The sequence below is a fragment of the Shewanella sp. 10N.7 genome, from assembly GCF_020806285.1.
Lineage (GTDB): Bacteria > Pseudomonadota > Gammaproteobacteria > Enterobacterales > Shewanellaceae > Shewanella > Shewanella electrodiphila.
The window spans coordinates 173,015-288,357 of record NZ_JAJGZS010000001.1; the positions used below are offsets into that span (position 1 = coordinate 173,015).

At 40.3% G+C, this 115,343-nt stretch carries 100 protein-coding genes, 1 pseudogene and 1 other annotated feature (2 of these 102 running past the window's edge); of the genes and pseudogenes, 36 read left to right on the top strand and 65 right to left on the bottom strand.

What is annotated here, in order from left to right; genetic code table 11:
* The 7 genes from nagA to LMH66_RS00755 all read right to left on the bottom strand — a co-directional run.
* A protein-coding gene (nagA, locus tag LMH66_RS00725; RefSeq protein WP_229367710.1) for an N-acetylglucosamine-6-phosphate deacetylase crosses the window boundary here: on the bottom strand, positions 1 to 867 show its 5' portion. 336 nt of this gene lie to the left of the window's left edge; the window shows 867 of its 1,203 coding nt (coding positions 1-867); its start codon is at positions 865 to 867; its stop codon lies beyond the left edge, outside the window.
* Positions 868 to 992: 125 nt separating this feature from the next.
* On the bottom strand, positions 993 to 1,991 hold the full coding sequence (gene nagB-II, locus LMH66_RS00730; protein ID WP_102528681.1) for a glucosamine-6-phosphate deaminase NagB-II: 999 nt from the start codon (positions 1,989 to 1,991) through the stop codon (positions 993 to 995).
* Between the two features lie 180 nt (positions 1,992 to 2,171).
* Positions 2,172 to 3,089 (bottom strand): N-acetylglucosamine kinase, encoded by a 918-nt coding sequence (nagK, locus tag LMH66_RS00735; RefSeq protein ID WP_229367712.1) that lies wholly within the window; start codon positions 3,087 to 3,089, stop codon positions 2,172 to 2,174.
* A gap of 334 nt (positions 3,090 to 3,423) precedes the next feature.
* Complete coding sequence (locus tag LMH66_RS00740) at positions 3,424 to 6,114, bottom strand: family 20 glycosylhydrolase (RefSeq protein ID WP_229367714.1); 2,691 nt, start codon at positions 6,112 to 6,114, stop codon at positions 3,424 to 3,426.
* Positions 6,115 to 6,782: 668 nt separating this feature from the next.
* A complete protein-coding gene (locus LMH66_RS00745) occupies positions 6,783 to 7,487 on the bottom strand; it encodes a SapC family protein (protein ID WP_102529905.1) in 705 nt (234 codons plus the stop codon).
* 253 nt (positions 7,488 to 7,740) lie between these two features.
* On the bottom strand, positions 7,741 to 9,270 hold the full coding sequence (locus LMH66_RS00750) for a tryptophan halogenase family protein (protein ID WP_229367716.1): 1,530 nt from the start codon (positions 9,268 to 9,270) through the stop codon (positions 7,741 to 7,743).
* Between the two features lie 94 nt (positions 9,271 to 9,364).
* Positions 9,365 to 11,962, bottom strand: coding sequence for a TonB-dependent receptor (locus LMH66_RS00755; protein WP_229367718.1), 2,598 nt, complete (start codon positions 11,960 to 11,962; stop codon positions 9,365 to 9,367).
* Positions 11,963 to 12,405: 443 nt separating this feature from the next.
* On the opposite strand from LMH66_RS00755, the gene LMH66_RS00760 reads away from it, so the two are divergent.
* A complete protein-coding gene (locus tag LMH66_RS00760; protein ID WP_229367720.1) occupies positions 12,406 to 13,416 on the top strand; it encodes a LacI family DNA-binding transcriptional regulator in 1,011 nt (336 codons plus the stop codon).
* Between the two features lie 96 nt (positions 13,417 to 13,512).
* Here LMH66_RS00760 and LMH66_RS00765 read toward each other — a convergent pair whose 3' ends face one another.
* Complete coding sequence (locus LMH66_RS00765) at positions 13,513 to 13,851, bottom strand: P-II family nitrogen regulator (protein WP_144210077.1); 339 nt, start codon at positions 13,849 to 13,851, stop codon at positions 13,513 to 13,515.
* 235 nt (positions 13,852 to 14,086) lie between these two features.
* On the opposite strand from LMH66_RS00765, the gene LMH66_RS00770 reads away from it, so the two are divergent.
* The gene (locus LMH66_RS00770) at positions 14,087 to 14,605 is read left to right on the top strand and encodes a GspH/FimT family pseudopilin (RefSeq protein ID WP_229367723.1); all 519 of its coding nucleotides are present in this window, start codon (positions 14,087 to 14,089) and stop codon (positions 14,603 to 14,605) included.
* Between the two features lie 101 nt (positions 14,606 to 14,706).
* On the top strand, positions 14,707 to 15,234 hold the full coding sequence (locus LMH66_RS00775; protein ID WP_229367725.1) for a GspH/FimT family pseudopilin: 528 nt from the start codon (positions 14,707 to 14,709) through the stop codon (positions 15,232 to 15,234).
* Between the two features lie 128 nt (positions 15,235 to 15,362).
* Here the strand turns inward: LMH66_RS00775 and LMH66_RS00780 are convergent, their stop codons facing one another.
* The 11 genes from LMH66_RS00780 to murJ form a co-directional block, all read right to left on the bottom strand.
* Complete coding sequence (locus tag LMH66_RS00780; protein WP_229367727.1) at positions 15,363 to 15,770, bottom strand: type IV pilin protein; 408 nt, start codon at positions 15,768 to 15,770, stop codon at positions 15,363 to 15,365.
* A 24-nt stretch (positions 15,771 to 15,794) separates the two neighbouring features.
* The gene (locus LMH66_RS00785; RefSeq protein ID WP_229367728.1) at positions 15,795 to 19,319 is read right to left on the bottom strand and encodes a pilus assembly protein; all 3,525 of its coding nucleotides are present in this window, start codon (positions 19,317 to 19,319) and stop codon (positions 15,795 to 15,797) included.
* A 2-nt stretch (positions 19,320 to 19,321) separates the two neighbouring features.
* Positions 19,322 to 19,759, bottom strand: a complete 438-nt coding sequence (locus tag LMH66_RS00790) for a pilus assembly PilX family protein (RefSeq protein ID WP_229368146.1) — start codon at positions 19,757 to 19,759, stop codon at positions 19,322 to 19,324.
* 27 nt (positions 19,760 to 19,786) lie between these two features.
* Positions 19,787 to 20,758 carry a PilW family protein gene (locus LMH66_RS00795; RefSeq protein ID WP_229367729.1) on the bottom strand — a complete coding sequence of 324 codons (972 nt, stop codon included), beginning with the start codon at positions 20,756 to 20,758 and terminating at the stop codon, positions 19,787 to 19,789.
* An 8-nt stretch (positions 20,759 to 20,766) separates the two neighbouring features.
* Positions 20,767 to 21,345, bottom strand: a complete 579-nt coding sequence (pilV, locus tag LMH66_RS00800; RefSeq protein WP_229367730.1) for a type IV pilus modification protein PilV — start codon at positions 21,343 to 21,345, stop codon at positions 20,767 to 20,769.
* 260 nt (positions 21,346 to 21,605) lie between these two features.
* The gene (ispH, locus tag LMH66_RS00805; protein ID WP_102529659.1) at positions 21,606 to 22,565 is read right to left on the bottom strand and encodes a 4-hydroxy-3-methylbut-2-enyl diphosphate reductase; all 960 of its coding nucleotides are present in this window, start codon (positions 22,563 to 22,565) and stop codon (positions 21,606 to 21,608) included.
* Position 22,566: 1 nt separating this feature from the next.
* A complete protein-coding gene (gene fkpB, locus LMH66_RS00810) occupies positions 22,567 to 23,001 on the bottom strand; it encodes an FKBP-type peptidyl-prolyl cis-trans isomerase (RefSeq protein ID WP_267869047.1) in 435 nt (144 codons plus the stop codon).
* Between the two features lie 11 nt (positions 23,002 to 23,012).
* Positions 23,013 to 23,510, bottom strand: a complete 498-nt coding sequence (gene lspA, locus LMH66_RS00815) for a signal peptidase II (RefSeq protein WP_102529660.1) — start codon at positions 23,508 to 23,510, stop codon at positions 23,013 to 23,015.
* Between the two features lie 9 nt (positions 23,511 to 23,519).
* Positions 23,520 to 26,342, bottom strand: coding sequence for an isoleucine--tRNA ligase (ileS, locus tag LMH66_RS00820; protein ID WP_229367731.1), 2,823 nt, complete (start codon positions 26,340 to 26,342; stop codon positions 23,520 to 23,522).
* Positions 26,343 to 26,374: 32 nt separating this feature from the next.
* A complete protein-coding gene (gene ribF, locus LMH66_RS00825; protein WP_229367732.1) occupies positions 26,375 to 27,310 on the bottom strand; it encodes a bifunctional riboflavin kinase/FAD synthetase in 936 nt (311 codons plus the stop codon).
* A 64-nt stretch (positions 27,311 to 27,374) separates the two neighbouring features.
* Positions 27,375 to 28,934, bottom strand: a complete 1,560-nt coding sequence (gene murJ / locus LMH66_RS00830; RefSeq protein ID WP_229367734.1) for a murein biosynthesis integral membrane protein MurJ — start codon at positions 28,932 to 28,934, stop codon at positions 27,375 to 27,377.
* A gap of 255 nt (positions 28,935 to 29,189) precedes the next feature.
* On the opposite strand from murJ, the gene rpsT reads away from it, so the two are divergent.
* Positions 29,190 to 29,456 carry a 30S ribosomal protein S20 gene (gene rpsT / locus LMH66_RS00835; RefSeq protein ID WP_102529664.1) on the top strand — a complete coding sequence of 89 codons (267 nt, stop codon included), beginning with the start codon at positions 29,190 to 29,192 and terminating at the stop codon, positions 29,454 to 29,456.
* Between the two features lie 201 nt (positions 29,457 to 29,657).
* Here the strand turns inward: rpsT and LMH66_RS00840 are convergent, their stop codons facing one another.
* Positions 29,658 to 29,954, bottom strand: coding sequence for an ArsR/SmtB family transcription factor (locus LMH66_RS00840; protein WP_102529665.1), 297 nt, complete (start codon positions 29,952 to 29,954; stop codon positions 29,658 to 29,660).
* A 135-nt stretch (positions 29,955 to 30,089) separates the two neighbouring features.
* On the opposite strand from LMH66_RS00840, the gene LMH66_RS00845 reads away from it, so the two are divergent.
* Positions 30,090 to 31,535 carry a M28 family metallopeptidase gene (locus LMH66_RS00845; protein WP_229367736.1) on the top strand — a complete coding sequence of 482 codons (1,446 nt, stop codon included), beginning with the start codon at positions 30,090 to 30,092 and terminating at the stop codon, positions 31,533 to 31,535.
* 119 nt (positions 31,536 to 31,654) lie between these two features.
* Here LMH66_RS00845 and yaaA read toward each other — a convergent pair whose 3' ends face one another.
* Together yaaA and LMH66_RS00855 are read right to left on the bottom strand one after the other, a co-directional pair.
* On the bottom strand, positions 31,655 to 32,431 hold the full coding sequence (gene yaaA / locus LMH66_RS00850) for a peroxide stress protein YaaA (RefSeq protein WP_229367738.1): 777 nt from the start codon (positions 32,429 to 32,431) through the stop codon (positions 31,655 to 31,657).
* Between the two features lie 172 nt (positions 32,432 to 32,603).
* On the bottom strand, positions 32,604 to 34,040 hold the full coding sequence (locus LMH66_RS00855) for an alanine/glycine:cation symporter family protein (protein WP_229368150.1): 1,437 nt from the start codon (positions 34,038 to 34,040) through the stop codon (positions 32,604 to 32,606).
* Between the two features lie 551 nt (positions 34,041 to 34,591).
* On the opposite strand from LMH66_RS00855, the gene LMH66_RS00860 reads away from it, so the two are divergent.
* The 5 genes from LMH66_RS00860 (at position 34,592) to LMH66_RS00880 (ending at position 41,722) form a co-directional block, all read left to right on the top strand.
* Positions 34,592 to 36,958: a phosphoketolase family protein gene (locus LMH66_RS00860; protein ID WP_102529785.1), complete on the top strand. Its 2,367-nt coding sequence runs from the start codon at positions 34,592 to 34,594 to the stop codon at positions 36,956 to 36,958.
* A gap of 338 nt (positions 36,959 to 37,296) precedes the next feature.
* Positions 37,297 to 38,415, top strand: a complete 1,119-nt coding sequence (locus LMH66_RS00865; protein WP_102529668.1) for an OmpA family protein — start codon at positions 37,297 to 37,299, stop codon at positions 38,413 to 38,415.
* A 305-nt stretch (positions 38,416 to 38,720) separates the two neighbouring features.
* A complete protein-coding gene (tal, locus tag LMH66_RS00870; RefSeq protein ID WP_229367740.1) occupies positions 38,721 to 39,674 on the top strand; it encodes a transaldolase in 954 nt (317 codons plus the stop codon).
* Positions 39,675 to 39,699: 25 nt separating this feature from the next.
* Positions 39,700 to 41,337, top strand: coding sequence for a glucose-6-phosphate isomerase (gene pgi, locus LMH66_RS00875; RefSeq protein ID WP_229367742.1), 1,638 nt, complete (start codon positions 39,700 to 39,702; stop codon positions 41,335 to 41,337).
* Between the two features lie 199 nt (positions 41,338 to 41,536).
* The gene (locus LMH66_RS00880; RefSeq protein ID WP_055025622.1) at positions 41,537 to 41,722 is read left to right on the top strand and encodes a DUF3545 family protein; all 186 of its coding nucleotides are present in this window, start codon (positions 41,537 to 41,539) and stop codon (positions 41,720 to 41,722) included.
* 86 nt (positions 41,723 to 41,808) lie between these two features.
* Here the strand turns inward: LMH66_RS00880 and LMH66_RS00885 are convergent, their stop codons facing one another.
* The 4 genes from LMH66_RS00885 to thrA form a co-directional block, all read right to left on the bottom strand.
* A complete protein-coding gene (locus LMH66_RS00885; protein ID WP_229368153.1) occupies positions 41,809 to 42,351 on the bottom strand; it encodes a hemerythrin domain-containing protein in 543 nt (180 codons plus the stop codon).
* Between the two features lie 209 nt (positions 42,352 to 42,560).
* The gene (gene thrC, locus LMH66_RS00890) at positions 42,561 to 43,844 is read right to left on the bottom strand and encodes a threonine synthase (protein WP_229367745.1); all 1,284 of its coding nucleotides are present in this window, start codon (positions 43,842 to 43,844) and stop codon (positions 42,561 to 42,563) included.
* A gap of 29 nt (positions 43,845 to 43,873) precedes the next feature.
* On the bottom strand, positions 43,874 to 44,806 hold the full coding sequence (gene thrB, locus LMH66_RS00895; RefSeq protein WP_229367748.1) for a homoserine kinase: 933 nt from the start codon (positions 44,804 to 44,806) through the stop codon (positions 43,874 to 43,876).
* Entirely contained in the window at positions 44,803 to 47,271 is a 2,469-nt protein-coding gene (gene thrA / locus LMH66_RS00900; protein WP_229367751.1) for a bifunctional aspartate kinase/homoserine dehydrogenase I, read from the bottom strand. The genes thrB and thrA overlap by 4 nt, the downstream gene beginning before the upstream one ends.
* 692 nt (positions 47,272 to 47,963) lie before the next feature.
* On the opposite strand from thrA, the gene slyD reads away from it, so the two are divergent.
* Together slyD and LMH66_RS00910 are read left to right on the top strand one after the other, a co-directional pair.
* Entirely contained in the window at positions 47,964 to 48,521 is a 558-nt protein-coding gene (gene slyD / locus LMH66_RS00905; protein ID WP_102529674.1) for a peptidylprolyl isomerase, read from the top strand.
* 310 nt (positions 48,522 to 48,831) lie between these two features.
* Positions 48,832 to 49,221: a hypothetical protein gene (locus tag LMH66_RS00910; protein WP_102529675.1), complete on the top strand. Its 390-nt coding sequence runs from the start codon at positions 48,832 to 48,834 to the stop codon at positions 49,219 to 49,221.
* 52 nt (positions 49,222 to 49,273) lie between these two features.
* Here LMH66_RS00910 and trpR read toward each other — a convergent pair whose 3' ends face one another.
* Positions 49,274 to 49,552: a trp operon repressor gene (gene trpR, locus LMH66_RS00915; RefSeq protein ID WP_102529676.1), complete on the bottom strand. Its 279-nt coding sequence runs from the start codon at positions 49,550 to 49,552 to the stop codon at positions 49,274 to 49,276.
* 207 nt (positions 49,553 to 49,759) lie between these two features.
* Here trpR and LMH66_RS00920 point away from each other — a divergent pair, with 207 nt between their 5' ends.
* Positions 49,760 to 50,209, top strand: coding sequence for a c-type cytochrome (locus LMH66_RS00920; protein WP_102529677.1), 450 nt, complete (start codon positions 49,760 to 49,762; stop codon positions 50,207 to 50,209).
* A gap of 174 nt (positions 50,210 to 50,383) precedes the next feature.
* Here LMH66_RS00920 and LMH66_RS00925 read toward each other — a convergent pair whose 3' ends face one another.
* The gene (locus LMH66_RS00925) at positions 50,384 to 51,064 is read right to left on the bottom strand and encodes a cytochrome b/b6 domain-containing protein (RefSeq protein WP_102529678.1); all 681 of its coding nucleotides are present in this window, start codon (positions 51,062 to 51,064) and stop codon (positions 50,384 to 50,386) included.
* A 549-nt stretch (positions 51,065 to 51,613) separates the two neighbouring features.
* On the opposite strand from LMH66_RS00925, the gene hpf reads away from it, so the two are divergent.
* Together hpf and LMH66_RS00935 are read left to right on the top strand one after the other, a co-directional pair.
* Complete coding sequence (hpf, locus tag LMH66_RS00930) at positions 51,614 to 51,967, top strand: ribosome hibernation-promoting factor, HPF/YfiA family (RefSeq protein WP_102529679.1); 354 nt, start codon at positions 51,614 to 51,616, stop codon at positions 51,965 to 51,967.
* A gap of 177 nt (positions 51,968 to 52,144) precedes the next feature.
* Positions 52,145 to 52,258, top strand: a sequence feature (Phe leader region).
* Between the two features lie 63 nt (positions 52,259 to 52,321).
* The gene (locus LMH66_RS00935) at positions 52,322 to 54,277 is read left to right on the top strand and encodes a chorismate mutase (protein WP_229367754.1); all 1,956 of its coding nucleotides are present in this window, start codon (positions 52,322 to 52,324) and stop codon (positions 54,275 to 54,277) included.
* A gap of 295 nt (positions 54,278 to 54,572) precedes the next feature.
* On the opposite strand, the gene LMH66_RS00940 is transcribed toward LMH66_RS00935, so the two are convergent.
* The 8 genes from LMH66_RS00940 to ffh all read right to left on the bottom strand — a co-directional run bounded on the left by LMH66_RS00940 (position 54,573) and on the right by ffh (position 61,021).
* On the bottom strand, positions 54,573 to 54,905 hold the full coding sequence (locus LMH66_RS00940) for a hypothetical protein (RefSeq protein ID WP_229367755.1): 333 nt from the start codon (positions 54,903 to 54,905) through the stop codon (positions 54,573 to 54,575).
* A gap of 115 nt (positions 54,906 to 55,020) precedes the next feature.
* Positions 55,021 to 56,160, bottom strand: a complete 1,140-nt coding sequence (tyrA, locus tag LMH66_RS00945; protein ID WP_229367758.1) for a bifunctional chorismate mutase/prephenate dehydrogenase — start codon at positions 56,158 to 56,160, stop codon at positions 55,021 to 55,023.
* Positions 56,161 to 56,196: 36 nt separating this feature from the next.
* A complete protein-coding gene (locus LMH66_RS00950; protein WP_324295147.1) occupies positions 56,197 to 57,270 on the bottom strand; it encodes a 3-deoxy-7-phosphoheptulonate synthase in 1,074 nt (357 codons plus the stop codon).
* 209 nt (positions 57,271 to 57,479) lie between these two features.
* Positions 57,480 to 57,833, bottom strand: a complete 354-nt coding sequence (gene rplS / locus LMH66_RS00955; protein WP_055025610.1) for a 50S ribosomal protein L19 — start codon at positions 57,831 to 57,833, stop codon at positions 57,480 to 57,482.
* 34 nt (positions 57,834 to 57,867) lie between these two features.
* Positions 57,868 to 58,614, bottom strand: coding sequence for a tRNA (guanosine(37)-N1)-methyltransferase TrmD (trmD, locus tag LMH66_RS00960; protein WP_102529683.1), 747 nt, complete (start codon positions 58,612 to 58,614; stop codon positions 57,868 to 57,870).
* A 15-nt stretch (positions 58,615 to 58,629) separates the two neighbouring features.
* On the bottom strand, positions 58,630 to 59,160 hold the full coding sequence (gene rimM, locus LMH66_RS00965) for a ribosome maturation factor RimM (RefSeq protein ID WP_102529684.1): 531 nt from the start codon (positions 59,158 to 59,160) through the stop codon (positions 58,630 to 58,632).
* A gap of 20 nt (positions 59,161 to 59,180) precedes the next feature.
* Positions 59,181 to 59,432, bottom strand: coding sequence for a 30S ribosomal protein S16 (gene rpsP / locus LMH66_RS00970; RefSeq protein WP_055025607.1), 252 nt, complete (start codon positions 59,430 to 59,432; stop codon positions 59,181 to 59,183).
* Positions 59,433 to 59,647: 215 nt separating this feature from the next.
* Entirely contained in the window at positions 59,648 to 61,021 is a 1,374-nt protein-coding gene (gene ffh, locus LMH66_RS00975; protein ID WP_102529685.1) for a signal recognition particle protein, read from the bottom strand.
* A 265-nt stretch (positions 61,022 to 61,286) separates the two neighbouring features.
* Between ffh and LMH66_RS00980 the strand changes: the two genes are divergently transcribed.
* The gene (locus tag LMH66_RS00980; RefSeq protein ID WP_102529686.1) at positions 61,287 to 62,075 is read left to right on the top strand and encodes a cytochrome C assembly family protein; all 789 of its coding nucleotides are present in this window, start codon (positions 61,287 to 61,289) and stop codon (positions 62,073 to 62,075) included.
* 113 nt (positions 62,076 to 62,188) lie between these two features.
* On the top strand, positions 62,189 to 63,475 hold the full coding sequence (locus LMH66_RS00985) for an HlyC/CorC family transporter (protein WP_102529687.1): 1,287 nt from the start codon (positions 62,189 to 62,191) through the stop codon (positions 63,473 to 63,475).
* Between the two features lie 76 nt (positions 63,476 to 63,551).
* Here the strand turns inward: LMH66_RS00985 and LMH66_RS00990 are convergent, their stop codons facing one another.
* The 12 genes from LMH66_RS00990 to rpoE form a co-directional block, all read right to left on the bottom strand.
* A complete protein-coding gene (locus LMH66_RS00990; RefSeq protein WP_229367764.1) occupies positions 63,552 to 64,094 on the bottom strand; it encodes a DUF962 domain-containing protein in 543 nt (180 codons plus the stop codon).
* Positions 64,095 to 64,320: 226 nt separating this feature from the next.
* Positions 64,321 to 64,701 (bottom strand): holo-ACP synthase, encoded by a 381-nt coding sequence (acpS, locus tag LMH66_RS00995; protein WP_102529689.1) that lies wholly within the window; start codon positions 64,699 to 64,701, stop codon positions 64,321 to 64,323.
* Complete coding sequence (gene pdxJ / locus LMH66_RS01000) at positions 64,701 to 65,438, bottom strand: pyridoxine 5'-phosphate synthase (protein WP_102529690.1); 738 nt, start codon at positions 65,436 to 65,438, stop codon at positions 64,701 to 64,703. The genes acpS and pdxJ overlap by 1 nt, the downstream gene beginning before the upstream one ends.
* Before the next feature lie 75 nt (positions 65,439 to 65,513).
* The gene (gene recO / locus LMH66_RS01005) at positions 65,514 to 66,221 is read right to left on the bottom strand and encodes a DNA repair protein RecO (protein ID WP_229367766.1); all 708 of its coding nucleotides are present in this window, start codon (positions 66,219 to 66,221) and stop codon (positions 65,514 to 65,516) included.
* A 48-nt stretch (positions 66,222 to 66,269) separates the two neighbouring features.
* Positions 66,270 to 67,274: a GTPase Era gene (era, locus tag LMH66_RS01010; RefSeq protein WP_229367768.1), complete on the bottom strand. Its 1,005-nt coding sequence runs from the start codon at positions 67,272 to 67,274 to the stop codon at positions 66,270 to 66,272.
* The gene (rnc, locus tag LMH66_RS01015) at positions 67,271 to 67,951 is read right to left on the bottom strand and encodes a ribonuclease III (RefSeq protein WP_102529693.1); all 681 of its coding nucleotides are present in this window, start codon (positions 67,949 to 67,951) and stop codon (positions 67,271 to 67,273) included. Before rnc ends, era begins: the two co-directional genes overlap by 4 nt.
* Positions 67,951 to 68,865 (bottom strand): signal peptidase I, encoded by a 915-nt coding sequence (gene lepB, locus LMH66_RS01020; protein ID WP_102529694.1) that lies wholly within the window; start codon positions 68,863 to 68,865, stop codon positions 67,951 to 67,953. The genes rnc and lepB overlap by 1 nt, the downstream gene beginning before the upstream one ends.
* 260 nt (positions 68,866 to 69,125) lie before the next feature.
* Positions 69,126 to 70,916, bottom strand: coding sequence for a translation elongation factor 4 (gene lepA / locus LMH66_RS01025; protein WP_102529695.1), 1,791 nt, complete (start codon positions 70,914 to 70,916; stop codon positions 69,126 to 69,128).
* 163 nt (positions 70,917 to 71,079) lie between these two features.
* Positions 71,080 to 71,547 (bottom strand): SoxR reducing system RseC family protein, encoded by a 468-nt coding sequence (locus LMH66_RS01030; protein ID WP_229368156.1) that lies wholly within the window; start codon positions 71,545 to 71,547, stop codon positions 71,080 to 71,082.
* A 72-nt stretch (positions 71,548 to 71,619) separates the two neighbouring features.
* A complete protein-coding gene (locus LMH66_RS01035; RefSeq protein ID WP_229367770.1) occupies positions 71,620 to 72,576 on the bottom strand; it encodes a MucB/RseB C-terminal domain-containing protein in 957 nt (318 codons plus the stop codon).
* Between the two features lie 12 nt (positions 72,577 to 72,588).
* Positions 72,589 to 73,203 (bottom strand): sigma-E factor negative regulatory protein, encoded by a 615-nt coding sequence (locus LMH66_RS01040; RefSeq protein ID WP_102529697.1) that lies wholly within the window; start codon positions 73,201 to 73,203, stop codon positions 72,589 to 72,591.
* Positions 73,204 to 73,228: 25 nt separating this feature from the next.
* Positions 73,229 to 73,807 carry an RNA polymerase sigma factor RpoE gene (gene rpoE / locus LMH66_RS01045; RefSeq protein ID WP_102529698.1) on the bottom strand — a complete coding sequence of 193 codons (579 nt, stop codon included), beginning with the start codon at positions 73,805 to 73,807 and terminating at the stop codon, positions 73,229 to 73,231.
* A gap of 224 nt (positions 73,808 to 74,031) precedes the next feature.
* Between rpoE and nadB the strand changes: the two genes are divergently transcribed.
* Positions 74,032 to 75,645, top strand: a complete 1,614-nt coding sequence (gene nadB, locus LMH66_RS01050; RefSeq protein ID WP_229367773.1) for an L-aspartate oxidase — start codon at positions 74,032 to 74,034, stop codon at positions 75,643 to 75,645.
* A 73-nt stretch (positions 75,646 to 75,718) separates the two neighbouring features.
* On the opposite strand, the gene LMH66_RS01055 is transcribed toward nadB, so the two are convergent.
* The 9 genes from LMH66_RS01055 to rppH form a co-directional block, all read right to left on the bottom strand.
* Positions 75,719 to 76,144: a protein YgfX gene (locus tag LMH66_RS01055; RefSeq protein ID WP_229367775.1), complete on the bottom strand. Its 426-nt coding sequence runs from the start codon at positions 76,142 to 76,144 to the stop codon at positions 75,719 to 75,721.
* Positions 76,145 to 76,220: 76 nt separating this feature from the next.
* Positions 76,221 to 76,469 carry a succinate dehydrogenase assembly factor 2 gene (locus LMH66_RS01060; protein WP_229367777.1) on the bottom strand — a complete coding sequence of 83 codons (249 nt, stop codon included), beginning with the start codon at positions 76,467 to 76,469 and terminating at the stop codon, positions 76,221 to 76,223.
* A gap of 31 nt (positions 76,470 to 76,500) precedes the next feature.
* On the bottom strand, positions 76,501 to 77,433 hold the full coding sequence (gene nhaR, locus LMH66_RS01065) for a transcriptional activator NhaR (RefSeq protein WP_102529702.1): 933 nt from the start codon (positions 77,431 to 77,433) through the stop codon (positions 76,501 to 76,503).
* Between the two features lie 27 nt (positions 77,434 to 77,460).
* Positions 77,461 to 77,802 carry a hypothetical protein gene (locus LMH66_RS01070; RefSeq protein WP_371997779.1) on the bottom strand — a complete coding sequence of 114 codons (342 nt, stop codon included), beginning with the start codon at positions 77,800 to 77,802 and terminating at the stop codon, positions 77,461 to 77,463.
* A gap of 62 nt (positions 77,803 to 77,864) precedes the next feature.
* A complete protein-coding gene (nhaA, locus tag LMH66_RS01075; RefSeq protein WP_229367780.1) occupies positions 77,865 to 79,037 on the bottom strand; it encodes a Na+/H+ antiporter NhaA in 1,173 nt (390 codons plus the stop codon).
* A gap of 641 nt (positions 79,038 to 79,678) precedes the next feature.
* On the bottom strand, positions 79,679 to 80,530 hold the full coding sequence (locus tag LMH66_RS01080) for a thymidylate synthase (protein ID WP_102529705.1): 852 nt from the start codon (positions 80,528 to 80,530) through the stop codon (positions 79,679 to 79,681).
* Positions 80,531 to 80,627: 97 nt separating this feature from the next.
* Positions 80,628 to 81,431, bottom strand: coding sequence for a sulfite exporter TauE/SafE family protein (locus LMH66_RS01085; RefSeq protein WP_102529706.1), 804 nt, complete (start codon positions 81,429 to 81,431; stop codon positions 80,628 to 80,630).
* Between the two features lie 30 nt (positions 81,432 to 81,461).
* Positions 81,462 to 83,696, bottom strand: a complete 2,235-nt coding sequence (gene ptsP, locus LMH66_RS01090) for a phosphoenolpyruvate--protein phosphotransferase (RefSeq protein WP_229367782.1) — start codon at positions 83,694 to 83,696, stop codon at positions 81,462 to 81,464.
* 25 nt (positions 83,697 to 83,721) lie between these two features.
* Complete coding sequence (rppH, locus tag LMH66_RS01095) at positions 83,722 to 84,240, bottom strand: RNA pyrophosphohydrolase (RefSeq protein ID WP_102529708.1); 519 nt, start codon at positions 84,238 to 84,240, stop codon at positions 83,722 to 83,724.
* A gap of 727 nt (positions 84,241 to 84,967) precedes the next feature.
* Between rppH and mutH the strand changes: the two genes are divergently transcribed.
* Positions 84,968 to 85,636 (top strand): DNA mismatch repair endonuclease MutH, encoded by a 669-nt coding sequence (gene mutH / locus LMH66_RS01100; RefSeq protein ID WP_102529709.1) that lies wholly within the window; start codon positions 84,968 to 84,970, stop codon positions 85,634 to 85,636.
* A 120-nt stretch (positions 85,637 to 85,756) separates the two neighbouring features.
* Positions 85,757 to 86,842, top strand: coding sequence for an adenylate/guanylate cyclase domain-containing protein (locus tag LMH66_RS01105; RefSeq protein ID WP_102529710.1), 1,086 nt, complete (start codon positions 85,757 to 85,759; stop codon positions 86,840 to 86,842).
* 126 nt (positions 86,843 to 86,968) lie between these two features.
* Here the strand turns inward: LMH66_RS01105 and oxyR are convergent, their stop codons facing one another.
* From oxyR to LMH66_RS01120, 3 genes are all read right to left on the bottom strand, one after another.
* Positions 86,969 to 87,883, bottom strand: a complete 915-nt coding sequence (gene oxyR / locus LMH66_RS01110; protein ID WP_102529711.1) for a hydrogen peroxide-inducible genes transcriptional activator OxyR — start codon at positions 87,881 to 87,883, stop codon at positions 86,969 to 86,971.
* A gap of 154 nt (positions 87,884 to 88,037) precedes the next feature.
* Positions 88,038 to 88,403: an Hpt domain-containing protein gene (locus LMH66_RS01115; RefSeq protein WP_102529712.1), complete on the bottom strand. Its 366-nt coding sequence runs from the start codon at positions 88,401 to 88,403 to the stop codon at positions 88,038 to 88,040.
* Positions 88,404 to 88,582: 179 nt separating this feature from the next.
* Positions 88,583 to 89,518, bottom strand: a complete 936-nt coding sequence (locus tag LMH66_RS01120; protein ID WP_229367785.1) for a TIGR01212 family radical SAM protein — start codon at positions 89,516 to 89,518, stop codon at positions 88,583 to 88,585.
* A 516-nt stretch (positions 89,519 to 90,034) separates the two neighbouring features.
* On the opposite strand from LMH66_RS01120, the gene gltB reads away from it, so the two are divergent.
* From gltB to LMH66_RS01155, 7 genes and pseudogenes are all read left to right on the top strand, one after another.
* Positions 90,035 to 94,483 carry a glutamate synthase large subunit gene (gene gltB, locus LMH66_RS01125; RefSeq protein ID WP_229368159.1) on the top strand — a complete coding sequence of 1,483 codons (4,449 nt, stop codon included), beginning with the start codon at positions 90,035 to 90,037 and terminating at the stop codon, positions 94,481 to 94,483.
* 5 nt (positions 94,484 to 94,488) lie between these two features.
* On the top strand, positions 94,489 to 95,901 hold the full coding sequence (locus LMH66_RS01130; protein ID WP_229367787.1) for an FAD-dependent oxidoreductase: 1,413 nt from the start codon (positions 94,489 to 94,491) through the stop codon (positions 95,899 to 95,901).
* Positions 95,902 to 96,141: 240 nt separating this feature from the next.
* Complete coding sequence (locus LMH66_RS01135) at positions 96,142 to 96,834, top strand: 5'-methylthioadenosine/adenosylhomocysteine nucleosidase (protein WP_229367789.1); 693 nt, start codon at positions 96,142 to 96,144, stop codon at positions 96,832 to 96,834.
* An 84-nt stretch (positions 96,835 to 96,918) separates the two neighbouring features.
* Positions 96,919 to 97,920 carry a cobalamin biosynthesis protein CobD/CbiB gene (locus LMH66_RS01140; protein WP_133146666.1) on the top strand — a complete coding sequence of 334 codons (1,002 nt, stop codon included), beginning with the start codon at positions 96,919 to 96,921 and terminating at the stop codon, positions 97,918 to 97,920.
* An 80-nt stretch (positions 97,921 to 98,000) separates the two neighbouring features.
* Positions 98,001 to 98,372, top strand: a pseudogene (locus LMH66_RS01145) (DUF2721 domain-containing protein); the annotation flags it as partial.
* 61 nt (positions 98,373 to 98,433) lie between these two features.
* Positions 98,434 to 99,066, top strand: coding sequence for a trimeric intracellular cation channel family protein (locus tag LMH66_RS01150; protein ID WP_198589622.1), 633 nt, complete (start codon positions 98,434 to 98,436; stop codon positions 99,064 to 99,066).
* A 75-nt stretch (positions 99,067 to 99,141) separates the two neighbouring features.
* Complete coding sequence (locus LMH66_RS01155) at positions 99,142 to 99,552, top strand: nuclear transport factor 2 family protein (RefSeq protein WP_102529791.1); 411 nt, start codon at positions 99,142 to 99,144, stop codon at positions 99,550 to 99,552.
* 163 nt (positions 99,553 to 99,715) lie between these two features.
* Here LMH66_RS01155 and tyrS read toward each other — a convergent pair whose 3' ends face one another.
* Positions 99,716 to 100,915 (bottom strand): tyrosine--tRNA ligase, encoded by a 1,200-nt coding sequence (gene tyrS, locus LMH66_RS01160; RefSeq protein WP_102529718.1) that lies wholly within the window; start codon positions 100,913 to 100,915, stop codon positions 99,716 to 99,718.
* 125 nt (positions 100,916 to 101,040) lie between these two features.
* Between tyrS and LMH66_RS01165 the strand changes: the two genes are divergently transcribed.
* From LMH66_RS01165 to LMH66_RS01185, 5 genes are all read left to right on the top strand, one after another.
* Positions 101,041 to 102,570 carry a peptidoglycan DD-metalloendopeptidase family protein gene (locus tag LMH66_RS01165; RefSeq protein WP_229367792.1) on the top strand — a complete coding sequence of 510 codons (1,530 nt, stop codon included), beginning with the start codon at positions 101,041 to 101,043 and terminating at the stop codon, positions 102,568 to 102,570.
* A 292-nt stretch (positions 102,571 to 102,862) separates the two neighbouring features.
* The gene (locus tag LMH66_RS01170; RefSeq protein WP_102529720.1) at positions 102,863 to 103,987 is read left to right on the top strand and encodes an anhydro-N-acetylmuramic acid kinase; all 1,125 of its coding nucleotides are present in this window, start codon (positions 102,863 to 102,865) and stop codon (positions 103,985 to 103,987) included.
* 381 nt (positions 103,988 to 104,368) lie between these two features.
* Positions 104,369 to 105,070: an aquaporin Z gene (gene aqpZ, locus LMH66_RS01175; RefSeq protein ID WP_102529721.1), complete on the top strand. Its 702-nt coding sequence runs from the start codon at positions 104,369 to 104,371 to the stop codon at positions 105,068 to 105,070.
* Between the two features lie 141 nt (positions 105,071 to 105,211).
* Positions 105,212 to 105,598, top strand: coding sequence for a DUF2750 domain-containing protein (locus LMH66_RS01180; RefSeq protein ID WP_102529722.1), 387 nt, complete (start codon positions 105,212 to 105,214; stop codon positions 105,596 to 105,598).
* A gap of 58 nt (positions 105,599 to 105,656) precedes the next feature.
* Entirely contained in the window at positions 105,657 to 106,238 is a 582-nt protein-coding gene (locus LMH66_RS01185) for a hypothetical protein (protein ID WP_420709389.1), read from the top strand.
* Between the two features lie 88 nt (positions 106,239 to 106,326).
* Here the strand turns inward: LMH66_RS01185 and erpA are convergent, their stop codons facing one another.
* Entirely contained in the window at positions 106,327 to 106,677 is a 351-nt protein-coding gene (gene erpA / locus LMH66_RS01190) for an iron-sulfur cluster insertion protein ErpA (RefSeq protein ID WP_055024237.1), read from the bottom strand.
* Positions 106,678 to 106,756: 79 nt separating this feature from the next.
* Complete coding sequence (locus tag LMH66_RS01195) at positions 106,757 to 107,470, bottom strand: DUF6776 family protein (RefSeq protein WP_229367795.1); 714 nt, start codon at positions 107,468 to 107,470, stop codon at positions 106,757 to 106,759.
* Between the two features lie 66 nt (positions 107,471 to 107,536).
* Between LMH66_RS01195 and LMH66_RS01200 the strand changes: the two genes are divergently transcribed.
* The 3 genes from LMH66_RS01200 (at position 107,537) to hemL (ending at position 111,817) form a co-directional block, all read left to right on the top strand.
* On the top strand, positions 107,537 to 109,261 hold the full coding sequence (locus LMH66_RS01200; RefSeq protein ID WP_229367800.1) for a chloride channel protein: 1,725 nt from the start codon (positions 107,537 to 107,539) through the stop codon (positions 109,259 to 109,261).
* 214 nt (positions 109,262 to 109,475) lie between these two features.
* On the top strand, positions 109,476 to 110,495 hold the full coding sequence (locus LMH66_RS01205) for an aspartate carbamoyltransferase (RefSeq protein ID WP_102529725.1): 1,020 nt from the start codon (positions 109,476 to 109,478) through the stop codon (positions 110,493 to 110,495).
* Between the two features lie 29 nt (positions 110,496 to 110,524).
* Positions 110,525 to 111,817, top strand: coding sequence for a glutamate-1-semialdehyde 2,1-aminomutase (gene hemL / locus LMH66_RS01210; RefSeq protein WP_229367803.1), 1,293 nt, complete (start codon positions 110,525 to 110,527; stop codon positions 111,815 to 111,817).
* Between the two features lie 239 nt (positions 111,818 to 112,056).
* Here hemL and LMH66_RS01215 read toward each other — a convergent pair whose 3' ends face one another.
* Positions 112,057 to 113,202 carry a general secretion pathway protein GspB gene (locus LMH66_RS01215; RefSeq protein WP_229367806.1) on the bottom strand — a complete coding sequence of 382 codons (1,146 nt, stop codon included), beginning with the start codon at positions 113,200 to 113,202 and terminating at the stop codon, positions 112,057 to 112,059.
* On the bottom strand, positions 113,202 to 114,806 hold the full coding sequence (locus tag LMH66_RS01220; protein ID WP_229367810.1) for an ExeA family protein: 1,605 nt from the start codon (positions 114,804 to 114,806) through the stop codon (positions 113,202 to 113,204). The genes LMH66_RS01215 and LMH66_RS01220 overlap by 1 nt, the downstream gene beginning before the upstream one ends.
* Before the next feature lie 201 nt (positions 114,807 to 115,007).
* Between LMH66_RS01220 and LMH66_RS01225 the strand changes: the two genes are divergently transcribed.
* On the top strand, positions 115,008 to 115,343 hold the 5' end (the start) of the coding sequence (locus tag LMH66_RS01225) for a multifunctional CCA addition/repair protein (RefSeq protein WP_229367812.1). Its footprint extends 897 nt past the window's final position; the window shows 336 of its 1,233 coding nt (coding positions 1-336); it begins with the start codon at positions 115,008 to 115,010; its stop codon lies off the right edge, out of view.

The window sequence follows — 115,343 nt, forward strand, 5'->3', positions numbered from 1 at the left end:
ATCATCCATGCCGACCGGCGGCATAGCGTCTGTGACCAGCATGACTTTACCTTGCGGTTTAGCGTTAATTGCTACTTTCGCTGTCGCGCTGTGGACATGATGACCATCGACAATTAAACCACACCACGCATGTTCGCTTTCTAACGCCGCGCCCACCATGCCAGGTTCTCTTGAACCGAAACCAGACATTGCATTAAATAAATGAGTAAAGCCGTCAGCTCCAGCTTCTAGTGCCGCTACAACCGTATCGTAATCGGCATTTGAATGACCTAAACACACTTTAACATCATGTGAGACTAAGGTTTTTATCACCTCAGCAGACACATTTTCAGGCGCTAAAGTCACCACTTTAATACCTAAATCTTTGCGAGCAAAAATCGCTAACTCTTCATCGGAAATGGTTCGAATGAACGATTGAGGATGAACACCCTTTTTCGGCACACTTAAATGCGGCCCTTCAAAGTGAATCCCTAATACGCCGACAGTTTTTGATGCAATCGCTTCAGCAACTGCATCTGCCGCTTTTGCCATGACTTCAACTTTATCTGTAATAAGTGTCGGTAAAAAGCCTGTGGTGCCGAACTTGGAATGGGCCGCACCGATCGTTTTAATGCAATCTAGCGTAGGCTGAGCATTAAACAGTGCCCCGCCGCCACCATTTACTTGCACATCAACAAATCCTGGTACCAATTTACCCTGTAAATGAGTCACATTCTCTAAAGCGTATTCATCCACTAATTGTAAATCTAGACCGGTATCAGCAATGTGATTAATTGCTGAAATGACACCGTTTTCAACGGTTATCGCAGCTCTTGGCTGAAACAGTTCGCCATCAAAATATTTATCTACAATCAGAGTTTGCTTCATAGTGTGTCTCTTTAGGGCACTTATTAACTTTGTTAAACCTAACGTTGCTAAACCTAACGTTCTTATACTTAAGTTTGGTTCAGCTCAGTACAGGACAGTACAGTACAGTACAGTGAAAATTTAATTTACAGGGTTTGAGTGACTTTTTTAAGCCCTTCAGGCTGATCTGGGTCAATACCTCGTGCAACTGCTACAGCAGCAACATCAATGTAAAAGCGTTGCAATAATGCCAATGGAGCAACACGTGGATGAATATCTTTTGAGGTTTGATTTAAATGCACTAAGTCTGCGCCGCGCTGAGACACATTTTCAATCTGCTCAATATGGCTTTCGTAAGATTCATCGTTGATGCAAGCATCGACAATCGCAAGCTTCTTCTCAACCAGTGTCACTGGTCCATGTAAAAACTCAGCACTACTGAAAGATTCGGCATGAATAGAGCAAACCTCTTTCATTTTAAGTGCTATTTCTTTTGTCACGGCATAACCTAATCCACGGCCGAGCACCACTAAATTATTCACACCCTCTAATGATTCTGGTGTTAACTGAGGCGCTGAATCAACAGCCGTTTGAAGTGCAGATGGCATTGAATCAACTGCAGCAGCTAATGACTCGCTTTGAGTCCATTCAGCTGTTAATTGAACAATGGCAGATAACGTCGCTAAATAGCTTTTAGTTGCTGCTACTGCTTTTTCTTCACCTGCACGCAGTGGCAGTACCACATCGACAATATCTTTAATCGGTGCTGTTTCATCATTCACAAGAGCCACGCAAAATGCGCCTGCATTTTTAGCCATTCTTGCTTGGGCTAAAATGTCAGGGCTACGGCCTGACTGAGAGATAACAATGACGAGTCCGCCTTCAAGCTGTAATGACTTACCATATACACTGGCAACTGACGGCGCCGCGGCAAAAGTAGGAATACCCACTTCTATCTCAAACAAATACTTAGCAAATACACCTGCATGATCTGATGAACCACGACCCACTATCATCACAAATTTAGGTTTGAAAGCACGTAGTTTTTCACCAAGTTCTTTCGTTAAGCCAGCATTAGCAGCAAGTTGATCAGCAATTTTTTGTGGTGCAGAGCGAGCTTCTAGCTCCATAATTGTATCTGTCATCGGTTTAACCCTATTAATGATTGTGAGTAAGATGCAATGGTGCAGCCTACAGATGTTTAAATATGATGATTAAGTTTGTCGCTTAAGTTTGTCGTATAAGTTTTTGCTTAAGTTTTTGCTTAAGTCTGGCGCATAAGTTTTAGTGATTCACCGCGATTGGTTAGCGGTCTGCACTTGGTATTAAGACACTTCGCGGTTATGTTGTTGAGCTGCAAATTCTTGACGCGCAAAAAGTATTGCGCCGATTTCTGGCGGTGAAATAGCAAGCTCAACCCTGGCGACAACATCTTTATCAAGCCAGACAGCTAAAGGTTCAGCTAGGCCACCTATCATTGAAAAGCGTGTTGGTTGCAATGCAAAAAGCTTGCGAGCCATGTTGCTAATGTATTTTGCGCCTTGTTTAACAATTGAAATGGCAACGGCATCACCTTGCTCTGCCTGTTGTAATACAATGCGAGCTAATTGGGCATAGGTACTTGAAGACTGGCCTGCAAGATTCTCAACCAGCCCCATTGCATCAGTTACATTAAAGTGAGCTAAAAGAGGCTGAGTTAATTGAGTGTCTTCAGCAAAGCCATCAAGGTTTAATAGCACGTGCTCGGCAGCTTGTTGGCCTAACCACGCTCCACTCCCCTTGTCTCCTAAAGCAAAACCATGGCCGCCAATTAATAAGTTTTGGTTACCAACATGTGCATAACCGCAAGAGCCAGTGCCAGTGATAATTACCGCACCATCGTTGCCTTCATGGGCACCGATACAAGCAGTATGTAAATCTGTTGTCAGATACATTTTGGCAAAAGGATGCTGCCATTGGTTAACAAGGTCATATAAACGCGGCACGTTAACGCCTGCTAAGCCAAGACCAGCAACTAGCGTGCTAACAGCATCAGGGTTAAGTTTGGCATCAGAAATGGCCAGTTGAGTAGAAGCGAGAATAGATTCGAAGGTTTGCTCTAAGCCATGTAATGGATTAGCTCTACCGGCGACACCAGTTCCTATCACACCTCTTTGAGGACAAAATATTGTTGCGCGGCATTTACTACCACCACCATCGATGCCAATAAAAAGCTGTGATTTAGTTTGCAAGTTAACGCCCATGACATCCCTCTTATCTCTTCTATTTAAGCCGTGTTAAGCAGCGTGATTCAAACGCTAAATAAACAACAGTATTCGAAAATACCCACGATACGGCTGGCTTCCTGAATAAGTTAACTTAATGTTACACCACAAATGACAGCGTTGTCATTTGTTTTTTTACAATGAAACTACAACGATGCTGTGTAACAACCTAAGCGACTGTTTACAAATAATAATCTCATTATAATAAAAATATAAAAATGAGTAATTCACTCATATTAAAGACATAAAAAAGGCGTTAACAATCTGTTTAACGCCTTATGTAATCGGTATGCAAGTGTAGCTTGGTATTTATCTAGCGATTAGATAAACTCAAACTTCTACCTTTTCTGTTGCCATCTGGTGATATTGTGCGAACCTCAACCTCACCAGTCACTTCAACGGGTTGCTTGAACAGAGCCCAGACGCCTCTTTGGTCTCGATATTCAATCTGTAAGCCTGGAAAAGCAATATTGGTGTGCAGCTTTCCATCAATCACTTTAGCGCCCACTGTAGGTAATCGATAAGCAATGTTGGCTTTGTCGAGTTTAGCGAATTCTTTTTGCCCGAGCGTGTTTGCTAGTTCATTCCATTGCTGTTGTTGTTTTGCCCGCAGTTCTGCAGTAAAGAAGCCTGAATTAGCATTATATACAGCACCTGAATATTGATAAGGCACTTCCCAATCAGCTTGGTGCCAAGCTTTCTCAGCAAGCATTAAGACTCTTGGATAGATCATGTATTCTGCAACATCATCACTTCGAACAGTTTCACTCCACAGTTGACCTTGAATACCGCTAAAGCCTTTCCCTTGCTGCAGTGGACCCGATATCACTTTATCTGTCTCATCTTTCTTAACGGTGTCATCTGCAGTAAATGGGTTACCTTCAATGTCTTGCCACTGTTCAGCATTTGCGGGCAAGTTGTCTGGCATAAAGTTGAAAATCTTTTGACTATTTTGAGCTCGGCCTGCCCAGTAATAACCGTGTTCTTTAGGGTCCGCTTCATAAGGGAAATCAAAGTACAGTACTTCTGGGGTTGAAAGAACGGCATCCCAACCGAGATTTGCCTGTTTGTGCGCTAGTCTGTAGCCATCATGGGAGATAACATCCCAGATATTACTCTGGCTTTTAGCTGGCATGTTCGCTGGATTAGTATGGCTCATGCCATCACTCCAGCCCGCAGGTTCGATTCCTTTAGCTGCTAATGAATTAGATAAGCGTTCGATAAAGTAGGCTCCTAAATCATCAACTGACGTCACACCTTTATCGTTATTGGCAACAAACGTAAGGCACTGGGGTGATTGCTTCCAAGCACCAGCGGTTTCATCTGCGCCAATGTGATAACGATGCAAAGGATGATTGGCTTGTTGGTGCAATTTAGCGATCTCGCTGATCACTTTATCAACAAAGTGGAACGTTGACTCCATGCAAACATTTAAGGTGTTGTCGCTGTAATATTGCACTGATGAATACACCGTTTTATCGTTAGCGTCTGAGAGTAAATATTCGTTTGCCGCAACTTCGTTCCCTGCCGCCATCAATTTACGATAGCGTGCTTCCATTGATTTTATCGCAGCGCGTGAATGCCCAGGCATATCCATTGATGGGATCACTTCTACCTGACGAGCCGTAGCATATTGGAGTATTTCGATATAGTCAGCTTTAGAATAAAAACCGTTAACTTTACTATCTGCAAATGGTCCACTGCCTAACTGTGGGATCAAACATGTTGTTTCAGTTAAATCGTGGCAGCGCTTACTGCCTATAACTGTTAGCTCTGGTAGTCCGTCAATCTCTAATCTCCAGCCTTCATCATCAGCCATATGCAAATGCAGCTTATTGAGTTTATAGGCTGCCATTTGATCGATTAAATCTAAGATCATTTGTTTGCTATGGAAGTTTCGTGCGACATCCACGTGCATGCCACGAAAATCATAACGAGGACTATCTTTAATTTCTAAGGTGTTAAGACTTAAGTCATCAGGTGTGATTAACGCAGCGATTGATGCGATGCCGTATGAAAATCCAGCTTCATCTGATGCGCTAATCACAATCTCATCTTTTGCGACAGCTAACTGATAGCTCTCAGGTATATTGGTATCATTGACCGTTTTTAAGGATAACTTAATACCTGAGTCACTCGCATTAACACCTAAGCGCGATAGTCGATTTAATGCCGCAGCAACAGAGCTTGGCTTAACCTGATTATATAAAACGTTAATGCCTTGGGCTAAATCCACAGGTTTATCTGTCGAGGTTACATTTACAGATGCTGGTGTTGGTATAATACGGTTGTCAATCACTTGATTGTTCAGAGAAACCTGCTGGTTTGTTTCAAATAACACTTCAGCTTTTGCCCACACTAATTGATCTTTATCAGTGCGGCGATACTGCCTCTTGGCATCTGTAAAAGCTTCAACGTAAGGTCTTTGCTCCATGCCTGTTTCAGTATCAATTGAAACTTGCGTACTCGTTATGATTGCTGGCGTTAACCCCTCAACCACAATGTAATAATTTGGCATTGGATCTGTTTCAGATAATTGCCATAGCTCGCCTCTAAAACCAAGGGTTTTAGTCTCCCCAGCTTTGAAGCCAGTAAACTGATCTGTAGGGGATATTTGATGTAGATCCCCCTGCACTCGAGTAATTGCAAACTCTGGGGTTAACACATCCTGAACGGGACGCATTTGGCTATAAAATATTGACCAATTGGTATCGTTAATATTGTCAGTGCTAGTAAAGTCGATTTCAGCGATAAAGCAGCGTTGATCTTTTTGCGCTTCTGAACAAGCTTCATCTGGCACATTACTCACCATGCGATAAGTAACATCAAGCTTTTGTGCAAACTCATTAAGTGCTGCTTGAGTCCAACTATGATTAACAGCACTTGCTATTGATGCTGTTTGCACATCAGGCTTAACTTGTGAGGATTTATCTGAAGATGAATGCTGACAACCAACCACCCCTAATGACAATAATAAAGCTGATGCAATGATAGTCTTATTCATAAATTCCTCAGTTATCCCTGGTTATGTCTAAAGCCAACAGCTCGGTGAGCCTTAAGCATAATGGCTTTAATACTAAAGCTTTAAGCGTAAATCTAATAGCATTAAGCCTAGTGGCTTTAAGCGTAATAATTTTAAGCACAATTGAATTAGGTCTACACATAATACTTTTAATCAATATCTAGTTTTATCAAATAACAGGCTGATATAAGGCTGTTTATTATAAAAAAGATAAAAAAATAGCTGGGAACCATAGGATGAACCCAGCTTATACTCGTTTCTGGGGAGAGACTAAAAGTATAAAAATAATTGTACCTCGCCCGACCGAAATACAATTAAAACATGGACAAAAGACCTCTTCCTTACCCATGTGGACCTTAAAACAACGAATCACACAAGCGATGACAACGCTGTCATTAGTAATCTACAGAAATAAATTTTAGATTTCTACACTTTTTTAATAAATAGCTACAGTTATTTAACAATAAGTATTTTATACAAATTAAAACAGAGACTTAAGGGGGGTTAATTTATTAAAATAAACTGAAATGTATGAAACTTTACGAGTGCTAAGGTTGTTTAATATTGCAGATGAAAAGTCAGCCAATAAAAAAGGCATTGCTAACTACTATTAATAAGTAGTTCACAATGCCTTCTTTGATGCGCAAAGATTAAGCCTTAGACATAATCTCAGTGCGAGCTAAACGATTAACTTGATTTAGTGATGATAGGTGGCCATAGATAGGACCTAGTAAACCGCGCTTTCTAAGTTCTAAATAATCTTCATCAGAAAGCTCATTCAGCTTAGCTTCATCAATTAGGTATAAACCATTGATATTACGCTTTTCACCAGCAACATCTACTGTCAACGTTTGTGTGGTGAGTAATTCTTTTTCAGCTAAGAAACCTAAGATATTACGGCTAGCTTGGTCTTGCTCAAAATGCGCAATTAACGCTTTTTTACGGCTTTCTAAGTATTCAGTTTCTTTCTCGCCTTCGAATAATGCTTGGCCTTCAGTTTTACTTACTTCAGCAGCTTCTTCACGGATACCGATCCAAACTTTATCTTTGATATCTGGATTAAGTACAAGGCCAAGTGGGTAGTCACGAACAACAGCAGGAATATAAAGACCTTGCCACTTACCGTCTTTAACACTTAAGTTTTGACCAGGTTTAAGACCTAGCATTGCAACAGCTTGAAACTCGCCATTGTCACTATTTTTAACGAATACAATTGGGTATTCAGTGGCTGCACGACCAATTTCGTGCAAAGTTACTGGAACAATATGCTGATCTTCAACATGGTTGTAGCTTGATGGAGTGATTTTTAAATCACCGTGTTTTGCGTGTTCAAGTAACGTAATTTGGTTAGACATCTTGGCTCCTTCAGGCGCTTCTAATCAATAATGATTTACATAAAAAATTCGGGATTCAGGTCCCTTTTTGTTTAAAATTTTAGCTTTAACTTTCGCTTGTAGATTAAAATATAAATCCCAAAATTTTTAAATGACGCCTTATCAACTTTCAGTAAGTCAATACGCAATAAAGCTCATTATCATTTAATCTGCTGCTAACGTTACCGTATAGAGAAATAAAGTACCACCAGCTATATAGATTTATTGGGGTTGTTTAGATTGTTTTCAAGCCAAACTGGTTAATTTTATTTAATAGTGCCCGATGCTCAGGTAATTCAGCAGCTAAAGATTGGCCAATCTGCTGAATTCGAGCCACTTGCTGTTTAGCTGTGTTGCAATAGAGGCGATCGAGTTGAGATGATTGAGTTTGGTATTTCATTCCATAAAGTACATACAAATAATTATCGATATTGAACACTTCAAAGCGAGAAAACAAATCATCAGTTATTGGGCTATAGTCTTGCCATAACATCATTTTTTGCTTCAACGCTTCAGGGATAGAATCCGGATGTCGGTTATCAATCCAGAAATCAGAATCAGTTCTGTCCGAAATGCAATAATGCAGTTTGGCAAATTCAACAACTCGTTCCCATGCATAAGTCATGGTGTCGTTAAATCGCGCTGATAAACTCGGCATTTGCCCCATGGTTTGCGGCAAGCGCTTAGCTAAATAACCTGCTGCAAAGTCTGTTAGTAAAATAGATGTCGCTTCAATGGGCTCTAAAAAACCTTGAGCAAGACCAAGCGCTACACAGTTTTTAAACCAAAACTGCTCTCGGTAACCTACTTTCATTGGGATTTCACGGGACTCTAGATTGGCTAACTTGCCACCTAAATAACGATCGAACTTCTTTTCAGCTTCCGCTGATGACATATGATTATCTGAATAAACAAACCCTGTTCCACGTCGCTCTGGTAATGCAATATCCCAAATCCAACCCGCCTGATGTGCTGTGGCGATGGTGTAAGGAGGAATAGCATCCTCTGGTGTTATAGGCACTTGTGCCACTATCGCCTTATTAACAAATAATTGTTTCGATTTATCAACAAAAGGAACCTTAAGTTTCTTAGCTAACAGAATCGATTCGAAGCCGCTGCAATCAATATAGAAATCAAATTTCAAATCGCCGAATTTATCAGTCTTCAATTGCGTTAAATTACCCTGCTGATCGATATCTGCATCGAGAACGTTTGCATGCAAATGTTTTACACCAAATTTTGTAGTCGCATTGCCAGCGAGTAATTTGGCGAACTTGGCAGCATTAAGATGATAGGCATAACTCACTTTGCCACTGTATTCTGGCGTAGTAATTAATTTAGGTGCTTTGAGTGACTCGCAAATATAGTGTTGCGGTGATACAGCTTGAGTAAAGGCTTGCTCTGATGCTTGATTAAGCCAGTAATCGGTTAAATCAGTACCAAGAGGACTGGGAACATCAAATAGGTGGTGGTAGCTGTTACCCACGCCATGTTTATGCTTGTCTAACCAATTACAAAACTTAATAGATTGCTTAAAACTGACATCACAATCACGAATAAAGTCAGTTTCTCGAATACCAAAGCTTTGTAGTGACTGCTTAATAGCAGGTACTGTTCCTTCACCGACACCGATAGTTGGAATATCGGGAGACTCAATTAATGTCACTTTCACATTTGGAAGTAACTGTGCAGCTTTTCCGATATGATTTGCCGCTAGCCATCCAGCTGTTCCACCACCAATTATGACAATGTGCTGTACTTCCATATCGACCTCATATTTTATTATTATTTTTGTTATTAAAATAAAAAGCCTAGCAATTTGCTAGGCTTTTTATCAAATATACGAAACTAAACAATATTTAGAAACGTAGGTTTAAGCCCACTTTGTAACGAGCTTCGCCTTCGAAACTCCAAGCTGGGTATCCGCCTTTAAGCTCAGGTTTAACTTCAGCATCATCAGGTGCAACGCCTAATTGAACACTGTCTTCTTCAAGTAAGTTAACCACTTCAAATGATATACCTAAGTATTCAGTGATGTTGTAGTTTGCACTTAAATCAAGTGTTCCAAAATCTTGATGTTCGCGGTTACCGTAGAAACCTGGTAATTCACGCATCATGTATTCGCTACGCCAGTTATAAGCAACACGAGCTGAAAAGTCTTCCATCTCGTAGTAACCGACTAAGTTAACTGTATGCTTTGAAGAGTCAGAGAATACGCTAACTTCATCAGGGTAGTTTTCAGCTGCTGCATCTGAATCTGCGAAAGTATAGTTAGCTGAGTAACCAAAGCCGTTATCAAAACCATCTTGGATTTGTAACTCGATACCTTGGATTTGACCACCTGTTCCGTTTTTCTTACTCGATACAGTCCAGCTATCTTCACCTGAATCAGGATCCGTAATGCCAATGCTTTCATCTAATGTCTGTGAAGAAGTAACAAACGAGCTAACATCTTTAATAAAGTAAGATACACCCATTAAACCATCTGGGCTAAAGTACCATTCAACACCTAAATCGGCTTGCGTGGCTTTAAATGGCTCAAGTGCAATGTTACCGGTATTAACAACTTCATTGCCTGCAGTACCATCTGCATAACCTACAAGTGCTGACGAAGAAAACATATCTGCGTAATTAGGTCGTGAGATAACTTGCGATGCTGAAGAGCGGATAATGACATCAGGAGCCACATCAAAAGCAATGTTTACACTTGGTAATACGTCACTGTAGCTTGCATCAGCAGTACTTAAATTATCAGCATATGAGCCATCATCTTGAAGAGCAAAGTAATCTGATGTTGCGTCCGTTGAGATATAACGTAAACCGAAGTTACCGCGGATACCGTCAGACTCAAAATTAGCCATTAAATATAAAGAAAGGTTTTCTTCATTAATCGTGCCGTAACCTGATTTATAAACTGGTCCTTCTTTAGAAAAGCCGCCAATAGCTGCTTTGGCATCACGTAACATGGCATCCATATCTGGCTTAGGTAAAGTATAGCCTGCACCCGATGAAATTTGACCACTGTAATAAGCTGAAGCATCTTTTGCCGCTATATCAGGATTAACGATTGCTGGTAGTGTTTCCTGAGTGACATCATGATCTGCGTAACGAACACCGGTTTTAATTGCAGTGATAGCGCCTAAATCAGTAGGAATGGTAAAGTCTACTTGAGCATAAGTTTCTTCATCTGAGTTAGGTTGTTTCTTAAGCGCCCAACCTGCTGGTGACAATTGACCACCAAAATCATCTGCAGTGAAGTTTTTATTAGCGACATCAATTTTAATTACTTCACCAGTTGCATCGTAAGTACCAGCGTAATCTGCAGCGGTACCTAGCCAAAAACCATAGTTAGAAGTTAATTCTGTACCACCTTCAGACTTGGTATTACCCACACGGCCTTCAACTTTAAAACTTTCATTTTCGTAATCGAAATTGAAGTCGTAAGTATTTGAATTCATGCTTGCTTGACGCGCCCAAGTTTGTGCCCAACCAGGGTTTGCACCATTGCCATCACGGCGATAGAAAGTACAAGTACCTAAAGAGTTTTTCTGTTCACAAGCTTGTTCTTTATCATCTGGGAACATAACAAATAACGAGGTATTAGCGTTATTTGCTTGCATATCCAGACTCATGAAATCTAGACCAAAGTTTAAGTTATCTGTCGGACTATATTGAAGCGCACCGTTAATCGCAGTTCGTTCACGGTCTTGCTCAAATGTAGTAGGAACAATATCACCCCAACCGACTAATGATTCTATTCCGTTACGCTGATATGTTGTTTCTGAACCCGCTGCTGAGATTAGAAAACCGAAGTTTTCATTCTCATTTTTCCAGCTATATAAGCCTGATAATTCAGGATCAGTTTCTTCAGAAATAGTCCCGTAATCACCTTTTGCGCTAAAGAATACTGAGTTAGCATCTAAATCTAATGGTTTACGTGTTTTAACGATGACTGTGCCACCGATACCGCCTTCAGGTAAATCAGCCTGAGACGATTTGTAAACTTCAATTCCACCAACCATTTCTGATGGTAGTAAACTGTAGTTAAAGCTTCTGTCGATTGACTGTTGGTCAAACCAACCAGTTGAAGCAACTGAATGGCCGTTTAATAATGTACGAGTTAGGCTGCTTGAAGCACCACGTATCGAAACACCTTGTCCCTGACCAAACTGACGACTTACAGCTACACCTGGTATACGTCCTAATGACTCACCCACGTCACCATCAGGAAATTTACCGATATCTTCAGCTGTTACAGCATCAACTACAGAGTTTGAAAAACGTTTTTCGTTAACTGAAGCCTTCATCGAGGCACGCATGCCTTTTACTTCAATTTTCTCAATGTTTTCTTCTGCGGTTTCAGCATCAGCAGCTAATGCTCCTACTGAAACCATACTGCCAAGTAAAATAGCAATGTTAGTTGCTAAAACATTTTTCTTAAAATTAATAGGTCGCATCTTCATTTCCCTTCCATAACTTTATTATCGTTTTTGGATACATAACCATTCCATTCGGAATGACAACGCTGTCATGTCTAGAGCAAACATTACACAATAATTAACAGGCTTGCCACAAGAAAATAACTTCGGCGTGTTTTTTTTAGTCAGAAAACAATCGAAAACCAAACAGTAACAACAGCAAAACTCAATAAAAACAATAACTTAGAAGAGGCAATATCTTGTATCATTTTTGCTACATTTATTTTAATTCAAGGACTCATCCAACCAGCAAGACAATTGAAGATTGCCAATTTCAATAAAAATAAGCACTATTAGAGGTAATTGAACTTACTTTATTTCATCTGCTAGATGCTTTGATAACAATTATTGGGGGATAAATGTCATCAAACACAGATAAATATCTGCTAAGTTAATAGCCTGAATCAAAGAGCAAAATAATAATGAAAGTAACCATCAATGACGTCGCCAAACATGCTGGTGTGTCAATTAAAACAGTTTCACGGGTGACCAATAAAGAATCCTCAGTGAGACAAACTACTGTAGATAAAGTTAACGCAGCAATTAGCGAACTTAATTATCAACCCAATTTAGCAGCCAGAAACTTAGCCAGTACCAAGTCATATGTTATTGGTTTCATTTATGATAACCCCAATGCTTATTACGTTATTGATATGCAAAATGGCATACTGTCAGCCTGCCAGGATAAAGGCTACGAGTTGTTGATCCACCCTTGTGATGCCAAGTCTCCAGATATTTGTGATGAGCTCACTAAAATGGTTAAACATTCACGTTTATCTGGACTAGTGCTAACTCCGCCGATGTCTGAAGACCCGAAGATACTTGCAGCACTTGATGAAATAGATGCTAATTATGTAAGAATTATTGCAGGCGAAAGCACTGATGCAGAAAACGGGCTTACTGTACTCGTCAATGATAAACATGGTGCATTAGAAATTACTCAACACCTTATCGACATGGGGCATTCTGATATTGGCTTTTTAAGTGGTGATCAGCACCATGAATCAACTAAAGAACGTTTAACTGGTTTTAAAGATGCATTAAGACTAAATCAGTTATCAGTAGTTAACGACTGGGTTTTAGATGGGCAATATTCATTTGAATCAGGGGTCGAAGGTGCAAACAAGCTTATTAATTTACCTAAACGGCCAACTGCGCTTGTTGCTTGTAACGATGAAATCGCGGCAGGAGCATTATTTGCAGCAAGATTAGCTGGGCTAGATATACCAAAGGATCTGTCAATTGTAGGTTTTGAGGACAGTCCATTTTCACGTCAAACCTGGCCTAAATTGACGACAGTACATCAACCTAACGTGAAAATTGCAAAAGTTGCCACCGAACTTCTGATAGCAAATAGTAAAGAAACAGTGGATAAGAAGTCGATGGTATTTACACCAGAACCTGTGATTCGAGATTCATCATCGATGCGTTAATCTTGGTTAAATAACCTTGTAATATCCAGATTCAAAAAAGCCTCTACAGATTATCTGTTAGAGGCTTTTTTATCGTTAATAGATTCTAAAAGCAAGTTAAACCGCTTCTTCGTTTTCTTCACCTGTACGAATTCGAATAACACGCTCAACATCAGTGACAAAAATCTTACCATCACCAATCTTACCTGTTCGTGCGGTATCGACAATCACTTCAATCGCCTGATCTAATTGCTCATCTTGGATCACTAATTCAATTTTAACTTTAGGAAGAAAGTCGACCATATATTCCGCACCGCGATAAAGCTCTGTATGTCCCTTCTGGCGGCCAAAACCTTTGACTTCCGATACTGTCATACCAGTAATGCCTATTTCCGCAAGTGACTCACGCACATCATCCAATTTAAAGGGCTTAATAATGGCTTCTACTTTTTTCATCAACTCACTCCTAATCACTTGGAAAAATATAGATATAAAACTTCATTCTCAAATTTCAATCTATTTATTAATAGTTTGAATACTTGAACTATCTTACTTCAAGCGAGTCTTGATTGCTCATACTTTAATAACGCTTTCACTAAATAGGGATTACTAGCATTGGTCAAAATACCTTCTATACTTTGCTTTCTATAAATTGGCTGGATTGCCAGTTTAAAAAATCAAGGATGATTTTATGAAAAAACCAATCAAGGGCTTTAACCTCATTGAAGTGATAGTTACATTATCGATTACGAGTATCTTATCAGCCATAACGGTCCCTTATCTAAGTACCGTTTTGAATCATGCAAGAAGTGACAGTAATATTCGCTCAATTCAACAGTTGATCCAACTGGGGCGTAATCATGCTATTAGCTTTAGTACTCGTGTCACAATATGCCCTGTTGAAGAAAATCAATGCATTAATGATTGGCAACAAGGTTTCACCATTTTCACCGATGGTGGAGAATCAAATGTAATAAGCGGTAATGATAAAATCATTTATCAAAAAACGGCCTTTAATGAAGAAGATATTGTTTACTACAATAGAAAAGCCATTAGGTTTCAACCTGACGGTCTAGCCTCAGGTACGAATGGTACATTCAGGTATTGCCCAGAAAGTTTTGATAGTCCATATTCAAAAGCTGTCATTGTAAATCAATCCGGTCGGATAAGGTTTTCACGAAAAAATAAGATTGAGTGTAAACAAAACTAGAAAATTCATATGTGTTCCAAGTGAACTTTAGGCTTACAAAAACACTGATTTCAAAGTCATATTGCCTTATACTGAATTAAGTATTGCAGAGGAAAATATGCATGAATCAAATGAAAAACGGATTTGAAAACGGATTCACTTTAGTTGAACTAATGGTCACTCTTGTAGTTGCAGGAGTTTTGATAGGTGTTGCTGTACCTTCATTATCAAGTCTTTATGAAAGTAGTAGAAGCAGCTCAGCCACAAGCTCTATCGAGTCAGCCTTAGTGTTCGCACGAAATCAAGCGGTAAGCTTTGGTAGAAGAGTAACAGTTTGCCCTGGAGATGGCAGTGCTTGCTCAACTGATTGGATTGATGGTATTGCCATCTTTATTGATGACGATCAAAACGGCGTTAAAGATAATAACACAGATGTTTTACGTTATATCGATGGTTTTAATAGCGACGATTTTATAAAGACATCATCATCAGCAATGATAACTTTTAATTCGGATGGCTTGGTAAGCGGTTCTAACGCTCAAACAATTACCTATTGTCCAGGTGCAACAGACAGTGACTATTCAAAACAAGTCTCTTTAAGCGCCTCTGGCAGAGTTCAGATTATTTCAGACAATGTAAACTGTATTTGAACCCTTTTGAGTTAATCAACAGTACGTTAGTTATTGTTATCAAAGGCCGTAAGTAACGCAAAAAACACATAATAAAAAAGAGTTTATGGTTAACCATAAACTCTTTTTTTATTTAATGAAGAATATACTTAATTCCCCCAGCACTCCGTAGGAGTCTTAACGCCATCTGAAGTTATTTGGATAACAGGACAAGCTGTATCACGTGTTGCTTGAGTGCCTATCGCAGTTGCTTGCAAAGTATATCTAGTAGCATTCCCAACAGAGGCATCAATTTCATAAAAACCATTATCGACAATATAAGGATCTGCATCCATTCCTAGTTGTTTCATATTTCTAGTAAATGTCTTGTGATCTAAATAAAATTGCTCTTGTCTATTGGCTAAATTCATTAAACCGGTAAGTGCATCAGCGCGAGCGCCTTTAGCAGCAAACTGTGTATAACTAGGATAAGCAATAGCAGCGAGTATCCCAACGACAGTAATGGTTATCATCAATTCAATTAACGTAAATCCATTATTTCTATTGAATCTATTCATTTATATCTCATTTTAGTTTTCATTTTAGTTTTCATTTTGATGATAGTAAATCCTGTTAACACCTAAGCCACCACCGATACACTTATCATCTCCTTCAGCGCAACCATCGTCACCTAGTACATCATTTTTAATCATTTCATTTGCAGCATCACCAATGCCGATTAAGTACATATAACTATCTGAATCGCCATTTTTTGGAACAACAAGTGTTGGGGTATCAGGAACCTGTTCACCCATGACAAAATAATCTTCAGTGTGGTTATATGTCCTTGCACCTTTATGTAGATCAAACCCATACAATCTACCTTGGCCTGGCACTAAACAAGCGTTTTCTGACGCTCCAGTTTCTGGTACGTATGATGTAAAAAATACTCTACCAGATACAATCGTAGCGGCCGATAATGACTTCTCACCTGCATCACTAAAGTTATAATACCAACCGCGTTTCGCTCCAAAAGTGACTAACTCTGAATCCGATGCTGGCGACTCTGATGTGACATTATACAAATCAGTATTATCAAGAGTATCTGGTGCTGTGTTTCCAGCAGCTGAACTATAAGATTTAGTAACGATGTTTCTATCTTGAAGTGTAAAAAACTTATCCGCTCTTTGTTTATCTAGTGGATGCGGCCTATGACCGCTTCCAATTACGACAGCATCGTAAGGTATGCTCTGATATGTCATTGTCGTTGTAGTTGTACCACCTTCTGTATGGGTGTGCTCAGCAACATTACTAAATGTAGTTTGTGCAACGACAGGTTCAGAGAAAAAACGAATATCAGTTGTTGTTGTTCCGCCACCTAGATTTGCAAATTTAAAAGCACTCCATGGGTTTGAGGAGTCTGTCGATAGACCAGGTAAATCCATCCTCCAAACATTAGCTCCAGTATCAGTAGCATAAATCCTATCTGTGAGTTGGTCATTATTACTGTCTAATATTGCCACTTTATTAGGAATACTATCTGAAATGCTTGGCATACTGGTATCAGATCCTGAACGCCCGAAACTATGAACTTTAACACCAGTTTTAGCATCCAGTATATAAACACCTGTTCCAATGACATCATTACCACCAACTGAAGAACCATCCTTTGTATTCGGATTATATCCTGCCCCAACGATAAGCACGGGATCAGCATCTGCAGAACTCGTTGCACCACTTGGCCAATCTGGAACCTTCGTAATTACTGGGTCTGACCATGATTGCCCCCAATCAGGATAATCATTGTCATTTTTAATCCACATTAATGTCGGAGAATCTGGTGACGTAATATCAAGAGCATAGTATGAACTGCCGCCTCTTCTCATACCGATAAACACCCAAGCTTTTGTCACGTTACCTGAGTCACTTCTTTCAATATGTACCACAGGACTTCCATCTAACCCATATATTGAGTGAACTCCTGTTTTAGGGTTATCTCTTAACCCTTTTATGTTGGGTAAAAGCTCATGCGGAATAAAAGCCCAAGACTCAGACACGCTAGTTGAGCTTTCCCCAATTTCATCTTTGAACATATGGAGAAAACCATGATTAGTCCCCATTAATATTCGGGTGCCTAAAGAACCATAATCAATAACTAATGGCCTTGAATGCAATGGGTCACCGATAATATCTTGTCTTAGAAATGGGGCTGTATTCATATCATATAGCTCACTATCGACATTGGCCCCTCTTGCCCAATCAATTGTACTTTCAATTGTGTCAATATCTACCTTTAAATGTAAAGCTAACTCCTCATTTGACAAACTACCTAATTTTTTGGCATTTGTTACAGTTAAATCAACGAGTTCGCCAGTTGTTCCTGTGTTAACTAAAACCTTTCGATTAGCTAGTTTTGCATCTGTATTATATTCATCTCTTAATATCGAAAGTACACCACCATCATTGACATCATAACCCTCATAATCTGAATTAGCGCAATCACTCGCACTCCATAATGAACAAGCATCCACCTTAATGCTGCCATTATCATCAAAAGCAAAATTGTCATTATTGTCTAAAACATCACCAGTCCCGCTTACCTTAAACTTTTTTAGATTTCCAGACCACCTAGGACCTTCTCCAGGCAAAAACATAGCAAAATAAGCAGCGTCACCAGTTTGAGTTTTATCAAGTACAACTGATGGAGAGGTAAAGCTTGAACTATCAGCTTTAATTGCTTCTATAGCTTTAATTAAAGAAGCTTGTAATTGAGCAGAGTTTTCAGCGTAGTAGTAATCTCCTTTACCGTAATCAGCAACGGCTTCAAGTAATACAGTTGCATTGCCAACACCCTCACTAAAACCAATAGTATGCGTAGTAACAATTTGAGTACCCTCTGAATAAGGGTTAACGTCATTATTAGCCAACCAGCCTGCTAAAGGAGGCATCAAACTATAATGCTCATCCCAACTATAAGCTGTTACTTTAACACTTCCTGTTACATCTTTATCTTCAGTTGCTGTAGAGTATCCCAATAATGTTTTTATTTTATCATTTTCATTTTTATCACGCTGAGGGGCTCCATCTGTGATATAAATAATTGATGCATTGGAGCCGCATTCCTTATCAATAAAAGGACTTAAATATGTTCCTGGGGGAGATTCAGCTCCAGTGTCATAAGTTGGATTCGCAGTAGAACCTGACGTTTTATGCCCATTATCGACATCTTTGCCGTGCAAATATAATGCGGCTTCATATAAAGTTTCACAAAGCGGTGTGGAATTACCATCTATTGAAATTGTATTATTTACTTTAGTAACTAAGCTCTTCTTATTTGTGATATTTCCAGGTTCAATTTTTGATATAACCCTTCCGCCGTGACGATCTTCATTGTTGGTATTTTTATTGAAAATCATTAAGCCCAGATCTACTCCTGGAGTATTGACGATAACTTCATTCAATACTCGTTTTGCAACGTCCATTCGTTTAGTTGTCTGTTTCGCAGGTTTGTTATGGAACCAATTGACATAACGGTCTGTAAATACCGTTATGGGCTGACCTAATCCAAAATTGGTTAATTTGGCATTTTCTAGTGCATTGGCATCATTGCTATAAGAATTTGCCAGACCATCAACAGGAAAACCGATAGCAGCTCCATTATTACCGCTATCAGCAATTGATATATCTTCAAAGCAATCAACAACGTTTATATTACTACCGTCATTTACTGGTAATTCTTGCCAGGTGCTCGATTGGTACTCTCTAAAGTATCCAGAATAAACCCCAAAATCTTCAATAAATTGTGCAGACGATTGGCACCTATTATCTTGGTATAAAAAATATTGTTGACTACCTGCTTCAGGAACATCATCAGCACTTAAGGAGTAATACAATTTAGTTGTGTTTGTAGGCGCTTCAGAGGCAAGAAAAGGATATGTTTCCATATCACCTAATCCATCTCCCCCTCCCATACTCCCTGAAGTATCAAGAATAATAAGGACTTGTGGATTATCGCCACTTCTAACTGAAGACTCTAGTACATATAATTCTGTGTCATCGGCGAAACTATTAGCAATTAAACCTAATCCAATAAAACCTAATGCAATTGTCGTTATTTTAGTAATCATGTTTAACTCCCGGTGAGCACTTCTTGCTCAATGCCAGTTGTAACGGTAAGTTGACCGACACCGGCTCTACCAAATGTAGCAGAACTCGAAACTTCTAAACGTCTGCAGCTAATCAAATTTGCAGCGTTGGCTTTTTCCGTTCGCTGGCAATTCACATCAATCCCTGGGTTATCTGCAGGCATCAATTTAATATTTTGTGTTCCATCCATTTCTGCGGCAACTCCATCTGCTGTTCTTGTACTAAAACTATGGGTAACATTATCATTCACAACTAAATTAAGTCCGCCTTGAGCTTTTGAAAGTGCGGATATTCTATCCCCACCAGCACCGGCCATTCTTAAAGATTGGCTTGAATTAACAGCAAGCGCGACACCAATAATCGTCATGACAATGAGAACAACCAAGGAAAAAAATAACACCATTCCTTGTTGTTTCTTAATTGGATTAATCATTGAAATACCTAATTTTTAATTTCTAATCAGTACTGGATTATCAAGTACTACTGTCGTTGACATCACTTTTCTTCTATATTTATCGTTTGTCGCAGCAATCGTTTTATCACCAAGTTGATAAACGATTTCATTTTCATAACTATCATCTTCTTGAATAGAGCGTACAAGAACATAGATTTTGATGGCGACTAAACGTTGAAACCCTTGATTGTCCCACATCATGGTAGAAACTTGATTCGCAGGCATAAAAGAATCCGGAGTTGAATCGCCATCGTCATCGAAACCATAAAGGAATCTAATATTTTCTATCCCTTCAACGAGTTGATCTTCATTATTCATTCCTTGTGAAATATTTAATGTTTTTCTACTCAGAATAGGAATACCACTATCGTCTTTAATAAAATAAACATGGTGCTGGTACTCCCATACTCGACTATTCAACGTAGTTGGAGCCGCACTGCTGCCATTAAAAAACTCGAGTTCATTAGAAGTTACAGAGGCATAATAGCGATTTGAATCTTGAACTGTAGCTTCTGGCCCTACAAGCCTTTTAATTTGAATAACGTCAGTGCCACTATTCGGAGAAATTGCAGAATCGCAGTTTAATGTATTCAAACTGCTGCCCTGTTCATATCCCCATAAACGTCTAAAATGTGCAGGTACATTAATTGGAAATGTTGCATTATTGAACCCATCACCAACACAATCACTGGTTGCCGCTGTTGCAGAAACGGATGTATTGGTGCCCAGTAATAAATCTGTTCCTGTAATATCACCGAAAAAACCTAATTGACTGATGTCCCGCTCCATGATAGCAAGTGCGATGCGTCCATTTTCTTGTAATTGAGTAAATTGGCTGGTTGTAGTGACATTACTAGAAGACATACTGAACATTGAAAACAAACCAGCAGAAATAAATAAACTAATGAGCATAGCGATCATTAGTTCTACCAGTGACATACCTTGTTGTTTATATTGAATAATCATTTAAAAACCTAAAAAATTGCTGTTTCTATTTCAAAAATTCGTTTTTTATTATTTTTATCGCCGCAGTTGATAACATAATCAGAATAACCTGTTTCAGTTCCTGAAGATTTACGTATTCCTGTCCAACTCATTACTACCACGACTTTACTTGGCTCAACATAAATACACCCGTTTGGAGCTGGTAAACCACCAACATTGTTACCACCGTCACTTTCGGCTTCACCAATAAAAGCTGACTGCCATTCATATACATCCCAAAGTTGTAGCTCAGCAGGCGTGCAAATTGCAGCCCCGGAGCATGCTTTGGAGGGCGCTGTTAAAGAATCACCTGTATATGTGACACCAGTTTCAGAACCGTATGAGGTTAATACCGATGGATTTAGTCGCATTCGGTTTATAATATCGTTTGCATAGTAAGAAGCTTGAGTTTGCTGAAATGATTCAAAGCTACCGCGCTTAGAAACGATATGCAGGTTAAAAATGCCAATTAATCCGACAGTTAGAATAACCAAAGAAACCAAAACCTCAATTAAGGAAAATCCATTCCTTTTAGCTGACATATGTGTCAAACCTCCATCGATTGCCATATCTTTGACATGACAATTTAAAATATTTGTTTAAAATCCTAAACTTAGATACAAAATACTATACTGCATATTAATAGTCGAGCAAGATGTAAACAAAAAGGTCACTTATTGTATACTAAATATTAGTTAATGATTAATTTTAGCGATCTTTACAGTATAGCCTAAGAAATAGTCCAATAGTTGCAGGCATAAAAAAACCGCAAACCCAAAGGGTTTACGGCTTTAGTAACGATATGAAATTTAGGTAAAAAGTTGCAGGATTACCTTAATTCAGCAGGCACTGCAAAAACAGTGTCTTCTTTACGGCCTTCAACTTCTGTAATAACTGAAGGTTCAAATTTGGCAATAGCATCCACAACTTGCTGAACAAGCACTTCGGGGGCAGAAGCGCCCGCAGTCACTGCAACCTTAACGACACCAGTAAACCATGCTTCATCAACATCAGCGGCGGTATCTACTAAATAGGCTTTAGTGCCCGTTTTTTCAGCCAATTCTCGTAATCGATTTGAGTTAGAACTGTTCTTTGAGCCTACAACAATGAATAAATCAGCATCAGATGACATCGTTCTCACAGCATCTTGACGATTTTGTGTTGCATAGCAAATATCATCTTTACGCGGCCCTTCAATTGACGGGAACTTAGCCTTTAATGCTTCGATAATATCTAATGTGTCATCAACAGAAAGCGTGGTTTGCGTGACAAAGCACAAGTTATCAGGGTCATTCACTTTCAACTGAGCAACACTTTCAGGCGATTCAACTAAATAAACACCACCTTCAGCATTGTCATACTGACCCATGGTGCCTTCAACTTCCGGATGACCTTCGTGGCCAATCAAAATACATTCAATCCCTTTGCGACTTGCACGAGTCACTTGAAGATGAACTTTGGTCACTAAAGGACAAGTTGCATCAAACACTTTTAGTCCACGACTTTTGGCTTCTTGCCTAACAGCTTGAGAAACACCATGAGCACTGAAAATAACAATACAGTTATCAGGTACTTCATCAAGTTCATCGACAAATATTGCACCGCGATCTTTGAGGTTTTCAACCACGTAACGATTATGGACGACTTCATGACGAACATAAATCGGCGGTTCAAATAACTCTAATGCGCGCTCAACAATACTAATTGCACGGTCTACACCAGCACAAAATCCTCTTGGATTAGCAAGCAATATATTAAGTTCAGGAGACGTCGGATCAACTTTAAGCATCTTAAAGTACCTCTACCACATCAAGTTCGAAAGTCACTTTCTGACCTGCTAGTGGATGATTTAAATCTACAGTAATTGAATCACCGGCAATCTCTCTGACCATGCCAGGGATTTCGCTTCCACCTGGGCCGCCAAAACTGACGATTACACCTGGTTCAAGCTCCATATCCGCAGGGAAACGGCTTCTATCCATATGATGAATAGCATCAGGGTTGGACTCGCCAAATGCGTCTGCTGGCTCCAAGGTGAAATTATGTTTATCACCTAGTTGCAAAGTATTTATCTCTGCTTCAAATGCTGGGCTTAAGCTACCATCACCAACATTAAATCTTGCAGGCTTACCTGATGACTTAGTGCTGTCAGCTGTCGAACCATCTTCTAAAATGATATTCATATGACACAAAATTGAACGAGATGAGGCTTGTTGTTCTGACAAAGTAATTCTCCCTAACTTTCTTTTACTGGCTCTTCTGGCTTAAATGATTCCCAAATTATCAATACTGCACCGATAAAAATACCTGCATCTGCAATATTGAACGCTGGGTAGTGGCTAGTGTTCCAATAGAAATCAATAAAATCGACAACATAACCATGCATTAAACGATCAACCAAATTACCAATAGCACCACCAATGATCAGGGTATAGGCTAAATTCGTACGCCATAACGAAGATGACTGCTTACGTAACCAAATAGTCAGAAGCGTACTAAAACCAATTGCAATAATGGCAAAGAACCAACGCTGCCAACCACCCGCTTCGCTTAAAAAGCTAAATGCAGCACCATAGTTTCGAACATAGGTAAAATTAAAGAACGGTAAAAGCTGTATAGATTCATGCAGCTCAAAGTTTGCTAACACCCATTGCTTAGATAGCTGATCGGCAAAAAATACCAATACAGCTACCCAATACCAACGAATGCCACTTTCTTTCCAAGTAAGAGGCATTATTAGTCCTTAAGCAAAGTCACGATGTTCACCATCGCCTTCAATGTTGGTTACACAACGACCACATAGCGTTGGATGAGCTTCGATTGTTCCTACGTCTTCACTGTAGTGCCAGCAACGATCACACTTCTGTGCGTCACTTTTATTAACTATTAATTTCAGTGAGTTTAGTTCGGTTTCTATTGCGTCAGCTGGCGCGGCGTCTAACGTTTCAACAGCTGTTTTAGATGTAAGCAATACAAAGCGTAACTCATCAGCAACTTTGGCAAGTTGCGATGCTAAATCTGCATCAGCAAATAAAGTGATTTCAGCTTCTAATGAACCACCAATTCGCTTATCACGACGTGCTTGTTCAAGTACTTTGTTCACTTCATTACGAATTGTAAGCAACTGCTGCCAGTAATCATCACTTAAGTCACCTTCTAACGTGACAGACTCAAGACCTTGATACCATTCTTCAGTGAACACAAACTCAGTGCGCTCGCCTGGTAACAACTTCCAGATTTCATCGGCAGTAAAGCTTAAGATTGGTGCAATCCAGCGAACCATCGCCTCGGCAATATGGTAAAGCGCTGATTGACAGCTACGACGAGCATGACCATCTTGTTTCGCTGTGTATTGACGGTCTTTAATGATATCTAAGTAGAAGCTGCCTAACTCAACTGAACAGAATTGCATTAATTTCTGCGTTACTGAATGGAAGTTATATTGCTCATACGCTTCAATAATTTCACTTTGAAGCGCGGCCGCGCGGCGCACAACCCAACGGTCAAGCGATACCATATCTTCAGTCGCAATCATGTCTGTTTCTGGATTAAAGCCATTTAAGTTAGCTAATAAGAAACGAGCAGTGTTACGAATACGTCGGTATGAATCAGCACTACGATTTAGGATTTCATCAGAAACCGTCATCTCACCACTGTAATCAGTAGCAGCGACCCATAAACGTAAGATATCAGCACCCAGCTTGTTGATAACTTGCAAAGGTGCAATGACGTTACCAACTGATTTCGACATCTTGCGGCCTTTACCATCAACAGTAAAACCATGGGTTAATACTTGTTTATAGGGGGCTTTACCATTCATAGCAGTTGAAATCATCAACGATGACATGAACCAACCACGATGCTGATCGCTACCTTCAAGGTATAAATCAATGTCATGTCCGTTAAATTCAGGACGTGATGCAACAACTGATGAGAACGTTGAACCAGAGTCATACCAAACGTCTAACGTATCAGTCACTTTGCGGTATTGCTCAGCTTCATCGCCAATCAACTCACTGATTTCAAGATCCCACCAAGCTTGGATGCCTTCTTGTTCAATGCGATGTGCAACACGTTCCATAATAGCCACGCTGTCTGGATGCAACTCATCCGTTTCACGATTAACTAATAATGTGATCGGTACGCCCCAAGTACGTTGGCGTGAAATACACCAATCAGGACGGTTCTCAACCATTTTCTCAATACGGCTTTGACCCCAATCTGGGATCCATTGAGTTTGCTCAATTTCGCCTAATGCTTGCTTACGTAAGCCATGGTTATCCATTGAGATAAACCACTGCGGCGTAGCACGGAAAATAATTGGTGTTTTATGGCGCCAGCAATGCGGGTAGCTATGACGGTAAGCCACATGATGTAATAGTTGACCTTTTTCTTCTAAAAGTTCAACTACGCTTTTGTTTGCTTTAAATACATGTTGACCAGCAAAAAACTCTGTATCAGCTTTATATACACCGTTGTCACCAACTGGATTGGCAACTTCCAAACCGTATTTTTGACCAACAATGTAATCGTCTTGACCATGGCCAGGAGCTGTATGAACAACACCAGTACCTGCTTCAGTTGTTACGTGATCACCTAAAATAGCTGGCACATCAAATGCTGATAAAGGATGGTTAAAACGAAGCAGCTCAAGTTCTGCGCCTTTAGCTGTACCGATAACAGTATGACTTTCAGCTTCAAATCGAGTCATACAAGACTCAACTAACACTTCAGCTAAAATCAGAGTTTTAGTTACGCCTTCTTTTACAAACTCAACAAGGCTGTAATCAAGCTCAGGGCTTAGACATAACGCGCGGTTAGCTGGAATAGTCCAAGGCGTCGTGGTCCAAATAACAGCTGAAATTGTTGGGGTATAACCTTCAACACCAAATTTTGCAGCAACTGCAGCAGAATCTACAGCATTGAATGCAACATCAATCGCTGGCGATGTTTTGTCTTCGTATTCTACTTCTGCTTCAGCAAGGGCTGAACCACAATCAGTACACCAATGAACAGGCTTTACACCTTTGTGTAAATGGCCACTATCGATGACTTTAGATAATGAACGAACAATGTTCGCTTCTGTGCTGTAATCCATTGTTAGATATGGATTATGCCAATCTCCTAAGACACCTAAACGAATAAAGTCATCTCGCTGACCATCAACTTGTTTAGCTGCATACTTACGACATTCAGCACGGAACTCTGCTGCAGAAATTTTCTGACCAGGTTTGCCGACTTTCTTTTCTACCATCAGTTCGATAGGTAGACCATGACAATCCCAACCTGGAACATATGGCGCGTCAAAACCTGCCATCGTTTTAGATTTAATGATGATGTCTTTTAAAATTTTATTTACTGAGTGACCGATATGGATATTGCCATTCGCGTATGGAGGGCCATCATGTAAAATGAATGGTTTGCGTCCAATACGACTATCACGGATCTTTTGATAAAGTTCGTTTTGAGTCCAACGGTTTAACATTTCTGGCTCACGATTAGCCAGATTACCGCGCATCGGAAAATCTGTTTCCGGCAAATTCAACGTAGATTTATAGTCGGTCATTGATCCTATACCATTAATTGGGCTGATTTATTTCAGCCTGCATCATTGCCAAACAAAGCTTTTGCTTCATTTGCATCATTCAAAATTTGTTTTTTTAGTGCTTCCAGTGACTCGAACGGATGTTCATCACGGATTTTAGCCACAAGTTCTACTTCAACACGCTTACTATATAAGTCGCCGGTGAAATCAAATAAGTGGACTTCTAACTGACAGACTTGCCCATCAACCGTAGGTCTAAAACCTACATTGGCAACGCCTTCATAAATATCGCTGTCATCCCAATACATTTTTACCGCAAACACACCACGAACAGGTGAAACCTTTCGCTTTAGGGCAATATTTGCAGTAGGAAAACCTATGGTTCTGCCTAACTTTTGTCCATGTGCAACACGACCAGTTAATACAAAGGGGTGACCTAATAATCGTCTTGCTTGCTCTAGATTACCTAAAGCAAGTTGCTCCCTCACTGCTGTAGAACTTACTCTAATAGAGCCTAGAATAAAACTCTGAGTACTCACAACCGTAAAGCCGAACTTTTTACCCGCTTCAAGCAACATCTCAAAGGTGCCAGATCTGTTTTTACCAAAGCAGAAATCATCACCAACAACTAAGTATTTCACCCCAAGCTTTTTAACCAGCAAATCTTCAATAAACTGCTCAGCCGGTTGATTGGCAAAATGACTATTAAAATTAACACAAAGCAATCGATCAATATTCAGTTCATCAAGCAAACTAATCTTGTCACGCAATAAACTAATTCTTGCTGGGGCATCTTGTTGACGAAATAGCTCTTGAGGTTGAGGTTCAAACGTCATAACCACTGCAGGCAATTGAAAGTGTTTTGCTTTATTAACTAAGTTATTAAGCACTTGCGCATGGCCACGATGCACACCATCAAAGTTACCAATAGTGAGCACGCATCCATGATGCGAAGGTAAAATATTGTGTATACCGCGAATTAGTTCCATTACGCCAATTAACTGCTACTGTAAATCGGCTGATTATATACTAGATAGATTCGATAATCAGCATTCATGATTGACGTTTCATCTTCCAAGGTCTCAGTCCCATCAATACTAAGCTTAATAAATAAACACCTGCACCCGAAGCGATCAATTTAACTAAGGTTAATACCTTCACCATCATCGACATATCTAACCATATCGATTGGGCAGGTAATGTGTATAGCAGCAGTAGTGCCATAATCGCCGTAGCGATAACCACTTTGAAGAAAAACACTAATGTCGCGCGGCTAAATTTGTACACCCCAGCGATATGTAATCCACGATATAGAAGACTTGCATTAAGTAAGGCAGACATTGAGGTGGCAATAGCAAGACCAACATAGCCAAAAGGAATGGCAAAAATAATATTGAATATCATATTACTTATCATGGCGATAATGCCGTATTTAACCGGTGTTTTCGTATCTTGACGAGAGAAGTAACCTGGCGCTAAAACCTTAATCATCATAAAGCTCAACAAACCACAACCGTATGCAACCAAACTATATGATGCCATCTCTACATCTGTGACAGAAAATGCACCTCGCATAAATAGCACCATTAACATTGGTTGAGCTAAAATAATTAACCCAAGCATCGCAGGGGCGCCAAGCAATAAAATGGCTCTAACCCCCCAGTCCATGGTGTCACTAAAATCGCTTCCTTTGGCATCAACATGCTTTTTTGATAATGCTGGCAGAATGACCGTCGCAATGGCAATACCAAACAACCCTAGTGGAAATTCAAGTAATCTGTCTGAGTAATATAACCAACTTATGGATCCCGTCATTAAAAATGAGGCTATAAAGGTATCAAATAACAAGTTTATTTGAGAAACCGAAACGCCAAATAAAGCTGGGATCATCAAGGTTCTAATTTTTACCACCCCAGGATGGTTCCAGCCCCAAGAAGGTTTAACTAATGCATTTTCACGCAATAAAAAAGGCAGTTGAAATAAAAACTGCACTAAGCCACCAGTAAATACCCCCCATGCTAGCGCTAACTCAGGTTGCTCCATCGTAGGCGCAAAATAAAGAGCTGCAACAATAATGGTGATATTTAAAAATACTGGAGTAAAAGCTGAGACTGCAAATTTACCTCTGGTATTAAGGATCGAGCCTGCTAATGCCGTAAAAGTAATAAACCATAAATAAGGAAAGGTAATTTTTAGCATTAATGCTGCAAGTTCAAACTTTTCAGCATTCGGCCCATCATTTAGCCAATCATAAAACCAACCACCAGCAAATAGTGCGGCAAGTATTGGCGAAGCAATCACACCTAATAACGTCACAACACTGACTATTCCCCCCAGTGTTCCTGCGACTTTAGCTAAAAGTTCTCGTGTTTCTTCTGGGGTATTCTTTTGTTGATACTCAGTCAGAACCGGCACAAATGCCTGTGCAAAAGCTCCTTCAGCAAAAAGGCGACGTAAAAAGTTAGGGATCTTGTTAGCAAAGATAAACACATCGGCACTACTACCTGCGCCCATTAAGTTTGCAATTACCACATCTCTTATCAGGCCTAATACTCTTGAAACTAATGTCATCACACTGACAATTGCACCTGATTTTAATAGCTTTTTACTCAAACACCCCTCCATAGCAGTTTGCTAACGAATGATTAAACGTGGATATATCTCAATTTTTCAATTCTAATACTGTTTATGCAATACAAGAACTGGTAGAATGCGCCACATCTTACACGAGTTGGGTTGAAGATAACCGAGCAAGGTAGTTTTATTTGTCTTTTTGAGGATATTTCTGCCATATTCATTGACAAAATGAATAAAAGCAGGCATATTCCTCGCCCTCAAAGTATTAATCCCAGTTTTAGGAGTTGCACCTTGGCTAATAGCAAGTCTGCAAAGAAGCGCGCGCTTCAATCTGAAAAACGTCGTCAGCATAATGCTAGTCGTCGTTCAATGTTACGTACATACGTTAAACGTGTTATCGCTGCTATCCAGAGCGGTGACCATAAAGCGGCTACAGAAGCATTCGCAGAAGCACAACCAATTGTTGACCGTATGGCGACTAAAGGCCTTATTCACAAGAATAAAGCTGCTCGTCAAAAGGCACGTCTAAACACAAGAATCAAAGCAATCGCTGCTTAATTTTGTGATTTAGTTTTTAAAAAACCGACTTAGGTCGGTTTTTTTATATCTGTAATTTACCATCCCTTACATTCAAGCTCTCTGTTTCTCTATTCATCATAAATTTTAAGCATAAAAAAACGCCTTAATCATAACTTACATCACGTAAGTATAATTAAGACGCTTTGAGTATGTTTAATCTGAGTATTTTAAACTGAGCCACTAGTGGCAATATAAGTTGTCCAATACTTTGATTAACTCACGTACTTCTTCACTTTTCAGTGAATAGAAAACAGTTTGGGCTTCTTTACGTGTACAAACGAGATTATCTTTTCTTAGCCAAGCTAAATGCTGCGATAACGCAGACTGGCTTAGACCTAGCTTTTTGTTCATCTCACCAACGCACATTTCACCTTCATTAAGCAAATGACACAAAATAAACAGACGACGTTCATTTGCTAGTGCTTTCAGCATTACTACAGCATGATCTGCACGCTGTTGCATTAATTCAATATTCATCACGCGCTTGGTTCTCCTCAATCATCTCCATGGCTAATATAGCCTTCCCTAACAAATAGGGCAGCGACATGAAGCACACTTTTTGGTAGATTGTTTTTAAAAATGAGACTTAGCTAATAAAAATGAAGGAAACTCATGAAAAACTACAATAAGACTCTCTGCGCCGCGATGATTTTGACAGCATTATCAGGCTGTCAAAGTAACCAAAGTGATACACAAGTAACAAACGAAACGGTAATAGAGAACAATAAGAATAACCAAATTAGTCAACAACTAGCGACAAAAGCCCTGTCTTCTTCATTAAGTTATGACATCGTTGAGTCATTAACTGTAGAAGTTGGCCCTAGATTAGCGGGCTCTGAAAAAGATATCATCGCCGTTAACTGGGCTATGAACAAACTAGAATCATTAGGTTTTGATAAAGTTTATAAAGAATCTGTTCAAGTACCCGCTTGGTATCGTGGCAGTGCAAAGGCTTCTATTATCGCTCCTTTTGAGCAACCACTGGTTATTAGTGCATTAGGCGGTAGCGTCTCGACACCTGACTCAGGGATACAAGCGCAAATAGTGCGTTTCGATACCCTCGCCGACTTACAAGCTGCCGATCCAGATAGCGTAAAAGGTAAAATTGCTTTTATTGATCATAAGACGGAAAGACACATTACAGGCAAAGGTTACGGTAAATCAGTAGGAGGTCGCTCACGAGGCGCTGTTGCAGCTGCCGAAAAAGGAGCTGTTGCTGTCGTCATTCGCTCAATAGGAACCGATCATGACCGCATGGCGCATACTGGAATGATGCGATATAAAGACGGCGTAGCAAAAATACCTGCAGCTGCGTTGTCTGCACCTGATGCCGACATGATTAATGCCATGCTAAAACGAGATGACAATATTCAACTGTCACTTAATCTCACTTCAAAGAACTTAGGCGTCGCGACTTCTTACAATGTCATTGCAGAGGTAACAGGAAGCAGTAAGCCTGATGAAGTCGTGCTAATTGGTGCTCACTTAGATTCTTGGGATGAAGGCACTGGCGCAATTGATGATGGCGCTGGTGTAGCCATCGTTACTGCTGCAGCCAAACTTATTCAAGACTTACCAAACAAGCCTGCAAGAACCATCAGAGTCGTTTTATACGCGGCTGAAGAAGTAGGCCTAGTTGGTGGTAAAGCTTACGCTAAACAGCATGCTGACGAACTGACAAAACACTATATTGCCGCAGAGTCTGATTTTGGCGCAGGCGAGATTTATCAAATCGACTTTAATGTCAACCCAGCTGTATTTGAACAAGTAAAAGTAGAACACAGCGCGATGACAGTCAATGGCGTTAAGCTCGGTAACAATAAAGCAACTGGTGGCCCAGATGTGTCAATGATGCCTTCTCTGGGCGTTCCAGTAGCATCACTAAGGCAAGATGGTACTGATTACTTCGATTATCACCATACACCAAATGATACCTTAGATAAGATTGATCCTAAGGCGCTAGCTCAAAATGTTGCAGCTTATGCACAATTTGCTTATATCATGGCGCAATCAGAATTAGATTTACGTCCACTTGCCAAAAAAGATGATAAAAAGTAGTCATTCTGAGCATTATTTCATCCAAACAAAAAGCAGCTAATTAGCTGCTTTTTGTTTAACACCACATTAGCTCAAAACACATAGCTAATTATAAATTTACTTAATCAAGATCGTTGACGTTACGTTCTTTCTTCACGTAAAAACACAGGTGCAGCTGGTGTAGATAATTCTTCACTAAAGTAATAACCATCAGCATCAAACTTCTGGATCCCTGCTAATGTGCTAATGTCATTATCAATCAGATACCTCGCCATTAAACCACGGGCTTTTTTAGCGTAAAAGCTAATGACTTTATATTGACCATTTTTACAATCTTTAAAAGCTGGAGTAATTAAGCTTGCCTTCAGTTGCTTTGGTTTAACCGCTTTAAAGTACTCATTCGATGCTAAATTTACAATAATGTCATCAGCTTGCTCATTAACAGCAGCATTTATTTCATCTGTTATGATATCTCCCCAAAAGGCGTAGAGGTTTTTGCCTTTAGGGTTAATTAAACTTGTGCCCATTTCTAAGCGGTAAGCTTGCATCAAATCAAGCGGCTTTAATAATCCATAAAGCCCAGACAGAATTCGCAGATGGTTTTGAGCTTTTTCAACTTGTTGTTCCGACATAGAATCGGCATCAAGTCCGGTATACACATCACCTCTAAAAGCAAACATGGCTTGTTTCGCATTTTCAAGAGTGAAATTAGGTTGCCACTCACTGAATCTAGCCGCATTTAAGCCTGCTATTTTATCGCTTACTTTCATTAATGAAGCAATATCCATTGGTGTAAGCTCACGACAAACCTTAATCAATTGCTGACTATGATCTAATAAAGTGGGTTGAGTAAATGACGTGGTTTTAGCCGTGGTTTCGAAATCTAATGTTTTTGCAGGAGAAACTAATACTAACATCGTTAACTATCCTATTAAGCCATACAGTATTTAACTTTAATGCTCTCTATAATACTGGGCTCAATAAAAAAAACCATGCAATATATGCATGGTTTTTTAGATTGTTCTAATAGAGTTTTACTTTAGTTAACTGAATACTCAGAAATTAAGCACCCTCTTCAGAAAATATTAGTTACTTATCAGATTCAACTGGCTTATTTTTCCAGATACCATCTTCAAGTTGATCAGCAAGTTCAGGGAACTTATCTGTATCAAACACCGGCTCTTCACCCGCTTTTACCTGTTGGCGGTAATCATTAATCACTCGCACAGCAAGTCCTGATAATAGTAACAATGCAATCATGTTAACTAATGCCATTAAGCCCATAGATACATCAGCTAGGTTCCATACGATATTAATTTTCGCAATAGCACCAAACATTACCATACCTAAAACTGCTAAACGGAATAACGGTAAAGCACCTTTTTTATTACCTGAAAGGAACATTACGTTAGTTTCAGCGTAAGAATAGTTAGCAATAATAGAAGTGAAACAGAATAGTAAAATAGCGAAAGCAATGAATGCACCGCCCCAATCACCAACATGAGAAGATAACGCATTAATTGTCATCTCAATACCATCGCCACTACCAGCAGCATCGCCAGACAATAAAATAATCGCCGCAGTTGCAGTACAAATGACGATAGTGTCAAAGAAAACACCCATCATTTGCATGTAACCTTGTGATGCAGGGTGATTTGGGTTTGGTGAAGCACTCGCTGCAATATTTGCTGCACTACCCATACCCGCTTCGTTTGAGAATAAACCACGTGCAATACCCGCTTGCATCGCTTGAGCAATACTGTAGGCAACCGCGCCACCAGCTGCTTCTTGCCAGCCAAATGCGCTCTTAATCACTAATGTAAAGACAGCTGGTAATTGCTCAATGTTCATTAATACAACAACCAATGCGATAGCAATGTAAGCTACAGCCATAATTGGCACGATAACTTCAGAAACTTTAGCAACCTTCTTAAGGCCGCCCATAATCACAACGCCACTAAATAACGCAATGGCAATACCTACATAAACAGGTTCAAAGCCAAATACCGCAGTCATTGCGCCAGTAATTGTATTCGCTTGTACCGCATTGAAGACAAGACCAAAACAGATAATCAACAAGATTGAGAACAAAATCCCCATCCAACGTTGACCTAGGCCCTTCTCCATGTAGTAAGAAGGACCGCCACGGTATTGTCCGTCTGAATCTTTCACTTTATAAACCTGCGCTAAAGTGGATTCGATCATCGCGGTTGCCATACCCAACACGGCAATTGCCCACATCCAGAACACTGCACCAGGGCCTGCCATACCAATCGCTACAGCAACACCTGCCATGTTACCTGCACCGACACGGGCAGCCATACTAGTACAAAAGACTTGGAAAGAAGATAGACCATGACGGCCTGGACGACGGCTGATCGCGAGGATCTTGAGGCCGTGTGTAAAATGCGCAATTTGGATAAAGCCAAGACGTACAGTGAAAAATAAACCTGCACCAACTAGCCCGTAAACTAACAATTTACCCCAGAGTAAATCGTTCATGAAATTCACAATCGTTTCTAACATTGCCATTGCTTTATTTATTCCTTGGAATAACTTTATTTTGCAGGAAGTCAGCCTGTAGTTAATTACCCCAATGGCTTATAGCTTCAGACAAAATAAAATTATCGTATTATTTTAATAAAAACACTCAAGGTCTATGTCAACAGCCCTTTTCAGGCTAGCTGCCTAGATTGAGTTTCAGTGAGCGAAAATATTAGTTATTTATTATTTAGGATTTGATCGAGTTAACTTTACTTTTTTTAAGCACGAATGCCTAGCAAACTTTCTCAATTCATTATCTCCGATTTTTTCGGAGCAAAAAACTAGCATAGATGATCTGAACCGTCAGGTGATCTTTATCACATTTATCTAATTACTCACCTTTCCCCTCATCACAAATAACATTCTTAGGTCCTGAAGCTTAAAAGAATTAACACTAAATCAACCTGCGCCCATTTTTTTAATAAAAACATTTAATAAAAACTTAGACAAAGACCACATTATTGCAATAATTTAAAGAATACAGTGTTCTCATTAAAGGTTAAATAAATTTTACTTTACACATTGAGGTCAATATGACGCATGCAAATGAAATCACGTCGCTAAAGAAATTTGTTCGAGCTACAAATTTCCTCGCTACTTCTCAAATCTACCTAAAACAAAATGTATTATTTAAAAGAGATTTGAAACACGAAGACATCAAACCACGACTACTTGGCCATTGGGGCACATGCCCAGGTATCAACTTTGTCTATGCCAACGTCAATCGACTTATTGTAAAACATCAAAGAGATTTCATTTATCTTGTCGGTCCAGGTCATGGTTTTCCAGCAGTTCAGGCAAACTTGTTTGTGGAAGGTTCATTAAGCCACTTTTACCCAGAAACAATTCCATATAATGAAGCTGGGATCGAAGACATCTGTAAAAAGTTCTCTGCTGCTTACGGCTACCCTTCTCATGCAAATCCTGAAGCACCAGGTCAAATACTTGAAGGTGGTGAATTAGGTTACTCGTTGTCAGTTGCTTGGGGCGCTGTGCTTGATAACCCTAATTTAATTGCTGCTTGTCTCGTCGGTGATGGCGAATCAGAAACAGGCCCTCTTGCTGCATCTTGGTATGCAAACCGTTTAGTCGATCCCGCTACCAATGGTGCTGTACTACCTATTGTCCATATTAATGGTTATAAGATCTCTGGTCCGACTCGCATGGGTCGCATGGATCATGAAGAACTGGATTTAGAATTTCGTGGTTTAGGTTACCATCCTATTATTGTTGATGATGAACTTGAAGAAGACGTATTTGAACAAATGGCCAAAGCCATGGACCTTTCTTACGAGATGATCAATGACATTCAAACTCGTGCTAGAAATGGTGAAGATGTATGTAAACCCCGCTGGCCAGTGATTTTAATGCGTACAGCCAAAGGTTGGACGGGTACCGCTGAACATGGCGGCAAAAAACTTGAAGGCAACTGCGAGTCACATCAAGTTATCGTTAATAAATGTGCAACTGACCCTAGTCATTTAACCGCGTTAAACGAGTGGTTAGACAGCTACAAATTTGACGAGTTGTGTGACATCAACGCTGAAGGTGAAATTACCTTTGATAAAGACATTCAATCTCTGATCCCACCTAAACATCTTTGTTGTGGCCGTCAGCATTTGAGCTACGGCGGCGAAATTGTACGCGCGCTTGCGCAACCAGATCTTAAAAAGCTCAGCTATGGCCCTGAGACGCCTCGTGGTTCTCGCGGTGTTTCAATGTATAAGATGGGCGAATGGATGCGCGATGCGTTTAAATTAAATCGCGACCAACGCAACTTACGTATTTTCAGTCCAGACGAAACATACTCTAACCAGTTGCAAGCGGTCTTCGAAGAAACAGATCGTGCTTGGCAATGGCCAATCAAGAGCTGGGATCAAGACATGGCTCGCGACGGTCGTGTGATTGAGCTACTCTCAGAGAACTTACTCTTTGGGATGATGCATGGTTACACTGTCACAGGTCGTCATGCAATGTTCCCGACCTATGAAGCTTTCTCACAAGTCGTTTCATCAATGGCAGACCAATACTGTAAATATGTATACGCAAGCCAAGGGGTTCATTTCCGTAAACCTGTACCTTCTTGTAATGTGGTACTGTCTTCATTACTAGAGCGTCAAGATCACAATGGCTACTCTCATCAAAACCCTTCTTTCTTAGGGGCAATGCTCGAGAAACATCCTGATATCATCTCTGCATATTTACCAGCAGACGGAAACACTACTCTTACTTACACTGAACGTGCTTATGAAGACCGTGACAAGCTAAATATTCTAGTCGCAGGTAAAAAAGACTTACCTCAATGGTTGTCACTTGATGAGTCACGTAAACAAACTGAAGATGGTGTAATGGTTTGGGATTTCGCTTCAGATGAAAACCCGGATGTCGTCCTTGCAGGTTGTGGTGATTACGTCACTCAAGAATGTATGGCATCACTGGTACTCATCCGAGAACTATTACCAAGAGTGCGGATCCGCTTTGTTAGCGTTACCGAATTAAACAGTAATGGCTTAGGCAGTAGAGCATTCCAAAATAAACCTTGGATGATGGACGAAATCTTTACTGAAGATAAAGGCGTAGTATTTAACTACCATGGTTACCCAAATACAATTAAGAAATTGGTCTTTGATTATAAAGGTAGCCGCCGTTTCAGAATTAAAGGTTATGAAGAAGAAGGTTCAACTACCACGCCATTTGATATGGGCGTTCGTAATGGCACATCTCGCTACCATTTAGTGATTGATATGGCCTATAAGCTGTTCCAACAAGGTGTAATAGATGAAACACAGCACGTGGCTATCACCACAGACATGCTGCAGCGATTAGTTGAACACCGTAACTACATCAAAGCTAACGGTGTTGACCCTAAAGAAATTGAAAACTGGGTTTGGACCCGTTAACTACCCATTTCTATTTTAACAACTCACGAAAGCGCCTAAGGGCGCTTTTTTTGTGATTGCTTTTAAAGACCTCAAATTTATGTGAATCAATAAAAATATCAGTAAAAAATGAGAGAATACGATTTTGACATAGCACAACAATCACAACAAACAAGCAATATAATTCACTATAAATTACAACATTATGCTTTTTTACTATGGAAAACCATTGAATTTACGACGATAATTACGCTGCTGACAAAAACATAATAGGAACACCACATAAGCGTCGGCGGCACATGTCATAAACAACTCATTTACATGTGTTTTGGTGAAGTAACATAACAATGGACTTATACATGATGAAGAACACATTAAAAGTAGTATTACTCACCTCACTGTTACCTTTTGCAGCTGTTGCAGAGCAAGAGTTAACGCCGTGGTACGTTGGTGGTGGTTTAGGTATCAATAACTACGAGCCTAACTGTGACCTTAAAACAATGAAAATTTGTGGCGAAGATGACCCATATGCATGGGATGTTTTCGGTGGTTATTTATTCAATGATTACTTTGGTGTTGAGCTTGGCTACCGTGACCTAGGCCGAGCTGAATGGACTGATTATAGTAATAAACGTAATGATGTCGGCGCTAGAGGCATGACATTAGGTTTAGCGGCGTTTATGCCAATTGCAGAAAAGTGGAGTTTATCAGCAGAAGCTGGTGCAATGAACTACCTAATTTCAAATAAAAAGAACTACAACACAGAGTACTACAGTGACAGTGGTATTGCTCCATACGTGGGTGTCGGTGTTGGTTATAACTTTACTGAAAACTTAAAGTTACAAGCGAAATACCGTCGTTATGAAAACCTTGATGACGACAAGTACAATACCTTAGATATGGAAAGTAACTACTGGGGACTTGAGCTTAGCTACCGCTTTGGCACTGAAAAGCCAGCAGCTGTTGTCGCACCTGTTGCTGTAGCAGCAGTTGTTGCTGCACCAATCGATTCTGATAATGATGGTGTTACTGATGACAAAGACATGTGTCCTGATACGCCGTCAACTCATAAGGTCGATGCGCAAGGATGTACTATCTATGAAGATGCACCAATTTCTTCACGCATGGAAGGTGTATATTTCGACAATGATTCTGCAGTATTGAAACCTGAATCATACGATCGTCTTGAGAAAGGCGCGAAATACTTAAAAGAAAATCCACATACTACAGCTGTAATTGAAGGTCATGCTTCACTTGTAGGTAATGCTGATTACAATATGAACTTATCAGAACAACGTGCTCAAGCTGTTGTTGATGCACTAGTTAATAAATATGGCATTGATGCAAGCCGTTTAAAAGCTGTTGGTTTTGGTGAAGATAATCCATTAATGGAAGGAACATCTGCAGAAGCTAATAAGCAAAACCGTCGTATTGACGCTGTTGTTAGTGGTGCAGAGAAACGCCCTGTACTAAAATAATCACAGAACTGTGGTACTAGATTAAAAAGTCGCTGCTTACAGCGACTTTTTTATTTTAAAACTTTCATCATACAAATAAAAAATGGTAACTCTTTATATTTACTAAGTTAAATTGGCTTTATACATTAGTAAATTTGCTTTACTACCAATAAATTCAGGTATTAAATGACATGTTTTACTTTTAAATCGCTCTGAATGGCATTTTTTATGTAATTTTTTTACAAATTGTATTGGAAAATACAGTAAAATCGCATCTAATATCCGCATTGAACAAAATAACTTTGTTACTTGAGAGGGAAATTTCCATGGCGAACACGTTAGCTCAACTTAAAGCACTGACAACCATCGTTGCAGACACTGGCGACATCGAAGCAATTAAACGTTACCAACCTGAAGATGCAACCACCAACCCTTCTCTGATTTTAAAAGCTGCACAAATTCCTGAATACGCACCGCTCATTGATGATGCAATTGCTTGGGCTAAAGCTCAGTCAAATGATGTTGCACAACAAGTAGAAGATGCAGGCGATAAATTAGCGGTCAATATCGGCGTAGAAATTTTAAAAATTGTTCCAGGTCGTATCTCAACAGAAGTTGATGCACGTCTTTCATTTGATAAAGCGGGCTCAATTGAAAAAGCACATAAACTTATCCAGCTTTATAAAGAAGCGGGTATCGATAAATCACGCATTCTGATTAAGCTTGCTTCAACCTGGGAAGGTATTTGCGCCGCAAAGCAGCTTGAGCAAGAAGGCATCAACTGTAACCTGACATTATTATTTAGCTTTGCTCAAGCTCGAGCTTGTGCTGAAGCCGGTGTTTACCTTATTTCACCGTTTGTAGGTCGTATCTTAGATTGGTACAAAAAAGACACAGGTCTTGATTACACTGCAGAAACAGACCCTGGTGTTGTATCAGTAACTGAAATCTACAACTACTACAAACGTCATGGTTATAACACTGTTGTTATGGGCGCAAGCTTCCGTAATATCGGCGAGATCATTGAGCTTGCAGGTTGCGATCGTTTAACGATTGGCCCTGCATTACTAGAAGAATTAGCTAACAGCGACGTAGCTATTACTCAAAAGCTAACAACTGCAACTTCAGTTGAAGCTGCGCCAACACCGCTGACTGAAGCTGAGTTCCGCTGGGAATATAACCAAGACCCTATGGCAGTGGATAAACTTGCTGAAGGTATACGTAACTTTGCTATTGACCAAGGAAAACTAGAGGTCATGTTAAACGAGAAACTTGGCTAAATCCAAATTCAATGGAGTGATTTGCATGACACATTTAACTCAGAGTAATACCTGGCAGCAGTTATCTCAAAATGCAGCAGCATTACCACATATGCGCGAACTGTTTGCTCAAAACCCTTCAAGGTTTGAGCAACTTAGTGTTAAAGACTGCGGTTTACTATTAGATTACTCTAAAAACCGCGTTAATGATGAAACCCTTACCTTGCTGTTTAAGTTAGCTGAAGAAGTCAACTTAAGTGATAAAATTGCAGCAATGTTTAACGGCGATATTATTAATAATACTGAAGGACGCCCGGTATTGCATACCGCACTTCGCAGTAAGCCTGAGCAAGTCATTATGGCTGAAGGCTGTAATATTGTTCCTGAAGTGCAACAGACCTTAGCCAAAATGACACAATTTGTTGAATCCGTTCAACAAGGTCACTGGAAAGGACATACCGGAAAAGCCATTACTGATATCGTCAGTATTGGTATTGGTGGTTCTTTTTTAGGGCCAAAAATTGTCTCTCAAGCACTTCGCCCATATTGGGTTAAGGGCCTAAATTGTCATTTTGTCGCCAATGTTGATGCAAGCTCTATATGTGAAAAGCTTAAACTTTTAGATGCCGAAACAACTTTGTTCGTTATGTCTTCTAAGTCGTTTGGCACACAAGAGACTTTAACCAACACTCTGAGTGCCAAAGACTGGTTCCTTGCAAATGGTGGCTCTCAAGCAGATGTAGCCAAGCATTTTGTTGCAGTCACTTCAAATGTCGTTAAAGCAACTGACTTTGGTATTGACGCGAGTAACATTTTCCCTATGTGGGATTGGGTTGGCGGTCGCTATTCATTATGGTCTGCAATCGGATTACCCATCGCACTACTAGTAGGTATGGATAACTTTAAGCAACTGCTTGATGGTGCCCACCAGATGGATAACCACTTTGCCAACGCCCCATTTGAGCAAAATATGCCAGTGATCATGGGCATGCTGTCTGTGCTATATGGTAACTTTCATCATGCTCAATCTCATGTTGTACTCACTTACGATCACTATTTGCGTGGCTTACCAGCTTACTTCCAGCAACTTGATATGGAAAGTAACGGTAAATCAGTCATGTTAGATGGCACTGAAGTTGACTTCAGCACAGGTCCCGTAATTTGGGGCGGTGAAGGAACCAATGGTCAACATGCTTATCATCAATTATTGCATCAAGGTACTGCATTAATTCCAGCTGATTTCATTATGCCTTTGCAAAGTCACAATCCATTAGGCGAGCATCACAACCAACTTGCTTCTAATTGTTTTGGGCAAACTCAAGCATTAATGCAAGGACGCACATTTGATGAAGCATTGGCTGAGTTATCAGGTAAGCATTTACCTGATAATGAAAAAGCACTTATCTCTAAACATAAAGTGATGACGGGCAATAAGCCAAGTAACACCTTATTAATGGATAAATTGACTCCAACCACCTTAGGTTCACTCATCGCACTTTATGAGCACAGAACCTTCGTACAGGGCGCTATATGGCAAATAAACTCATTTGACCAATGGGGTGTAGAGCTCGGTAAGTTGCTAGGCAATGATGTACTTGATCGGATTGGCGCTGAAAATGACGCTTCCGAGCTAGATTCTTCCAGTAATGCATTAATTAATTTATATCGACAAGGTCAGATATAAACACTAAAAAAGCCAGCGCAAGCTGGCTTTTTTGTATGTGGTTCATGCAACTTGGTAGCAGATGTCACTATTTTATCCAGTCCAGCTTCATTAAATCGTCAGACCACCTTAACAATAATGAAACATAACTATTGCACTATAGCGAAGAAATATGATACTTATTTGCATAGAGACATCATAATAACAAGGGAGGTTTACCATGGATCGATTAGACTATGGTGGTGCGCTAGACCAAGTTGTTGAAAGACCAACTCGCTCAAAAAGCTCGAACAAAAAACGTAAATGGCGGGAGATAGAAGCGTTAAAGGACAAACAGCGTCTACTAAAAGAACTTCAAGACATTGATACAAGTTTTGATTTTGACTTTGAAACTATGCCACTTTAGGCATAAACAGCTAACTGCATATTTATTCAGTTATAGAAGTAAAAAAAGAGCGCCTTAGGCGCTCTTTTTGTATCTAAATTGTTAAATCAACTTTTATCAGCATGAAAGATATGCTCTCTAAGCTCATCAAATATCGTCTCGTCATTATCACTGAATAACGGATCTTCGACCAATTGTTTATCGCATTGTGACTTAATCTTTAGCCAGTCTTCTTCTTTCAGTTGTTTAGCGAACAAAGGAAATAACTCTGTTTCTTCATACTGCATATGCTTTTGTTGAATTTCTACATAAGCCTGCAGGTCAGTCACCAGTTTTTCTCTTGAAATGACTACGTCTGATAAGATTAAATTCAAACTATACATTAACGCGCCAGAATACTCTGCGAGGCGACTATGCTCTTCGTGTAATTGTGTATTACATGGACTAGAAAACTTTTTTACAAAGTAATCATACGTAATGTCTTCTAAAGGATGATGACTATGCTCAGCATAAACTTGCATATATTCGACAACATCTCTGATAAGCGCAAAATTAACCGCTTCTCCTTCAGAAAGTTTGATGTTTTTCTTCGCTAATACATCAAGTAAGATAGCAATATGCTTATGATCATTCATAAGCCTTTTCAGTATCATCTTATCCATTATCACCATTCCCTCATGTATAAAGATTAAGCAAACATTGAATATATTCAATCTACACTAGTGGTATTGATGATGTTATGACGAAGATCATAAAATAGAAATTTTTCAAAAAAGCCATTTAAAACAAAGAAAAAGAAATATTAAAAATAAAAAAGCACCCAAAGGTGCTTTTTTAGTTACACACAAATTTAGCCTTTTTAAGTTAAGGTTTTAAATAAGTGCGTTTTAAGTTGCTCAAAATCAGCCGCTATTTGTGCGGATAAAATAGGTTTATCAACCACAGCTTCAAGCTCTGGGGGTAAAGGCAGATTGATGTTTAATTGCACATCGACCACATCTTTAAATTTAGCAGGGTGTGCGGTGCCTAAAAATATTCCGGTTTCCCCAGCTTTAAGTTCACTTGATAAGGCTTGGGCTGCAATCGCTGCGTGCGGTTCTGATTGATAACCTAATTGATATAACTCAGCTAACGCGGCAGAGGTTTGTGCTTCTGTTAATGCTAAACCTGTGATTGATGATAAGGGCCAATTCATTGCTTTACAAATGGCCTCAACGCGCGGCCAGTTTGATGGTTCTGAAACATCCATCGCGTTTGACATCGTGGCTACAGTCGAATTTGGCGCCCAATCGCCTGCGGCTAAATAGCGCGGTACTGTGTCATTAGAGTTAGTGGCAGCAATAAAGCGCTTAACCGGTAACCCCATTGCCTTTGCAAATAGACCCGCAGTTAAATTGCCAAAATTACCACTGGGTACTGATATAACAACTTCATCATCTCTATGACGTTTAGCTTGCGCAACAGCTTCGAAGTAATAACAAATTTGCGCTAATAAGCGACTGATATTAATAGAGTTGGCAGAATTCAAATGCAAGCCATCACGAATATCACTATCATCAAAAGCTTGTTTAACTAAGGTCTGGCAATCATCGAAATCGGAGGTCACAGCGACAGTGTGGATATTCTTACCTAACGTCGTGAACATCTTTTCTTGCAGTTCACTAATTTTACCCTTGGGGTACATCACAACAACTTGAACGGCATCTAAACCGTAAAAAGCATCTGCTACTGCAGCGCCAGTATCGCCAGAAGTTGCCGTTAATATAGTTAACTTATTATCGCCTGCGAGTAAATTTACGCACTGAGCCATAAAACGGGCACCGAAATCTTTAAAAGCTAACGTAGGGCCGTGAAATAACTCAAGACAAGCACGATTGTCGTCAGCTTTGACTAGAGGTGCATCAAAGGTAAACGCATGTTCAACTAATTTATCTACACTTTCTTGCCCCAATTCACTTGCAAGCCAAGCACCTAGGATACGCTTACTTCGCGCAGCAAAGGGGAGAGCCAATAACTCGTCCATATTTTCAAGCACAGGAATAGACTTAGGAAAAAATAACCCTCTATCTTTACCTAGTCCTAACTGTACTGCTTCACTGAAATTCACGACTTGTGAAGGATGCTTTAAATTATATAATTCCATTTTGAACGCCTTTATAAAATAATTCAGTATTAAACCCGACGAGTACCAGACTCATCCAGTTTACAGACATGGGCAAAACCACCAGCCTCAGATAAATAATGTTGCTCAAGCCACACTTGAGCAGCTTGGGCTGTCTCGAGAGAATCAGTCACGGAGAATAACGTCGGGCCACTACCCGAGATGCCAGTCGTTAACATGCCTAATTTTTCAAGCTCACTACGCGCATCTGTGTAACCCGGAATAGCTTCTGCTCGATAAGGTTCAGCCATAACATCTTTAAGCACTGCAATAGCCAAATCAGCATCTTGCTGATAGCTTGCATGTACAAATGCACTTAAATGACGCGCAAAATCAATTGCTACCGATTTGTCATATTGATTTGGTAATAGTTCACGCATTTTAGCGGTAGATAATGAAATACCCGGATAAGCGACAACCCAATACCACTGCTTAAAACTTGGAATAGCTGCGCACACTTGCTTAGGGGTATTTAACATTAACTGCATACCGCCCAAGTAACATGGCGCGACATTATCAAAATGCACACTACCAGAAATCATTCCCTCGAACTCACCCATTAGAAGTAATAAAGCTTGTTCATCAAATGGTTGTTCAAAATGTTCGTTGAGTGCGTAAAGCGCAGCGACAACTGAGCTTGCGCTCGAACCTAAGCCACTGCCAACCGGTAAGTTTTTTTCTAAGCCAATAGCAACACCTTGAGTGCTATTTAGCTTTTCTAGGAAAAATTCAGCACATTGATAAACAATATTTTGCTTACCGTCTTCAGGTAACTTATGTGCCCATGGCCCTGTTTGCGAATAATGAACACCAGAATCTGCAGCCTCAATCATCACTCTGTCACCCAATAAGCTACCATCAATTGGTGCAAGTGCTGCGCCGAGTAAGTCATAACCTACCCCAACATTACCCATAGAGGCTGGTGCATATACCGTTATGCTCATAAGCCCACCTCACGCGTCCAGTTGAGTGTTCTAAGCACGTCAGCAAAAGCACCTGCAGCAGTAACATCTGTTCCTGCGCCATAACCTCTTAGTACAAATGGAATAGGTTGATAATAACGACTGTAAAATGCCAATGCATTCTCGCCACCTTTGACGCTGTATAGGGGATCTGTCGCATCGACTTCTGCAATACGGACATAGCATTTTCCTGACTCAATCTGACCAACATAACGCAGCACTTTACCTTCAGCTTTGGCCGCTTCTACACGGGCGCTCACTTCAGCGTCCAATTTCGGTAGGTTGCTCATAAAAGTGTCAATATCACCTGAATCATCGAATGAGCTAGGTAAAACGGACTCTACGTTAATGTCTTCAAGCTCTAACTCCATGCCAACTTCGCGAGCTAAGATCAGCACTTTACGTGCGACATCCATACCGCTTAAATCTTCACGAGGATCCGGCTCAGTAAAGCATTTCTCGCGGGCTATTGAGGTTGCAGCAGATAGACTCATCCCTTCATCTAACATGCCAAAGATATAAGAAAGTGAACCCGATAAAATACCGTTAAAACGTTGCAGTTTATCACCGGCATATAAGAGCTTTTTCAGATTATCGATAACTGGGAGCCCTGCTCCTACGGTGGTTTCATATAAAAACTGGCGACGCTGTAATAGTGCTGTAGTACGAAGCTGTTGGTAATATTGATAATCACGCGTATTGGCTTTCTTGTTAGGGGTTACCACATGAAAACCAGCATTCATAGCATCGACATATCTGTCTGACACCAGTTCACTTGAAGTACAGTCAACCAATACAGGGTTCAACAACTGTTGCTCTTTGCCCCAATTAAAGAGTTCAGTTAAATCATACTGGGTATCACAATCTGCAAGTAATGCCTGCCAATTAGCTAAATCAACCCCATCACTGTTGAGCAGCATTTTTCGTGAGTTGGCAATACCACAAACACGCATAGTAATATGTTGCTCTTTAAGCATCGCAGCTTGTTGTTTGATTTGTTCTAACAAACCAGCGCCAACATTACCTGCACCGACTAAAAATACATCAAGGTATTGCTGCACATCAAAGAATGCTTGATGACAAGCTGCAATGGCGTGTTTTGTTTTTCGCTGTTGAATTACCGTTGAAATTGAGCGCTCTGAAGAGCCCTGTGCAATCGCAACAATGTTCACGCTTGCCTTTGCCAGTGCACTGAAGAATTTCGCTGCAGCGCCCTTATGAGTCTTCATGCCATCGCCAATTAATGACACAATAGCTAAGTCTTGTCTTAATTCAATTGGCTCTAATAACTCAGATTGAATCTCTAATTCAAATTCAAGTTCAAGTGCTTGCTTAGCCTTTTCAGCTTCATCAGTATTAACACAAAAGCTAATACTGTATTCAGATGAACTTTGAGTAATTAAGGAGACAGAAATACCACTTCGAGAGATGGCTTCAAGCGTACGGCTAGCCATACCAACCATGCCTTTCATGCCTGGGCCTGAAATATTAAACATGGTTTGGTTATCAAGGTTAGATATGGCCTTAACTTGTAAACCGGTTTTATCAACCTCATTGGATACCAAAGTACCTGGTGCAGAAGGATTAAAGCTGTTTTTGATATAACAAGGTATATGATATTGAGCAATGGGGGCGATAGTCTTAGGGTGAAGTACTTTAGCGCCAAAATATGACAACTCCATCGCTTCTTGATAGCTCAATTGTTCAAGTAGTTTTGCGTCCGTCACCACACGAGGATCTGTATTGTATACGCCATCAACATCGGTCCAAATTTCACAGCTTGATGCATCTAAACAGGCAGCTAACACAGCAGCAGAATAGTCAGAGCCATTTCGGCCCAAAGTTACTGTTTTTCCCTGTTCATTTGCTGCAGTAAACCCTGGCATGATCCACACTCTTGCATCAGCTAGCTGAAGCGCAGCAAAGCGTGGCTTACTGACACTAATATCGACTACTGACTCTAACGCTTTACCGTGAGCTAAAAATAGCTTTGTTGGATCAAATTGTGCTGCGGTTAACGACTTAGCCAACATCACTTGTTCCATTAGCGCAGCAGACAAACGCTCACCAGAAACAACCACTTGCGCTTGCACATGATCTGGACACTCATTAAGCAGCTTAATCCCTGTTAGCTTGTCATTCCAGTCATCAAGCTGGTTCGCTAACTTATTTTCTAGTAAATGTTTTTGTTCATGAGAAATTAACTCAGCAGCAGCTTGTTCAAACAAACCATTAAACACGGTTTCAATATGCGTCAATACCGCTGAATAATCTTCACCACGTTGAGCTAAATCAACTAGCTCAAGCAATCCATTCGTGACAGTCGCAGGAGCAGATAACACAGTTGCAATTGACTCTGTCTGCGCAGATTGCTCTATGATATCCGCAGCCATCAAAAAACGCTGCCAATTGGCTAACGAAGTCCCACCAAATTTCATTACTTTCATTTTCTACTCCCTTGACTCGCTAGCGCTAAGTTAAATTTAATTCCTGAAATCATTATTTTTAAGTCTGAAAACAAAAAGCCCGCTTCTTTGTGGGAAGCGGGCTTGTTGTAAAAATCTTTAGGGTGTACTCAGCCCGCCCCCACAATGTTAATTGTGGTGGTTGTAATAATGGTAGCTACAACGTGGAACTGGATTTTCATCATGACACTCGATTAATTTTTATGTATTTGTTCTGAATTAATAATAGAATTGCTTTTTACCTGCCTGTTGTCAACCCCTCAATATAGCTTTATTTGAGCATGTATATTCCACATCAATCTAAATCAGCACCGAAATGAACTAAACCCTATATTTTACACAAAAATAACAAGCTTATAACGCCCGCAGCAACACTTTACGTTAACGTAAGGATAATTAATAAAAACTTAAAAACAACTTTATTACAACCACTTACAGCAACAGATGGTCAAATAAAACTCAACAACTATCTAATAAGTCACTTACAACGCTAAAAAAGCATCAAGGTCACAAATGATAAATTTCAATAATCAAAGGCTCACTCATGATGATGAAATTGATTCATCTAACTGAATTTACAAAACATGTGATTGAATAAGCAAAAGCTGATACTGATCATTCCCCCCTACTATAAAAAGTATTATCATGCGCGCACATTATGAATTGGAGTCGTTATGAAAATCACAAAACATTCAGCAGTGACTATTCACTACCGTTTAACAGACCAAGATGGCCAGCTAATCGAAAGCTCATTTGAAGCAGAACCAATGGTTTATCTTCATGGTACTGAAGGCCTGATCCCAGGTTTAGAAGTCGAACTTGAAGGCAAAGTGGTTGGTGATAAATTTGACGCCAACATTCCTACTGAGCAAGCTTATGGTGAATACCATGAAGGGCTAAAGCAAGAAGTACCTTTAGAAGCGTTTGGTGATGTTGAAGATATCGTTCCTGGTATGCGTTTTATTGCTGAAACTGAAATGGGCCAACGTCCAGTTCAAGTAACTGAAGTTAAAGATAGTGTTGTCGTGGTTGATGGCAACCACCCATTAGCAGGTCAAGCATTAAACTTCAGTGTTGAAGTCATGGATATTCGCGAAGCAACAGCTGAAGAAGTCGCTCACGGACACATTCATGCAGCAGGCGGTTGTGGTCACGACCATGCTCAAGAACATGAACAATGTGATACAGAAAAGCCAGGTTGTGATGGTAATGGCGGCTGTGGCTGTCACTAATAGTGAAAAATAGCTAAGCCTGATTAAGCCTAATTCAATAACTTAGCTATAAACGACTAAACCAAAAGTTTGAAATCAAAGATACGTTAGCCAAATCCTTGGGTAACGTATTTTTTTTGCGTTATTATTCATATTAGTTGATTAACATTTACCTGCCTAAATGCAATCAGCTAACACTAGTTTATTCACCCTTTGATTCTTAATAATACGTCGATTAGCTATGACGTGTATTAATAGTAGGTACTAGATGAGGCTATAGACTTAGCCTAAAAAGACTTACTTATGATTAATCACAAGCGACGGAGTGCTTATGTTAATTAAACCGATTTATGAAATTTTGCCATTCACTTATATGATTATAGGTGCCGGAAGTGTTGCCTTACTCAAAGAGCCCTACGCAATCATAGCCTCACTACTCGTGTTCTTTTATGGCGCTCATATTTGGAATCAACGATCTAAAAACCGTCGAACAGATAGAAAAAGAAAACGTATTGACGGGATATTACCTGAATCGATTTACGGATATTTACCATTCATCTATATCATGTCAGCAGGATTAATCTTTCGCTTTCTTCCAAAAGACTCTGGTGTTGTTATTTCTATATGTCTCTTTACTTATGGTGCTTATGTACTGTTAAGAAGAATCAGCTACCGACACCACAAAATCCCAGGCGTACAAACGAGAGCAAAGTTTAACTAGCCGAATCTTAGGTTAGACATAACTCATTAAGCAGCCATAAATCCAGTAATTATTAGTCAAGTAATAGTTGCTGGATTTTTTGTTTCTGTTCCGGCTGCATGTTTTTTAAATAATTTGAGCAACGCGTAATAGTCGCAATACTTACCTGATAGTCTGCGGAAATTTGCCTTTGACTTAAATCGCCTTGAAGAAGTAATTGGAACACTTTTAAGCGGCCAGCTACAGCACTACGCTCCTCTTCAGTTAATAACAATTGGAATAATATTCCTAATTCATCAGAATTTGGATAACTTAACACCTTCTCAACCACAGATTCCCAATTGGCTCGCATAACACTCTCTTTTAGTAATGCCTCAACAGTACAAAGTGTACCAATATTTCTTATCCAGCAATAAGAAAATTTAAAAATAATTTTATTTTTGAACATTTCACGAGATTACTTACAAATAGACACAAACAAGATTCGCACTCAGTTCAAATTTATGTGTAAAATGTGATTTAAACCACCGTCATATAATTAGAAAATAAGAGAAAACTTATGAAACACAAAATTTTTGCAATTGCTGTAAGCGCACTACTCATCCCTACTGTTAATGCACATAACTTCGAAGATGCTAATGACGCAATTGAATACCGTCAATCAGCCTTCAGCTTAATTCGCTACCAGTTCGGCGATATGGGCGCAATGCTAAAAGGTAAGAAGGATTTTGATTTAAACGTATTTCAAACCCGCGCGGCAAATTTAGCTGGTCTTGCAAATATTCCTCATGAAGGTTTTATCGACGGTTCAGATAAAGGTGATACAGAAGCACTTGCTAAAATCTGGAGCAACAAAGCTGATTTCGATAGCCAAATGACCACTTTCCAAGAGAATGCGGCTAAATTAAATGTCGCAGCGCAAACTGGTGACAAAAAGCAAATTAAACAAGCTTTTGGCAATACAGGTAAAAGCTGTAAAGGTTGTCACGATATGTACAAGAAAGACTAAGTCTCTTTCAATAGAATGCCAGTGATTGAATAGATGATTAATCACAAGTAATAAAAAGCCCACTTTTGTGGGCTTTTTATTATTTAACAGACGCTACAGTTAAATGCTCAATTTAGCCTCAGTACAACTTATTTTTTAAGCTGATGTGAAATAAGCAAGCTAGCCTTATTGCTGTTAAAGGTACGCTACAATCGGTGCGATCAACCAATAACCAATCACTAGACTAATAGCTGCAACGATAATGATAGCTAATACTGATGATGTCATTTTAGGTTCTTGAGATAACATATTATACTCTTTATCTGTCATTTTTTTATTCCCTGAAATCATCGCAGTCACTAAATTATTTCCTTTAATGGCATAAAGCAAAATGACTGAAATGTGGAGTACTATACAAGCTAGAATCACATTAAAATTGACTTTATGAAGCCAAGTAAACCAGGCACCTAGATCAGAAGAAACGGTTGAATATAAAGGGCCTTCGGTAAAAATATCATCACTAGAGAATAAACCACTAAACAGTTGTAAAGATAAAACTGTGAGCATGAATAATACCATGTAACCACCCAGTGGATTATGGCCAACGACAGTAGACTTATGCTTACCTGTAAGGTAATTCAAAACCTTTGTAGGTCCAGATACAAAGTCAGTAAAACGTGAAGTCTCACTGCCAACAATGCCCCACAAAAGCCTAAAAAGAACTAACACCATCAGGCTATATGCACATATTTGATGCCACTCCATTTCGCCACTATCAGCTGTCCACCAAAGTGAAATCAATAAGCCAACAGTAAGCCAATGGAATAATCGAGTGGGTATATCCCATACCTTAATTTTTTTTTGTTCTATACTCATATTATTCGCCGTTAATTCTATTCATGTTAAACGTACTCAATATTGTTCAATTTTGATTATAAAGATACAGCGCTAGCTCTCATAGGGTAGGAACGTAAAGAAAGGTAATTTATGTGTGAAAATTTCGTAGTTTGTAACAAGCGAAGTACTTTATACAGGGTGTAATAAACAATACATAACTTTTTGCACATAACCGTTAATGGGTCATCCTCAAGTCAACTATCGTTTAGCTGAATTGAACATACATTATTGAGTTGCTCATTGGCTTAGAACTGAATTGATGAATTAGGCTATATAGGAATGAAGAGGAGTGTAAATTTTAACCAAAATTAACGAAGGTTTAGATTTCTCGTCCCTTGTTATCTATTCCAATATGAGCCTAATAAAATAAGATTACAAGGCTTTTAAGAGACTTTTTGCTCCATTTTGTCTAAGCGATCAAATATGAATCAAACAGATTAAAACAGCGATAAAAATGTGATTTAGATCACGATTTTTGTCTGTAAGCTTGGTAATCTGAATTCAAGCAAACAACAGAAGGTTCGAAATATGCTGAAAATCACTAGCAAGCAACTTGAAGTCACTGCACCAATTCTTGAACGCATCGAAGGACAGTTTGAAAAGTTAACACGACACGATATTCAATTAATAAACCCGCACGTCATCATCACTCAAGAAAAGCAGAGCTTTAAGATTGAGTCTTCTGTAGGCTTGCCAAGTGGAGAACTATTTGCCCAGGCGAAAAACGAGAACCTTTACGCAGCTATTACTGCAATGGGTAAAAAGCTGGAAAAACAGCTAAATCGCCTGACACATAAACCCCAATCTCAACGTCACGTTTCGCCAACAGCTGAAACGAATAATGATTTTGAGTATGACTATAAGGAGGAAACTGCAGCTTGACGATTTATTTACTGATTAACCAAGAGCGCATCCTCGGATGCGCTTTTTAATGCCTAATCATCAGCTAAAAAGCTAAATGATTACTGACATCCTCTCCCGACAGCAGAATATGAACAATCTTCAGCATTATTTGATTGACACATTCTCCTTAGCCCTTTAGTTTTAATGTGATGAAAACATTTACTCAGAACGATTTTATTTTCTTTTTTATTCAGCCCCCTTATTGAGGCGGATTTTTTGTGTAAAAACGAAAATGAAATATGAAGCCTCCCACTTGGGGGGCTTTTTATTATTAACTTTAAAATGCTACCTGTTTAAAGGTATGTCAGCTAAGCAGTCGTCATTGAGGCAATTATGAACAAAGCGCCAGAATTAAACCAAACCCGCAAGCAAATTACCGCCTTAGATAAAGAACTGCTGTCTTTATTATCTAAACGTCGTGACTTAAGTTTAGATGTCGCTCGCAGCAAAGAAATCGATGTAAGACCGATTCGAGATACCCAACGAGAAAAAGAACTACTAGCAAGGTTAGTTGAACAAGGAAGAGAGCACGGTTTAGATGCTCATTTCGTTATTTCTTTATATCAAAGCATCATCGAGGACTCGGTATTAAACCAGCAAGCCTATTTACACGGCAGGGCGAACCCAGAGATCCAGCAACAGCAATCAACCATCGCATACCTTGGCGCTCGAGGGTCTTATTCCTTTTTAGCCGCAAGTCGTTTTTGTCAACGTCGTCAGATAGACATGATAGATCTCGGTTGCCAAAGCTTTGATGAAATCATCAAATCAGTAGAGCTTGGACATGCTGACTTAGGCTTTCTGCCGATTGAAAACACTTCTTCTGGTTCAATTAATGAAGTTTACGACGTACTTCAGCACACTTCGTTATCTATTGTTGGCGAAACCACTATCGAGGTTGGGCATTGCCTATTAACCAAAGATGGCGCTGGTTTAGATAGTATTAAAACGGTATTTGCTCATCCACAGCCTATTAGTCAATGTAGTCATTGGTTATCGCAACACCCAAGCCTGACGCTAGCCTATTGCTCTAGCAGTGCTGAAGCGATGCAGAAAGTGATAGACGCTGAAGATAGCAGTGTTGCGGCCATTGGCAGCGCTGAAGGCGGCGCCTTATATCAGTTAACCGCTGCAGAAAATGGTTTGGCAAATCAAAAAATAAACCAGAGTCGTTTTATTGTGGTTGCAAGAAAAGCGGTTGCTGTCCCTTCACAATTACCCGCTAAAACCACGCTTATTATGGCCACTGGACAAAAGCCAGGTGCATTAGTTGAAACTTTATTAGTGCTTAAGGCGCACAATATCAATATGAGCAAACTTGAATCCCGCCCTATTCCGGGGACACCGTGGGAAGAAATGTTCTATCTCGATGTTGATGCTAATCTTGCGACAACTGAACTACAGCAAGCACTTAAAGAGTTAGAGCGTCTCACCCGCTTTATCAAAGTATTAGGTTGCTACCCTTGCGAAACAGTCAAACCAACTCAGCTTAATAACAGCCAATTAGTGATCGAGCCTAATAGTTCAAAAGAATCTATTAGCACCCCGTCAGAAGATAATGACGCACCCAAATTTTCAAAACGATATCGCCAGCAAAATACTCAAATTGAGTTGAAGCAATTTAATGTCGGCGGCAGCGATTTTGCGGCAATGCAACAAGTCAATTTACCAATAGACAAGGATGTATTTGCCACTAAAGTTAAGCAAATTAAAGAGTCAGGCTTTCAGGCGGTATTATTACTCGATACTACAACCGCCAGTCTCAGTGCGATTGAGATAAAAGAATATTGTCACTTAATCGATCAAGCAGGCCTAACGAGTGCTGTTCAAATTGATTCTGTGAATCACTTTAACGAAATCGTCAAAGTGGCAGACATGATCTACCTTGCAGGTAAAGAGATGTATAACGAGGAATTACTTGGTTTAGCAGGTTCTGTTAGCACACCTGTTTTGCTAGAGCGCAATACAATGGCAAGCACAACAGATTGGTTAGCATCAGCAAATAAAATATTAACCCAAGGCAACCAACAATTAATATTGGTTGAGGCGGGAATAAGAAGTTTTAGTAACCCTGAGCAACTTGCTTTAGATCTCGCAGGGCTTATTGAAGTACTGTCTGAGAGCCATTTACCTGTATTAGGTAATGTGAGCTATGCCGTTGAAGATAAACTAGTCTGTCAGCAAGCAAAAGCCTTAAAACAGCTGCACGCAAACGGTGTCATTATTAACGACAACCAACTCAACTGTCCTGAACAACAGGCCGAGTTATTACACCGACTGCATCAATAGAGATTATGTTCATCACTGTCGTTAAAGGCATGGGGTTTCTTGTTAACTGAAATTTTTGCTAACGAAAATCTTGTTAACCAAAATTGCTAGTAACCTAAATTATCGGTACTAAGCGATTTGTTTAACATCTTGCTTAGGCTATAACTGTGACTGTGACTGTGACTGTGACTGTGACTTAGCACAGACTCAGTACTGTATAAGCAAATCTATAGCTAAATTGAAGACAATAAAAAACCGAACTCATGGGTTCGGTTTTTTTATGTCTTCTGCTTAACAAAGGTTGATTAATTAATCACTAATACATACTGAGGTTATCGTTTAGGCCTAACCAACCTTTGAAAATACGATAACTGAACCAAATTAAAGCAAAAGTGAATACTGGAATACTCAGCCAAAGTTGCGGCATAAAGTAGCCAATGATCAATAATGGCATTAAACCTGTAATACTATTACGTTGCCATCTAAGGTGTGTTGCCAGTAACGATTGAGAAGCAACATTAGTCTGCGAGATATTAATCACTAAACTAAAGAAAACCGGTAAAAAAAATAACGGAAATGCACTCATCAACGCATATAAAAAATGCCCAAGCGATAAATCTTCTGCGGTATAGACCTCAGCTTCTGTCATAAGATTCACTCCTAGTGCGTTAAAATTAAGGGAGTTACTAATCGTAACTCCCTTATAACAATAATCCTAGATCTTTGGTTTCGCAATATTTTGCGAACTTATCCAGCAAAATGACTTAATTTGTCTTCATATCGTTCACTGATTGCAACATTGCACGGCTTTCATGTTGAAATTGCGGTGCAAAATCGCCAAACCATTTAGCCACATCTCTGAACTGTGCAACGAATGCATCTCTATTACCGCTTTTCAATAAATCTAATGCATCACGGTAATTGTCCAGATAATCGCTGATAGCAACTTGACTACCTTCTTGTGCAAAAATTATATCGGCGTAGAGCTCAGGATCTTGAGCAAACAAGCGGCCTACCATGGCAAGCTCTAATCGATAAATAGGCGAACTGAATTGCAATAAACTTTCAATATCAGCTTCTTCTTTACACAGATTAACTCCGTACACAAAACTTGAGAAATGTCGCATTGCTTGCACTAGCTGCATGGCTTTATCATGTCGCTCTGCATCTTCATTAACAATGCGGGCTCCCCAAATCGTAATTTGTTCTAAAAACCATTGGTATTTATCGGTATCACGTCCATCACACACCACTACAACTTGTTTGGCTAAACTACCCACATCAGGTCCAAACATTGGGTGTAAACCCACGACAGGTCCCTTATGGGCCTCTAACATTGCATTGAGCGGTTCTGACTTAATTGAGGTGAGATCAGCTAAAATACAATGATCGGGTAAATTGTTTAATTTGCTACGAATAAGCTCACAAGTCACGTTAATTGGCACAGTAACAATCACCATCCCTGCACCATCAAAAAGTGCATCAGCCTGATCCCAGTCATCTTTATCTAAGCTTTTCACTTGATAACCTGAAAGGGTTAGCATTTGACTAAACAAACCACCTAATTGACCTTCACCACCGACAACCACGATGTGTCCGAGATCGGTTTTAACCTGCTTAAAGCCGACATCCTTTTCATTAAGGTACGACTCACGCATTAAGCGTCTTAGGATATCTTCAATCAATTGCGGAGAGATATCCATTTCACTGGCTTCTTTACGACGCTTAGCTAACATCGAAGCTTCACGTTGTGGTGCATAAATTGGCACCCCTGCAGCATGCTTAACAGTACCAACTTGCGCGACTAGATCGAGACGTTTACGGAGTAAATTTAATAACTGTTGATCAACGCCGTCAATCAGGTCTCGTAAGTTTTCTAAATCTAATGTGGTTTTTTCATTCATAGCTTATATCCATCTATCGCACAACTTACTTATAAATTAACCAGCAAAGCGATTCGGTAAAACAGGTTTTAATAAATCGGCATTACGACGCAAAAGTGATTCAGTAGTTGCCCAGTTAATGCAAGAGTCAGTAACTGAGACACCGTAAGCAAGTTCTGGTAAAGGTTTATCAGAAGACTGATTACCTTCATTTAAATGGCTTTCAAGCATGACACCAATCACTGAGCGATTACCATTTTGAATTTGCTGGAATACATCCTCGCAAACTATGGTCTGTCTTGTATAGTCTTTCGATGAATTACCATGACTACAATCAATGATTAATCGCGCATTGAGCTTAGCATTGTGTAATTGTTCTTCACATGTGGCAACACTTTCTGCATCATAGTTCGGTGTTTTACCGCCACGTAAAATTACATGACCATCTGGGTTTCCTGCAGTTTGCAATAACGATACTTGTCCTTTCTGATTAATTCCCATAAACCTGTGGCTGCTAGCTGCTGACTTTAAGGCGTTAATTGCTACATCAAGTTTTCCATCAGTACCATTTTTGAAACCAACAGGCATAGATAGACCTGATGCCATTTCGCGGTGAGTTTGCGATTCAGTGGTTCGTGCGCCAATAGCAGACCAAGTTACTAACTCAGACATGTATTGTGGGCTAATTGGATCAAGCGCTTCTGTAGCTACAGGTAACTCTAATTCAGCAAGCCAAATCATCAACTCACGCGCCATCCTTAAGCCTTTTTCTACATCAAATGATTCATTCATATCAGGATCATTGATAAGGCCTTTCCAGCCAACGGTGGTACGTGGCTTTTCGAAGTAAACCCGCATTAAGATGTAGAACTCACCGCTTAATTCATCATGTAGCTTCTTAAGTTTCAATGCATACTCTTTTGCTGCGTCAATGTCATGAATAGAACAAGGTCCAGTGACAATTAATACACGGTTATCACGCTTGTGGACAATATCCGCCACGGTTTGGCGCGCGTCTAAAATATACTGATAAGCATGATCAGATAACGGTAACTCTTTTTTTAACTCAGCTGGGGTTACCAACACTTTTTCAGAACTAATGTGGACGTTATTAATCGTATCTTGTTGCATGCTCATTACTCACTTCTTAAGGTTTCTACTCAATAATACTTCAATAAATATCAGTGTAACGCTACACCATTACAGGCTTGTGCTAACTATGCCTTTTTCAATAAGGCTTAGCAACCTATAAATGACATTTTCTCCAAATAAACAAAAACCCGCCATATAGGCGGGTTGTTGTGCGAACACTGCATCTTATTTTTTCAAGCGGGTAACTATTACTTAGTTGCCAACTTCTCACGGATACGTGCAGATTTACCTGAACGCTCACGTAGGTAGTAAAGCTTAGCACGACGAACACGACCGCGACGCTTAACTTCGATGCTAGCTACTAGTGGACTGTGAGTTTGGAAACCACGCTCAACACCTTCGCCATTAGAGATTTTACGTACAGTGAATGCAGAGTGAAGACCACGGTTACGCTTAGCGATTACCACACCTTCAAACGCCTGTAGACGCTCTTTTTCACCTTCTTTAACACGTACTTGAACTACTACTGTATCACCAGCACCAAATTCAGGTACGTCAGTTTTCATTTGCTCATCGTTGAGCATTTTAATGATATTGTTCATAACTTACTCCGTTCTAGGATTAACTGAGCTTCGACTAAACAGGCTTGTCCATATTGGTAACAAACTCTGCTAAAAGAGTCTTTTGTTCGCCAGTCAGAGCTAGATTTTCAAATAATTCTGGTCGTCTCAAAAAAGTCCTACCAAGACTTTGTTGTAACCGCCAGAGTCTAATTTTTTCGTGGTCACCGCTTAATAACACTGCTGGAACACCGACACCATCTAAGTTTTCTGGGCGAGTATAGTGTGGACAATCCAATAAGCCATCAGAGAAAGAATCTTGCTCTGCTGACGCTTGCTTACCTAGTACACCAGGTACTAGCCTTGCAACTGAATCGATTAAAGTCATCGCAGGTAACTCTCCGCCCGAAAGCACATAATCACCAATCGACCACTCTTCATCTACTTCAGATTGGATGATACGTTCGTCAACACCTTCGTATCGACCACATACCAATACCAAACTAGATGATTTACTTAACTCACTGACACCTTGCTGATCCAGCTTGCGTCCTTGAGGTGATAAATAAATCACTTTCGCACCGTCACCTGCCGCAGCTTTCGCTGCATGAATAGCATCGCGTAACGGTTGCACCATCATCAACATACCTGGACCACCACCATAAGGACGGTCATCAACAGTATTATGTCGATCATTCGTAAAATCACGAGGATTCCACGTTTGCAACTCTAACAGGCCGTTTTTAACGGCTCGACCCGTAACTCCAAAGTCTGTAACAGCACGAAACATCTCAGGAAACAGGGTTACTACCCCTAACCACATATGTTGTACCTCGACTTAAAAGTCTGGATCCCAGTCCACTAATATCTGTTTACTTTGCACGTTCACCTCAAGGACGAACTGCTCAGGGACAAAGGGGATCATTCGTTCCGCTTTGCCGAATGCATCTTTTACGTTAGCTTTAACAAGTAGTACGTCGTTAGATCCTGTTTCCACGATCTGTTCAACTTCACCCATGTTATAGCCTTTAGTATTGGTCACAGTACAACCAATCAAGTCTCGCCAGTAGAATTCATCTTCCGACAAGTCTTTAATTTGGTCAGCCTGAATTGCAATCTCACAATTTGTAAGTAATTGCGCATCCTCACGTGTATTTACACCTTCAAGACAGGCAACAAGTGCTTTACCTTGAAAACGCCACTGAGTGACTTTTACTTCACGCCATTCACCTTGTTCTTTAATGAACCAAGGAGAATAATCAAAAATACCTTCAACAGAATCGGTATAAGAAGTGATTTTCATCCAACCTTTAATACCATGACTAGAGCCAATTTTGCCTAGTACGATTGGTTGTTGGTTACTACTCATCTATTTATACCTTAACGCTATTAAGCAACAGCTTTACGAGCGTCTTTGATCAATTTCGCTACGCGTTCTGAAGTTGCTGCACCTGTAGCAACCCAGTGATCTACACGGTCTAGATCTAAACGTAGAGTTTCTTCTTGGCCTTTAGCTAAAGGATTGAAAAAACCAACACGTTCGATGAAACGACCGTCACGAGCATTGCGGCTATCAGCAACAACGATATTGTAAAATGGACGCTTTTTTGCGCCGCCACGAGCTAAACGAATGGTAACCATGCGTTTTATTCCTCTAATGATTTGCTAGTAAGCAAAAATAAAAACTGGGACTCCGTGTTCGCGAAGGGCCCCAGAGAAAGCCGCAAGATTTTACCTGATTTTTCAACTATTGCAACCAAATCCGTTGTTTTAAAAACCAAAGGGCTTATGGTCACATAGTTGATAATCAGTCTTACGAACTGATGTAGATAATTTTTTTGGAGTTTTAAAGCGAATTAACGCCCTGGAAACTTCATTCCAGGAGGCATCATTCCGCCCATGCCGCGCATCATTTTCTTCATGCCGCCTTTGCCTGACATTTTTTTCATCATTTTTTGCATTTGAGTAAACTGCTTCAATAAACGATTGACGTCTTGAATTTGAGTACCCGAACCTAATGCAATACGGCGCTTACGCGAACCTTTGATGATATCAGGACGTTGGCGTTCACCAGGCGTCATTGAATTAATAATGGCTTCCATTTGATTGGTCATTTTACCGTCTTGAACTTGAGCTAATGCTTCTGGAGGCAGTTGTCCTACCCCTGGAAGCTTTTCAATCATGCCCATCATGCCGCCCATGTTTTTCATTTGCTGCAGTTGTTCACGAAAATCTTCTAGATCAAATCCACCACCAGACTTCACTTTTGAAGCAAGCTTCATCGCTTTGTCTTTATCGACACCACGTTCAACTTCTTCGATAAGTGACAATACGTCACCCATACCAAGAATGCGTGAAGCGATACGTTCTGGGTGGAACGGCTCTAATGCGTCAGTTTTCTCACCGACACCTAAAAACTTAATTGGCTTACCGGTAATGTTTCTAATTGATAATGCAGCACCGCCACGGGCATCACCATCAACCTTTGTTAAAATAACACCGGTTAAAGGTAGTGCTTCATTAAATGATTTAGCAGTATTTGCCGCATCTTGACCTGTCATTGCATCGACAACGAATAACGTTTCAACAGGTGTTACAGCAGCATGGAGATCTTTAATCTCATCCATCATGGCTTCATCAACATGCAAACGACCTGCAGTATCGACAATTACAACATCAATGAATTTTAATTTTGCATGCGCAATTGCAGCTGTCGCAATATCAATTGGTTTTTGGCTTACGTCTGATGGGAAAAAGTCCACTTCAACTTCTGCAGCCAAGGTTTCCAATTGCTTAATCGCTGCTGGACGATAAACATCGGCACTCACAACTAAAACAGATTTTTTCTCACGCTCACGTAAAAATTTTGCCAGTTTTGCAACACTGGTTGTTTTACCCGCGCCTTGCAAACCCGCCATCATTAATACTGCAGGTGGCTGGCTGGCTAAATCTAATGCTTCATTAGCTTCGCCCATCGCTTTTTCAAGTTCATTTTGGACAATCTTAATGAATGCTTGTCCTGGACTTAAACTTTTAGAGACTTCTTGACCGACTGCACGTTCTTTTACGCTGTTTACAAATTGGCGTACAACGGGCAAAGCAACATCAGCCTCAAGTAGTGCCATGCGCACTTCACGTAAGGTTTCTTTAATGTTGTCTTCGGTTAAGCGACCACGACCACTAATATTCTTGAGGGTTCGTGACAGTCTGTCGGTTAGATTCTCAAACATGCTCTGCTGTTTACCTTAAACGATTCGATAATTGCCGCCTATTATACCCAAACTACTTCAAGATGCGAGATTAGCCTGAGGCCTGTCTATTGATGTATGTCATTTTTCGTAAATTATTTGGAGTTAAATGGTGGAAACTGTTAAATTTTGAGTCTTGGGTCACTGCCCTAATGGGTAGGGTTCATGTTAATCTAAGATAAATATAGATGTGCTGATTTTATTTTTAAAAACAACCTGCACTCATAACTTGATAGGTTTATTCCAGATGGTCATTTTTTCAGCTTCGGCTATGTTGTTTTATTGCATTGCACTCGTATTAGTGACGAGTCGTTTGTTCCATGCAGAAGGGCCGAATCGTCGATTGGTTGCAATTTTTGCATCTATTGCCGTTGTGCTTCACGGTATTGCACTTTCGCAAACTATTTATACTGCTGACGGTCAAAACTTCAGTTTAACGAATGTGATTTCATTAGTTAACTGGATTATCGCCTTCAGCTTTACCATTATTATGCACCGCTTGAAGGTGATAGTTGTGGTACCTGTGGTTTATGCCTGCTCTGTTATTTCAGTTGCAGTGTTATGGCTCATACCACCACAGTACATTATTCATTTTGATATCCACCCTGAGATCTTAGCTCACATTGTGCTTTCTCTTATGGCTTACAGTGCATTAATGATTGCCGCTCTCTATGCGATTCAATTGTTATTGATTCAAAATAAGCTTAAAAACAAGAAAACCATGATGAGCCCTGGCATGCCGCCTTTAATGACAGTTGAAAAACAACTTTTTCATTTAGTCACTATCGGTATGTTCTTACTGACTCTTTCATTAATCACGGGGTTTGTGTTTTTAGAAGATATGTTTGAAGATGGTAAAGGTCATAAGGCAATTTTATCCATCTTAGCTTGGTTAGTATACGGCGCTATGCTATGGCAAAACTACACCATTGGCTGCCGTGTTCGCACAGCCGTCATCTACACATTATCAGGTGCAACATTATTATCTTTAGCTTATTTTGGCGCTCGAATAGTGACTGAAATCATTTTAAGATAAACTACAACTCTGGCAGGTTAACCTTCCCAGACTTGACACTCATGACGAATGATTGATACTCATCATTCGTCTTTTTTTTACTCAGTTTTTAATTACGTTTACTGGAGCCCTTTTTGGACGCTATTTCTACCAGCGCACTCCTCCTCTCTCTTCTAGTGTTAATCTTAATCTCAGCCTACTTTTCTGGGTCTGAGACAGCCATGATGACATTAAACCGCTACCGTCTTCGTCACCTTGCTTCTAGTGGGCATAAAGGGGCGCAAAGAGCATTAAAGATGCTTGAAAGACCTGACAGGTTAATTGGTTTGATTCTAATTGGTAATAACCTCGTCAACATCTTAGCCTCAGCCATTGCCACCATTATTGGTATGCGCTTATTCGGCGATATGGGTGTGGCAATCGCAACGGGGGTGCTGACATTAGTAGTGCTGATATTTGCTGAAGTTACGCCGAAAACGGTTGCAGCTCTTCACCCTGAACGTATCGCTTTTCCATCTAGCTTCTTACTAAAAGCCCTGTTATCAGTGTTATGGCCACTGGTTAAAGTCATTAATCTGATCACATCAGGCTTTTTACGTGTATTAGGTATAAAAAATATCAGTGTCAACGATGCATTAAGCCAAGAAGAGCTGCGCACTGTGGTTCATGAGGCTGGTGCACTGATCCCTCAGCGACATCAAGAGATGTTGATATCCATTCTCGACTTAGAAAAGGTCACCGTTGAAGATATTATGATCCCGCGATCAGACATCTATGCAATTAACGTCAATGACGAGTTCAAGTTAATCAATAAGCAAGTCACTCAAAGCCCACATACTCGAGTGTTGGTATATCGTGACAATATTGATGATGCAGTCGGATTTATTCACCTTCGTGATGCCCTTAGACTTCGCTCGAAAGAAGAATTCAGTAAGTCCTCTTTGCTTAGAGCTGTAAAAGAGTTGTACTTCATTCCTGAAGGTACACCGCTCACCGTACAACTATCTAACTTCCAGCAAAATAAAGAACGCTTTGGCTTAGTGGTTGACGAGTATGGTGACATTCAGGGGCTAGTGACGCTTGAAGATATCCTAGAGGAAATTGTCGGCGACTTTACTACCTCAATGATCACCACTGCCAGCGAAGATATTGATATTCAACAAGATGGCAGTTTTGTCATTGATGCAACGATCAACATCCGTGATTTGAACAAAGAAATGAAATGGGACTTTTCAATTGATGGCCCTAAGACACTCAACGGGCTTATCATCGAATATCTAGAAGATATTCCTGATGCGGGAACAAACGTCACTATCGATAATTATAATATTGAAGTGATTGAGGTCTCTGACAACATGATTAAAGCGGTGAAAGTAGTACCTGGACTTAAAGAAGATACTACTGAAGAGTTGACTGATTAGTCCAATTCAAACGCCATCAAAAAAGGCGCTGATAAGCGCCTTTTTTATTGCTCGTATAAACTTTATTTCGCTTACTTTACGCTGCCTGCCGGCGATTGGCTTCTAATGCTCTTCTTTTATCTCGAGCGATTGGTGTAATTTCATCCTCTAAATTTTTGTTTAAGCCCATCATGAAGTACAACTCAGCCATTAAGAAAAAAGGGCCTATCAATAACTGATTTAAATCATCGATGAATGCAGGTTTCGCCTTTTCATATTTATGACCAATAAACTGAATAACCCAACCGACAAAAAATACACCAACACCCACCATCCAAGCATTATCAAATTCAGCCACCATTGAAGAAGTCATCAAGACTGGGATAATAAAAATGGTTAAACCAAGCGCTAAGCCTTTATGCAATATAAAATAATATATCAATGTCCCCAAAGCGAAGATGGTTGCGATATTAATCTTAAATCCATCTTCGGCTAACAAAACAAAATTAATTGGGATTAGATTTAGCAATAAAAAAACAGACCAAATAATTAGCGGTACGCCAACAAAGTGAGTTTTAATATTTTTGGGGTTTAAATGCACACTTTTATAAGTGGCAAGCTGCTCAACGGCCGATTTCATTACGAGTCCTTATTATTTTTATCAAGTAACATCCTATTAACTTACCCTACTTCAACTATGGAGCTCAAGCTCTAGAATCATTCGCAGTTGTAATTTAATGCCCGATAAGAAATAAATACCAGCAAACACCTTTTGATAAGAGTCGAAAAAGGCGCCCAGAAAAGACGCCGAAGCGCCTTAATAGATTACTTGTGCAATCAAGTAGTGAAATCATCCGAATACCGATTTAAGACTCTATGATAACTGTCGCTACAGCATAGTGTTGCTCATCGGCGATAGTGATGTGAACATGGCTAGCGCCAAGTTCATTCATTCTCGTTAAGGCACCATCAGTAAAACTCACAATGGGGGCACCACTGTCATTATTGGCAATATGAATATGCTGAAATGACACCCCACGTCCAATGCCAGTGCCTAAGGCCTTGGCTGCAGCTTCTTTAGCAGCAAAACGCTTTGCAAGATATCGATGCGGTATTTTAGAACTCTGATAAATTTCAAGTTCTGCTGGCGTTAATACACGTTTAGCCAGTTTATCACCAAGGCGCATAAACTGGGTCTCAATACGAGCAATCTCGACAATATCAGTACCTAAGCCAATAACAGCCATTATTCGCCTCTGCGACCTTCTTGCATCAGTTGCTTCATGTCTTTTACTGCAACAGCTAAGCCGTCAATTGCAGCGCGCGCTATCACAGCATGACCGATGTTAAGTTCATACAACTCAGGAATAGCCGCAATTGGTTTGACATTGTGGTAATGCAAGCCATGACCTGCGTTAACAATAAGGCCTTTACCATGAGCATATTTTGCCATTTCGGTAATACGCGTTAACTCTTGTAATTGCTCTGCATCAGTTTTCGCATCAGCATAACAGCCTGTGTGAATTTCAATATAAGGCGCTCCTGAGGCCACAGCAGCATCTATTTGTGCTTTGTCTGCATCAATAAATAAAGACACCTTAATACCCTGTGCCGCAAGACGTGTGACAGCTTGGGTGATTTTATCAAGTTGGCCCGCAACATCTAAACCACCTTCGGTAGTTAATTCCTCACGTTTTTCAGGTACCAAACAGGCATAAGCTGGCTTAACATCACAGGCAATTGAAATCATTTCTTCAGTCACAGCAAACTCAAAGTTCATCCGTGTTTTTAGGGTTTTGGCCAGTAGGTAAACATCACGATCAACAATATGTCTGCGATCTTCACGTAAATGAATGGTGATGCCATCAGCACCGGCATGTTCTGCCACGGCTGCGGCATGTACAGGATCAGGGTATTCTGTACCACGAGCTTGGCGTAAAGTGGCGATATGGTCGATGTTAATGCCTAATAAAATTCCACTCACTGTGGGCTCCTTATATATTTTTTGTTCTTGTCTAATTTCAGCACTGTTATCAGAACTAATATCAGTGCTAATCTGTTACTTCTTAATAAATAATTTTCTGCTTAGTAGTGGTTTTCCACCTAACAATGGAGTTAATAATAACCTCATTAATCCTTTCGCCTGCACTAAATTATTTTCAACAAGTTGTTTGGATTTTAAGTTAATCAGCATCTCACCAGATAATAAATGGCGGCTATTTGTCACGTTTGCTGATGCCTGCTGAGCAACAGGTAAAAAGCCTTCATCGGCAATAATCCGATAACTCATATCAGCCATAATACTTTCCCCTTGAGTATCATATTCAAGTGAAGGCAAAGCGCCCAGTTCATTAAGCAATTCCATTTCAAAATAGCGTAAATGCTCTGAGCTAAACTCGCTCGCTAACGCCATCAAGCTGCGATGATAATGTAAAAATAAGCTTTCGGCATGTTGGCCTGAGTTAAGTACTCTCACCAGAAGCTCATTAAGGTACATCGCAGAATATAAACTATCTGATTTTAAGGGAAGTGCAGGCGCTGCAGGTTCAATTTGGGTAATAAACTTAAGTGAAGAATCAGCTGAGTCTGATTTACTATTGAATTGAAATATCAGAGGCTGAAAAGGTTGGATGATACTTTTAATGGATTTTTTACCGCTGCCTACCCTGACTAATGCATCAAGGCGACCCACACCATCGACCAACAGATTGACAATCACACTGGATTCTCTGTAAGGACGATGGTGGAGTATATAGCCGCGTAACATCGAAGAGACGACTAACGGCTATAGTATGAGATCAAGGCTGACATTGTATTAGTCTTCGCCGTAACCTAGACTGCGCAGTGCTCTTTCGTCATCTGCCCAACCTGATTTCACTTTCACCCACACTTCTAAGAAAACTTTATTATCAAATAAGGTCTCCATATCAAGGCGTGCTTGGGTAGCAATGGTTCTAATACGCTCACCTTTGTTACCAATGACCATGCGTTTTTGGCCTGTACGCTCTACCAAAATCAAAGCATTAATTTGATAAACACCATTGTCCATCATTTTAAACTGCTCAATCTCGACAGTGGCATCATAAGGTAGTTCATCACCTAAGAAGCGCATCAGCTTTTCACGCACAATTTCAGATGCCATAAAGCGCTGAGAACGATCGGTCACATAATCTTCAGGGAAATAAAACTGCCCTTCAGGTAAAGACTCTTGCGCTAAATCTAAAATACGTTGCACGTTCGTGCCTTTAGTGGCTGAAATCGGCAAAATCTCATCAAAAGCAAACTTTTCAGAGAGCTCTGCAAGATAAGGAAATAAGGCTTCTTTATCTTTAATGTTATCGACTTTATTAATGGCTAAAACAGTTTTACGCTTACCACTGCCTTGTTGCAGCTTATTAAGCACCATTTCATCATCTTCAGTCCATGTCATACCATCAACAACAAACACAACCATAGACACATCAGCTAATGAACTGGCAGCAGCACGGTTCATCAAACGGTTAATGGCGCGTTTTTCGTCAATATGAAGACCTGGCGTATCAATAAAGATGATTTGTTTTGCTTCATCTGTATGAATACCCATAATACGGTGACGTGTGGTTTGCGGCTTTTTAGAAGTAATACTCACTTTCTGACCAAGTAACTTGTTCAGTAAAGTTGATTTACCCACATTCGGGCGACCTACAATGGCAACCATGCCACAAAAAGTCACTTCATATTTCGCTTCAGCAGCGGGTGCGGCACCATTCATCCTTGCCAATAATTCATCCAAGCTTGGCTCTGCTGGCGAGCTTTCTGGCAAGTCTGTTTTTTTGGTCATTTATTAATTAGCTCCAATACCTGAGCCGCAGCTAGCTGCTCAGCTTTTCTTCTAGAAGTACTGACACCTGTCACTACTTTATCTATTTCTGATATTCGACATTCAACCGTGAATGTTTGATTGTGCGCATCACCCTTAACATCTACAACAAGATATTCTGGTAATGGCTTTTTATAACCCTGTAAATATTCCTGAAGGATCGTTTTCGGATCCTTTTGGTTAATACCTGGTTTGATTTCAGCTAAGCGTTGCTTATACCAGGTCAACAATAGACCACGGCATGTTTCTATATCGGCATCAAGATAAATAGCACCGATGATAGCTTCAACAGCATCAGCGAGTATCGACTCGCGTCTAAAACCGCCACTTTTAAGTTCGCCTGGGCCTAAATAAAGGTAATCACCTAATTTAAACTCTTTCGCGATAACGGTAAGGGTTTCACCCTTTACTAATGTAGAGCGCATTCTACTCAAGTCACCTTCAGTGACTTTTGGAAACTGGTGATATAACGCATCTGAAATGATAATTGATAAAATCGAATCACCTAAAAACTCAAGACGTTCGTTATGCTTTGAAGCGGCACTTCGATGGGTTAACGCCTGAGTTAGCAGATCTACATTGGTAAACTCATAACCAAGTGTTCTACATAAACGTGGTAAGTTCTTAATTGGTTCCATTACTTAATTGCACCTACTCTGTCAAAACGCACACCCGTCGGCACCCAAGTTGGTAACCAGCTGCTTGCTGGTCGCTCAAACTCAAAACTAATCCAAATAGCGACTGCTTTACCAACTAGATTCGCTTCAGGTACAAAGCCCCAAAAACGACTGTCTGTACTATTATCGCGGTTATCACCTATGGCAAAATACTCACCTTCAGGAACAATAAACTCACCCACAGCGGTGCCAGCTTGCTCATAAAAATGATTACTAAAATCTGGTCGAGATGGGTTAATCAAAATGTCATGTTCAATATCACCAAGTTGCTCAGTGTAACGAGATAATGGGATACCTTCTTGAGAAAACTCACCACGATTAACGCTGCTTAATTTCACTGCTTTCGCTGGCGGGCAATTTGCACCATCGTCACATTTTGGTTCAATCAAAAACTGCTTATTTTGATAAACAATTCGGTCACCAGGTAAACCAATAACTCTTTTAATATAGTCTATTTGTGGGTTTTCTGGGTACTTGAATACGAACACATCACCGCGCTCAGGCTCACCCGTTTCAACTAATTTACTGCGCCATACTGGATCACGTAAACCATAGCTAAACTTCTCAACTAAAATAAAGTCACCCACGAGTAAAGTCGGCTTCATCGAACCTGATGGAATTTGAAATGGTTCATAAATAAACGAACGTAAAATCAACACAAAAGCAATGACAGGGAAAATAGAATGAGCAAATTCAACAACCGTTGATTCACGTATAATACTCTCTTTTGCTTCCTCACTAAGGTCTGCTTGTTTTGCTTCGGCTAAAGCAAGCGCTTCGCGGCGCTTTGGAGCAAAGAAAATAACATCAATTAGCCAAATCAAACCACTGACTAACGTGACGATGACTAAAATAAGAGAAAAATGGGCTGCCATTGGGTATTAAGCTCCTGCCTTTACACTTTTAAATGGGTTCAGTGATTAACACTGCTAAATAATGAGTATCCGACGGATAACATGCAGAATCACTATCTGTTGTGTTACAAAATATACAAAATCACTTCGATTGCAAAATTAACTTTTGCTCATCATCTTTGATGAAAAATAATAATTATTTTTAGGAATAACAACGCCGCAAACTGCGGCGTTATCTTCACTCTTAATAAAAGCCTTAATCAGGCATATTAATTAAGAGGTTAATCATTAAGCTTCAATACTGCTAAAAACGCTTCTTGTGGTACTTCAACATTACCAACTTGCTTCATGCGCTTTTTACCGTCTTTCTGCTTCTGCAGTAGTTTCTTCTTACGAGAAACATCGCCACCATAACATTTCGCCGTTACGTCTTTACGCATCGCTTTAATGTTTGAACGGGCAATAATCTGACTACCAACAGCCGCTTGAATCGCAATATCAAACATCTGTCTTGGGATAAGTTCTTTCATCTTATCAACAAGTGCTAGACCACGATGACGAATGTTTGAACGGTGAATAACCATTGCTAATGCATCGACGCGATCGCCATTAATCATGATATCTAAGCGCACCATGTCAGCTGGCTCGAAACGAATAAAGTTATATTCGAGTGAAGCGTAACCACGGCTGGTTGATTTTAGGCGATCGAAGAAATCCATAACCACTTCTGCCATAGGCAGTTCGTAAGTCACAGATACTTGATTACCGTGATAAACCATATTGGTTTGAACACCACGCTTTTCAACACATAAAGTAATCACATTACCTAGGTATTCTTTTGGCACCAACATATTCGCTTCAACGATAGGTTCGCGAATTTCTTCAATATTATTAATTGCCGGTAAATCTGATGGATTATCAACATACAGCACTTCACCACGAGTCATTTCAACTTCGTAAACTACTGTTGGTGCTGTGGTAATCAAATCAAGATTATATTCACGCTCTAAACGCTCTTGAATGATCTCCATGTGCAATAAGCCAAGGTAACCAATACGGAAACCAAAACCTAATGCTGAAGAAGATTCAGGTTCGAAGAATAATGACGCATCATTCAAACTTAGTTTATTCAAGGCATCACGGAAGCTTTCAAACTCATCGGTTGAAATTGGGAATACACCCGCGTAAACCTGTGGAGTGACCTTTTTAAAACCAGGAAGTGGCTCTTCTGCGCCATTTTTGGCGTGAGTTAACGTATCACCAACCGGTGCACCATGAATCTCTTTAATACCAGAGATAACAAAGCCAACTTCACCTGCTTTTAATTCAGGTGTATCAGTTTGTTTAGGTGTAAAGATACCTACGCGGTCAGCATTATAATTCTGACCTGTCGACATCACTTTAAATTTGTCACCTTTCTTCAGTACACCATGTTTAATACGTACTAAAGAAACTACACCTAAATAGCTGTCAAACCATGAATCAATAATCAAAGCTTGCAGCGGCGCATCAATATCGCCTTCAGGTGGTGGAATGTCAGAAACAATCGTTTCTAAAACATCTTTGATACCAATACCCGTTTTCGCCGAACAACGAACCGCGTCCATGGCATCAATACCAACAATGTCTTCGATTTCAGCAGCAACGCGATCAGGATCAGCTTGTGGTAAATCAATCTTGTTTAAGATTGGTACCACATCCAGGTCCATTTCAAGGGCGGTATAACAGTTAGCCAGTGTTTGTGCTTCAACGCCTTGTCCAGCATCAACAACTAACAATGCACCTTCACAAGCGGCTAATGAACGTGATACCTCATATGAGAAATCAACATGGCCCGGTGTATCAATGAAGTTCAATTGATAGGTTTCGCCATCATCAGCTTTATAATCGAGCGTAACGCTCTGTGCTTTAATGGTAATACCGCGCTCACGCTCGATATCCATAGAATCAAGTACTTGAGCGGCCATTTCACGGTCTGATAAACCACCACAAAATTGGATAAGGCGATCTGACAAGGTTGATTTGCCGTGATCGATATGAGCAATAACTGAGAAGTTTCTAATGTGTTTCATTTGGATGAAATGACTACTACTAAAATGATGGAAATAATGGTGCCAAATTGTACCTGAATAAGGGGTTAATACCAATCAGAATCAATAGACCGACAGAAATCAGTGTAAAAATAGATAGTTTAAGCGGCAAACTTTAATGTTTTTACAAAGAATTTAGACATTTTTAACCGCGATGTAAACTCACTGCTTGCCCTAAATAAGCGGTTATTACTGGAGTAGAAGACTTTTCTAACTTTGCTGCTTGCTGTTTGCCAGCAAACCAAGCACTCACTCCGCCCAATGCAGCGAAAAACATTGAACTATAATCAGCATTAACATTGAGTAAATCACCAAGCCACAAACCCATTGCTGCGCCCATAAACAAACCGAACAGCGGCACAATATAAACAAGCACAGCCGCTTTTATAATAACGCTCTCCGGTAAAGCTAATTTGAGTAAATCACCCACTTCGCAAGGTTTTTCGCTCATCAATGAAAACCGCTGCCGCTTGACTGAAAACGCTTTTGCTACCGTCGAAGTACCGCAGTTCTCACTGCTAGAACAATGATTACAAGCACTTTTCAATTCAATTTCTACGGTTACCCAACCATCAGGATCATAAGCTGTGACAGTTGCCACCTCTTCCAGCATCGATTTTGATAATGCGGGTTGCGGCGGCGTTGAAGGAGTTTGAGTTGAAGGCGTATCTGACATGCTAGATAGTTACTTCAAAATGAGACTTTTAGCAATACGATTTAGAGTTTCTGCTGGCACTTTACCCACAGCGACCACTTCAACGTTTCCTACTTGCTCAACGACCATAGATAAGCCATTGCGGGTAATAAGTTCATCTGGCATTGGGCTGTCACCCATGCGCGCAACATAAACCGAAATATTCACTAAACCGTCGCTTAAAGCAATATATTCAACTGATTCATCACTGCCAATTAAACGATGGTGATCTTTTACCACCATATGAAAACCTGCAGGTAACCAACTGAACTCCCAGTTCTGGCCTTTAATGCGCTCAGCAGGATTCATTACTGCCGGTAAACCTTGTTTTTCCGCTTCGATTAAAATTTTCGCAGGCTCGTTAAGTTCAAGTAACTCAATGACCATCATTTGTTCGATCAATTGTTTTTCTTGATTCACCATGTCATATCGAAGTGGTAAACGTGTGTCCATATCAATCCACACTTGCGACATAAAGCGATTATCATCTACGGGAATAATACGGATCATCTGACCTGGACGGCCAGCGATTCTGCTGCGACCACCTAAGACAAACTGATAACCTTGCTCTAAAGAGCTAACATCAGTTGCAAAAATAGTTGGCCAAACACCTTGAATGCGAGGAGCGTTTATACTGTAAGCGGGTTGGTCGTGCTCAATAAAAGTGACAGTATCAGCAACTCTTACTGCATTTTTAGGTGGACCATTGAGGTATTCTAAAAAGGCAACTTCTTTATCATTCACCGTACCATGAAGATAAACTAATGGACGAATATGGTCTGCTTGAAGCTGAATAATAGAGGATTTGTACTGTTTGGTTTGTAGCGCTTGGCTCATACTTTCAAGCCAAGCTTTTGCAGACATTTCTTCTTCAGCAATACTTTCAGTATTGCTATTGGCAAATGTAGGAAATGCCAATACAACAAGGGCTAACAGGATTAGACGCAAGCTAACTCCAAATTATTTATTAACGTTTTGTTCAATAGCGTCATTGTGCTGCACAACGACACCTGAATTCAACCTTTGTTGTAGCATATGGTCTTGAATATAAGAATTAATTCTACGACGTTGCTCAACAACATTGTCATTACTAACGCTAGATTGATTCTGCACTGCGCCAGTTTGTAAACTCACAGGAGAAGCGGTACCCACTAATGGACGCGTGTTTAACACAGGTAATGGTGAATCAGCGTTTTGGTCTTGACCGTAATTTTGTACACCGACAATAGCAACCATAGCGACAGTAGCAGCAATTGCATATTGGCCAAATTGCTTAAAGAAAGGCACAACATTGTCTTTCTTAGTCTCAGTAGTAGCCACTTTGGCATCATGAGTTGACGTAGTTTCAGTTTGAGGCGCGATAATCGCAGGTTCTAATTCAATTGCTGCTGCAATGTTTGCAGTAAGATCTAAATCAATTGTCTGCGGTAACTCACCACGCATAGCATCACCAATCATATGATAGTTTTGCCACTGTTTGTGTGAGTTTTCGTCTGCTGACAGTTCCGCTAATGTTTTAGCATCTACTTCGCCGTCAACTGCTGATGAAACCCATTCTTGACCTGATTTAAGCATTTTTCACCTGTGTCAATAAAGACTATTACTGTTCCAGCAAAGGCTGGAGTTTTTTATCGATTGATTCCCTAGCTCGGAAGATTCTTGATCTTACCGTTCCAACAGGACAATCCATGATATTGGCAATATCTTCGTAACTCATACCATCAAGTTCACGAAGTGATATTGCAATCTTCAATTCTTCTGGCAACGTTTCTAAGGTTTCAAAAATCACCTTATTAATTTCATCCGACAAAACTAAACGTTCTGGAGATGCAAATTCTTTTAACGCATCACTGCCTTCGTAGTATTCAGCTTCTTCTGCATCAACACTGTTAGCCGGTGTTTTTCTGCTCTGAGAAACCAAATGGTTTTTTGCAGTGTTTACTGCAATTCGGTACAACCAAGTGTAAAACGCACTTTCACCACGAAAATTAGGTAATGCACGATAAGCTTTAATAAAGGCTTCTTGTGCCACATCGGCGATGTCAGCTTGATTTCGAATATAACGTGATATCAAGCTCATTACTTTATTTTGGTACTTCTGAACTAACAGATTAAATGCGTTTTTGTCACCGCGTTGTACACGCTCAACTAACTGTTGATCACTTATTTGTCCACTCATCCGAGCCGACTACTCCTAAATCTATAATACTGATTTCTCAGTCGCTCGAATCATATTCACAATAAAGTAGACTCGCATGCTTTGAAAAAGTTCGATATTGAATGAAAAAAATTTAATTTTTTATAAAAAATGGCTAAATATCGCTTAATAGTAATGTCTCAGTACCCAATAAAGCGGTTTTGTTTTACCATTATAGAACCATATTAAGTCATCCATGATACCTTATGAAACAAGCAGTTGAACACCAATCTGATATTTTGGTTATAGGTAGTGGCGCAGCCGGGTTAACGCTGGCACTCCATCTAGCTGAAAAGTCTAAAGTTATTCTTCTTTCTAAAGGGCCGTTAGCTGAAGGCTCAACCTACTATGCCCAAGGCGGAATCGCTTCTGTATTTGATGAATCGGATACAATTGAGTCCCATGTAAGCGACACCTTGATTGCTGGTGCGGGCCTTTGTGACAAAGAAGTGGTGACTTATACTGCCGAAAATGCCAAAGCTTCAATGAAATGGCTAATTCAATGTGGTGTCGCTTTTGATAAGGAAGAAACTCCTGACGGCGATCAAAGCACAGCGCCTTATCATCTTACGCGCGAAGGCGGACATAGCCATCGTCGAATTTTGCATTCTGCTGATGCCACAGGCAAAGCGGTGCAAACGACTTTACAAGATCAAGCATTAGCGCATCCAAACATCCAAGTCTTAGAGCGTTATAATGCAATTGACCTTATTACGACTCGTAAATTAAACCGACCGGGTAACCGCGTTGTCGGTGCCTACGTTTGGAATCGAGACGCTGAGCATGTAGAAACTGTCACTGCAAAGTTTGTTGCAATCGCTACAGGCGGTAGTTCCAAAGTTTATCAGTATACTTCTAACCCTGATATTGCCAGCGGCGATGGTATTGCTATGGCTTGGCGCGCGGGTTGTCGTGTAGCCAATATGGAATTTAATCAATTTCATCCAACCTGTTTATACCATGCAGATGCGCGTAATTACTTATTAACTGAAGCATTACGCGGCGAAGGAGCATACCTTAAACGTCCCGATGGTAGTCGGTTTATGCCAGAGTTTGACGAGAGAGCCGAGCTTGCGCCTCGTGATATCGTCGCACGCGCCATCGATTATGAAATGAAGCGCTTAGGTGCTGATTGTTTATATCTTGATATCAGCCATAAACCTGCAGATTTCGTGATAAAGCACTTCCCTACTATTCATAAACGCTGTTTAGAATTTGGCATAGATATCACTACAGACCCAATTCCAGTGGTGCCTGCTGCGCATTATACTTGTGGTGGGATCATGACTGACTTACATGGTCAAACTGACATTAATGGCTTATACGCCATTGGCGAAGTAGCTTATACAGGTCTTCATGGTGCAAACCGGCTAGCAAGTAATTCATTATTGGAATGCCTCGTCTTTGCACGCGCGGCTGCACATGACATAGAAAGCTTGTTAACAAAAATCCCAACGCCTGGCCCTGTCCCTCATTGGGATGAAAGCAAAGTAAGCAACTCAGATGAAGAAGTCGTCATTGCCCATAACTGGCACGAACTGAGATTATTCATGTGGGATTATGTCGGAATTGTAAGAACCGACAAACGCTTAGAGCGTGCTTTACGTCGCTGCGCTATGTTGCAACAAGAGATCCAAGAGTATTACAGCAACTTCAGAGTCAGTAATAACTTACTGGAATTAAGGAACTTGGTTCAAGTGGCTGAATTAATTATTCGCTGCGCAATGGAGCGAAAGGAAAGTCGAGGGTTGCACTATAATGCTGATTATCCGCAACAATTAGAAAATCCGCAGCCGACCATCTTACAACCTGAAAGATAACGATTGATAGAGACGATTGAGATAGCTCCTGAGAAATGTCAGGAGCTATAATTTGATCATTGCGCTAGCAATATTAATTGTCTTGATTTCGTTTAAGTTTGTTTAATTGCCGACAAAGTTGTCGGTAATCTTTATCCGTGAGCATGTCGCTCCACACTATCAACAATTGCCTTTTCTTCTTTTTTGAACTTGATGATTCAAACTCAATAAACATCACACAAGCAAACACTGTCACGATAGCTGAGCGCCAAACGACAAAAGCATCATGATCAAGTGTTCCATCTCCCGTTTCAGAAAGGTATAAATCACAACGTTGCCGCCTAAGCTGCTTTATATGCCAAATGAAGAAGGCTGTGACCGCTAACAAGGTTAAACCACGCAATATACTCAAACCAACAAAGTGGCTTACAGGCCACAACAGAAAACTGGTTAAGCAAACACAAATGAGGACAATATGAGAGAGGAACTGGTTAAAAGAGGCGCTTAAAGTTACATGCACAGGTTAAGCGCCATTTCTTACTTGATACAGCATTAATAAGATAGGCAAAATAGAGATTCTATTTTTATTGACACAGTTAAGGCTGAGGACGGCCACGTACTGTATTTACCATTTCACGCATCGCGTTATTAGGGCACACTTCATGGCCCATAAACCATGCAAATAGCTCTGGATCTTCACAAGCGAGTAGATCAATAAAGGTTTGTTTATCAATATCAGAAAGCGCTTCGTAATGTGCATCTACAAACGGCTGAAACAGGACATCTAACTCGAGCATCCCTCTACGACATGCCCAGCGAACTCTAGCAATATTCATTAATTCCAACGCACTTCTCCTAACATCTTCTGAGGATATTTTATCTTTGATGTGAACTACGGTGTTCAACATCTTGTACCTGTGGATCAACACCTGCGAACAAATCAGTAAAATCAGTTTCTAATAACCGCTTAACTGCCGGGTGTTGGATCATCCGTTCGGCAAACATAACGTGATATTCTTCTTTAATATCGTCTGTTTCACCAATTAAAACCATACCTTGTGAGAGTATATCATGACGATAAATTGATGGAGCAACAAATATACCACGCTTAAACAGTCCAAACGCTTTCATCATCGCTGCATCGTCAAACTCACCTAATATGCTTACATCGAGATTTTTTTCAGCAAACCACCTATGTAGCTGCTGCCCAAGAGATGTCCTCTTACCTGGGATTAATAGCTTTTCTTGTTCTAAGCATGCAGGGAAATCTAATGAGGGTTTTGAAGCAGCAAAAAAACTAATACCACACTCACCGAGCTTCTTAGATAAAATCTCAGGATATTTAAGTGATTCACCTGCTGAGTCAGACAAAATCATATCTAATTTGTGTTCACGTAAGCGCTGAATCAAGTTTTCATGGGTAGATTCATAACAACTCAAATGCATCGAGCCATCATTAGGGATCACTGTTAACAGCACACGGCTAGCTAAAGCTTTAGACAAAGCTGCAGCAAACCCAACTTCAAATAATATTGATTCATCTTTATGATAAGCCAATAAATCTAGCATCTCATAGCTGAGGCTAAACATTTTATCAGCATAGCGAAAAATTAATTCGCCTAATTCGGTGGGTTCTAATGAACGGCCTACGCGATTGAATAAACTGCCATTTAGGCGTTCTTCTAAAGCGCGAATTTGACCTGTAATCGTTTGCGGAGCGAGACATAAAGCTTCGGCGGCCTTAGCCACCGAACCTTTTTTTCTAACCATCCAAAAATAATATAGATGGTTATAATTTAAATGTTGCATGCATATAAACCAGCTAAGAAAGATGGTTTATTTTAATCGCTGACAGTCCAACAAGCTATCAATTAATATCGACAACTCGCTTAAGTTGTTAACGTTTTTAGCAGCAGTTTGTTCCTGAATAGCTAAAACGATATCATCTTTATGCGGTTTTCTGTCAGCACAAAAACTGCGGTTAGCCTCTTGATAACGCTTACCAGCTCGATACTTAAGTGCACGAGACTCATATCCATCATCAGCTTCTAAACGACTACCTGACGCATCAGTGTGATACATCAAAGCGCCATCAACAACGCCATCTAAATAGCTTTTACATTCGTTTGATTCAACGCTTGTTTGACATACGTTAAACGAAGTAGCTTGGGCTGGCATGGTAACCACGCCCATTGCTAGAGCTAACATCAACAGTTTTATTTTCATTATATGCTCCAGCCCTATTTTGCTTTAGCTTTAGGAAGCACTTTATCAAGCCATACATAACCAATAACAGCAGCTAGCATAGATCCCATTAGGATACCTAAACGGGCAAAGTCACCTAAATGCTCAGGGGCTGATTCGAATGCAAGTGAAGAAATAAACACTGACATTGTGAAACCAATACCACACATGATAGAGACTGGAATAATTTGATTCCAAGTAATACCAGGTGGTAGTTCAGCCCATTTTAGTTTTACAGCAGTATAACTGAACAATAATACACCTACTGGCTTACCAAGCAGCAGACCTAGGATAATACCGATAGTTACAGGCTCAGCCAATGAAGTGATGCTCATTCCTGATAGCGATAATCCAGCATTAGCAAATGCGAACACAGGTAAAATGAAGAATGTGCTCCATGGGTGTAAGCTATGCTCTAAGTGTTCAGATGGTGAAGACCCATCTTTAGCACGTAAAGGAATACAGAAAGCAATAATCACACCTGCTAATGTCGCATGCACACCAGATTTAAGAACAGCAACCCATAGAATCACACCTAATAAACCGTATGGGATTAATGAACTAACGCCCTTACGATTCAATGCAACCATCAATGAAATTGAAATTGCTGCAACGATTAAGCTCGTCATTGATAAATCAGCACTGTAGAACAGAGCGATAATCACGATCACACCTAAATCGTCCATAATAGCTAACGCTAATAAGAACACTTTCAGTGCAACAGGAACACGGCTGCCTAATAAAGCCATGATACCAAGAGCAAATGCAATATCAGTCGCAGCAGGAATTGCCCAACCAACTTGCGTCACAGGATCTGAATAGTTGAATGCCAGATAGAATAAAGCAGGGAATACCATGCCGCCGATAGCAGCAAAAGTAGGTAAAGATGCTTTGGCAACACTTGAAAGTGCACCTTCTAATAGTTCACGCTTTACTTCTAAACCAATAAGTAAGAAGAATAGAGCCATTAGTCCGTCGTTAATCCATAATAATAATGGCTTATCAATATCTAATGAACCCACACGCACTTGGACTTCTGTATCAAGGAAACCACTGTATAAACCCGCTAATGGCGAATTTGCCATTATCATAGCCAGTGCTACAGAGATCATTAAAATGATACCCCCTGCAGATTCTTGACTTAAGAAATTCTTAATTGCACGTTCCATATATAACTCCATAAAAAACAATTATTATCAGTCTATCGGATTTTCTCAAACAATCATAATCGTTAGTTTCGCTCTTATAGCTCGGTTTTTCCGATGTGTTAATCAACTTTTACAGCACCAAGTCACAACATGAAAGCCAATTGAGACTCAGATCTACGTTTGAGTGGAAGTTTGCACACAAAACAGAAATAAGCGCATATTTATTTAACTGAGCAATAATCGTGCGCTTGACGAAATTAAATACAATGAACTGAATTAGTAACTAATAAAATAACAATACGCTAGTTTAGTTTTTACACAAGAATATTAGACTAGTGCAATATAGCTTGTGGTTTTAGTCACATTTCATACTAACTAAAACTGATTGCATAACTATTAAAATATTTTAAGAAAACGATCATCTTTAGCTAAGAGCTAAGGCTTGTTATTTTTCACTTAGGTTACTTTGTTGGGAAAAGCCATCTTTCACACGATACATTTAAGCATCAAATGTAGATGACTTATTTTTTGTTGACATGGAAGCACAAGTTAAGTGCTGCTTGGTCAGTATTAGCACTAATGATTTTAAATGAATGAACCCATTTAAAATGAGTTCATCAGTCTTAGATATTTAATTTTTGGCTATGGAAGCATTTCGCTAACTATACTGAGAAGGGATATTTTATCGCTTCATGGTGTTGATAGCCCACCACTTCAAAATCATCCATTGTTACCCAAGTTTCAAGATCTTTCAGGGTTTTAATCTTAGGATTAATCTTAAGTTGTGGTGACGGGAAAGGTTCACGCGTCAATTGCTCATTTTTCATTAAGTCTAATTGGTCTTCATAGATATGAGCATTGATAATTTTGTGATAAGCCATTCCAGGCTTATTGCCAGTAATCTGCGCCATCAACGCAAGAAAGGTATAAACTTGAATTTGATTAAAGTTGAGTCCAAGCGGCACATCACAAGAACGCTGGTAGCTGGTTAAATAAAGCGTGTCGCCTAATAATGAAAAGGTGTGAGTGTGCATGCATGGACGCAAACAGCCCATATCAAATTCACCAGGGTTATAGAATGTGATAATTTCACCACGGTCATCCACACCTTTAGATAAGTTATCAACGATTTTAGCTAGTTGATCAACAGTACCACCAGAGGTTTTCTGCCAGCGACGGCCTTGAACGCCATACACACGACCCATATCGTCTTCCCCTTTACGATGTGGGTTAGCTAGCCAACTCTGATTATCATTCGAATTCATGTCCCAAGTTTTGGTTCCTAAAGCACGAAAATCAGCGGCACTATCATAACCTCTGATATAGCCAATTAGCTCTGCAATTGCAGACTTCCAATAACTTTTTCGAGTTGTAATAATAGGAAATTGGTTATTCTTGACGTCATATTGCAAATCAGCATTAATCACGGTTAAACAGCGCTTCCCTGTTCGTTCGTTTTCAATCCAATGACCGTTATCGACGATGTTCTGACAAAGATCTAAATACTGACGCATTCTTCATTCCTATTATTATAAGGTTCAACCCACCAACAAATGTCAAAAGTGACGTTCACATAGGGACTGTCGGCAAAAAACAATGATACCAATAAATCTACACCGATAAAGCCATTTTTATTCCAACAATCATCAAAAGCCCGGCAAAAACTCGCTTTAAAATTGGTGTAGGCCAAGTACTTGCAGCTTTAACACCCAATGGCGCGATTAACATTGAACTGATAATAATCCCTGCCAATGCGGGAAGATAAATAAAGCCAAATGTCCCTTCAGGCAAATCAGTAACCTTCATACCGGCGATGATGTAGCCTGTTGTACCTGATATTGCAATCAAACAACCTGTCACAGATGAAAATCCAACCGCTTGCCGCATTTGCAAACCACAAAAAGTTAAAAAAGGTACCAGTAAAACACCGCCACCAATTCCCATTAACCCAGCAATGATGGCTATTAATGTGGAAACTAAAAATAGCACCACAAACTTCGGTGTTTGTTTATTCGCTTTAGGTTTAAAGGGAAATGCCATTTGTATTGCCATTAACACTACAAACACGGCAAAAGCACGTTGCAGATCATCAGAAGCAATTTGTTCAGAGATAAAACCTGAAGCTAGTGCGCCAATTAATATACCTGGCAACATAGGTTTAAACAGCGTCCAAGGCACATTGCCTCTTTTATTATGCGCAACAGCAGAAGAAAGCGAGGTTAAAATGATCGAAGCGAGTGAAGTCGCAATAGCTACATGGGTGAGTTGGCTTGATTCAACACCGACCCATGGCAAGAGATATATAAGTGCTGGGACAATAATTAAGCCGCCACCGATCCCCAGTAACCCAGCCATAAAACCTACGAAGCCGCCAAGTACTAGGCATATAGAAAAAACCAATAAAATATTGTCCACAGTAAAACCTTATCCGTGTAAAAGCAGAACTTAATGCAAGATTGATATTAAATCGTGTTCATTAAGGTATTCGTTGAGTAAGAGGCGTACCTGTTCTCCATTAGATAAAGTCAGTGCTTTATCTAATAAAAGTTCAAGAGACTGCTTATCAATTCGTCTTAGTAAGTAGTTGATCCTTGCGATACTGCCTTGGTTCATACTCAACTTTTGGTATCCCATTGCAACTAATAGCAAAGCGCCCATGGGCTCTCCAGCTAATTCGCCACAAATACTGGCATCTAAACGATAGCGATTACAATCGGTAATCGTCCATTTTAACGCTCTTAATACCCCAGGATGAAAACTATCAAACAAAGGGCTAACACTGGGATTATTTCTATCTACTGCAAGTAAATATTGGGTTAAATCATTACTGCCCACAGACACAAAATCGACACGCTTGGCAACATCTTCTAATTGGAATAATAATGAAGGGACTTCTAACATGACGCCGATTTTAGGCTTAGGAATACTTCTATTTAATTCTTCAGTAATCTCACTAAAAGCCTGCTCTAGATACAGTAAAGTACGATCAATTTCATCTAGATTACTGACCATTGGCAGTAAGATTTTCAACTGTGCAGAATCTGCATTAGCGGTTAGCATTGCGCGCAATTGCATTAAAAACAATTCTGGGTGATCTAAAGATAATCGAATGCCGCGCCAACCCAAAAATGGATTATCTTCATTAATCGGGAAATATGGTAACGGTTTATCGCCGCCAACATCAAGAGTACGCATGACGACAGGTCTATCGCGAGCAGCTGACAAAACCTGTTTATAGACATGCACCTGTTCTACTTCACTTGGAAAGCGCTGATGCAACATAAAAGGAATTTCAGTACGGTACAGCCCAATGCCATCAGCCCCTTCTGCCATATCAGTACTCAAGCCACTTAATAAACCTGCATTTAGATACAACTGTATACGGTGACCATCGAGTGTTTGTGCTGGTAAAGATAACTCAGCAGAGAACTGACGTTGCTGCGCCTGGTTTTCTGAAATGAGCGTGTAATACTCGTGAAGCACTGCATCTGATGGATCGACCAACAGCTGGCCACTGTTGGCATTTAAAACGAGTTTTTTATCATCAATGTTAGCAGCTAGTACTTGATCAGCACCCACAATTGCGGGAACACCCAAAGCGCGAGCAAGAATTGCTGCATGGGCGTTCACGCCGCCAAGTTCGGTCACAATACCTGCGAGTTTTCCACGCGGAAACTCAGCCAATAACGTGGCATCGACTTCTTTAGCGACTAAAATAACGGGTTTTGCAGGGGCTAGGTCTAATTTATCAGGCTCAATAAGTTGGCGAAGTACCTTTTGGCCTAATTCACGGATATCACTGGCTCTTTCCTTAAGGTAAGGATCTTCCATTGCCATGAATTGCTCAATATAACGCATTGACACACGGCTTACTGCAGACTCTGCTTGCCAGCCTTGTTCTACTTCACGTAAGTATTCGCCACCTAAACTTGCTTCATTGAGTAGTAGTTGCAAAGCTGAAAATATCGAAGCGATATCGTCTACTTTTTCGCGATCAAAACGTTGAGACAATGTGCTAATAATGTCACTACAGCGCTGCATCGCGGTCTTTAATCTTTGTAACTCTTTTTCAGTATCAGAAGATTTACGCTCATCTTGAACTAGCGAGATTTCGCCACCTAAAACAAACGCATCTGCGATTGCAATGCCCTTAGATGCGCTTGTGCCTTTAAACACAACTTGCTGCTGAACGTTACTGATAGCCGCTTTATTTTTTAAGCTGCGCACCACAACGGCTAGTTGCGCGGCAAGTGTCATTAAAAAAGCTTCTTCATTTTCACTAAATTGTCTTGGCTGTGGCTGTTGCACCACGATAACCCCGACGACTTGCTTTTGAAAAATGATCGGCACAGCAAGAAAAGCACGATACTCTTCTTCCTCAACTTCTGGGAAAAATTTAAAACGATGATGAGACTTTGCATCGGCAAGATTAACCGCTTCTTCCTTTTCAGCAGCTAAGCCAACTAATCCTTCAGATAAAGGCATTTTTACACTATTGATGGCTGCACTAGCAAGTCCATCGGTTGCAGAAAGCACAAGATGTTGTTGCTCAAGAATATAGATTGAGCAGCATTGTGTTTGCATCGCTAACTTAGTTTGCGACACTAACACATTTAATGCTGATTCAAGGCTGCTGGCTCCTGCAACAGCTTGAGTGATATCCCTGAGCGTGTTTAACACTTTCCTTGCCCTCTTTAAACGCTAATTAGCTGCGATGTCGACCTCTTTTTCGGCTAGGCTCACGCCCTTGAAATGCCAATGTGGTGAAAGCAAACTCTTTCATTACTTTACGATAAACATCACGTTTGAAAGAAACTACTTGCCTTACAGGGTACCAATAACTCACCCAACGCCAGTCATCAAACTCAGGATGACCACATGAGTTGAGATTAATACTGTCATCGCTATCTTTGAGCTGTAATAAATACCACTTTTGTTTTTGGCCAATACACACAGGTTTGCTTTCCTGTCTGATCAATCTTTTTGGTAAACGATATCTTAACCATGAACGTGTTGACGTTAAAATTTGCACATTTTCAGGTTTCAGACCCACTTCTTCATACAATTCTCGATACATAGCTTCTTCTGGGCTTTCACCATCATCTACGCCACCTTGAGGAAATTGCCATGAATGTTGTCCAAACCGTCTGGCCCACATAACTTGACCATATTTGTTACAGATAATAATGCCCACATTTGCGCGAAAGCCGTCGCTATCAATCACATGGACTCCAATTACACTACAAATTAATGACTAGATTGTTTCACAAAGCTTGCCTACGGGCAAACAAGGATTTACACCGCGTCTTTGGATAAATCGCTCAGTTTTATTCTTTTATCAACAGATGAAGGCATGTTAACCCGACATTATCCACAAAATCTGTGGATATCTCTGTTCGAAACTCTGAAACAAGTGTAATTGAAGTAAATTAAACGAGGAAAATAAATTAAAAAACCAAAGACAAACGAACAATTTAAACCTTTAATTTCATAAACTTAAACAAGAAGGCATTAGTAAACTATAACTCCACAAAGCAAAAAGAACAATATTTAACCAGTTGACGTGTTTGCCATTTATAGTTTCCATAGCGTTTTAAGTTATACACAAAAAACAAGAACAATATTTTAAAAATAATAAAATAAAGCGATTTTCTGCCATTGACGAACAATTTTATATCCGCTAAGCATGCTTTTAATAAAGTTATTCATCAAATCTGTGGATAACTATGTGTGAAAGGTTAGTGCAAAACGAGAGTAACTTTAGCTTATGGTTAAAAAAACTAACCAATCTCAAAAAAAACTGTTAATTTTCATATTATTATTAAAATCGTTCTTAGTGAATAACTCTCACTAAACAGTGTGAGCGTTTTTTAACCACATACAAATGCTGCGAATAAATAGATAAACAAGTACACTTCATCATCCATTATTTTCAATCTAAAAGACGCTTTATGATGAATAGCCAGCCCAATACCATTGAAGAGTTAATGCAAAGAGCAAACGATATGGCAGGGGTAACGTTAGGCGATGTTGCCATGGAGCATAACACCCCAGTACCCGCTAACCTTAAACGTGATAAGGGTTGGATTGGACAATTAATAGAAATGGAATTAGGCGCAACAGCGGGATCTAAACCCCAGCAAGACTTTTTACACTTGGGTGTAGAGCTAAAAACCATTCCTATCGATAATAATGGACGCCCCATTGAAACAACTTACGTGACCGTAGCCCCACTAACGAATATCCAGGGTCTGACTTGGGAACAAAGTGTTGTTTGTCATAAGTTAAGCCAAGTATTGTGGATCCCTGTAGAAGGTGACAGAAGCATTCCTGTAGGGGAAAGAAGAATTGGTTCACCTGTATTATGGCGACCTAATGCGAATGAAGCACATGCGCTACAGCAAGACTGGGAAGAAATAATGGAATTAATTGCCATGGGTAAAGTTGACAAGGTAACGGCTCGCCATGGAGAGGTATTACAATTGCGTCCAAAAGCTGCCAATAGCAAAGCATTAACAGAATCAATTGCCGAAGATGGCACAGTAAAGCTCTCAAATCCTCGTGGCTTCTATTTAAAGATCAACTTCACCCACCAAATACTAACAAACGCCTTCAACTAAGATCACATAAAGCCAACATAAAAAAAGAAATCAAAACTAATTGAAATACCACTATGACAAGTATGGGAATTTTCTATAAACTAGCCTGTCTTCAAATATCAACGGATTAGATATAAACCAGTGAAAGCACGTCGACAGACGAGAAAACTACTATTTGCAATAGTTGCATGGTGTGCAGCCATGGGCGCATTTGTATTTTTTCGATATTCACAAGCTCCCGAACTGCCACAATGGGCCATAGGAAAATCAGATCTCGCGACTCTGGCTATTTTCATGGGCTTTGTTTTTGGTTGTTTACATTGGATGTCTAATCTCATTGCTGATTTCAGTGCAATCAGTCGCCTCCCCTATATTTTCTCTGTGATATTCAAAGGGTTATTTTTGTTGCTTGGTGCAATGACATTAGCTTATGTGACACAGTTTTTGAATATGTGGGCTATTGAGAACCATCTTGTCACTTTACGGCAAATGCTCACAGCGCACATTTTATACAGCCCCTCTTTTCAAGCCTTAGTCATCTACTTAGTGGCTGTTAGAGTAGGCCTAGCATTTGTTGAACAAATGGCGCTGTTAGTCGGCCCTCGCGTATTACTGAATATTGGTTTAGGTAAGTATCACCAACCCCGATACGAACATCGATTATTTCTCTTTGTCGATATGGTTTCTTCTACGTCCCATGCAGAAACATTAGGCGATTATCGATTCAGTCGATTAATCCAAGATAGCTTTAGCATGTTAGCGGATACCGTAACCAATAATGATGCTGAGATATATCGCTATATGGGCGATGCAGTATTAATCCATTGGCCACTTGAAGAAGGCATTAAAGAAGATCGCTGTATGAACATTTATTATGAGTTCAGCCAGCAACTTAATTGGCACCGACCTTATTTTGAAGAGCATTACGGCTTTGTCCCTAAGTTCAAAGCTGCGGCCCATTGTGGACAAGTTGTTGCTGCCGTTGTGGGTGTACAAAAACAAGAAATTAGCTTCTTTAGTGACGTGCTTAACACACTTGCTAGACTGCAAGATCAGTGTAATCCGCTCGGTCAACGCATGTTGATTTCAGGTGAAGTTGCTCACCGACTTGCAAGGCATGATAGTCAATTTGATTTAGCCGATCTTGGTGCAATGAAACTCAAAGGCAAGCAACACGAGATTGAAGTGTACGGTGTCACACCTAAAAAAGTCCCACCTCCAGCTTAATTCTATGTAAAGAGTTACTTAGCCTATGTAACTCCTCGAACTACCAAGCATTTTTCATTTTCCACATAAAAAAAGCCTTGAAACAATGCTTCAAGGCTTAATAATTTCTAGTCACAGAGATTTCAATTAATCATTCTTTTTATCACTTAACAGTGATTCTAGCATTAAGCCTAATGTTCTAAATGTACTGATGCGACTGGTTGTTTGACGCCATACCAAGCCAATATCACGGTAAGGTGCCTCACCCGGTGGGTTCATGATATTCAGTTCAGTATCATTCAAAATACCGGCATCAATCGCCATTTGCGGTAAAAATGTGGTGCCTAGTTTACTGTCGACCATCTGCACTAACGTGTGCAAGCTAGTTGCTGCAAATGGGTTGATTTTAGCACTATTACCTAACTGACAAGCCGTGATGGCATGGCCGGTAATACAATGCTCACTTTGCAATAAGAAAATACTTTCGTCTGGCATTTTCTGGTAATCAATAGGGGTCATAATGCCATCAGAAAGCTCTTCATGTACCACCATTTTAAAGGGGTCTATCCCTACTTTCATGCTATGAAAACCAGTTGTATCAACAGGTAAAGCTAAAATTAGTAAGTCCAGCTCACCTTTACCCAATGAATCCAATAAGCTTTCAGTGGTGTCTTCTTTTAATAATAAGCTCAGTTGGGGGTAATCTTGCTGGCATTGCTTGACCACTCGACTCAGAAGAAATGGCGCAATCGTCGGAATACAACCCAGTCGGATCTCTCCCGTCATTGGCTCACCTTGATTTTTAACTAACTCAACAAGGTCATCGACATCAGTAAGTAGCTTACGTGCTCTTTCTACCACTTCCTCACCAATGGCAGTGAACATAAATGATTTATGATCCCGCTCTATCAGTTGATAACCCAATTGCTCTTCAAGATTTTGAATGCCACTTGATAAAGTCGATTGACTTACAAAACAAGACTTAGCAGCACGATTGAAGTTTTGTTCTTGATGCAAGTTAACCAGATAAAATAAGTTTTTAAGACTTGGCAGGTTTTTCATTTAATCGATTACCCTATTAAGATTTCATTTAAATAATGAATTAACTCACCTGAAATAACAATCTTCAGTACACGATCAACGACTCATAATGAACATTTACTAAAAAATGTCCAAAAAAAAGTCCCTTACGGGACTTTTAACTCAACAAAAACGATTAAGCTTTTGCTTCAAGAAATTCTTTTAATTGCTGTAGATCAGCACTTGCATGCTTAACAATCTCAGCTAACCAAGCGTTATGCTCAGTTTCCCAGCTTGATTCTTCACCGTGCTGTAAAAGTTGTGCAAATTGTTGAATACGCTTTAAACCTACTGAACCAGCAGCACCTTTAAATTTATGCGCTTCTGCACACAAAGTATCTTTATCATTTACTTCATTGGCTTTTACTAAGCTGCCCACATACTCAGGCATTAATTGCTCAAATAATACGACGCTTTTTAATAAAGTACCTGCACCAATAGCACTACAATATTGCTCTAAAGTATTGAGATCCAAGATAGACTCTAGCTGAACTGTGGCCATTGTGGCACCTCTTTCAAATTCATAACTGTAAAATTGGAATTTATAATACTCGCAATAATTGCCTATGCAACAATTCCACGCTTTTCAAGTCTATTTTTAGATAAAAAACTACAAAAAATTAACAAATATTTAAAATCACCCCATATAAAACACTAAGAAATATGCAATACGGTTACTTTTTAAACTGTTACGGAAGGAACATAATGGCCTTGACCACCATTTTCAGCTAAATTTTTGACAATTGATACCAGGCCATCCCATCTAAATGCGCACCAATCAGGTGCCAGTAACATCGGTTTCTTAGCATAGGCGGTAACACGATGAAATATTATCTCTTTAGGGGTATTTCTTATCAGTTCACTGGCATAATGGGCGTAATCCTCTTGAGACAGTAACGCCATTCCTTTATGGCGCCATGTTTTGGCCATTACACTGCCTTCAACTATATGCAAGGGATGTAATTTGATGCCATCAACACCGGTACTGATAACCTGCTGTAAACTATTTAAATAATCTTGATAATCTTCGCTCGGTAACCCCAAAATTAAATGAGCGCATACTTTTATTCCTCTTTCTCGAGCCCGTTTCACAGTATCTTGATAAGCAGAAAAATCATGGCCACGATTTATCTTTTTCAATGTTTCATCATTAGCAGTCTGTAAACCTAACTCTAACCAAACCTCGATGCCTTTATTTTGATAACTCACGAGTAAATCAAGAATATCATCAGGTACGCAGTCAGGGCGTGTCCCAATATGAAGCCCCACGATGTCTGCATCTTTTATTGCTTCATCATATTTCTGCTTTAAAACCTGATATTCATCATAGGTACTTGTGTAAGCCTGAAAGTAAGCTATATATTTAGAGGTAGAAGCTGGGGCATTAGCAAGCACCGAACGTTGCTTACCTTGAGAAAGCTGATCTGAGATACTGGCTTCTGTTCCCTGCTCATAACTAAAAGATGAAACATTACAAAAAGTACAGCCACCTTTACCTAATGTACCATCCCGATTTGGACAGGTGAATTTAGCATCAATTGTAAGTTTTCTGATCCTGCCACCGTATTGCTTTTTGCACACAGCGCCGAATGTATTTACGTAATCATCTAAACCCACAATGTGTCCTCGAACTCAAAAAAGTGGCAGATAGTAATCGGCTTAGGAGATTAAAACTTGGTGCTATATCAATAAATGGTTAGATAAATTGATTAATTTATCCACAGGTAAAATTCTGGGTCACAAATTTAGATATCCCTGTGTCAATTTTATTATTCTCAAGTGAATTTATATTCAAATTGACCAAATAGTTAATTAACACTGTACTTGAAAATAAATTCACTATTTATAAAACTAAATCAATTAGACCCAAGTGTTAACGAAAAGTAACAAAACTTTTTAGTGACTTTTAAAATTCTTTTTATTCATAAGGTTATACAAACAAAATCACAGTTTACGTTAACGTCAACAAGCTTTTTTTTAACATTTGTAATTGCAATAACAATTCATTTTGTTGAGTAATTTAAGTTTGACCTTTATTCATTATCGGGCTAATTTGGGTGGTTCGGGTGCATATCTATGAGAACTTCTCCGCATTATCCGAGTCGTATTAAGTTAGGTTTAGGGAGTTTTTGTATGAGCTTATATCATCCCAGCTTTGAGCGGGACAATTGTGGTTTCGGTTTAATAGCCCAAATGGATGGCGATGCTAGCCATCGTATTGTCCGTACCGCTATTCACGGATTAGACAGAATGAAACACCGTGGCGGTATTGCATCGGATGGCCGCACAGGTGATGGCTGTGGACTATTAATGTCGATGCCTAAAGATTTTTTTGCAGCCGTTGCAACAGAAAACGATTGGCATTTAAGCCGCAAGTTTGCAGTGGGTATGTTGTTTCTAAGTCAAGATCCAGTAAAAGCAGAAACATCAAAAGCAATTTTAGAAAAAGAACTCCAACGTGAAACGCTGAGTGTCGCAGGCTGGCGAAAGGTCCCAGTTAATCCAGACGTACTTGGTGAAATAGGCCGTAAAAGTTTACCGCAAATTTATCAGGTACTGATTAATGCGCCAGTCGGCTGGCGAGAAAAAGATTTAGAACGCCGTCTATACATGGCGAGACGTCGTCTTGAGCAACAAATTGTTGATGACAACGATTTTTACGTTGCCAGCTTATCGGGTCAGGTCATTGTCTATAAAGGCTTAATGATGCCTGCGGACTTGCCTTCGTTTTATACTGACCTTGCTGATATTCGTTTAAAAAGTACTATTTGCTTATTCCATCAACGCTTTTCGACTAACACATCGCCTAAATGGCCTTTAGCACAACCGTTTAGATTTTTAGCTCATAACGGTGAAATTAATACCATTACAGGTAATCGTCAGTGGGCACGCGCTCGTGCATACAAGTTTAATTCACCACTTTTACCTGACTTACAACAGGCAGCCCCTTTTGTAAATGAAACAGGTTCAGATTCATCGTCATTAGATAACATGCTAGAAATGCTGTTATCTGGCGGGATGGACCTCTATCGTGCTATGCGCTTGTTGATCCCACCAGCATGGCAAAGTAATCCAGAAATGGATGACGAGTTGAAAGCATTCTACGACTTTAACTCAATGCATATGGAGCCGTGGGACGGCCCTGCCGGCATTGTAATGAGTAATGGCCGTCATGCTGCCTGTGCTGTCGACCGTAACGGTCTACGCCCTTCTCGTTACGTTATAACCAAGGACAGAATCCTAACACTGGCTTCAGAAGTCGGCATTTGGGATTACTCTGCAGATGAAGTGGTTGAGAAAGGTCGTGTTGGCCCTGGCGAGTTATTAGTTTTAGATACCATGAATGGTCGTCTATATTCGTCATTCGAAATCGATAACGATTTAAAGCGCCGTCATCCTTACAAAGAATGGATGGCTAAGAATAGCCGTACATTAGTTCCAGCCAATCAAATTGAATCTGCTCAGCAAGGTGCAAGTAATTTCTCTGCTGATGTATTACTTCAATACCAAAAACAATTTGGTTACAGCCGTGAAGAACTTGAACAAGTTATTTGGGTACTCGCTAGTAAAGGTGAAGAAGCAACAGGCTCTATGGGTGACGATACCCCAATGGCTGTATTGTCTAAAAAATCCCGTTCACTTTATGACTACTTCCGTCAAAAGTTTGCTCAGGTCACTAACCCGCCGATTGATCCGTTACGTGAAAAACACGTAATGTCATTGACCACTTGTGTTGGTCGAGAGCAAAACCTATTTTGTGAAACTACCGGTGTTGCTTATCGCGTGATGTTCGAGTCGCCAGTGCTTTTATTCAGTGACTTCAACCAATTGCTTGGCTTAGATAGCACTTATTATCGTGCTAACACGGTTGATCTTAACTATGACGCCCATGAAGACTTACAACAAGCGATTGAGCGCATCACTGATGATGCAGAACGCTTAGCAAGAAGTGGCACAACCCTACTGATTTTATCAGACCGCGCAACCGCTAAAAATGTTCAGGTTATTCCTGCTGCTATGGCTGTAGGTGCGGTGCAGCAACGTCTTGTTGATAAAAGTTTGCGTTGTGATACTAACATTATCGTTGAAACCGCTTCAGCACGTGATCCTCATCATTTTGCTGTTTTACTCGGCTTTGGCGCGACGGCTATTTATCCTTACTTAGCTTACGAGTCAATTTCGGCAATGGCGAAGAAAAACCAAGTAGAAGATGACAGCATCTTGATGCTTAACTTCCGTCAAGGCATTGAAAAAGGCCTGCGTAAGATCATGTCTAAGATGGGCATCAGCACCGTTGGTTCTTACCGTTGTAGCCAACAATTTGAAGCAGTGGGTCTATCATCAGATGTGATTGAACTTTGCTTTAAAGGTGTTATTAGCCGTATCGAAGGTGCGAGCTTTGAACATCTAGCTGCCGATCAAAAGAAACTTCATACCGCTGCATATCGTGCCCATATGCCATTACCGCAAGGTGGTTTATTGAAGTATGTTGAAGGTGGTGAATATCACAGCTTCAATCCTGATGTAGTCAATACACTACAACAGAGCCTTAAAGATCAAGACTATCCAAAATACAAGAAATTTGCCGCGTTAGTCGATGACCGACCTATTGCGACATTACGTGATTTAATTGGCGTTAAAGGGACTAACCAAGCCATTGAAGAGTCACAAGTCGAAGTAGCAGAAAACCTATTCCCGCGTTTCGATAGTGCAGCAATGAGTATCGGTGCATTAAGCCCAGAAGCTCATGAAGCACTTGCTGTTGCGATGAACCGTATTGGTGGTCGTTCAAACTCTGGTGAAGGTGGTGAAGATGCCAGTCGCTTTAATAGCGAGCGCAATTCAGCCATTAAACAGATTGCATCAGGCCGCTTTGGTGTTACCGCTCATTACTTAGTTAATGCTGACGTATTGCAAATTAAAGTAGCCCAAGGTGCTAAGCCGGGTGAAGGTGGTCAATTACCAGGTCATAAAGTCAGTGTTGAAATTGCAGGTTTACGTCATGCACGTCCTGGCGTGACCTTGATTTCGCCACCGCCACACCACGATATTTATTCAATTGAAGATTTAGCTCAGCTGATTTTCGATTTGAAACAAATCAACCCTAAAGCGCTCGTGTCGGTGAAACTCGTTTCAGAGCCTGGTGTCGGGACTATTGCTACAGGTGTCGCAAAAGCCTATGCCGATATGATCACCATTTCTGGTTATGACGGTGGTACTGGCGCAAGTCCAGTCACTTCAGTTAAGTATGCTGGTTCTCCATGGGAATTAGGTCTTGCAGAAGTGCATCAATCATTGGTTGAAAATGGCTTGCGTCATAAAATTCGCTTACAGGTTGATGGCGGTTTAAAAACAGGCTTAGACATTGTTAAGGCTGCTCTTTTAGGTGCAGAAAGCTTCGGTTTTGGTACCGTGCCTATGATTGCGTTAGGGTGTAAATATTTACGTATTTGTCACTTAAACAACTGTGCAACCGGTGTAGCCACTCAAGATAAAAACTTACGTGATAAGCATTACCATGGTTTACCTGAGCGAGTGATTACTTATTTTGAGTTTGTAGCACAAGAAGTCCGTGAATGGATGGCAAGCCTTGGTGTGGCTAAATTTGAAGACTTAGTCGGTCGCACTGATTGGCTCTATGCCCTTGAAGGCCAAACAGCCAAACAACTTGGGTTAGATTTAGCGCCTATTTTATATCAGCCTAAAGTAGCGGAAGGCAGCGCAATTACCTGGAAAGAGTTAAATCCACCATCAGATAAAGGTGAACTTAACTTACAAATTGTCACTGACGCTGCTCAAGCAATCCTTGAAGGCAAAGCGTTCAGCAAGCAATACGCAATTAATAACACTAACCGCTCAATCGGTGCTGCGCTTTCTGGTTACATTGCTACCAATATCGGTGTCAAAGGTGCTAAAGAGCCAATTTCGCTTCAGTTCAACGGTAGTGCAGGTCAAAGCTTTGGTGTGTGGAACAGCCCAGGTCTTGAGATGAATCTGGTTGGCGATGCGAACGATTACGTCGGTAAAGGCATGTCTGGCGGTAAGATTGTTATCAATCCACCTGTCGGTAGCCCTTTCCAAAGTGAACAAAGTGCCATTATGGGTAATACCTGTTTATACGGTGCAACGGGTGGACGCGTATATGCTGCAGGTCAAGCCGGTGAACGTTTTGGTGTACGTAACTCTGGTGCTATCGCTGTTGTTGAAGGTGTGGGTGATAACGGTTGTGAATACATGACCGGCGGTATTGTTGTTGTACTTGGCCAAACAGGTGTGAACTTTGGCGCAGGTATGACTGGTGGCTTTGCTTACATTTTTGACAGATTTAATCACTTTAGTCGCCGCGTAAATACGGAACTTGTTGATACGCAAAAATTAGAATCAAAAATTCAGCAACAGCATCTTAAAGAGCTGATTGAAGCACATGTTGAAGCCACTGGCAGTGAACATGCCAAGATGATCCTAAGTGATTTTGAAAACTGGTTAGACTGTTTTGTATTAGTTAAGCCTAAGAATATTGCCGTTGCCGACTTGCTTAAAATTGAGCAAAAAAGCCCGGAATTAGCTGTGAAGGCGGGGTAATTTAAATGAGTAATGATTTTCAATTTATCGAGGTGGATCGTAAAGATCCGACTAAGCACTCGGCCAAAGAGCGTTCGACACAGTTTATCGAAATTTATCAGCCTTTCTCTCAGCCACAAGTGGCAGAGCAAGCAGATCGCTGTTTAGATTGTGGTAACCCTTATTGTGAGTGGAAATGCCCACTGCACAATTATATTCCAAATTGGCTAAAGCTTGCAGAGCAGGGTCGTATCCTTGAAGCTGCTGATTTAGTTCATGAGACAAATACGCTACCAGAAATTTGTGGCCGAGTTTGTCCACAAGACCGTCTTTGTGAAGGTGCTTGTACCCTCAATGACGACTTTGGCGCAGTTACTATTGGTAATGTTGAAAAATACATTACTGATACCGCTATTAGCCAAGGATGGCGACCAGACATGAGCACGGTAACGCCTCGTAAAGAGCGCGTTGCAATTATTGGTGCGGGTCCAGCTGGTTTAGGTTGTGCGGATATTCTTAGCCGAAATGGTGTCAAAGCCGTGGTTTATGATAAGTACCCACAGATTGGTGGTTTACTGACATACGGTATTCCTTCATTCAAGCTTGATAAAGACGTTATGCAAACCAGACGTAATGTCCTCGAAGGAATGGGAATTGAATTTAAAATGGGTGTCACTGTTGGTAAAGACATCCCATTTAAAACCCTGCTTGATGAATACGATGCCGTATTCTTAGGTATGGGAACATACACAGCAATGAAAGCGCGTCTACCCGGTGAAGACAGTCAAGGTGTCATTCAAGCATTACCATATTTGATTGGTAATACCCATGAATTGATGGGCACACAATGTCCAGACAACCCATATTTAAGCCTTGAAGGCAAAAATGTAGTGGTATTGGGTGGTGGTGATACTGCGATGGATTGTGTGCGTACAGCAGTCAGACAAGGCGCTAAAAATGTCACTTGTGCATACCGTCGTGATGAAGCCAACATGCCCGGCTCTCGCCGTGAAGTGCAAAATGCACGCGAAGAAGGGGTTAACTTCTTATTTAATCGCCAACCTGTAGCGATTAAAGAACAAGATGGTGTTGTAACTGGGATTGAATGCGTTGAAACCCAAATGGGTGAAGCGGATGAGTCTGGCCGTAAAAAAGCTGAAGTGATTCCAGGAAGTGAGCAAATTCTTGAAGCTGATGCCATCATCATTGCGTTTGGTTTCCAAGCAAGCCCAGCAGCTTGGTTCAATGACTTTGGCATTGAAACCAACGAATGGGGTTTAGTAAAAGCCAGTAAGTTTGATGACAATCCATTTCAAACGACAAACCCGAAAGTGTTTGCTGGTGGTGATATGGTGCGCGGTTCAGACCTTGTTGTTACCGCTATTGCTGAAGGCCGTGATGCAGCACAAGGGATTTTAAACTCTTTTGAAGATGCCTAACTTCAGCTGAATAGGTTTAGGCTATTAAATAAGTCATAAAAGCGCATTGAAAAATGCGCTTTTTTTTATCGATAAAATTTATATCGCTCCCAGTTCTACTTTCCCCATCTATGCTATATTAGCCGCCATATTTACCGCTAAGTGTCTGTTTGCCAGCTAGGCCTTATTCAAACAGCTCTACTTCGCTATATTAATGCCAATAATTAACTAATTGGCTTACAAAAAAATGAGAATCAGTTTATGAAAATCGCTATCATCGGTGCAATGGAACCTGAAGTTGCTCACTTAATTGAAACAATGACTAACCCTGTACATTCAACCGTTGCAGGTATTGAATTTGTTGAAGGTCAATTATCAGGTCAAGATGTTGTAGTGACACGTTCTGGCATTGGTAAAGTCGCTGCAAGTATTGCAACAACGCTAGTTATCAATAACTTCAATGTTGACGCTGTTATCAATACTGGCTCAGCTGGCGGGTTTGTTGATAGCTTAAGTATCGGTGACATTGTGATTTCATCAGAAGTACGTCACCACGATGTCGACGTTACCGCTTTTGGTTACGAAATCGGTCAAATGGCTTCTCAGCCAGCTGCTTTCATCCCTGATGCAAAACTAGTTGAAGCTGCAAAAGCTGCGATTTCATCTTTAGGTGAAGCACAGGTGATTGAAGGGTTAATTGCTACTGGTGATAGCTTCATTTGCGATCCTGAGCGTACAAAAATCATGTTGAACAACTTCCCTACAATGGCGGCCTGTGAAATGGAAGCTGCTGCAATTGCGCAAGTATGTCACCAGTTTGAGGTTCCTTTTGTGGTTATCCGATCGCTTTCAGATAATGCCAACAATGACTCTGCAGTCGACTTTGATACTTACATTGTTAAAGCTGGTCACTATTCTGCACTCATGGTCATTGCGTTATTAAAACAGCTATAATCCGGTTATCGGCTGATTAAACGCATTACTTTGCTCCAAACAGAATGCACAGTGCAGTAAAAACAATGGGATGGTCACACTAAATTGATTGATAGCACCTTTTACGAAGAGTTAATTCGAATAGATGGCAACTTACTACAAAGTTGCTTGGTGCTATTTATGGCGTTATTTATTTCACGAGTTGCGCCTATTTCTAGGAAGTATCATCCGGTTGTTTTGTTTCATCAGTTGGCTAATTTACTTAGCCAAAAAGTCAATCACCCACAACGTAGCCCTAAGCAGCAAGTAACAGCGGGTCTGCTGGCAAGTATGTTGTTAGTGGTACCAATCTGGTTTACGATTTACTTTATTCTTTCCTTAGCAGCTTACCCTTGGTTTTTCGATTGTATTCTGTTGTATTTCTGCATCAGCGACGCTGGATTTAAACCCGTGGCGAAAGATGTCATTAGCGCACTTGAACATGGTCAAAAGGCTACTGCTAAAGCAGACTTAGCGCCTTGGTTTGCGCAACAAACCCGTTCGTTATCAGAAATCGGTATTGCAAAAGCCACCATAGAAAGACTACTTATTTCGCCAAGCTATGGCACCGTCGCCACTATATTATTTTATGCCATTGGTGGCACACCACTCGTATTGTTACTGCACCTCATTAAACAACTTGAGCATTGCTGGCCAAACTATGTCCCCCAGTACCGATTTTTTAGCGCAGCAATATATCTTTTCAACCGAATTATTTATGCTGTGCCAACGATGTTATGGAACCTCACTTTAGTACTTCAAGGCGGTTTTAAAAATATCTCGTCACTAATAAACCAGCCTAGTCATACTGGTGGTATATACGGTTATTCAAGTTTATATATCGGCAGTAGAATTTTAGAAGTGGAACTAGGCGGCCCGCAAAAGTTTGTCTTCAACCAACAAGAGCAGCGGGTTGATGTAAGTAAAATCAACCCTTCAAGAATGCCAGAGGTCAGTGATATCAAAAATGCCATTAGCTTAACCTCATGGGCGGTCACTTTTTGGATTTCCTTTACCATCGCCATTCCTATGTTATGGACTGGATTAAGATGGGTACAAGCAATGTGATTTTATTTATAAAAGCGTTATTATATTTAGCTAAATGATTTATCCCGTTCCATTTGAGGCAAAACGTCTTGTTAGATAACATCCAAATATCGTTAACAACCCCCGGTTTATTATTCCCTGCCATTTCATTATTGTTACTGGCCTACACTAACCGATTTTTTTCGTTAGCGGCGTTAATTAGAAACTTAAGTGCTTCGGGAAAACCTGTCGATAACGAACAAATTAAAAATCTCAGACAACGAATTAGCATCATTAGAAGGATGCAAGAAGCGGGGGTTGTCAGCTTTGCTATCTGTGTCGTAAGCATGATATTTATCTATTTAGGTTTTTTCCATACAGGCTCGATTGTTTTCGGTCTCAGCTTACTTTTTTTACTGTATTCACTTATTTTATCGGTTATAGAAATTAGAATATCTGTCGATGCGCTCAACATTCATATCAAAGAATTAAGCTGCCAGCAGCATTGTAAAAATACACTTAACGAAAGCAAGTCACATACCCAAGAGCCATCTGATGATTAATTTTGAATGGATTTACTTTTTTGACCTTTGCGGTACTGCTGTATTTGCGCTTTCAGGCGCCATCGCTGCAGGAAAACACCGCATGGACCCTTTTGGTGTCATCGTGCTTGCTTCGGTTACCGCTATTGGCGGCGGCAGTATTCGTGATGCCCTTACTGGCGCGACACCGGTATTTTGGATAAGTGATCCTAATTACGTTATCGTTATTCTAGCGACCGTGTTGGCTTGTTTTATATTAGTCAGAAAACCGCACAAATTACCCCAATTAACTCTCCCCATTGCGGATGCTTTTGGTCTAGCATTATTCACAGTCATCGGAGCAGAAAAGGCGTTAATGATGGGGTTATCTGGTATGTCAGCTGTTATTATGGGACTGATTACGGGTGTTGGAGGCGGTATTATTCGTGATTTACTCTGCCGTCAAGTTCCTATGGTGTTGCGTACAGAGATTTATGCAACGGCCTCAATCGTTGGTGGTATTTGTTATACCTTAAGTATTGAAGTAGGAATGGATAAGACCAGTGCCTTATTCTTTGCTATGTTCAGTACCTTAATTATTCGCCTAAGTGCAATACGTTGGCATTTGTCGTTGCCTGCATTTGATTTAAAAAGTAAGAGGCCCTAAGTGCGAATTGTTGGTTTGTTATGTGGTATTTTTTGTGGTTTATATAGCTTAACCAGTCATGCTGTTGTGGGTGAAATGCCTAAAGAGCAACAAATGGCAGTCCGGTATATGCAAGCGCTAACCGATCATGATTATCGTGCGCTTAGAAGCTTTTACAACCGTGATAGTGTTTTTTATGATAAAACCGCCAATGTCACCTATAAAGGTGGTAGGCATATTATTGATTTTTTCGAACGGGCCCATGAAGGTGTACTCGAATACAAGTTCAATATTGAGCACATGTTTAACACAGGTTCATTAGTGGTGATGATTGGTAACTATCATCTTCGCGGGCCTGGTGAGCAATTTGGTAAACCGGGTAAAATTATTGAAATCGCCATACCGGGTGTAACCACTCTAAAATTTGATATGAATACCGACAGAATGACTGAACAAGTCGATTTAATGGATTACCAAACCATGTCGGATCAACTGCAAACTCAATAGATTGACCTAAGACTTGTCAGCACTATTCGACAAGCCTCCCAAAAGTAGCATAAGTAATAAGCAGTACCCAAACAAAAAAACGACTCAAATGAGTCGTTTTTATTTAACCGCAATCGATGTTTAATGATGCGATTTAAACCAAAGTGATTTATACCAAAGTGATTTAAACCAAAGTGATCTTAGCAAACTTACGTTTACCCACTTGGAAGATAGCCGTTAAACCCGCTTCAAACACTTGACGTGTATCAGCTAGTTTTTCACCATCCATCTTCACAGCGCCTTGCTTAACCATACGCATGCCATCTGAAGTTGACCCCACTAAACCTGCACTTTTAAGCAAGTTAGCAATCGCTATACCTTCTTCACCAGCTGCAATGTCCATTTCTTCAATATCATCAGGCATCGCCCCTTTCTGGAAACGATTAATGAATTCTTGATGAGCTGCTTCAGCTTGTTCTTGGTCATGGAATCTTGCGATGATTTCTTTAGCCAGGGCAATTTTCACATCACGCGGGTTTTGGCCGTTAGCAATGTCTTCTTTAAATTGGGCAATTTCAGCTAATGGACGGAATGAAAGCAACTCGAAGTAGCTCCACATTAGATCATCTGAAATAGACATGATTTTACCGAACATTTCGTTAGCAGGCTCACTCACACCAATATAGTTATGAGCTGACTTAGACATCTTCTTAACGCCATCTAAGCCGACTAATAAAGGCATCATGATCACTGTTTGCGGCTTTTGACCTTCAGCTTTTTGTAACTCACGGCCCATTAGCAAGTTGAACTTTTGATCCGTTCCACCTAACTCTACATCGGCTTTCAATGCTACTGAATCATAGCCTTGTAACAGTGGGTACATGAATTCGTGAATGGCAATCGCCTGCCCTGATGCATAACGCTTTTTAAAATCATCACGCTCCATCATACGAGCAACAGTTTGCTTTGAACCTAAACGGATCATCCCAGCTGCACCTAATGGCTCTAACCAACTTGAGTTAAATTCGATGCGCGTTTTAGCGGGGTCTAGAATTTTAAAAACCTGCTCTTTATAGGTTTCAGCGTTAGCAAGTACATCTTCGCGTGTTAACGGTGGACGGGTGCTATTTTTACCACTTGGATCGCCGACCATACCGGTGAAGTCGCCAATCAAGAAAATCACTTCGTGACCGAGCTCTTGAAACGCACGCAGCTTATTTAAAATGACCGTATGGCCTAAATGAATATCTGGAGCGGTTGGATCTGCACCTAGTTTGATTCTTAAAGGACGTCCCTCTTTAAGTTTTTCTAGCAGATCTGACTCGAGTAATATCTCGTCGGTACCACGTTTAATTTCTGCTAACACTTGGTCTAAATCAGCCATTTCGGCACCTACTCCTGCAGCTTTGATAAAAAAATAAGAGGCCTATATTACTTGTTAGCCACGCTAATTGAAAGTGTGTACACTAAGGGGATTACAACGAAAAAGAGAAACTGGTACATAGGTCGATGGCAAAGCTAATCACTTTATTCAAATTACTGCCAAAAGTGCATCAAATAGCACTCAGTTTATTAGTTATTTTCACGGTAATTATCGTGTTATTCCCCTCTGATGACGCTAAAGCATCCAAGCAAACTACCGGTGGTACTGTCGATATTTCTGACCGTCTTGGCTTACAGCAAGATAACGATGATGAAAACGCTGAAGCCAGCTCAAGAAATAAGCAATCTGAGTACTCTGTGCCGTTAGCTTTTAGAACACCAACGCCCCCGAACGAAAATAGTCTTCCGTCGAGTCAATCGACGCAAAAACAACAATCTCTCGCACCGTCAAAAGATAGCAGCCCTATTGCTAACTTAGATCCATTATCGACTTCTGATAATAACTTATTATCCCATAATGACGATGTTGAAAATGCTGTGCCTTACCGCGAAGCCGACCTACTGTCACACAAGTCATTTAAAGTGTCTAAAGGTGATACTTTTGGTGGCTTAGCCAATCGTGCAGGTTTAAGCCCACGAGATGTTTATCAAATAACGCGTCTGCCAAAATCGAAAAAGAACTTACTTAAGATCATGCCAGGCGAAGAAATCATAGTCACAAAAGATGCCCAGAATGAAATAACGCAAATCAGTTATCAAATGGACAAGATTTCAACCCTGTTAATCAGTAAAAATGAAGATGAATTTGAAGAAAAAGTGAATGTAAAAACCATCACCTTAGAGAACAAATTTATCACCGCCAATATCAGTAGTAATTTTTGGAATGCTGCAGCGACAGCAGGTTTGTCTGCCAACCACATTATGCAACTGGCTAATATCTTTGGCTGGGACATCGATTTCGCACTCGATATTCGTAAAGATGACCATTTCTCATTAATGTTTGAAGAAGAATATGTTGATGGCCAATTCATTGGGACGGGTAATATTTTAGCCGCGGAGTTTTATAATCAAGGCGAGCGTTATACCGCAGTGCGCTATACCGACGGTGAATATTATTCAGAATCTGGTAATAGTATGCGTAAAGCTTTTTTACGCTCGCCAGTTGATTTTAAATATGTCAGCTCAAGCTTTAACCCTAGACGTTTACACCCTGTAACAGGACAAGTCAGAGCCCATAGAGGCGTGGATTATGTTGCCGCGATAGGTACACCCATTAAAGCGGCAGGCCGGGGTAAAGTCGTTGAAGCCAGCTACAATAAATACAATGGTAACTATGTCTTCATTAAGCATAATGACACCTACACCACTAAGTACTTACATTTAAACAAACGCAAAGTTAAACGCGGTGACACGGTTAAACAAGGACAGATTATCGGAACGTTGGGCAAAACAGGCCGAGTTACTGGCGCTCATTTGCATTACGAGTTCATTGTGAATGGCGTACACCGTAATCCAAGAACGATTAAATTACCCAAATCTCAACCGATTGATAAAAAAGAGAAGAGCCAATTTGCGGTTTTGAGTAAACAACTTATGGCAAAAATCGAGCAAAATAAACAGCGCCATTACGCCAGTACAAACAACTCATTTGAATAGCTGATTGTGGGCGCTTATTTGGGCCCTGATTTAAGGCAATGAGTGGGAGTCACTTATATTTATTACAACTATGACTCACCAGCGTTAGCGGCTACTGTTAACCGCAATGAGCATATCAGTTTACCTGTTATAATTAGACAATCCTGCCGTACAGTTCAATTTAGGTTTACGGCAGTTAAGTACACTGTAATACGGAACTAGACAAAATCAATAAAACTCAGTACTGAGCTTATTAGACTCTTGAGCAAAAAAACATTTACTCTCCACTTTCCCTTAATTTGAGCTATTCACTATGACAATATCCCATCATCAACCTCAGTATTTCATCGGTTTAATGTCAGGGACTAGTATGGATGGTGTCGATGCTGTGTTAGTGGACTTCTCAGATAACAAAAGCCACCTTATTGCCAGTCATAGTATTGAAATACCTGAACACCTTTTAATACAACTACACCGTTTATGTACTCCTAATACTGATGAAATTAATATTATGGGACGCATGGATAGAGCGATGGGACTTTTGTTTGCCCAGGCTGTTAATGAGCTATTAGCCAAAACAGCACTTGATAAAACAGACATTATTGCAATCGGTAGCCATGGGCAAACCATCAGGCACATGCCAAATCTTGAACATGGCTTTACCCTCCAAATTGGTGACCCAGAAACCATCGCTGTTGAAACAGGGATTAATGTGATTGCGGATTTTCGCAGAAAAGATCTCGCTTTAGGTGGACAAGGTGCCCCATTAGTCCCAGCATTTCATCAAGCTATGTTTGCTAGAAATAACTATCCAAGAGTCATCCTAAATATTGGTGGTATTGCTAATATCACTTACCTGCCTGGCGACAGTGATCAAGTTATTGGTTTTGACACAGGTCCTGGAAACACCTTGATGGATGCATTCATTCTACAAGAGCAACTACTTCCATTTGATGAATCAGGCCAATGGGCCGCATCTGGCACCACTGATAATGATTTCCTACAACATTTATTGTCACACCCATACTTTGCTATGGCTTATCCTAAAAGCACAGGTAGAGAGCTATTTAACCAAGCATGGTTAGAACAACAAAAAGCCAATTTTTCTCACTTAAGTCTTGCTGATATTCAATCGACGTTATTGGACTTAACTTGCCATAGCATTGCTAACGATATAAATCGTTTAACTGACTCAGGCAGTGTATTTGTTTGCGGTGGTGGAGCGTTAAATAAAACCTTAATGCAACGTTTAAACTTACTATTACCCAATCTTGCACTTTCAACCACATCTGCAATCGGCATGGATCCAAAGTGGGTAGAAGGCATTGCATTTGCTTGGTTAGCGATGCGCAATCACCATGGTTTAAGTGGTAACCTACCTGTAGTGACGGGTGCAAGTCGATTTGCGGTGCTAGGTAGTTTTTATCAAGCCAACTAGCTCTTCTTTAAGCACCACATTTATTTTATTAACAATGCCCATTGGAGCGAAAAATCTTTCGTTCCATATCAAAGGTTCAACCCAATATTCTCTCGATGAGTCCCCTCTTTAAATGTCTGTTAGCGCTTGATATCTCATATTCTGTTTCAAACTATATAAAATTCATATAAGCATCATTGAATTTATAGGCTTTTACTGCTTAACTTTTGCTAGATGAATCACTAGTAAAGAAATTCTGGCAGAGAAAAACTGATAAGGAAACGAATAGGCTCCTTAACAAAGGGACTTATCAACTAACAGCATCATTTCTCGCGTCAGTTGCAATCAACACAGTTATTAATAAATGGACTTAATCATCTTCAATTTAATAAGGACAGTTAAATGACCATCCAGCAAAAAATGTTAGCAGAATTTATCGGCACTATGTGGCTTGTACTTGGCGGGTGTGGCAGCGCTGTGTTAGCCGCCGCTTTCCCTGAAGTGGGCATTGGTTTACTTGGTGTTTCACTCGCATTCGGTTTAACCGTACTCACAATGGCATTTGCCATCGGCCATATCTCAGGTTGCCACTTGAATCCTGCGGTATCGTTTGGTCTATGGGCTGGCGGACGCTTTCCAACAGCGGAATTAGCCCCTTACATTGCTGCCCAAGTTACAGGTGGTGTGGCTGGAGCCGCAGTGCTATTTCTCATAGCTAACGGTCAAGACGGATTCAGTTTAGCTGGCGGGTTTGCATCAAATGGCTTTGCAGAGCACTCTCCTGGTGGCTACAGCATGATGTCAGTGTTAATTACAGAAATCGTGATGACAATGTTCTTTTTACTGATCATTCTTGGCGCAACAGACTCACGTGCACCAGCAGGGTTTGCCCCAATTGCCATAGGTTTAGGCTTAACTTTAATTCATTTAATCAGTATTCCAGTTTCTAACACCTCAGTTAACCCCGCTAGAAGTACTGGACCTGCACTATTTGTCGGTGATTGGGCTTTATCGCAATTATGGCTATTTTGGGTTGCTCCCATTGCTGGCGCAATATTGGCAGGCATGATTTACCGTTTTTTTGACAAACCAGCTGAGAACTAATCAAAGCAGAATGATTCAATTAGCCTGCTACAAGAGCACCCAATGTGCTCTTTTCTTTTTTAAAACTAACAGTCGATGTTATCATGCCCTATTCGCGCGAATAAGCGCCAAATTAGTCCCACTTTGCAATGAGAGTCCACCATGAGCAGCAAACCAAAATCAATTGAAGATCAACTCAACATGACACCAGAAGCACGCTACGATTACCTTGTTGAACAAGTTAAGCAAGAGCAACAAATTTGGAGCCTGCAAGACCAAGATGGTTGCGTTATGCTAACCACTGAAGACGAGGATTGCATTCCAATGTGGCCTTCAGAAGAAGCTGCAAAACTATGGGCTGTTGATGAATGGCGCGATTGTGAACCACTATCTATTCCGCTGAATGAATTTCAAGAGCGTTGGGTCGGTGGTATGTCTGAGGATGATTTATTCGTTGCTGTATTCCCAGTACAAGAAGACTTAGGTGTGGTTATCCCACCATATGAACTTGATTCACGTTTAACGCCGAAAAAGCAATCTAAGCACTAATGATATCTTCAGCTGATACCAACACTGCACTTACACTCAAGCGATAAGTTAAGGCCTTATGACGGATAAAAATTTACAACAGCAAGATGCTGAAGAGATAAATATTGTCGAAGCAAACACTGACAGTAGCACCGAAAAAAAAGCCTCCGGACAAAATGCTACCGAATCAGAAGTCACTGAACTAGAATCCACTGAACTAGAAACCACTAGCACAGATGTCATCAACCAAGGCGCTACTGAAAAAGCGGTTTTTCCAAAACGGCTTATCGCATTAATGGCGGTTTATGTGATGACTTCTGTTAGCGGCTTAATGGCGCAGCAAGGTGTTTTACTGTGTGTATTAACCTTACTCATGGTATTAGGTGTAGCTGGCAGACAAAAAGCGGCGCTTTATATGCTACGTGCCTACGGCATTTTACAACTTGCCTTGTACAGCGTATTACCCATTATCATGTATGATCCTGACAATCTTGTCGCTGGGCCTACAACAGTAGACTTTGGCTTTATGCAAATGGTGCTGCCAGATTGGATTATTTTTAGCGTACTAATTCTATTGGCTATACTGCAAGTCTGGGTAAGCTTCAACAAAGCGGTATTCAAGTGGTTTAAGCCGAGAATGAACTTTAATATCATCAGCTGATAAAATTAAAAAACAAAAAAGCCGTCATCAGACGGCTTTTTTTTATCTTCCACTATCTACATTTAATCGCGATATACGAAATGTTAAATTAGACAGAGAAGCTTGCACCACAACCACAAGTAGTCGTTGCATTTGGGTTCTTAACAAAGAAGCGAGACCCTTCAAGTCCTGAAGTATAATCAACTTCACCACCAACAAGGTATTGAAGGCTCATAGGATCAACAACCAGTTGAACCCCTTGCTTTTCAATCGTGAAATCACCTTCGTTAACTTTTTCATCGAAAGTAAAACCATACTGGAAACCTGAACAACCACCACCTGTGACATACACACGCAGTTTTAATTCTGGGTTCTGCTCTTCTTCTAACAGTCCCTTCACTTTAGTTGCCGCAGCATCGGTAAATTGAATTGGCATTGCTGCATCTGTTTGTTCAGTCATTACTACCTCTTACTTCAGTTTCAGGTCGGAATTATCTATTACCTGACTAATTTGTTCAAGTATTACTCTTAGTTCTTTTTTAGCTTTCTAGTAACTCTGCGATCTCGAATGTTTGTTCAATGCTTCCACCTTTCACACCACGATTGGCCTGCACCTGAACTACAGCTTTAATTCTTTGCAAATCAAAATCTTGTGGCAAACTTATTTCCGCGTCAAACATTTGAAAATATCGAAAGCCAAATTTAAATGTCTCAATATCTAAATCACTTAACGAGATTTCAACTTGCTTTTCTCCTTGCACGCCCACCAAAACAATGTCGGCAACGCCTTTAACACTATTCTTACGCTTTTGTAATTGGGTTAAAATTAAGCGCATTTGATAACTGTTTGGCAATAAGCCTTTAGAAAGTTCAAGTCCATGTATTGCCACACCATCAACTTCTTTCTCTGGTGAGACTAGGCTGCGATAAAAAGCTAATTCTTGTTCAAGTGTTTTTTGTTGCTGTATTTGCTTAGAAAACATTTGTTTCATATTCGCATTAGCTTCCTTTTCAATCGAAAGGGCAATATCAAGACGAGAAACGACATGAGACTGCTGCCTAAGCTCGTTTTTTAGCGCTGTAATTTCTACTGCTTCATGCTGCGGCTCAACAACTTCAGATATAAAAATAGTATGACTAAGAACGCCAACAATAAAACTGATAATGATTAACGCAGATAAATATAAACCTGATGAACGAAATTTGCGTTCTTGAACTTGCAAGCGGTCAAGCAAGCGATGATAATTTAGCATTAGGTAACAAGCCTTTAATAAAATACAATGACAACAAATCGCCCATAAAGGATCTTAGGCAATACAGTGCAAATCAAAAGAAATAAAGCCGCTATTATTCACGCCAAAGCTGCAACACGCAAATATCTTCGTAATGAATTGAGAGATAAGCTTTCTCAGTCGAAGATAAGTGTGCAACTTTGTGGATTAGCCCTACTATTTGCCATTATTGCCTCTAGTGTCATCATCTTATTTCGTTTGTTGCTCAGTTGGGCGCAAGTATACACAGTGCCTGAAGCCACCGACTTTTCTAGCACCGTTACCGATTGGCGTACATATTTGCCTATTGTAGGTGCATTGCTTATTTGGCTGGTGGCAGGTCTCGGCTCTAAGCGATATCGCCGTATGGGTATCGCCTACGTCATGCACCGTTTCAAACTCCATTACGGCAAAATCCCACTGCAATCAGCCCCTGGACAGTTTTTTCAGGCGCTGATCGCGTTAATCGCAAATTTCTCAGTTGGTAAAGAAGGACCGGCCATTCACTTAGGAGCGGTTAGCGCGAGCTATTTCGCTGAAAAATTTAAGTTACCTGATAATAGTGTGCGTATTATGTGTGCGAGCGGTATCGCTGCTGGTATTGCAGCGGTCTTTAATGCGCCACTTGCCGCTGTACTGTTTGTATTTGAAGTGATAGTTCGTGAGTACAAAATTCATTACTTTTTCCCGATAATGCTATCGGCCATTTGCGGTGCACTCTCTAGCCAATTAGTGTTTGGCAATATCCATGAATATGACTTAATCACTGTCACCCGAATTCCATTGGATCATTATCCCATTCTAGCCATTGGTGGCATTGTCTTAGGTTGTGCAGCTGCTGGTTTCAATCATTCATTATTAAAAATGACCGCTATTGGCCAGCATTGGCCTTTGATTTATCGACTCATGATAGCGGCAAGCGTTACCACCTTAATCGGTTTATTTTTACCTCAAGCATTAGGTGCCGGTGATTTAGCGATTCAAGCAACTATCATAGACAATCCAAGCTTAATGTTTCTTTTCGCGCTATTAATTGCAAAAATCATCGCCACTATTGCAGCCATTGGTTTTGGTATTCCTGGTGGGCTAATCGGTCCACTTTATGGCATTGGTGCATTGATTGGCGCAATTTTAGCCCTTGTCAGTGCGATGTTTTTCCCCTCTATCGCGCCATATGTGGGTTTATATACTGTCATCGGTATGACTGCGATGATGGGTGTGTGCCTAAGTGCGCCTTTAGCCGCATTGGTTGCGCTTCTTGAACTCACTAATGATGCCGCTATTATCTTACCTGCTATGTTTGTCACCATTCCTGCATTTCTCATCGCCTACCAAGGTTTTAATACTAGTTCGGTATTTTTAAAACAGTTAGACATTATGGGGTTAGGCTACAAAGTACCGCCTGTAAATCAAGGTCTACAAAAGAAAGGTGTACGAGCGATCATGGATAAACGCTTTGTTATCGTAAATGATAACGATGCCTTACTCCTTGAAGTAATGAAGCGTGCAGAAGGTAGGCCCGTGCTCGTTCGTAATGCTGAGGCACAAATAGAAATGCTCAGTATCGAAATGCAATCATTTGAAGATTCTACGACACTTTCCCGACATAAAATGGAAGGCTTTTCTGACACTGCCACTTTAAATGAAGTCTACGAACTATTAGCCATCAAACGGCGTGGTGAAGTGTATATATATCGCGGAAATACCAATAATATTGTCGGTGTTATTAGCTGGGCTAATTTATGGCAAGAAATCCGTTCAGGACAAGTCTAATTTAAACAAAGAACACCCACTGAATTCCACCATATTCAGGGTGTGAACTATTGTTCTTATTTCGCTAATCAGTGTTATGTCTAAAAAGTGATAAATAATCATTAGCGAGATTTAATATTCGTTCACTCTCTGTTAAAATCTCGCCTCAGCCACCCTACATAACCACAGGGTAAATAGCCCTTATTTACTCTCCTAATAATTGGAAATCAGGCTGATGACACAGTTTAGCGGTTCTCACATCCTTTCAGTTAATCAACTGGATCTTGATGCTATTAACACCATTTTTAATGTTGCCGAAGATATGACGCCTTATGCGCTGCGCGAAAAACGCACCAAGGTGCTTGACGGTGCCATTTTAGGTAATCTCTTTTTTGAACCCAGTACTCGTACTCGAGTCAGCTTCGGTTGTGCTTTTAACCTACTCGGCGGCAATGTCAGAGAAACCGTCGGCATGGGTTCATCATCACTATCAAAGGGCGAGTCTTTATACGACACCGCTCGCGTGTTATCGACATACTCGGATGTTATTGCCATGCGCCACCCAGAGGCTTATTCGGTAAAAGAATTTGCTGAAGGCAGCCGCGTCCCTGTCATTAATGGTGGTGATGGTGCTAACGAGCACCCGACACAAGCTTTATTGGATTTATTTACTATTCAAAAAGAGTTAAGTCACCACGGACAAGACATTAGCGGCATGCATATCGCGATGGTAGGCGACTTAAAACATGGGCGCACTGTCCATTCGCTGTCACGTTTATTGTGTATGTATAAAGGTATTCAATTTACACTAATTTCACCATCTGACTTAGCAATGCCTGACTATGTGATCAATGACATTGAAAATGCTGGTCATAAGATCACAATAACAGATCAGTTAGAAGGTAATTTACATCAAGCTGATATACTCTATCTGACTCGCATTCAGGAAGAACGATTCGCATCACAAGATGAAGCGGACAAATATCGTGGCAAGTTTAGGTTAAACCACAGTATTTATACCAAACACTGTAAATCTAATACTGTGATTATGCATCCATTGCCACGAGATTCACGTGCGGCAGCAAATGAATTAGATAATGATTTAAATAGTCATCCTAGCCTTGCGATTTTCAGACAGGCAGATAATGGCTTACTTATTCGAATGGCTCTTTTTGCGTTAACGCTTGGTGTTGAAAACCAGCTACAACAGCATGAGTGCCCTGTTAATTGGTATTCACGAAAGGCTGATAGATAGTCAGCTAACGATTTTTAGAAGGATTTCACATGACCCGCTCAGAAGCGCTTTTTGAACAAGCAAAACAAACCATCCCTGGTGGCGTTAACTCACCAGTTCGTGCCTTTAACGGTGTTGGTGGTTCACCACTATTCATCGAAAAAGCCGATGGTGCTTATATTTACGATGCTGATGGCAAAAAATATATCGATTATGTTGGTTCTTGGGGCCCGATGATTTTAGGTCACAACAATCCGCAAATTCGTCAAGCAGTATTAGAAGCGGTTGAGAACGGTTTATCATTTGGTGCGCCAACTGAACTTGAAGTGACAATGGCTGAAAAAGTCATCGAAATGGTGCCATCAATCGAACAGGTTCGTATGGTGAGTTCAGGTACTGAAGCGACAATGAGCGCAATCCGTTTGGCTCGTGGTTTTACTAACCGTGACAAAATCTTAAAGTTTGAAGGTTGTTACCACGGCCATGCTGACTGTTTATTGGTTAAAGCAGGTTCAGGTGCATTAACACTGGGTCAACCTAGCTCTCCTGGTATCCCTGAAGATTTCGCAAAACACACCCTGACTGCGGTTTATAACGACCTTGATTCAGTACGTGCTATCTTCGCAGAGCATCCAGAAGCTATCTCTTGTATCATTCTTGAGCCTGTTGCAGGCAACATGAACTGTATCCCACCAGTTGAAGGTTTCCTTGAAGGCCTGCGTACTATCTGTGATGAGTTCGGTGCGTTAATGATCATTGATGAAGTGATGACAGGTTTCCGTGTATCTAAAAGCGGTGCGCAAGGTCATTACAACGTTAAACCAGACCTAACAACCTTAGGTAAAGTGATCGGTGGCGGCATGCCAGTGGGCGCTTTCGGTGGTCGTAAAGACGTGATGCAATTCATCGCACCAACAGGTCCAGTTTACCAAGCAGGTACTTTATCGGGTAACCCAATTGCAATGACTGCAGGTTTAGCGCAAATGGACGCCTTATGCCAACCAGGCCTTTACGAAGAGCTAAATGCTAAAACTAAGCGCATTGCTGAAGGTTTCAAGGCTGCAGCTGATAAGCACGGTATCCCATTGAGCATTAACCAAGTGGGCGGCATGTTCGGTTTCTTCTTCACTGAAGACGCTAACCCAATCACCAGTTTTGACCAAGTAACACAGTGCAACATGGATCACTTCCGTCACTTCTACCACTTAATGCTAGATGAAGGTGTTTACTTAGCGCCAAGCGCTTATGAAGCAGGCTTCTTATCAATGGCTCACGGTGAAGAAGAACTTGAGTTAACCCTTGTAGCTGCAGATAAAGCATTTGCTGCTTTAAAAGCACTTTAAGTACTTACAAGTTAGCTATCTAAGATAGCACTTTAGAGACTTGATAAAGGACTGGCACAGGCCAGTCCTTTTTTATTGATCGTTTGATTGCTGCTAATACTAAATCAACTGTTCAATCTTTAGGTTGAACACAGTTAAAATCAAATGACTGCAACACTTAAAGCGCATAATTTGCATATAAAAAAAAGGCGCTATCGGCGCCTTTTATATTGCTAAATAGTCATCAAAAACTAAGTGATTTATATCGCGGGTACTTTAAATTTTTCGCCATCAATTTCTAGCACCACATCTCGTGGCCTTATTTCTATGATATTGAGACTACCCTGAATGCTATCCCCTTCTTGCAGTTCTTCACCATCAACATTCAACCAACGGTTTTCAGCAGCTGATGAGTACACATGTGCCTGAATATTAAATTCAGGGACCCGTAACTGCACACTTGCAGGCAGTTGACCATAAGATGGGATTTCATCTTTGCTAGTGGTAGGAATAGGATCAAGCTTTTCTTCTGTAACAGGTGCATTAGCAGAGCTTTCATACTCTACTTCTTTTAGCGCAGCTTCAAAGGCAGCCATTAAGTTATTCGCATCATCTGCAACTGAGTTACTTGCATCAATGTTTGAAACCGTTTGGCTTTGCTGTTCATAACTGACATCACTTGCCGCCGCACTCACTTTCATCCGCAGTGCATCAAGATCTGACGTTTTTTTATAGTTAGAGTTAGCGCCTAATATAATCGCATCATCGCCATATAAAGCCTGTAACTCAGCAGCTGTTAGCTGATTAGCACCACTTGCTTCAGCGTCAACATTTCGGCTAACGGATTGATTTTTCGCAGGTGCTGTTTGTCTATTATCTGCTTGAGACTGCTGTTTAGGTTCTGTTTGATATTGCTGACTAGATTGCCCACTGGACTGACTCGGTGTCATTTCGCCACCTTGATTGCTCAGTCGATAATCATAGGTTGTTTCATTCGTCGCCGGCTGACTGCTGCGGGATACATATTGTGTTGTCCCATTCACTTGCGATAAGGATTTAGCGATAGGCAGTGCAACTTTATTGGCGATACGAACTTCACTTTGCGTCTCTGAAGAACGACTAGCAGGAGTCATTGATTGGCTTTGACTTGTTTGAGTCTGCTCGTTGCCTGTATTATTTTGCGTCTCTTTCGCTTGACCTATATTGCTCGTTGGCACAATAAGTTTAGACAAGCCCCAAGCTGAAGCGATACCTAGCGCAATAACCACAGCTAACAGCACATACTTAAGCCAAGGGCGTTGACCATTCACATGCTGATAATTCGCTCTAGGTGTTAACACAGCATCAGGGAGCTCACCCATTTGCTGTTGTTTTTCTTTTGTCACCGCATCTAGCAATATAGACATTAGCTACGACCTGCTTGACGACTTAATCTAGGGCCTTGTTGATTAAGGTATAAATTAATTTGTACTAAGGTTTGATTACCGGCAATGCCATCTGATTTAAGACCATGTTGACGCTGAAAGGCCATTAGTTCCTGCTCTAAATTATTATCAAAAGAATTAACCAGTCTAGGTGCTCGTTGACTAATAATAGCTAAGCTTGTTTCTAACCATTGAATTTGAGACAAGTTAGAAGTACGGCTAATCTCTCTTGGAATATCACCAGATGCTTTCCAAAGTAATTCAAACGTGCCGCTAAAGTGGCGATTAAACCAATCTTTATTCACCCATAATTGCTGCTCACTCAACTGGAGTAAGATTTGTTCACCTTCTCGAGCAACAACCACACCGTAAAACTGATTGGCTTGCTGATCTTCAAGGTAAACAACCGCAGGGTAATTTAAACGTGCAATGCTATTCCAATTACCTTGCTGTTGATGGCACTGTAAACCTTGCTGTTTCGCCGCCTGACAAGCTGTTAAACCAATAATAGGTTGCTTATCCCAAAGTGCAAACAGGCCTGCAAAGGCATTATCAATACTGCGACTTTGTGCCATTGCTGAGCGAACAATACTTTGACTACCATTTGATGGAGTCTGCGTTTTTTTCTGTTCTTGTTTCACTGCTGAGTTTGTTGTTGCACTTGGTTTAGATTGAGATTCAGTTTGTGATTCAGGCAGGAATAAATAAAATGACACACCGAAAGCCACAACTAACGAAGCCGCTATCGCCATTGGCCATTTATTGCTGCTTTCAACAGGAATATCACCTAAGACTTCTGCTGCTGCTTGCTTAATCATGTGGTGATCAATCGGCACTTTAGATTGGCCATAACCCGCCATTAATGCTCGTTCACATAAAAGGTTGGTCAATCTTGGAATACCACCACTGAATTTATGTAGCGCTTTACAGGCCTTTTTAGTGAATAACGGCTCGAACCGGCCAGCAACTTGTAGACGATGCTGAACATACAATTGAATTTCTTCAACTGTTAGCGGCAACAAATGGTAACGAGCTGTAATACGTTGTGCTAGCTGCCTTAATTCTTGACGTTTGAGCAACTGCTGCAATTCAGGTTGACCAATTAAAATCACTTGGAGCAATTTTTTAGTATCAGTTTCTAAGTTGGTCAATAATCGAAGTTGCTCTAACACCTCAGGACGAAGATGTTGGGCTTCATCAATAATGAGCACGGTATTACGGTCATTTTGATGATTATTCAACAAGTACTGGCTAATTAAATCAGTTAGCTGCTTAATCGATGGGTCTTCACCATATTGAATCTTTAGCTCATCACAAAGCGTTGCTAATAACTCTTGTTCAGTTAAAGAAGGATTGAGAATAAATGCAGTATCAGTATTATCTGGCAATTGTTTTAATAAACAACGCGATACTGTAGTTTTACCCGTACCGACTTCACCAGTTAATAATACAAAGCCGCCCGTTTCTCCTAAACCATAAGTTAAGTGAGCTAATGCTTCTCGGTGACGATCACTGAGAAATAAATAATGTGGGTTGGGCGCGATTGAAAATGGATTATCATTCAATCCATAAAATGCTTTATACATCTGGCCAAAAATCCTTATTTAAAACTGACGGCTCAAGTTATAGCTTGCTGTAGTGCTTGTCAAAATTTAGCAGCAGAAATGTTAGTCGTGCTAAGATTTACATTAATAATGCACAATTTAAACTGTGTTTACACAAGGCATTCTAGATTAATGCCGAATGATAAACTGTGATGAGTTAATTTAATCAGGGTAAAGACATTTATGGAAATCTATTTAGTGGGCGGCGCAGTTCGAGATCAGCTTTTATCCTTGCCCATAAAAGATAAAGATTATGTTGTGGTGGGTGGCTCTGTAGAAGAGATGTTTGATTTAGGCTTCAGCCAAGTTGGTAGGGACTTCCCGGTATTTTTACACCCTAAGACACAACAAGAGTATGCCCTTGCTCGTACAGAAAGAAAAAGCGGTCAAGGCTATGGTGGATTTAGCTGTGAAGCAAATAAAGATGTCACGTTAGAGCAAGATTTACTTAGACGGGACTTAACCATCAATGCAATGGCTAAAGATGATAACGGCCAAATCTTCGACCCGTACCAAGGC

What these genes read in the sequence shown, in the direction of transcription:
- nagK (WP_229367712.1), bottom strand. Translation starts at nt 3,089, where the DNA reads ATGGGCGTTAACTTGCAAACTAAATCACAGCTTTTTATTGGCATCGAT.
- rplS (WP_055025610.1), bottom strand. Translation starts at nt 57,833, where the DNA reads ATGAACAATATCATTAAAATGCTCAACGATGAGCAAATGAAAACTGAC.
- LMH66_RS00980 (WP_102529686.1), top strand. Translation starts at nt 61,287, where the DNA reads ATGGTCATTTTTTCAGCTTCGGCTATGTTGTTTTATTGCATTGCACTC.
- LMH66_RS00880 (WP_055025622.1), top strand. Translation starts at nt 41,537, where the DNA reads ATGGATCGATTAGACTATGGTGGTGCGCTAGACCAAGTTGTTGAAAGA.
- LMH66_RS01040 (WP_102529697.1), bottom strand. Translation starts at nt 73,203, where the DNA reads ATGCTTAAATCAGGTCAAGAATGGGTTTCATCAGCAGTTGACGGCGAA.
- tal (WP_229367740.1), top strand. Translation starts at nt 38,721, where the DNA reads ATGGCGAACACGTTAGCTCAACTTAAAGCACTGACAACCATCGTTGCA.
- tyrA (WP_229367758.1), bottom strand. Translation starts at nt 56,160, where the DNA reads ATGAATGAAAAAACCACATTAGATTTAGAAAACTTACGAGACCTGATT.
- LMH66_RS00925 (WP_102529678.1), bottom strand. Translation starts at nt 51,064, where the DNA reads ATGAGTATAGAACAAAAAAAAATTAAGGTATGGGATATACCCACTCGA.
- LMH66_RS00910 (WP_102529675.1), top strand. Translation starts at nt 48,832, where the DNA reads ATGTTAATTAAACCGATTTATGAAATTTTGCCATTCACTTATATGATT.
- LMH66_RS01130 (WP_229367787.1), top strand. Translation starts at nt 94,489, where the DNA reads ATGAGTAATGATTTTCAATTTATCGAGGTGGATCGTAAAGATCCGACT.
- LMH66_RS00780 (WP_229367727.1), bottom strand. Translation starts at nt 15,770, where the DNA reads ATGAATAGATTCAATAGAAATAATGGATTTACGTTAATTGAATTGATG.
- LMH66_RS00920 (WP_102529677.1), top strand. Translation starts at nt 49,760, where the DNA reads ATGAAACACAAAATTTTTGCAATTGCTGTAAGCGCACTACTCATCCCT.
- rpsP (WP_055025607.1), bottom strand. Translation starts at nt 59,432, where the DNA reads ATGGTTACCATTCGTTTAGCTCGTGGCGGCGCAAAAAAGCGTCCATTT.
- mutH (WP_102529709.1), top strand. Translation starts at nt 84,968, where the DNA reads ATGATGAATAGCCAGCCCAATACCATTGAAGAGTTAATGCAAAGAGCA.
- pilV (WP_229367730.1), bottom strand. Translation starts at nt 21,345, where the DNA reads ATGGCAATCGATGGAGGTTTGACACATATGTCAGCTAAAAGGAATGGA.
- LMH66_RS01170 (WP_102529720.1), top strand. Translation starts at nt 102,863, where the DNA reads ATGACAATATCCCATCATCAACCTCAGTATTTCATCGGTTTAATGTCA.
- lspA (WP_102529660.1), bottom strand. Translation starts at nt 23,510, where the DNA reads ATGCCTCTTACTTGGAAAGAAAGTGGCATTCGTTGGTATTGGGTAGCT.
- LMH66_RS01220 (WP_229367810.1), bottom strand. Translation starts at nt 114,806, where the DNA reads ATGTATAAAGCATTTTATGGATTGAATGATAATCCATTTTCAATCGCG.
- LMH66_RS01070 (WP_371997779.1), bottom strand. Translation starts at nt 77,802, where the DNA reads ATGCCAGCCCAAGCTACTTCGTTTAACGTATGTCAAACAAGCGTTGAA.
- LMH66_RS00745 (WP_102529905.1), bottom strand. Translation starts at nt 7,487, where the DNA reads ATGTCTAACCAAATTACGTTACTTGAACACGCAAAACACGGTGATTTA.
- LMH66_RS01185 (WP_420709389.1), top strand. Translation starts at nt 105,657, where the DNA reads ATGACGGATAAAAATTTACAACAGCAAGATGCTGAAGAGATAAATATT.
- aqpZ (WP_102529721.1), top strand. Translation starts at nt 104,369, where the DNA reads ATGACCATCCAGCAAAAAATGTTAGCAGAATTTATCGGCACTATGTGG.
- lepB (WP_102529694.1), bottom strand. Translation starts at nt 68,865, where the DNA reads ATGGCAGCCCATTTTTCTCTTATTTTAGTCATCGTCACGTTAGTCAGT.
- rnc (WP_102529693.1), bottom strand. Translation starts at nt 67,951, where the DNA reads ATGGAACCAATTAAGAACTTACCACGTTTATGTAGAACACTTGGTTAT.
- LMH66_RS01205 (WP_102529725.1), top strand. Translation starts at nt 109,476, where the DNA reads ATGACACAGTTTAGCGGTTCTCACATCCTTTCAGTTAATCAACTGGAT.
- LMH66_RS00765 (WP_144210077.1), bottom strand. Translation starts at nt 13,851, where the DNA reads ATGAAAAAAGTAGAAGCCATTATTAAGCCCTTTAAATTGGATGATGTG.
- erpA (WP_055024237.1), bottom strand. Translation starts at nt 106,677, where the DNA reads ATGACTGAACAAACAGATGCAGCAATGCCAATTCAATTTACCGATGCT.
- LMH66_RS00785 (WP_229367728.1), bottom strand. Translation starts at nt 19,319, where the DNA reads ATGATTACTAAAATAACGACAATTGCATTAGGTTTTATTGGATTAGGT.
- LMH66_RS01180 (WP_102529722.1), top strand. Translation starts at nt 105,212, where the DNA reads ATGAGCAGCAAACCAAAATCAATTGAAGATCAACTCAACATGACACCA.
- thrA (WP_229367751.1), bottom strand. Translation starts at nt 47,271, where the DNA reads ATGAAAGTAATGAAATTTGGTGGGACTTCGTTAGCCAATTGGCAGCGT.
- LMH66_RS01155 (WP_102529791.1), top strand. Translation starts at nt 99,142, where the DNA reads ATGCCTAAAGAGCAACAAATGGCAGTCCGGTATATGCAAGCGCTAACC.
- tyrS (WP_102529718.1), bottom strand. Translation starts at nt 100,915, where the DNA reads ATGGCTGATTTAGACCAAGTGTTAGCAGAAATTAAACGTGGTACCGAC.
- ffh (WP_102529685.1), bottom strand. Translation starts at nt 61,021, where the DNA reads ATGTTTGAGAATCTAACCGACAGACTGTCACGAACCCTCAAGAATATT.
- slyD (WP_102529674.1), top strand. Translation starts at nt 47,964, where the DNA reads ATGAAAATCACAAAACATTCAGCAGTGACTATTCACTACCGTTTAACA.
- nadB (WP_229367773.1), top strand. Translation starts at nt 74,032, where the DNA reads ATGAAACAAGCAGTTGAACACCAATCTGATATTTTGGTTATAGGTAGT.
- recO (WP_229367766.1), bottom strand. Translation starts at nt 66,221, where the DNA reads ATGTTACGCGGCTATATACTCCACCATCGTCCTTACAGAGAATCCAGT.
- LMH66_RS00865 (WP_102529668.1), top strand. Translation starts at nt 37,297, where the DNA reads ATGATGAAGAACACATTAAAAGTAGTATTACTCACCTCACTGTTACCT.
- LMH66_RS00760 (WP_229367720.1), top strand. Translation starts at nt 12,406, where the DNA reads ATGAAAGTAACCATCAATGACGTCGCCAAACATGCTGGTGTGTCAATT.
- LMH66_RS00840 (WP_102529665.1), bottom strand. Translation starts at nt 29,954, where the DNA reads ATGAATATTGAATTAATGCAACAGCGTGCAGATCATGCTGTAGTAATG.
- nagB-II (WP_102528681.1), bottom strand. Translation starts at nt 1,991, where the DNA reads ATGACAGATACAATTATGGAGCTAGAAGCTCGCTCTGCACCACAAAAA.
- LMH66_RS00860 (WP_102529785.1), top strand. Translation starts at nt 34,592, where the DNA reads ATGACGCATGCAAATGAAATCACGTCGCTAAAGAAATTTGTTCGAGCT.
- acpS (WP_102529689.1), bottom strand. Translation starts at nt 64,701, where the DNA reads ATGGCTGTTATTGGCTTAGGTACTGATATTGTCGAGATTGCTCGTATT.
- LMH66_RS01195 (WP_229367795.1), bottom strand. Translation starts at nt 107,470, where the DNA reads ATGCTAAATTATCATCGCTTGCTTGACCGCTTGCAAGTTCAAGAACGC.
- LMH66_RS00845 (WP_229367736.1), top strand. Translation starts at nt 30,090, where the DNA reads ATGAAAAACTACAATAAGACTCTCTGCGCCGCGATGATTTTGACAGCA.
- thrC (WP_229367745.1), bottom strand. Translation starts at nt 43,844, where the DNA reads ATGGAATTATATAATTTAAAGCATCCTTCACAAGTCGTGAATTTCAGT.
- LMH66_RS01150 (WP_198589622.1), top strand. Translation starts at nt 98,434, where the DNA reads ATGATTAATTTTGAATGGATTTACTTTTTTGACCTTTGCGGTACTGCT.
- LMH66_RS01165 (WP_229367792.1), top strand. Translation starts at nt 101,041, where the DNA reads ATGGCAAAGCTAATCACTTTATTCAAATTACTGCCAAAAGTGCATCAA.
- rpoE (WP_102529698.1), bottom strand. Translation starts at nt 73,807, where the DNA reads ATGAGTGGACAAATAAGTGATCAACAGTTAGTTGAGCGTGTACAACGC.
- LMH66_RS01080 (WP_102529705.1), bottom strand. Translation starts at nt 80,530, where the DNA reads ATGCGTCAGTATTTAGATCTTTGTCAGAACATCGTCGATAACGGTCAT.
- LMH66_RS00750 (WP_229367716.1), bottom strand. Translation starts at nt 9,270, where the DNA reads ATGGAAGTACAGCACATTGTCATAATTGGTGGTGGAACAGCTGGATGG.
- LMH66_RS00935 (WP_229367754.1), top strand. Translation starts at nt 52,322, where the DNA reads ATGAACAAAGCGCCAGAATTAAACCAAACCCGCAAGCAAATTACCGCC.
- hpf (WP_102529679.1), top strand. Translation starts at nt 51,614, where the DNA reads ATGCTGAAAATCACTAGCAAGCAACTTGAAGTCACTGCACCAATTCTT.
- LMH66_RS00940 (WP_229367755.1), bottom strand. Translation starts at nt 54,905, where the DNA reads ATGACAGAAGCTGAGGTCTATACCGCAGAAGATTTATCGCTTGGGCAT.
- oxyR (WP_102529711.1), bottom strand. Translation starts at nt 87,883, where the DNA reads ATGAAAAACCTGCCAAGTCTTAAAAACTTATTTTATCTGGTTAACTTG.
- LMH66_RS00770 (WP_229367723.1), top strand. Translation starts at nt 14,087, where the DNA reads ATGAAAAAACCAATCAAGGGCTTTAACCTCATTGAAGTGATAGTTACA.
- LMH66_RS00775 (WP_229367725.1), top strand. Translation starts at nt 14,707, where the DNA reads ATGAATCAAATGAAAAACGGATTTGAAAACGGATTCACTTTAGTTGAA.
- yaaA (WP_229367738.1), bottom strand. Translation starts at nt 32,431, where the DNA reads ATGTTAGTATTAGTTTCTCCTGCAAAAACATTAGATTTCGAAACCACG.
- pgi (WP_229367742.1), top strand. Translation starts at nt 39,700, where the DNA reads ATGACACATTTAACTCAGAGTAATACCTGGCAGCAGTTATCTCAAAAT.
- ileS (WP_229367731.1), bottom strand. Translation starts at nt 26,342, where the DNA reads ATGACCGACTATAAATCTACGTTGAATTTGCCGGAAACAGATTTTCCG.
- LMH66_RS00990 (WP_229367764.1), bottom strand. Translation starts at nt 64,094, where the DNA reads ATGAAATCGGCCGTTGAGCAGCTTGCCACTTATAAAAGTGTGCATTTA.
- LMH66_RS00795 (WP_229367729.1), bottom strand. Translation starts at nt 20,758, where the DNA reads ATGATTATTCAATATAAACAACAAGGTATGTCACTGGTAGAACTAATG.
- hemL (WP_229367803.1), top strand. Translation starts at nt 110,525, where the DNA reads ATGACCCGCTCAGAAGCGCTTTTTGAACAAGCAAAACAAACCATCCCT.
- LMH66_RS00950 (WP_324295147.1), bottom strand. Translation starts at nt 57,270, where the DNA reads ATGCAACAAGATACGATTAATAACGTCCACATTAGTTCTGAAAAAGTG.
- LMH66_RS01030 (WP_229368156.1), bottom strand. Translation starts at nt 71,547, where the DNA reads ATGCTGGAAGAGGTGGCAACTGTCACAGCTTATGATCCTGATGGTTGG.
- LMH66_RS00755 (WP_229367718.1), bottom strand. Translation starts at nt 11,962, where the DNA reads ATGCGACCTATTAATTTTAAGAAAAATGTTTTAGCAACTAACATTGCT.
- LMH66_RS00855 (WP_229368150.1), bottom strand. Translation starts at nt 34,040, where the DNA reads ATGTTAGAAACGATTGTGAATTTCATGAACGATTTACTCTGGGGTAAA.
- lepA (WP_102529695.1), bottom strand. Translation starts at nt 70,916, where the DNA reads ATGAAACACATTAGAAACTTCTCAGTTATTGCTCATATCGATCACGGC.
- LMH66_RS00740 (WP_229367714.1), bottom strand. Translation starts at nt 6,114, where the DNA reads ATGAATAAGACTATCATTGCATCAGCTTTATTATTGTCATTAGGGGTG.
- ribF (WP_229367732.1), bottom strand. Translation starts at nt 27,310, where the DNA reads ATGGAACTAATTCGCGGTATACACAATATTTTACCTTCGCATCATGGA.
- nhaA (WP_229367780.1), bottom strand. Translation starts at nt 79,037, where the DNA reads ATGGAACGTGCAATTAAGAATTTCTTAAGTCAAGAATCTGCAGGGGGT.
- rimM (WP_102529684.1), bottom strand. Translation starts at nt 59,160, where the DNA reads ATGAGTAGTAACCAACAACCAATCGTACTAGGCAAAATTGGCTCTAGT.
- trpR (WP_102529676.1), bottom strand. Translation starts at nt 49,552, where the DNA reads ATGCGAGCCAATTGGGAATCTGTGGTTGAGAAGGTGTTAAGTTATCCA.
- trmD (WP_102529683.1), bottom strand. Translation starts at nt 58,614, where the DNA reads ATGTGGTTAGGGGTAGTAACCCTGTTTCCTGAGATGTTTCGTGCTGTT.
- LMH66_RS01135 (WP_229367789.1), top strand. Translation starts at nt 96,142, where the DNA reads ATGAAAATCGCTATCATCGGTGCAATGGAACCTGAAGTTGCTCACTTA.
- era (WP_229367768.1), bottom strand. Translation starts at nt 67,274, where the DNA reads ATGACCAAAAAAACAGACTTGCCAGAAAGCTCGCCAGCAGAGCCAAGC.
- ispH (WP_102529659.1), bottom strand. Translation starts at nt 22,565, where the DNA reads ATGCTTAAAGTTGATCCGACGTCTCCTGAACTTAATATATTGCTTGCT.
- thrB (WP_229367748.1), bottom strand. Translation starts at nt 44,806, where the DNA reads ATGAGCATAACGGTATATGCACCAGCCTCTATGGGTAATGTTGGGGTA.
- LMH66_RS01115 (WP_102529712.1), bottom strand. Translation starts at nt 88,403, where the DNA reads ATGGCCACAGTTCAGCTAGAGTCTATCTTGGATCTCAATACTTTAGAG.
- nhaR (WP_102529702.1), bottom strand. Translation starts at nt 77,433, where the DNA reads ATGCAACATTTAAATTATAACCATCTATATTATTTTTGGATGGTTAGA.
- LMH66_RS01215 (WP_229367806.1), bottom strand. Translation starts at nt 113,202, where the DNA reads ATGTCTATATTGCTAGATGCGGTGACAAAAGAAAAACAACAGCAAATG.
- gltB (WP_229368159.1), top strand. Translation starts at nt 90,035, where the DNA reads ATGAGCTTATATCATCCCAGCTTTGAGCGGGACAATTGTGGTTTCGGT.